We start from the raw sequence: 115343 nt of genomic DNA, 5'->3' as shown, positions 1-115343 counted from the left end.
GGCCGCCTTGCGGTCGACCGGTTCCCCCCATATGCCGGGACCGGTAATCCGCATGGCACCAAAGCCAAGCCGCGTGACCTCAAGATCCCCCCCAATCATGAATGAGCCGGACTGCCTTGCATCGGGCGTGAACATGCCATTCTCCTTGCGCGTTCGGGCACGCCACATCCCGTATCGGGTCATCATGGCGCGCGGTTTGCGTGTGGCAGACATAAAGGCCGCCAGCGGGCCGGGTTGCAGGGCAATGCCGACCCTCAGCCCAGCATGCGGCCAATTACGCGGGCGGTATAGTCCACCACGGGAATGATACGGGCATAATTGATGCGCGTGGGCCCGATCACCCCGATCGCGCCCACGATGCGATTGCTGTCGGTCCGCGCGGGCGCCACCACGACCGACATGCCGGCCATGCCGAACAGGCCGCTCTCGGCCCCGATGAAGATCCGTACCCCTTCGGATTCGCGTGCAAGGTCCAGCAGGCGCAGCATGGTTTCCTGCGTTTCCAGCCGCTCGAACAGCATCTGGATGGTAGTCAGGCGCTCGATCTCGGTCACGTCCGCCAGCAGGCGGCCCTGTCCGCGTATGAACAGGGTACCGCCGCGCTCATCGGCATCACTCCATGTGGCAAGGCCGCTGGCCACGACCTCTGCCGTCAGATGATCGAGTTCGTTGCGATTGGCCGTCATATCGGTGCTGACCGTCTCGCGCAGGCGGTCCAGCGTCTGGCCCGACAGGTGGGCGTTCAGGTAATTTCCCGCCTCCACCAGGGCCGAAGGCGGCAGGCCGGGCGGCGTTTCGATCACGCGGTTTTCCACCTGCCCGTCGGCACTGACCAAAATGACCAGCGCACGGCCCGGTCCCAGCGCCACAAATTCGATATGCTTGATGGTGGAGCCATCGCTCTTGGGCGCCATGACCAGCCCCGCCGCCGATGACAGGCCCGACAGCATGGAAGACGCCTGCGCCAGCGTATCCTCCAAAGAGCGGCCTTTCATGTCCAGCATGCCCGCGATGCTTTCGCGCTCTTCCTCACTCAGGTTGCCGAATTGCAGCAGACCGTCAACAAACAGCCGCACGCCCTTCTCGGTTGGCAGGCGCCCGGCCGAGGCATGGGGGGAAAACAGCAGTCCCGCATCGGTCAGGTCCGCCATGACATTGCGAATCGTGGCAGGCGAGAGTGAAAGCGGCAGGCGCTGCGAGAGCGTGCGCGAACCCATCGGCTCGCCCGTTTCGACATACTGCTCCACGATCTCGCGCAGGATCGCGGCAGATCTCGGCTCAAGCCCGGACAGCAGACCGGGCTGCGATACCGGTGGTCGGGTTTCCATCGCCATGCCTCCTGTTTGTCTGTTCATCCGCCATGGACCATTCCTTGGCCATCATCATAACAGATGATAGCCCCCCCTGCCCACGCGAGACTGGAAACAGGCGGTCATTGCGCGCTATGCCGCCCCCTTACCTTGCGGAGTTAAGCCCCATGCGCCCATCCGGCCGTGCCCACGACGCCCTGCGTCCCGTCTTTATACAGCCCGGCTTTGCCCGCCATGCGGAAGGCTCGGCCCTTATCCGCATGGGTGGGACCGAAGTCCTGTGCGCCGCCAGCGTGGAAATGCGTGTACCCTCCTTCCTGCGTGGCAAGGGACGGGGCTGGGTTACGGCAGAATACGGCATGCTGCCCCGCGCCACCCATAACCGTGGCGCGCGTGAGGCCGCCAAGGGCAAGCAAGGGGGCCGCACACAGGAAATCCAGCGCCTGATCGCCCGCTCGCTGCGCGCCGTGACCGACCTCAACGCATTGGGAGAAATCTCGATCACGGTGGATTGCGACGTGCTCAACGCTGATGGCGGCACGCGCTGCGCGGCCATTACCGGCGGGTGGGTTGCACTGCGCCTGGCGCTGGAGAAACTGGTGCGCGCGGGCACGCTGGCCGTCGTACCACTCAAGGGGCAGATTGCCGCCGTATCATGCGGGTTGACGCAGGACGGTGCCGTGCTCGACCTTGATTACGCCGAGGACAGCACGGCCTGCACCGATTCCAATTTTGTCCTGACCCCCGATGGTGGCATTGTGGAAATACAGGCCACGGCCGAGCAGGCCCCCTTTACCGACAGCCAGTTCAATACCCTCATGCGGCTTGCCCGCACCGGCACGGCCGAACTGTTCCGCATCCAGACTGCCATCATTGAAGAGGCCCTCAAGGCATGACAACCCGACCCACCCGCCTCAACCGGGGCGACACGCTGGTGCTGGCCACACATAACAAGGGCAAGATCGCCGAATTCGCGACCCTTCTGGGCGGCTATGGCATTCATGTCCGCTCGGCGGGCGAACTGTCGCTGCCTGAACCGGAAGAGACGGCGGACAGCTTTTCCGGCAACGCCGCCATCAAGGCTGTCGCCGCGGCAAAAGCTGCGAACCTGCCCGCACTGGCCGATGATTCCGGCTTCTGCGTTTCTGCCCTTGGGGGGGCACCGGGCATTTTCTCCGCCCGCTGGGCCGGGCCGGACAAAAACTATCCCGACGCCATGCGCCGCATCCATGACCAGATTGGGGACAACCCCGACCGGGGAGCATGGTTCATTTCCGTCCTGTGCCTGGCATGGCCCGACGGGCATACCGAAACATTCGAGGGCCGGATTGATGGCCATGTCATCTGGCCGCCTCATGGCACGCACGGCCATGGCTATGACCCGCTTTTCGCACCCGGTTCGGGCAACCGTACCTTTGCGGACATGACGGACGTGGAAAAGAACGCCATCAGCCATCGTGGCCTGGCCTTCGCCCTGTTCCGCGATACCTGCCTGCCGAAGGACGCGGCATAAAAAAGGCCGGCCCCATAGGGCCAGCCTTTAAAACAGATAGAAATTTGGGGTGCCGCCTTTTTCAAAAGGCGGCGTTGTCTTGAAGCTTTTCTGGAAAAAAGCTTCGCCAAAAACTTCTATTCTTTTTAGTCAATAATGGCACTTAGCGCCCACTCATGATCCGTTCAAGCAACTGCGCCACGGTGGGCACGAAGCCATTGGCATAGAACGGGTCAGTCGCGAACCGCCACGCATTGGTGCCGCCAAACATGAGGTTATTGTCAATCACCGTATCCTGGTCGGGACCATGAGCATGCGCTGCCGCCTGCAGGGTTTTCTGAATGCAGTAGGAACGCGGGTCAGCCTTGTGCCCGTTGGAATAGGCAGGCGGGCGCTGCGACCAGTTGGAAAAGCGGCATTCCGACAGGCAGCCCATGCAGGCCCCCTGATCGGCCAGAATCTCACGTGCCTTTTCCGGGCTTACGAACACCAGCGTATTGTCCGGTGTACGCATGGCCTCGGTATGGCCTTCTCCCATCCACAGCTGCGCACGCTGTCGGTCGGCGGGGGTGACAAAGACCTGCCGCCCACGGGCACCAATGGCAAGGGCTGCGGTATGTTCGCCCACTGCCTCGGATGAAAACGGTACCTGCCGCTCCGAACGCCCACGCAGTTCATGCAGGAATGTGTTGTTCACAGCGGAAGAGTAAAAACCGGTCGGCGAGAAGCGGTTGAGGAACACATCCCCCTTCTTCAGCGTCAACAGGCGGCGCTTCCATGCATCGGGAATCGGGCTTTCGCGCGTCAGCAGCGGGCGGGTGCCGAACTGAAATACGATCGGCCCCAGTTCGGGATTGTCGATCCAGTCCTGCCATTCCTCCAGCCACCACACGCCACCGGCCATGATGATGGGAGTCTGGTCCAGCCCAAAGGCGCGCATCTGCTGACGCAGCGCCAGCACACGGGGGAACGGGTCTTCCGGCACCAGCGGATTTTCGGTGTTGGACAGGCCATTATGGCCACCCGCACGCCACGGGTCCTCATACACCACGCCACCCAGCAATTCCGCCGTCTTGTTGTATGCACGCCGCCACAGGGCGTTGAACGCGCGGGCGGAAGACACGATGGGATAGTAATGAATACCGAAACGCGCTGCGATTTCTGACAGGCGGTACGGCATGCCCGCGCCACAGGTCAGCCCCTGGATCAGGCCCGGCGCGCCTTCCAGTACACCGGTGATGACCCGCTCGGCCCCACCCATTTCCCACAGAATGTTAGCGTGGACCCGCCCCTTGCCACCAGCAAGGTCATGCGCGATGCGGGCCTGGTCGATACCGCCACGAATGGCATAATCCACCAGTTCTTCATGCCGTTCACGCCGTGTCCTGCCATGATAGAGTTGGGGGACGATGTTGCCTTCTTCATCATAGGAATCGGCATTCACGATCGAGATCGTGCCAGCGCCACCTGCCGCCGCCCAGTGCCCGGCGGAAACGCCAGTCGAGATCGAGACGCCCTTCCCCCCTTCTACCAGGGGCAGAATATCCGTCCCGCCCATACGGATCGCATTGATCGGCTTCATCACCATTCCATCGTCATGTATCTGCCCGGACACGGGGGCACGCTGTGTGGCGCCCCCCGCGTTCGGGTTATCAATAGGCCGGGGCCCGCGTGTTATCGCGCGCCAGGGGCACGGCCGGGCTTGGCGCCCACTGTCTCGGTAATGTCGGCACCAGTCTTCTGGTCAACCACGCGCATGGACAGCTTGACCTTGCCACGATCATCAAAGCCCAGCACCTTCACCTTCACCTCGTCTCCCTGCTTGACGACATCGGTCGTCTTGGAAACGCGTCCATCCGCCAGTTCAGAGATGTGAACCAGCCCGTCACGCGGACCAAGGAAGTTGACGAACGCACCGAAATCGGCGGTCTTGACGACCTTGCCGTTATAGATGTGGCCCACTTCGGGTTCGGCCACGATGCCACGGATTCGCTCAATGGCCTTTTCAGCCTGCTCGTCAGATGACGCGGCGATCATGATCGTGCCATCATCGTTGATGTCGATCTTCGCACCCGAATATTCAACGATCTCACGGATAACTTTACCGCCCTGACCGATCACATCGCGGATCTTTTCCTTCGGAACCGAGATCGTGGTGATCTTCGGCGCAGAGGATGAGACATCCGTACGGCCTTCGGTCAACGCCTTGGCCATTTCACCCAGGATGTGCAAACGACCCTGACGGGCCTGACCCAGCGCGATCTTCATGATTTCCGGCGTGATGGACGTAATCTTGATGTCCATCTGCAGAGCGGTAACACCCTGCTCGGTGCCAGCTACCTTGAAGTCCATATCGCCAAGGTGATCTTCATCACCAAGGATGTCGGACAGGACCGCGAAGTCGTCCTCTTCCTTGATCAGGCCCATGGCGATACCAGCCACCGGGCGCTTGAGCGGCACGCCGGCATCCATCAGCGCAAGCGAGGTGCCGCATACGGTCGCCATGGAGGAGGAGCCGTTGCTTTCCGTGATCTCGGACACGACACGCATGGTGTACGGGAAGGTATCCTTGCCCGGCAGCAGCGGATGGATCGCACGCCATGCCAGCTTGCCATGACCAATTTCACGGCGACCGGGGGAGCCCATGCGCCCGCACTCACCCACCGAGAAGGGGGGGAAGTTATAGTGCAGCATGAAGTTGTTGCGGTATTCGCCTTCCAGCGCATCCACGATCTGCTCGTCCTGACCGGTGCCAAGGGTCGCGACCACAAGGGCCTGCGTCTCGCCACGGGTGAACAGGGCAGAGCCATGCGCGCGCGGCAGAATGCCGACTTCAGACACGATCGGACGGATCGTTTCAAGGTCACGGCCATCAATACGGAAACCGGTATCCAGCACCTCAGTGCGGACCACGTCGGCTTCCAGGTCCTTGATCATGGGCTTGGCGGCGTCGGCATCGGCCTCACCAATCTTGGCAAGGATGGCTTCACGCGCTGCGGCAACCTTCTTGTAACGCACCTGCTTGGCGCGTTCCTTGTAGGCTTCGGCGATCAGGGCGCGACCGGCCTTGTCCACCTTCTTGCGCAGCTTGATTTCCTCAGCCGTCGGCTCGGCCAGATCCCACGGTGCCTTGGCGGCACTTTCCGCCAGGTCGATGATCAGGTCGATCACCGGCTGGAAAGCCTCGTGACCGAATGTCACGGCACCCAGCATCACGTCTTCGGACAGTTCGACCGCCTCGGACTCGACCATCAGTACGCCTTCGGACGTGCCGGCCACCACCAGGTCCAGTTCGCTTTCCTTGAGCTGGGAAATGGTCGGGTTCAGTACATACTGGCCGTTGCTGTAACCCACGCGGGCCGCACCCACGGGGCCAAAGAACGGAATGCCCGACAGCGTCAGCGCAGCGGAGCAGCCGATCAGCGCCACAACGGCGGGGTCGTTTTCCATGTCGTGGCTGAGCACGGTGGCAACGACCTGCACTTCGTTGCGGAAGTTTTCGGGGAACAGCGGCCGGATCGGACGGTCGATCAGGCGGGAATTCAGGACTTCGGCCTCGCTCGGGCGGCCTTCACGCTTGAAGAAGCCACCGGGGATCTTGCCCGCGGCATAGGCCTTTTCCTGATAATTGACCGTCAGCGGGAAGAAATCCTGCCCCGGCTTGACGCTTTTGGCGCCAACGGCCGTGCACAGCACCACCGTGTCGCCATAGGTTACGACAACCGCGCCATCGGCCTGGCGGGCAACCTTGCCCGTTTCCAGCACCAGCGGGCGGCCGCCCCATTCGATTTCCTTGCGAAAATAATTAAACATCCAGACAACCCTGTCCGTTGACTGCCGCAATGCAGGCGGGCCGGACATTGGAACGTTGATGGCAGCGCCTCGGACGGCATGGAGTGATGACGGCACATACCGCCAGAACACCATGTGGCCTGAAACGCTGCGATCCGGTCCGGACATCTCCGCCGTGGCGTCGGCAGCGTGTTGATGGCACCCGTTTGGTCACGGACACCGGAAAATAACCGACCCGACCAGACACGGGCATGCGGGTGCATGCGCCGTGCCCGTGCGGGTCGTATGGTAGGAGCGCATTATGACCGCGTTCCTACCATGTCGCAAATCAGCGACGCAGGCCGAGGCGCTTGATAAGCGTTTCGTAACGGGCCTGGTCCTTGCGCTTGACATAATCCAGCAGGCGGCGGCGGCGACCGACCAGCATCAGCAGGCCACGACGCGAATGGAAATCCTTCGCGTGGGTCTTCAGGTGATCGGTCAGGTTCACGATCCGCTCGGTCAGCAGGGCAACCTGTACTTCCGGCGAGCCCGTGTCGGTCTCGGCATTGCGGTATTCGCCAATAAGCGCCGTGCGGCGTTCAGCAGTAATCGACATCGTCATCTCCATTGATCATTCGGTTCACAGCATGCGCACTGATCGCAGCAGGCCGCCTTCAGGGCGGCACAGTCCGACCACACGCGCCCCATCCATCGCACGCACGACACCCGAGCGGGGGTCGGTGTACTCCGGCATCCGGTCCGCCAGTAGGCCCAGGTCAATCGCCTGGCCAAATGACAGGGCATCCGCTTCCTCTCGTGTCAGGGCCAGCGCCGGGATGTCGGCCAGCGCGGTCGCGACCGGAAGAAGCAGATCCGGTGGGGCAGGCGCGTTGTCAACGCTTGGGACAATTTTGTCCAGTGGAATCGCATGGGATTCATCAAAAGGCCCCACGTTCAGCCGCCGCAGCGCCGCCACATGTCCCACCGTGCCGCAGGCCAGCGCAATATCGCGTGCAAGCGCGCGCATATACACCCCCTTGCCCGATTCTACCTCGAACACGGCCGTGTCGGCATCAGGGCGGGCAATCAGCTCGAAACGGTCGATACGCGCGGGCCGGGGCGCAAGTTCAGGCGCATTGCCCGCGCGCGCCATGTCATACGAACGCTTTCCCCCCACCTTCAGCGCGGAATAAACCGGGGGCACCTGCATGATCTCGCCACGAAAGGCCGCGAGTGCCGCCTCAAACGCCGCATTGTCGGGCCGCACGCTTGAAGTTGCGGTCACGGCGCCCTCGGCGTCATCACTATCGCGCGCTTCCCCGATGCGCAGGGTGAAATGGTAGCGCTTGGTGCCATCCATTATATAGGGTACGGTCTTGGTCGCCTTGCCAAAGGCTATGGGCAGCAGACCGGTCGCGAGCGGGTCCAACGTGCCGCCATGGCCCGCCTTTGCCGCATCGAACAGGTAGCGCACCCGGCCCACGACCTGGGTGGAAGTCATTCCCAATGGCTTGTCTATTATCAGCCAGCCATCAAGCGGGCGTCCACGTTTGCGTCGCATTGCAGGGCACCTTGTGCGGATAATGGGGGTGGGCTGCGTTTAGACGAGGCACGCATGCACGGCAATGCCCCATTCCACCACGGGGGCTGGCAGCCAGCCTCCCGCATGGTAAAAGACTGGGCGGGCACATGCCTGCCATCCCCGTACCCCGCTTTGCCACGGGTAAGGGTGGTGCCATCTTGCAGCAAACGGGCGCATGACTGATTGTGTTCGGGCGTTTTTTCATTCTGCGTCTAGGGAGACCTGAACACCATGGCTGAACGGCAGACCACGGTCGGTGCATTTGTGTTGGGCGGGGCTCTGCTTGGTGTGACCGCCATAGCGCTGTTCGGACAGTTTCATCCCTTCTCGCCCACCAACCGCGCCATGGTCATATTCGACAGTCCGGTCAATGGGCTGGGGGTTGGCGCACCTGTCACCTTCGATGGCGTGCAGGTCGGCCATGTGGACCATATTGCCGTTCAGTTTGATCCCCAGACCCACCAGGCCTATATTCCCGTAACGCTGGAGCTCGAAGCCAACGGCGCGCGCATGGCAGGTGGTCACGGCAAGGCGCTTGATACCAAGGAACTGCCACGCCTGATCGAAAACGGCCTGCGCGCGGAACTGCATATGCAAAGCTTCGTGACCGGGCAGGAAGAAATAGACCTGACCTTCGACCCCAGCGTGCCAGCCAAGCTGCATCCCGGCCTGACCAGCCTGATCGAGATCCCGGCCCGTGAATCGGACATGCAGAAGCTGACCGATGCCCTGACCGCGCTGCCACTCAAGAACATTGCTAACAATGCTGATGCCATGCTGGTCAGTATCCGCACGCTGGCCGACAAGCTGGACAAGGACATCCCACCCCTGGTGGACAGCGTGCGCGCCACATCCGACCATACGCGAGTGACGGTCGATACCGCGACCGATGCCATCCGTGACCTTGACCACCGGATGGACACCACGCTGGCCTCCATCAACCATCTGGCCGATAGCGGCACGGCACAGTTGGATGCGCGCGGCAGCGAACTGCATACCCTGCTTGTCAACTCCAACGATACGGTAACTGAAGCACGCAGCGCACTGGCCGGACTGCACGACATTACGGCCCCCAGTTCCGCCGACCGCTCCAATATCGATTCGTCCCTGCGTGACCTTGCCGCCGCTGCTTCCGCCCTGCGTGGCTTTGCCACCGATGTGGAACGCAACCCGCAACTGCTGCTGATGGGCCGACGCAATTAAGTCACGCCCTACAAGAAACAGATAAAAAAAGCCCGGTTCTGGCAGATACCAGACCGGGCTTTTTAAAATTGAACAACATAAAAGTTTCTGGTGAATTTTTCTCTCAAAAAAAGCTCCAGAAGAACGTCACCTTTAAGATAAAGGCGACACTCAAAACCTTTTGTCATTTTTTATAACAGGATAATCCGCGAACGCGGTTCAGTCTTCTTTCAGGTCCCGCTGGACTTCGGGCTGACGCAGCATGGTATCCACCTCCATGGCGTAATCCAGCGCCGTATCGGGCTGGAAATGCAGATCAGGCACTCCCCGCAGACGCACTGCGTGCGACAGGCGTGTGCGCAGGAACGGCGAGACACGCTTGAGTGCCGGTAGCAGTTCGGCCACATCGCTCCGGCCCAGACGCGCGACGAATACGGTGGCATGCTTCAGGTCGGGTGAAATACGCACTTCGGTCACGGTAATATGCACATCCGCCAGATCCGGGTCACGGAACTCGGTACGGGCAAATATCTCTGCCAGTACACGACGGACTTCTTCCGCCACGCGCAACTGGCGCTGCGAGGGGCCTGACGCGGAATGGCCGGCAAGTTTCCCTGCCGGCCCGCTCTCGCTCATCCCTTTTCTGGATGAATTACGGCTCATGCCGGGACGAGTTCCATTTCATAACATTCAACTACGTCACCCTCGCGCAGGTCATTATACCCGGCAAAGGACAGGCCGCACTCGTAACCGCGCGCCACTTCCTTGACGTCATCCTTGAAGCGTTTGAGCTGGCTCAGCTCCCCTTCATGAATTACGACGTTATCACGCAGCAGACGCACGCCACAGCCGCGCTTGACCACGCCTTCGGTAACGTAACAACCGGCGACCTTGCCCACCTTGGTAATTTCGAAAACCTTGCGGATTTCGGCGTAACCAAGGAACTTCTCGCGGTGCTTGGGCGCGATCTTACCGCGGACCAGCTGCTCCACATCATCAGCAACCTGATAAATGATGGAGTAGTAGCGGATATCCACACCCTCACGCTGCGCCAGTTCACGCGCCTGCGCCGTAGCGCGGACATTGAAGGCAATGACGACGGCACCAGACGCCTTGGCCAGTTGCACATCACTTTCGGTGATCTGGCCGACAGTGGCGTTAAGCACGCGGATCTTGACTTCCTCATGCTCCAGCTTCTGCACCGTGGCTTCAAGCGCTTCCGCCGAGCCTTGCACATCCGCCTTGATCAGGACGGCCACTTCCTTCTGCGCACCAGCCTGAATACGGGCCAGCATTTGGTCCAGCGTACCACGTGCGGCAGTCTGGCCAGCAGCCGTGCGGTCCTTGATCACGCGCTGGCGGAACTCGGAGATTTCGCGGGCGCGATTCTCGTTTTCCACCACCACGAACGGCTCACCCGCACCTGGCACCCCGGTAATACCCAGGATTTCAACCGGCATGGACGGGCCAGCATCAGCCAACTGGCGGTTCCGGTCGTCGATCATGGCGCGCACACGGCCCCATTCGGCACCAGCCACCACAATATCGGAGCGGCGCAGCGTACCCTTCTGGACCAGAACGGTCGCAACCGGACCACGACCACGGTCAAGACGGCTTTCGATCACCGAGCCTTCAGCAACACGATCCGGGTTTGCCTTCAGGTCAAGGATCTCGGCCTGCAACAGAATCGCTTCCTCAAGCTTGTCCAGACCCGTGCGCTTGAGCGCGGAGACTTCGACATCCTGTGTATCGCCACCCATGCTTTCCACCACGATTTCGTGGTTCAGCAGTTCCTGACGCACGCGGTCGGGGTTCGCACCCGGCTTGTCGCATTTGTTAATCGCCACAATGATCGGGGCATCGGCTGCCTTGGCATGCTTGATGGCTTCGACCGTTTGCGGCATCACGCCGTCATCCGCCGCAACAACCAGCACCACAACGTCCGTTACGGACGCGCCACGGGCACGCATGGCGGTAAAGGCTTCGTGGCCCGGCGTATCAATGAAGGTGATCTTCGAACCCGACGCCAAGGTTACCTGATACGCACCGATATGCTGCGTAATGCCACCGGCTTCGCCATTGGCAACATCGGTCGTACGCAGGGCATCAAGCAGCGAGGTCTTGCCGTGATCGACATGACCCATGACGGTCACGACAGGCGGCCGCGGCTTGAGGTCTTCCACCTTATCCTCGATGCCCTCAATGCCGATCTCGACATCGCTATCGGCAACACGACGCACTCGATGGCCGAATTCCTGCACAACCAGTTCCGCTGTATCCGCATCAAGCGACTGCGTGACCGTTGCCATAACACCCATTTTCATGAGCGCCTTGATGACCTCACCCTGACGGGCGGCCATACGGTTGGCCAGTTCCTGCACCGTGATTGTTTCAGGCAGAACGACGTCGCGCACAACGCGCACCTGATCGGAGCGCAGGCGTTCGAGTTCAGCCTGACGGCGCTCACGCTCACGCTGGCGACGGACCGAGGCGAGCGAACGGGTCTTGTCGTCATCCCCCTCGATCGCAGCCTGCACGTCAATGCGACCGGCCCGACGGTTGTCGCTGTTCTTCTTAGCACCACCCGAGGGGCGACGGCTTGGCGTGGCGTTACCAGGACGGCGGCTGGGGCGACGTTCTTCCTCGCCCCCTTCCGCACGGCCGCTGCGCAGGCGCAGGGTCTCGCCCGCACCTGCACCGGCAGTGGCACCACTGGCCGGCCGCGCGGCCGCACCAGACGCCGGACGCGACGGACGCACTGGCTGGGCGGGCATGATCGCCCGTTCGGCCAGCGGACGCAGGCGCTGCATCGGCGGCGCAAGCGTGACTTCGCCGGGAATGGGTACGGAAGAGACAACCGGCCCGGCAGGCTCAGGCTCGACTACGGGCGGAGCGGCCTTCTCGGCACTCCGGCTTTCCCGCTTGCGGGCCTCTTCCTCAGCGGCGGCATCAGCCTGCACGCGTGCCTCTTCTTCGGCACGGCGGGCATTTTCCTCTTCCTGACGGCGCGCTTCTTCCGCGGCGGAGAGGATGGTGATCTTCTCCTGCTCGCGCGCTTCCTTCTCGCGCTGGATGGCGGCGTTGCGCTGCTCTTCCAGCACACGCTGGCGCGTCGCCAGCTCCGCTGCCGTCAGGGCGCGACCGCCCCGCCCACCGGCGCGACCGCCAGCCGGCCCCGATCCGTTACCTGCAGCCCCGGCCCCGCGCTTCTTGCGCACCTCGACCTGAACCACCTTTGATCGACCATGGCTGAAGCTCTGCCGCACGGAGCCGGCATCTACCGTCCGTCCAACTTCCCTCCGGCCCGCCGGCCGCAGGGACAAGCGTCCCTTACCCTGATCCTGATCGTTGCCTTCGCTCATGTACCCGCCTGTTCACACCGTCCGGCGGAACACTCCGCCGAATTCGGGCCGATCCTGCCGGACAGACCCGCAAAACGTTCATTCTCGGTACGGAAACGACGTGCCAGCTCACCATGCAGCATTGCTGCATGAACAACATGGTCACGGCCAAATGCCGCACCCAGACCCAGTGCCGTAGGAACAACCACAACCGGCAGTTCCCGTGCACCAGACAAAACTCTCTTCCTCTCGTCGGGGCTGCCATCGACCGCCTGGATAACCAGACCGGCACGACCGCCCTCAACCCACTCACGCACCTTGGCAAAGCCGCAGACAATCTGCCCGGCCCGCCGTGCCAGCCCTACGACATCCATCATGCGCCGTAGCAGTCCATCCCTTACAAGATGGGTCAGGTCAGGGGGAATAACAACCCTTCCCCTTGCCGCACGGGCGAATACGCCGCGTGTGCGTGCTGTTTCTAACACATCCGCACGTGCGCTCAACCAAATTCCCCGTCCGGGCAGACGTGCGGAAAGATCAGGGATCACGACTCCATCAGGCGAAATGACGAACCTGATCATTTCCTCCTTTGGCAGGCGGGCGCGGGTCACGGCACAGCGACGCAGCGGACCGCGCTCTTCATGCTCCATGTCGCCCGCGTCCTGCACGTCGGGATGTTCCTCCTGATCAGACGTCGGACGTCTCCTCTTTCCCGGACTCGGCATCGCCCTTCGCGTCACCATCAAACCAGTGGGCACGTGCCGCCATGATGATTTCGTTGGCCGCATCCTCATCTATGGCATCGCTGCCCAGAATCTCGACCAGTTCATCACCCGCCAGATCAGCCAGGTCATCAAGCGTCTTCACGCCTTTTTCACCCAGCGTCACCAGCATCTGGTTGGTGAACACACCCAGTACCGCAATATCGTCGGTCACGCCAAGGTCGCGGCGCTTTTCGTCCAGCTGTTCTTCCTGCTGGGCAAGGTGCCGCTCGGCACGCAGGACAAGTTCACCGGCCACATCTTCGTCAAAACCCTCGATGTTCGCCAGTTCTTCGGGATCGGCGAAGGCCAGTTCCTCGACGGAATGGAACCCTTCGGTTACCAGCAAACCTGCAATCACATCATCCACATCAAGCGAAGTGACGAACTGACTGCTACGGCGACGGAACTCTTCCTGCCTGCGCTCCGATTCCTCGGCCTCGGTCAGAATATCAATATCCCAGCGTGTGAGCTGGCTGGCCAGACGCACGTTCTGCCCGCGGCGCCCGATGGCAAGGCTAAGCTGGTCATCGGGAACGACAACCTCGACTCGGCCCGCATCCTCATCCATCACCACCTTGCTGACTTCAGCCGGGGCAAGGGCGTTGACGACAAAGGTCGCAGCCTGTGGACTCCACGGAATAATATCGATCTTCTCGCCCTGAAGTTCCTTGACAACTTCCTGCACGCGCCGGCCACGCACACCCACGCAGGCGCCGACCGGGTCGATTGCGGCATCACGCGATATGACGGCCATCTTGGCACGCGAGCCGGGGTCACGCGCCACGGCCTTGATCTCGATGATACCATCATAGATCTCGGGCACTTCCTGCGCGAACAGCTTGGCGAGGAACGCCGGGTGTGTGCGCGAAAGGAAGATCTGCGGACCACGCGGTTCGTCACGCACATCATAGATGTAGGCACGCACACGGTCGGAATTACGGAAGCTTTCGCGCGGGATCAGTTCGTCACGGCGCAGCAGAGCCTCGGCATCGCCGATCTCGACCAGCAGGTTGCCGTATTCCGTACGCTTGACGGTACCGTTGATGATCTCGCCCACGCGGTCCTTGAAGTCATTGAACTGGCGGCGACGCTCGTATTCGCGCACGCGCTGGACAATGACCTGCTTGGCCGTCTGCGCCGCGATGCGCCCGAAATCGATGGGCGGCAGCGGGTCGATCAGATATTCACCCAACTGGATCTCGGGCTTGAACTTACGCGCGATATACAGCGGGATCTGGGTTTCCTCGTTCTCCACCGCCTCGACCGCCTCGGTCCAGCGCGACAGACGCACATCGCCCGTCCTGCGGTCGATGGTGGCGCGAATATCCTTTTCATGGCCGTATTTTGCGCGACCGGCCTTCTGGATGGCCTGTTCCATCGCTTCCAGCACTTCCTCGCGGTCAATCGACTTTTCCCGCGCTACGGCATCGGCCACCAGCAGCAGTTCGGGACGGGCAACGGACGTATCCATCAGTGTCTCCACAACATCGTTCAATTGGCCTTGCGGGCCGGCTTGCGGCCAGGCTTACGCTTTCCTGCCAGGGGAGCATCCCCTGCCGGTGCGCCAAGCCCGGCCTGCTCTTCATCAGGCCCGTTTTCGTCACTGGTGGCGTCCGGCTGCATCATCCGGGCGCTCGCCTCGATCAGTTCGTCCGTCAGGACAAGGCGCGCCTTGCGCATCTCGGCAAAAGGCAGCGCAACCTCGGTTCCATCATCAAGGCGCATCAGGCCATGCCCGTCGCGCGCGCCCAGCACGATACCGGCAAAGCGCTTGCGGCCATTGATGGGCATATTCATCTCGGCACGCGCAAGATGACCGGCAAAACGCTCCCAGTCCTTGGCGCGGGTCAGGGGCCGGTCAATCCCGGCAGACGAGACTTCCAGCGTCCACGCCCCCGGAAGCGGGTCTTCCACGTCCAGTATGGCGCCAACTGCATGGCTGATCTGCTCACAGTCCTCAATGGCAATGAGAGTGCCATCGGCACGGTCGGCCATGATCTGTACGGTAGGAGACTCGCGCCCCAGCACCGCCACGCGCACGAGGTCAAACCCCATGTCGGCCAGTGCCGGTGCGATCATCGCGGCAATGCGGGCATCAAGGCCCGTCAGGAAAGGCAGATCAGCGTCCAATGCAAAAAAGGCAGCCCTGCGGCTACCCCCCAAAGAAGAACCAGAGATGAAGGAATTGTCAGTAGCATAGGTCACGACCAGCCTGTCCGCAAGAACTATATATATATGGAGCAGGGTTACATTTCCTGTCTCTTAACGTCTTGCCATATGACCCGCCTGAGCCGCATTATGAATTGATGACGCCCTTGCAATCGCCGCCTGAACCCGCACGGGAACGCAGTGAACGCCTCGCCAGCCGTAAGCTGGTCGTGGTGGGGCTGATCGCGGCCGTGGTGGCGGCGGGCGGCCTGGGCAGTGGCGGACTGCTGACGGCACGCGAAGGCGGCAGCGGCAGCCAGACACCCCCAACCGCAGCGGAAGCGGGGAGTGGGGGTGCCGATGATGGCAGCCACCTCACGCTCAACGCCCCGGTACAGAATCGCCCGGACATGATGGGTCAGATGCCCATGATCTCGCCCGAGCATGCGGCGGACATGCTGCGCCAGACTTCCTATTCCATCCAGCAGCAGGCCGAGATCCTGGCCGCGCTGAAACGGCGGGACATCGTGCTGGCGGACATGCCGATGTATGACATGACGGGCGGCAACGCGGTTGTGAACGTGCAATCGCTGGGGCTGGTGCAGACCGTGCATCTGGGCGCGCAGCCCAAAAGCGTGATCCTGCCCATACGCATTGCCGGCAACGTCTCCATTACCGCCGCAGGCGATCCGGGGCCCACCGGCATCCACGCGGGCGCGGTGTTCGTACCGGGGCCGACGCCCCTGCCAACCCTGACGCGGGATACCGAAATCGTAATCGGGGTGGTCGTGCAATGAAACCGCTCTATTCAGGGCTGATGGAACGGCTTGTACCCTTCATCATGGTCATATTCCTGGTGTTGGGCAGCTTTCAGGCGGCGATGGCGTTGCATCTTTCGCTCGCCAGCGTACGGCATTTCATGGAATGGTGTGCCCCGGCCTATCCGGTCGTGGCAGCGGGCAGCGCCCTGCTGGCGCTGACCGGGCTGTGGTTCGAGAACCGGGCCGAAAAACTGGCCCGCAAGGGGATACGACGCAGACGGGGATGGATAATGGACGTACTCGCCAGGCTGACCAATCGCAGCGCGCTGGAGGAAATGCTGGCGCGTGAACAGAAAGAAACCGTGATCGACGCGGAAGAACTGGCCGCAAGCCTGCGCGCCCGCGTGATCGGGCAGGACCAGGTATGCGAGGACGTGGCGACCCAGTTGCGCCGCCGCCTGGCGCTGCAGGTCCGTGGCAAGCCGGTGGGGATTTTCCTGCTTGCCGGGCCGCCGGGCACGGGCAAGACCTATCTGGCCAAGCAACTCGCCCGCCAGCTTGACCGCCCGCTGCTCAACTTCGACATGACGCAGATGAGTTCGCCCCACGCCGCGACCCAGCTTTTCGGCTCGCCCAAGGGCTATGTCGGCTCCGACACCTACGGCAAGCTGACCGGCGGCCTGAAGGAAAAACCCGATGCGGTGGTGCTATTAGACGAAATCGAGAAGGCTCACCCCGATGTCTTCAAGAAATTCCTGACGGCATGGAATGATGGCCATGTGACCGAGGCCTCGACTGGACAGCAGATCTCGACCGTACGCTGCATTTTTATCCTGACCTCCAACATCGCCACCGATGCGCTGTCCGAGATTGCGGACCGGCTGGCGGACGAACCGGACAAGATGCGCGCCGAGTCGGTCGAGGCACTGCGCCAGGCGGGATTCGCGCCGGAAGTCCTGAACCGGCTGGACCGCATCTTCGTGTTCCGCCCGCTCGAGGGACTGGACATTGCCCGCGTTTCAGCACTCGAGATCGAGGCGATGATCGACAGCTATGGCCTGAAGGTGGAGACTGGCGGTATCGACCCCGCCCTGCTGTTCGAGGTCATGCGTCGTCAGGACCGCATGGGTCCTGCCGCCAGTGCGCGCGACCTGGCGCGCTCCATTGAGGACATGATCAGCGACTCCCTGATCACCGCACGCCAGCAGGGTGCGAAGCTGGTGCGCGTGGTGCAGAACGAGGATGGAATCGTGGCCGAGATCGCGGACCAGGACAAAGAAGCCCAGCGCGCGCGGATCAGTTCCTGATCCATGGCTGCCATGATCCGCTCCGTGTCACGTTGCACTGCCACCCCTACCAGTCTGCCCCCCCGTTTGCGGAAAGGCGTGGCCGTGCGCGGCTTGAGCGACTGAATGTCTGCTTTCTCACGCCTGTGGCAGCGCGCGCCCCTATGGCGGCTCTGCCTTTACCTCATCCTGCCTTTCGGGTTGCTGACGTTCATTTTCCCGCCAGCCTACCTGACGCGTCTCCTACCCAAATTGGCGGCGATTTCTGCCTCCATCCATAACCACCTGGGCATGCATAATGCTCCGGCGGAAGGGGTGGACAGCACCGGTGGCAATAATGATGGCGATGGCGTGATCACCATGATGCCGATTACCGACCGGCTGACCAAGGCAATTCCCTTTGCCGGGCGCATCCTGCCGCTCCCGGCGGGGGTATGGCATCCGGTCATGAACATCATCAACGGCCCGCATGGCGAAGTGCTGGAAAATGTGCTGGTGCGTGTACAAGGCCATGTCGTGACCGGACTGATTGGCGCGGAAGGCAGCACCCAGCCTGTTCCCGAGACCGCAATCGCTTCCATCGACTCCAGCTGCCACGATGACCGTAACTTCATGTCCCACGTGCTGTCAGCCCATCCACCCGCAATGGAATGCTGGTTTACGGCAGCGGTCTATCCCGCATCCATCAACCGCACGGCCATCATCGCCAACAGGCTGAAGGAAGAAGGGTTCATCCTGCCACCGGTCTTCCTGAAATCGGGCTGGAGCTACAGCACCCCTGCCGGTGACCACAACGTCAATGTCGAGACGGTGACCATCTTCATCAACCCCGTCAATACCGATAGCACCAAGATGCTGCGCACGCCCGAGTTCTGGAACAAGGACACGCTGGGCCAGCAGCCGGCGGCAGCCGATTTCGTCAAGCGCACGAATACATGGATGGCAGGCTGGGCGCAGGTCCTGCATGATGGGTTCAACAGCGACATGCTGGCCTCCAGCGAGGAACAGCGCGCGCGCCTCTCGCGTGACCCGGCCGCAACCCCAGCAGGACAGGGCAATCCGCTGGACTGACGTAACAGCTTAAAAAAGCCTGTGAACCAGAGAAGTCTTTGGTGAAGACTTTTTCAAACAGCTTCAGAAAAATGCCGCCTTTTTGAAAAAAAGCGGCACCCCGAAACGTCTCTTCTTTTAACCCTGCCGCAGCACGTCTGAAATCTCGATCAGGAAATCCAGCACCGTGCGCGTACGCAGCGGCAGGGTACGCGGACCAGTATGCACGGCATAAAAAGGCAGTTCAGGCACCGTCCATTCCGGTAGCAACTGCCTGAGCTTTCCAGACGCGATATCCTCTTCTACCTGGAAGATCGGCAGCATACCAATGCCAAGCCCGGCCCGGACCGCCTGCAGCACCGCTTCACTGCAATTGGCACGGAAGGGACCGCTGGCTGCTACCGCCGTCTCGCTTTCTCCCTTGCGGGTAAAGGGCCAGTCGTGGCGCATGCCGCCATAGCTGTAGGCGATACAGGGATGGTTGAGCAGATCACGCGGGTGTTCGGGCATGCCACGACGGGCCAGATAATCGGTTGAGGCAACCACGCAGCGATGCACGGAGCCCAGACGGCGGGCGATCAGCGAACCTTCGGCTATGGAACCGATCCGCACGGCAAGATCCAGCCCTTCTTCCACCAAATCACCAAACCCGTCACGCATGACCAGTTCAACCGACAGGTCGGGATGCTCTTCCAGCAGGCTACCCAGCCGACTGGTCAGGTACAGCCCGAATGCCGTGGTCACACCCAGCCGCACCAGCCCCGATACCGAAGCCCGGCGACGGCCCAGCGCCGTTTCCGCCGTTTCCAGGATTTCCAGCACTTCATAGGCATGCGGCAGCAGACTACGGCCATCTTCCGTCATCATCAGGCTGCGGGTGGTGCGCGCAAACAGGGTGGCGCCATAATGCGCCTCCAGCAGAGCGATATGACGTGAGATGGTTGGCTGGCTCGCACCCGTCTCACGCGAGACGGCAGAGAACGAACCCGTGGCAGCCACACGGACAAAGCTATGCAGGGCAGAAAGCAGATCCATGGGGCTCCATCACATCCAAATGTGTTATTACACAGTCGTGTTTTTAGACGGCATCTTATTTATACACAATATAGAGAAAAGACACCACGGATATGTGCGGAACGCAACGGTAACGACAAAAACATATGCAAAATATGCATATATAACCTGTTCATAAAAAAACGGCGGCCCGTAATAACAGGGCCGCCGTCTATTCAGTCCTGTTCCGACCGAGGCCGGAACAGTGTGCAGGTTCAGGCGTCCTGCGTCATGCCACGCAGCACGGTCTGGAGAATGCCGCCATTGCGGAAATACTCCACCTCATCCAGCGTATCGACACGGCACAGCAGAGGAACGTCCTGCTTGGAGCCATCGGCGCGGGTGATGGTCATGGTCATGGTCATCCGCGGCGTGATCTTGTCCAGTCCACGGATTTCGAAGGTCTCATCGCCCTTCAGGCCCAGCGTCTTGCGCGTCGTACCTTCCTCGAACAGGAGCGGCAGCACGCCCATGCCCACCAGATTGGAACGGTGGATACGCTCGAAGCTTTCGGCAACAACCGCACGCACGCCCAGCAGCAGGGTGCCTTTGGCCGCCCAGTCACGCGAGGAGCCCATGCCGTATTCCTTGCCGCCGATCACGACCAGGGGTACGCCCTCTTTCTTGTATTCCATCGCCACATCGTAGATGGAGCCTTCCTTGCCGTCCGGGAAGTGCTTGGACACGCCCCCTTCGGTGCCGGGCAGCATCTCGTTCTTGATGCGGATGTTGGCAAATGTGCCGCGCACCATCACACGGTCATTGCCACGGCGCGAGCCGTAGGAGTTGAAGTCCTTCTTCGCCACGCCATGTGCTTCAAGGTACTTGCCGGCAGGCGAGCTTTCCTTGATCGCGCCGGCAGGCGAGATGTGGTCGGTGGTGATGTTGTCACCCAGCAGTGCGAGCAGGCGCGCACCAATGATGTCGCCACGCAACTTGGGCTCGGGCGTGATGTCCTGGAAATACGGCGGGTCCTGCACATAGGTGGAGGACGAATCCCACTTGTAGGTCTCGGAACCGGTGGCGACTTTCAGCGCCTGCCATTCCTTGGTGCCCTGGCTTACGTGCTTGTAGCGGTTGATGAACTCTTCACGCGTGATGGCGGACCCCATCAGGGCCGCGATCTCGTGGTTGGTCGGCCAGATGTCCTTCAGGTACACCGGCTTGCCGTCCTTGGAGGTTCCCAGCGGCGTGGTCGTGATGTCCTCACGCATCGTGCCCAGCAGGGAGTAGGCGACCACCAGCGGCGGGCTGGCCAGGTAGTTGGCGCGCACGTTGGGCGAGATACGGCCTTCGAAGTTACGGTTGCCCGACAGCACCGAAACCGCAACCAGCTTGTTGTTCTCGATCGCATCGACGATGTGATCTTCCAGCGGGCCGGAGTTGCCGATACAGGTCGTGCAGCCGTAGCCCACGGTGTTGAAGCCCATCGCGTCCAGTTCGTCCTGCAGGCCGGCACGGTTGAGGTAGTCCGTCACCACCTGCGAACCCGGTGCGAGCGAGGTCTTGACCCACGGCTTGGGCTTCAGGCCCAGCGCGCGTGCCTTCTTCGCCACCAGACCTGCCGCGATCAGCACGGCGGGGTTGGAGGTATTGGTGCACGAGGTGATGGCTGCGATCACCACGTCACCGTGGCCGATCTCATAATTGGTGCCGGCCACCTTGGCCTTCTTGTCCTTGTCGGACGCGGGCACGCCCAGGCTACCGGTCAGTTCGCTCTCGAACGCCTTGTCGGCACCCTTGAGCACAACGCGGTCCTGCGGGCGCTTGGGGCCTGCGATGGAGGGCACGATGGTGGACAGGTCAAGTTCCAGCGTATCGGTGAACTTGGGATGCGCCGAGTCGGCATGACGGAACATGCCCTGGGCCTTCAGGTATTCAGCCGTGAGCTTGATGCGGTGCTCTTCACGACCGGTCTGGCGCAGGTAATCCAGCGTCAGGTCATCAACGGGGAAGAAGCCGCAAGTCGCACCATATTCCGGCGCCATGTTGGCAATGGTCGCGCGATCGGCCACCGGCAGGTGGTCAAGTGCCGGGCCGAAGAACTCGACAAACTTGCCGACAACGCCCTTCTTGCGCAGCATCTGGGTCACGGTCAGCACCAGGTCGGTTGCTGTCGCACCCTCGGGCAGCTTGCCCGTCATCTTGAAGCCGATCACATCGGGGATCAGCATGGCGATGGGCTGGCCCAGCATCGCGGCTTCCGCCTCGATCCCGCCAACACCCCAACCCAGCACGCCCATGCCGTTGACCATGGTGGTGTGGCTGTCGGTGCCGAACAGCGTGTCGGGGTAGGCATAGTCCTTGCCACCCACGTTTGCCGTCCAGACTGCCTGAGCGATGTATTCCAGGTTCACCTGGTGGCAGATCCCCGTGCCGGGCGGCACGACGGAGAAGTTCTCGAACGCTTCCTGGCCCCAGCGCAGGAAAGCGTAACGCTCGCCATTGCGCTCGAACTCGATGGTCACGTTGTCCTGCAGCGCATCCTGCGTGCCGGCCACGTCCACCATGACCGAATGGTCGATCACAAGGTTGACGGGAACCAGCGGGTTCACCTTCTGCGGGTCACCCTTGAGCTTGAGGATACCGTCGCGCATCGCGGCCAGATCGACCACGGCGGGAACGCCGGTAAAATCCTGCATCAGGATACGCGCGGGCTTGAAGGGAACTTCCTTCGTGCTGCGCCCTTCCTTCAGCCATTCGGCGATGGCCTTGGCATCCTCAACCGAGTAGGAATGCCCGTCCTCGAACCGCAGTACGTTCTCCAGCAGCACTTTCAGGCTGACCGGCAGGTGCGTGACGGAGCCGATTGTCTTTTCAGCTTCCGGGATCGAGAAATAATGGTAGGTCTTGCCGTCCACATTGAGTGTGCGGCCCGTTTTCAGTGAGTCGTGCCCAACCGTCTTCATTGGCTTTGTTTCCTCCGAGGCATCAGCAACGGATCGTCCCGTATGACCGCTTTCCCTCGACCCACTTCCATGGCGCGGGGTTTGCGGCCTTGTCGGGGACAACCTGCTTGATCTCCCAACGGGGGTAGAACATACCCGGACGCGGTTGCGACACAAGCTGGACCCGGTAACAAGAAACCGGGAGCAGGCGTTTTTTTCGCTTATGCCGCCCCTGACCCACCGATTGGAGGATTTCCGTCATTCCTGCCTTTACCCCCCCCGGCCGCCCATTGCTGGAAGTGGAAAATATATCGGTTTTCCGCGGTGAACGGCTGGTTCTGGATCGTGTCAGCTTTACGCTTGGGGCTGGTGACGCCCTGCTCCTGACCGGACCGAACGGTGCTGGCAAGTCCACTTTGCTGCGTGTACTGGCCGGATTGCGCAAACCGGAAGGCGGCCATGTGCTGTGGGCTGGCGTGGATGCGCTGGCCGACCGGAGCCAGCACGCTGGCCGCGTTGCCTATCTGGGCCACCAGGATGCGCTCAAGCTGGGGCTGACCCTGCGCGAAAACCTGACCCTTGCCATGCGCGCAAGCGGCGGAAATCCTGACCTGTGCATGGATTCACTCAATATCCTGGGCTTGGCCGAACTGCCCGCGCGCATGCTCTCAGCCGGGCAGAAACGCCGCGCGGCTCTGGCGCGCGTACTGCTGGCGCAGGCCCCGCTCTGGCTGCTTGATGAGCCAAGCCTGGGGCTGGATATCAACACCATGGACCTGCTGGGCACGCTGTTTGCGGCCCACCGGCAGGCTGGCGGAATTGTGATTGCAACCACCCACGTTCCGCTGCCCCTTCCCCATGCCCGCACGCTGGCGCTGCCGGGCCTGAACGAATCCGACATCTCGCAACCGATCGAGGATTTCCCCGAGGACGACCTGCTGTGACATTCCGGATTCCCTCCCTCATCATGGCCATCCTGGAACGTGACCTGCGCCTTGCCCTGCGCCATGGGGCGGACACGCTCGGGGCCGTGCTGTTCTTTATCCTGGCCGGTGCGCTGTTCCCGCTGGCGCTTGGCCCCTCACCCGAGCTGCTGCGGCGCATGGCGCCCGGCATTGTATGGGTGTGTGCGCTGCTGGCAGCCCTGCTGCCGTTGGACCGGCTGTTCGGCTCGGAGCTGGAAGATGGCTCTCTGGACCAGCTACTCATGACCGGGCTGCCACCATCGCTGATCGCACTGGCGAAAATGATCGCCCACTGGCTGACAACCGGCCTGCCGCTCCTGCTGGCGGCGGGGCCGCTGGCCATCATGCTGGGCATGCCAACCCCCAGCATGCCGGTCCTGCTGATCGGGCTGCTGCTGGGTACGCTCATCCTGTCGCTTATTGGCGGGATGGCGGCCTCGGTCGTGCTGGGCGCGCGGCGTGGGGGCGTGCTGCTGCCGCTGCTGGTGCTGCCGCTGACCACGCCCGCGCTGATCTTTGGCGCGGCCGCACTCGATGCGGCGCAGACCGGCCTCTCATGGGGGCCGGACCTTGAACTACTGGGGGCTTTCCTGGCTGCGGCCATTCCACTCTGCCCGCTGGCAGCGGGAGCCGGTCTGCGGGCTGCGGTGGAATAGTCCGCCCTATTTTTTTACTACGGAAGCCGCGACCGGGCTGGAAGATGCTGAAGCAGGGAGTGCTGTCGTGCCCGGGGCTGCGCCCACATCAAACGGCAGCGTACCCTGCGCCGGGTCGCCCGCCTGCCCGCGCATGCGCCAATGCAGCACGTAATGCCCCGGCGCCAGCGCCACGGTGGTGGCCAGACCATGCTGTTCGTCATCGGTGGGGGATGCCGGCAGGAGTTGCGGCACCCCGCTTGGGCCAAGCAGCAGCAGGCGGGCACGGAACGGGTCGATCACACTATTGAAAGACAGCTTCAGCGCGACATTACCCGCCGGTACAAGCTGGCCTGCCGCCGGTTCCGCATGGACCAGAACGGGTGCTGCATCCGCTCGCGCGGCAAGGCCGCCCAGCACCGTGACGAACACGCAGCAACTGCGCAATACTGTAGAAAAGGACACAGGTGGGACACCTCTGGCATGGGTTGGACTGCCGCCTGTATTCTCCCGATATGCGCAGGGCGGCAAGACTTTCATCCTGCCGCCCTGAAATCGCGCGCCGTTCTAGAGACTACGACCGATCCGCCCTTTTATAAAAATCGAGACGTTTCTGGGTGCCGCCTTTTTTCAAAAAGGCGAGGTGCCGTGAGGCTTTTTGAAAAAAAGACTTAACCAAAAACTTCCCTACGTTTCACAGAGCACTTCAGGCGCTGGACTCAGATATAGTGTTCCATGATCGGCTTGAGGCCGTTGAACCCGGTAGAGCAGTAAGTCGAGACATACGCACCGGTAGACAGCAGTTCGATCCGGTCCCCCGACTCCAGCCCGAGCGGCAGGGCGTAGGACGTTTTTTCGTACATGATGTCAGCCCCATCGCAGGTGGGACCAGCAATGGCGACCGGACCGGTTTCCATGCCATCATGCGCGGTGCGGATACCGTAGCGGATGGCTTCGCCCTCGGTCTCGGCCAGGCCGCCAAAACGACCAATGTCCAGATAGACCCAGCGCACGCCATCATTCATGCCACGGCGGCTGACCAGCACCACTTCCGACGAGACCACGCCCGCGTCACCCACCATGAAGCGCCCCGGCTCGATGATCATTTCCGGCAGGTCGTTGCCGAAATGCTCGGTCATGGCATGGCTGATCGCCACGGCAAAACGGTCGATGCCCGGCACGTCCTCGCGGTAGCGGATGGGGAAGCCACCGCCAAGGTTGATCATGCGCAACTCAAGACCTGCGGCCTTCAGGTCGGTAAACAGCATGCCTACACGGGCGATTGCCGCTTCATATGCCCCGGTTTCCGTCTGCTGGCTGCCAACGTGGAAGGACAGGCCATACGGCTCCAGCCCCAGCTCGCGGGCACGGAGCATGAGGTCACGCGCATTGTCCAGCGTGGTGCCGAACTTGCGCGACAGCGGCCAGTCCGCCCCCTCGTTCTCCACGATCAGGCGGCAGTAGACGCGTGAGCCCGGCGCGTGGCGGGCCAGCTTGTCCAGCTCTTCCGCGCAGTCAAAGGCGAACATATCCACCCCAGCCTGATAGGCGCGGGCAATGTTGCTGGCCTTCTTGACCGTATTGCCAAACGAGATGTCGGCCGCACGGGCGCCGGCTTCAAGGCACATGGAAATCTCTTCCCACGATGCGGCATCGAATGCGGACCCCAGACCGACAAGGCGGCGGAGGATGGCGTTGGCGGGATTCGCCTTGACGGCATAGTAGATCCGGGCCAGGGGCAGCGCTTCGCGCAGCGCGCGATAGCGTTCTTCCACCCGGTCAACGTCAACGACAAGGCAAGGCGTTGCAGGGGTCTGCTCAGCCAGATAACGAGCGATTTTGGGAGTCATCGCACCCAAATCCCTTCTGTTCTGCCGCCCGGATGAATACAATTCTGGAATTGCACAAACGGACAGATGTTGCGAAACGGTCTAACGGACCAGCGACCAATAAGGACCCCCACCTGTGTGGTGGCCCGATTGCCAGAACGCTTGACGTCGTTGCGTAACCTCAGAGGGCCAGTGGCACGTGCGTTGTTGCGTAGGAAGCGCATATGAGGACAATACGCGCGCCATGCAATAGAAAAATCATCCTTTTATGCAGTTTTTACCCTAGGCTGGCATCATCGTGGCACAATGCACACATGGTGGCGGCCAGAATCCGCCATCCTGACCACAGGCTCCATAACAGGACACGAATTTCCCATTGATTGGTTCCTCATCCACCGAAATCATTATGACGGAAACCCCCTCACCGACCCCCCACCTGCTCCATTTCTCATGGGCGCAGGTCAAGAAGGTGCTGCGGCAGGTCGCCCGCAATATCGTATCGGACCAGATCACGCTGGCTGCGGCGGGGTGCGCGTTCTACGCCACCCTTTCATTGTTTCCGGCCATGAGCACGCTCATCTCCCTTTATGGGCTGCTGTTTGATTTACAGACGGTGGAGCCGCAGCTTGTGGTGCTGCGTAACCTGCTGCCCCCTTCCGCCTATGATGTCATTGGCGACAGGATCCACCTGCTGGTGGCCGAATCGCATTCCTCCCTGACGTTCAACCTGATCATTTCCACCATGATCGCCACGTGGTCGGCCTCGGCGGCCACGCGTTCGCTGATCATGGCGATGAACGTGGCCTACAACACACCCGAGACACGCAGCTTCGTGCGCTTCCAGGGCATGAGCATAGCGCTCACGTTCTGTTCGATCTGCGGTGGTATCCTCACGCTTGCGCTCATGGTGGCGCTGCCGTTCCTGCTGGACTACCTGCCCGAGCACCTGTCACTGGCACCGCCGCCGGGTTCGGTTGAACTGCTGATCCACATGGGCGCCCCCTTCCTCATGCTGCTGTTCGTGCTGTCGCTCTGTTCGGTGCTGTACCGCTTCGGGCCGAACCGACCGCATACCTACTGGCGCTGCATCCTGCCCGGCTCGGTGGGGGCCACGCTGCTGTGGCTACTCTCGTCTTCAGGGTTTTCCTATTATGTCAGCCATATCGCGAGCTACAGCGCCACATACGGGCCGCTGGGTGCGTTCATCGCCATCATGATGTGGTTCTATGTCTCGGCCTATGTGGTACTGCTTGGCGCGGAACTGAACGCGGGTCTGGAAATCGAGATGAACCTGCGCTGCGCGACCGACAACACGATGGAAGGCTGGACCAAGCACCAGTCACTATAAGGTCTGGTGCCTGCCCTAGCGCGGGGCGCTGGCCACTTCCTCATCGGCGAGTTCTACATCGACAAGGGCCGTGCCTGCGCCCAGCATGCCAAGCTGGCGCGCCGCCTCACGCGAAAGGTCAAGGATCCGGTGGGCACCAAACGGCCCCCTGTCATTGACGCGCACGATAACGGACCGCCCTGTCTGCCTGGAGCGCACCAGCAGACGGGTGCCAAAAGGCAACTGTGTATGGGCCGCCGTAAGGGCACCGGGATCAAATCCCTCCCCCGATGCGGTGCCTCGGCCCTTGCCATACCAACTTGCCACGCCATGCTGGCTCCAGTGCAGGGGCACATATGACATGACAGGGGGCCGTGACAGGGCTGGCGCGCGCCGCACCAGGCCCCGCGCACCGTGCCGCATGACCGCACCATGGCGTGCCATCGCGCAGGCGACATTCGTGGCGCCGGAAACCGCCAGCATGAGACAGGCCATGACAACCGGCCATGCAAGACGTGTCGCAGGGCCATAACCTGTCCCCGCGCCACCGCAGTGGTGATCGGGATATCCAGTCATGGCCTGAGTATAGCACGATATGGTCCATTATCCTATCATTACACTCCTGTCGGTAGCCATGCGTGCGGGCCGCCACGGATGGCGGGAATAATGGGCTTCAGGATCACGCCATCCATCAACAGGCTTGGAACACGGCGGTGAGCGTGCTAGGCGCGTGCATCATGGAGCGCCCTCTCATTGCCGTGCTGAACGGCCCCAACCTCAATATGCTCGGACTCAGGCAGCCCGAGGTCTATGGTCACGCCACCCTTGATGACGTAGAGCAGGTCTGTGTACAGGCCGCCGAACGGCTGGATGTGGCCATTGACTTCCGCCAGACCAATGGGGAGGGGGAGCTCGTTTCATGGATACAGGAATGCCGGGGCCGCGCACGCGGCATCATCATCAACCCGGCAGCCTATTCCCACACTTCGGTCGCAATCCTTGACGCGCTTCTTGCCGTTGATCTGCCCGTGATCGAGGTGCACATCTCCAACATTCACCGCCGTGAAGCCTTCCGTCATCACTCCTACGTCTCCCGCGCCGCCATTGGCGTCATATGCGGGCTGGGCGTACGGGGGTATGCTCTGGCGCTTCAGGCCATGACAGACATGATTCTGGACGAGGACGATCAATGAGCCGACTGCTCGTGGATGCGGATGCCATTCGGGCATTGGCTGAGATTCTGACCGATACCGGCCTGACCGAGATCGAGATCGCGGAAAAGGACAATCGCATCCGCGTGGTCCGCGCGGCCACCCCCGTCGCCCACGCCGTGCCGGCCCCGGCACCTGTGGCAGCCCCGCAGGCTGCACCCGTGGCTCCGGCGGAAGCCCCTGCGGGCGACCTGTCCAAGCACCCCGGCGCCGTGACCAGCCCCATGGTGGGTGTGGCCTATCTGGCACCCGACCCGTCTTCCCCTCCCTTCGTAACCGAAGGCCAGCAGGTCACTGCGGGCCAGACCCTGCTGCTGATTGAGGCGATGAAGACCTTCAACCAGATCAAGGCGCCACGCGCGGGCACGCTGAGCAAGGTACTGATCGAATCGGGTGAGCCGGTCGAGTTCGGCGAAGCGCTGGTCATCATAGAGTAATGTTTTCCAAGATCCTCATTGCCAATCGTGGCGAGATCGCCCTGCGCATCCTGCGGGCCTGCCGCGAACTGGGCATTCCCACCGTTGCCGTGCATTCCACTGCGGATGCGGATGCCATGTATGTCCGCCTGGCGGATGAAGCGGTGTGCATCGGCCCGCCGGCCAGCCGCGACTCGTACCTGAATGTCGCGGCCATCCTGTCGGCCGCCACCATCACGGGTGCGGATGCGATCCATCCCGGTTACGGCTTCCTGTCGGAAAACGCCGATTTTGCCGAAACGGTGGAAGCCCACGGCATTACCTTCATCGGCCCCACGGCGGAACATATCCGCATGATGGGTGACAAGATCACCGCCAAGACCACCATGATGGCGCTAGGCGTGCCGCTAGTCCCCGGATCGGACGGCGCGCTGGAAAGCCTTGAGCAGGCGCGCGAGGTCGCGGCGAAAGTTGGCTACCCCGTACTGATCAAGGCGGCGGCAGGCGGCGGCGGGCGCGGCATGAAGGTTGCCCCCACCGAGGCCGACCTGGAGGAAGCGTGGAGCGTGGCCCGCACCGAGGCCCGTGCCGCATTTGGCAATGATGAGGTCTATCTCGAGAAATACCTCGACAAGCCGCGTCATATCGAACTGCAGATCATGGCGGACACGCATGGTAACGTGGTGCATTTTGGCGAGCGCGACTGCTCGCTGCAGCGCCGCCACCAGAAACTGCTCGAAGAAGCAGGCTCCCCCGCCCTGACCGCGCAGCAGCGTGACGAGATCGGCCAGATTGCAACCTCCGCCCTGACAAAGCTCGGCTACCGCAACGCCGGCACGCTTGAGTTCCTGTACCAGGACGGGCAGTTCTGCTTCATCGAGATGAACACCCGCCTTCAGGTGGAACATCCGGTGACGGAAATGGTGTGTGATGTGGACCTGGTACGCGAGCAGATCCGCATCGCGGCGGGCGAACCGATGGGCTACAGCCAGTCGGACATCAAGTTCTCCGGCCATGCGATCGAATGCCGCATCAATGCCGAAGACCCGCAGACCTTCATGCCCACGCCGGGCACGATTACTGTCTATCACCCGCCGGGAGGGCTGGGCGTGCGAATCGACAGCGCGCTTTATGCGGGTTACCGCGTGCCGCCGTATTACGACAGCATGATCGCCAAGCTGATCGTGCGCGCGCCCACGCGGCTTGAGGCCATCGAACGCATGCGCCGCGCGCTGGATGAGTTCGTGATCGAAGGCGTCAAGACGGTCATCCCGCTGCACCGCAAGATTCTGGAAGACCCCCAGTTCCGCAAGGGTGATTACACCATCCACTGGCTGGAAAACTTCGTGGCCCGGCAGCAAGAGAAAAGCTGAACCGGATCGCACACGAAAACAGAAACCACAAAAAAGGCGGTACCATGATGGTGCCGCCCTTTTTTTAAGACTGTCTGGAGCCTGTTGGGAATGAGCGTAAGCTGATGATCGCGGCGACCAGATTGATTATAATATACTGTTTTGAAAAGTTTTTTCTGGATACCGGGCAGAGTTGTCGCACAATCCGACTACGGCTGGCGCGGCATCCAACCCTGCAATTCTTGCCGCACAAGAGTTTCAAGCAGGTCAATGGCATCAGGGGAATTGTTCAGGCACGGGATCAGCGCCAGTTCCTTACCCCCCGCCTTGATAAAAGCATCGCCTGCCTCGTTGCCGATTTCGTCCAGCGTTTCGATACAGTCGGAGATGAATCCGGGTGTGATCACGGCAATACGCTCGATCCCCTGCGCGGGCAGGGATTCGATAAACGGGGCAGTATAGGGCTCCAGCCATTTTGCCGGACCAAAGCGGGACTGGAAGGTCAGCGGCATCATCTGGGCGTCGTATCCCATGGCGCGGCGCAGGGCGGTTATGGTGCGCGCGCATTCATCCGCATAGCTATCGCCCTTTTCCACATACACCCTGGGCAGACCATGGAAGGACGCCACGATCATCTGCGGCATGAAATCCAGCGTCTTGAGCCGGGCAGTAATGGAACGGGCCAACGCTGCAATATAGGCCGGATGGTCAGAAAAGGCTGGCAGGGTACGAATGGCGGGCTGGTTGCGCATGCGCATGAGCACACGGAACGCCTGATCGTTGGCCGTGGCCGTGGTGGTCGCGCTGTATTGCGGGTAAAGCGGGGCCAGCAGGATCCGATCACAGCCCTGCGCCACCAGTTCATGCAACGCCTGACGGATGGAAGGCGCGCCATAGCGCATGCCCCATGCCACTGGCACATTATCCGCCGCCAGCCTTGCGCCCAGCCCTTCGGCCTGATCACGCGTATAGGTGCGTAGCGGGCTTTCATCACGGTCGTGATGCCAGATCCGGTGATATGCCTCGCCCGACTTACGGGGGCGGAAAGTCAGCACCGGCCCATAGAGGATAGGCTTCCAGATCAGGGGGCTGGCTTCGATAATACGCCGGTCCGACAGGAATTCCGCCAGATACCGCCGCACGGCCGCATAGCCGGTACCATCCGGGGTGCCCAGATTGCTCAGTAGCACCCCGGTGCGTGGCGCGACATCTTTGTATGGTGCCGCGCGTTGTATGGTCATGAATGTCATGCCATGGCTGCTACAGGAAGCCGGGGCGTGATGCAAAGCAGCGCAGACAGGGTTCTGCTACCTCTCTTTACATGCCCCGATCATGGCGGCGGGCGCGAACCCGCACGGGCTGCAATGCCTGGGCCTGCAAGGTAAAATAACGCGCGACACCGGCAATACCCAGCACGGCGACAACAGGGGAAAGCATCTGGACAAAAGCGAACATCAACGGTCCCTTTCCTTATCGGACAGGAATCAGTGAACCGCGCGTTTCCTACCCACGTCAATCAAAAACATGCGCGGACTGCGCCAGACTGATACATTTGCGCATGAGCGAGGGCAGCGCCACTTCATCATCCCCCGTGCGGTGGACCATCCCCTCCGCTGCGACCAGGCTATTGGGAAAGCTCTGCACACACGCGGCATAGACATCCACCAGCAGGGTGAAATGGGTAAAGACATGCTTGACCTGCCCTACCTTATGCCATTGCGGGCGCAGGCGAGAAGCCGTGGGCGCATGGGCCATGGCTTCCGTGTCCGACCATGGGGCGTCACGCCATACCGGCCCCGGCAAGCCCATCATGCCGCCCAGCAGACCCTTTTCGGGGCGACGGACCAGCAGCAGACCGCCGGCACTGTCCACCATGCAGAAATGCACCCCGTAGCGCACCGGGCGTACGGGCTTTGCCGCACGCCGCGGCAAGGTGGCCGCGATTCCCTGCCGGTTCGCAGCACATGTTTCCCGCCATGGACACAGCACGCAGGCAGGCGTGCGCGGCGTGCAGATGCCGGCACCCAGGTCAAACAGTGCCTGAGCAAAATCAGACGGGCGGGCGCGGGCAAGCGCATCCCCGTTCAGCGTCATGGCCCGGCGGGCTATGGCCTTGCGCGCAGCAGGCAGCGGATCAGTCAGGGCAAAGAGGCGTGTGGTCACGCGCTCCACATTCCCGTCTACCGGCACGACGGGGCGACCAAAGGCGATGGCGGCAATGGCGGCAGCGGTATAGGCACCGATTCCCGGCAGTTCCAGCAACCCTTCCACCGTATCGGGAAACCGGCCGCCGCTGGCCGCCACAACCTGCGCGCAGGCATGCAGGTTGCGCGCGCGGGCGTAGTAGCCAAGACCCGCCCACAGCGCCATGACCCGGTCCTGCGGCGCGCGGGCCAGTGCGCCCACATCGGGGAAAGCGGCAAGGAAACGCTCGAAATACGGCATGACCGCCGTAACCGTGGTCTGCTGGAGCATGATTTCGCTCAGCCAGACCCGATAGGCATCTGCGCTCTGGCCCGGCAGGGCGCGCCATGGCAGGATGCGACGGTGCCGGTCATACCAGCGTAACAGATCGGCAGCAGAAGGTAACACGGACCCGTTTATGACGAACCCGCCGCCCGCCAGCAAGCGAAAGAATGCTCCCACTCCGGTCGAGCCGCCCCGGCGGGCCATGCGCGCGCGCAGTCTGGCGGCCCTGCTGCCCGCTGTCAGCCGCCCTGTGTTTCGCAAGCAATCGGCCACTGCGGTGCAGGTCATGACGGACTGGCCCGATATTGTCGGCCCGCACCTTGCGGCCCTGACCGTGCCACGCAGGCTGGGTGCGGGCACACTAACGGTTGCCTGCTCCGGCCCCGTGGCGATGGAACTACAGCACCTGGCCCCCACCGTGATCGCGCGCATCAACACCACATGCGGTCAGGGCGTGGTCAAACGACTAAAAATGGTGCAGGACCTGACCGTACTTCCCCGCCCGCAACCCCGCCCCCAGCGACAGCCTACCCCGGCCCCGGTCCGGATTGACGACATGCCCGATGGACCGCTGAAGGATGCACTGGCGCGACTGGGGGGATGGATGGGCACACGGCGCAATCCGGGGGGAGGGTAGACATTGCTGCCCATGGCATGCCCTGAAGCCATGAGCTTTCTGAAAGCTCCCGGTGAAGCTTTTTTCAGAAAACTTCAGGCTCCCTGCTTTGGGAAAAGCACTACCTGAAGAAATCTTTATTAATATTTATCAACTGTCTATTTAGAAAATTTCGTGTCACCAACCTGCAATGCCACATACATGCCGCATCCTCCTGCCATCACAACAGTCTTGTTACACAGGCATGCAGGATGAGGTGGATATTTACCTGTCCTGTGCCAATATCGGATAACAGCACGATGCCTGAAAAAGGAAGCGAGCATATGCGTAAGGTAGCCCTGTTGCTGGCCGTGTCCATGGGGCTGGTCGGTGTATTGCCCGCGCCCTCCGCCTATGCCTGGCACGGAGGTGGATGGGGCGGCGGATGGCATGGTGGTGGCTGGCGTGGCGGCGGCTGGGGATGGCGTCCCGGCTGGGGCTGGGGCGGCTTTGGCATGGGCATTGCCGCCGGCACGGCGCTGGGTGTGGCCATGTCACCCTACCGCTACCGGCCCTATTACGGCGGGTATGGCTATCCAGCCTACGGATATCCGGTCTACGGGTATCCGCCGCCGCCGGTTTATGCCTATCCGCCGCCACCACCACCACCGCCACCACCGGCCTATTATGGTGGCTATTATTACGGCGGTTATTAGCGATCAGGCGGAGTTTCGGGCAGCCTGCACGAAGCGATGGATCAGGGTGGCTGACTTGATACCGGGAGCGGATTCCACCCCCGATGAAACGTCGACCGCCCGCGCCCCGCTCTGGCGTATGGCAAGCTGGACATTATCCGGGTCCAGACCTCCTGCCAGCAGCCAGGGTACGGGGGCCTGCCACTTCTGTGTCAGGACCCAGTCAAAGCGGTGGGCATTGCCGCCAGGCCGGTCCGACCCGGTGGGGGGGCGTGATTCAATGACCAGCCTATCCACCGCGCACGCCTGCGGCAGGTCGGCCCTGCTGGCAATTCCCGCCGCCAGCCATACCGGCAGGCCGAAACGCGCCCGGATGGCCGTGGCACGTGCCGCATCATCATAGATCTGCAGGCCATCAAGGGGCACATGGTCCAGCACCTCCGCGATCTGCACATCGGTGGGGCGCACAAACAGGCCGATACGCTGCGGTCCTGCCTTGGGCATGGTACGCGCCAGCATGCCCGCTTCCTGCGCTGTGACATGGCGGGGCGAGCGGGCAAAGAACACGAACCCGACCCAGTCCGCCCCTGCCTCACAGGCCGCATCCAGCCCCGCACGGTCACGCAGGCCGCATATCTTGACACGCACCGTCATCATCCGTTCGCCTTGGAGGGTGTTTGAAAAGGATAAAAGTTTTCGGGTGCTACCTTTTTCCGAAAAGACAGCATTTTCTGAAGCTTTTTGGAAAAAGCTTTACCAAAAACTTCTTTATGCTTCTGTTTTCTGATGTTCAGGCCGCCAGTTCGGCTGCGATTGCGGCAGCGGCAGCAGCCGGGTCGGCGGCGCGGGTAATGGGACGGCCCACCACAATCCAGTCCGCGCCCGCTTCGCGCGCCTGTGCGGGGGTCATGATCCGCTTCTGGTCGCCTGCGTCACTCCCGGTGGGGCGGATGCCGGGCACCACCAGAACGGGCGCATCCCCCAGTGCCTGCCGCAGGGGCGCAATCTCGTGCGGGGAGCAGATCAGGCCGTCCGTCCCGGCTTCCATGGCCAAACGACCAAGGCGGATCACCTGTGCCGCCACACTGCCCGCAACGCCTGTTTCATGCAGGGCCGCTTCATCCATGCTGGTCAGCACCGTCACACCCAGCAGCAACGGCCGGGCCTGTGCCGGAAAGGTTGCATCCACTGCCGCTCGTGCCGCCGCGATCATGGCGCGACCACCCGATGCATGAATGGTCAGCATGGCGGGTCGGACCGCAGCAAGGCTACCAATGGCGGAAGCCACGGTGTTGGGAATATCATGCAGTTTCAGGTCAAGGAACAGCGGACTGTCCCCTGCCACCGCGCGCACCGCCTCCAGCCCGCTTGCATAAGTGAACTCCAGCCCCAGCTTGACCGCCCCGACATAAGGGGCAGTTACATGCCGCAGGACCTCGGCCTGCGCCGTGTCCTTGGTATCGAGGGCAACAATCAGGCGGGTGGACCGTCCACGCATTGGCGGTACTCCAGAAACAGACAGCAGGTTGTGGCAGGGCGACCGGAAGGGTTCAGGATTCCGAAGGGCGTTCCGGTGTAGGGGGGGCTTCGGTCATAGCCGTGCCTGCGGCAGCCGGGGGCGAGTGCACTGCTACGGGCTGGGCCGCCGCATAGGCCTGCACCATGGGGGAACTGGTCGGGGCGGAAGCCAGACCTACCGGGCGGGCAACGGCAGCATCATCCGCTGGCAGGCTGGCGCGCAGGGCGCGCAGTTCCTGTTCAGCCCGGCGGGCACGACGCATCTGACGCAGCACCACGATCCATACACTGGCTGACCCGGTGGCATAGAACAGGGCGGCCACCAGCAGGGCCAGCACGCCGGGCGATGACGTCCATTTCCACTGCAGCCATGACAGTTCCACCGGCGCCTGATTGCAGGCCGCGAAAATGATCAGTGCCACGATCACGGGCAGGGTAATGAAAAGACGTATCATGATCCTGTTCCCTACCCCCAACAACGGACACCTGCAAGAAAATCAATTCATCAGCGCGCTGCTTGCACTGCAGACCACGACCATGCTTGCCTGCATGAACGCTACCGTAAACTGGAACAGGGGCAAAGCAGATGGGCAAGGTTGTCGCATTCCGGACCACTGCGCGGCATGATGAATCATGGGCGGTCGTGACTTCCACCGGGCGCGAAACGCGCATCGCCAGCATCTATCCCACCCGTACCGCCGCCCAGGCGGATTGCGAATGGCGCAACCGCCAGGTCGCGGCCTACCGCAATTTTCTTGAACGCAATGAAACTGCGATCCCCCATTACACTATCCGCCCCTACCGCCGCGCGGACCTGCCGCGCGCATGGCGGCCACTGCCCGCGCTGGGGTTCCTGCACGGGCAGAGCTGAGCACGCGGGCGTTGCACACCATCCGTAGTTTTATGGAAAACTCACTGCGGCAGCAGGCAGGATCATTGCATCCTAAATCTGCTGATCAAATACCACAATATCCGCTTCAGGGCAGTGCAGGACATGGGTAGACGACCCCATATTCACTGTACAATGGCTTCAGGTCTTCCTGATCGTCATCAATAAAAGTAAGGAGCTGGCATGTTCCGTACATTCTTTTGCATGGCCGGTCATGATCTGACTGTACGGCGTGGACCTATCCCATCAAAACGCAGGCATATTCCTCAAACCAGTTTCGTGCCCCGCAGGGACACGTTGCTTTTGGCTTCATAACAGGCAAAATCCCTTTCATCCCATCCGGGCCGCCCGATGCCTGTCACATGACGGAGAATGCATGACCAGTATCCCCCCTTCCCTTTCTCCCGTTCTGGAACAGGCGGACCGCACACTTGATGCAGCGCTGGAACGGCTGTTTGCCTTCCTGCGCATTCCCAGCATTTCCACCCAGCCCGAACATGCAGATGACTGCAGGCGGGCAGCGGAATGGCTGCATGCGCAACTCGATGAACTCGGGTTTGACGTAACGCTGCATGCAACACCCGGCCACCCCATTCTGGTTGCCCATGACCGCACGCCCCCCGAAGGGCCACATGTGCTGTTCTATGGCCATTACGATGTCCAGCCTGTCGATCCGCTGAACCTGTGGGAGAGCGGCCCGTTCGAGCCGAAGCTGGTAACGGGTGCTGATGGCACCACGCGCATCGTGGCGCGCGGCGCATCGGACGACAAGGGTCAGGTGATGACCTTCATCGAGGCCATCCGCGCCATCCGCGCCACCACGGGCACGCTTCCGGTGCATATCTCGCTGCTGATCGAGGGCGAGGAAGAATGCGGCGGCCCAAGCCTTGTCCCCTTCATGGACAGCCACCGGGATGAACTGCGCGCCGATGTGGGACTGATCTGCGACACCGCCATGCTGCCCGGCGTACCCGCCGTAACCACCACGCTGCGCGGCATGCTGGGCGAGGAAATCCACCTGCGCTGTGCAACCCGCGACCTGCATTCAGGCGTATACGGCAATGCTGCGCGCAACCCGGCGGAACTGCTGTGCAGCATCCTGTCCTCCATCCGCGATGGGGACGGCCGTGTCGTACTGCCCGGCTTTTACGCGGGCGTGGAAGAGCCTGCTCCCGCCCTGCGCGCGCGCTGGCGCGAAATTGCACCTGATGACGCGACCTTCCTGGGTGAGGTCGGGCTGTCCGTCCCAGCGGGCGAGAAAGGCTACACCGCCATCGAACAGACATGGTGCCGCCCCAGCTTCGAGATCAACGGCATTTCCAGCGGCTATACCGGCGAAGGGTTCAAGACCGTACTGCCGGGCGAGGCGGTGGCCAAGGTCTCGTTCCGGCTGGTGGCGGGGCAGGACCCCGTTCATATCCGGCAGGCTTTCTGTGCCCATGTGCGCGCCATGCTGCCCGATGACTGCACGGTGACCTTTACCCCCTGTGGCGGCTCGACCGCCAGCGCGCTGCCCAATGATGCCTTCGGACTACAACCAACACTGCGCGCACTGAGCGCGGAATGGGATACCCCGGCCGTGACCATCGGCTGTGGCGGCTCGATCCCGGTGGCGGGCGACATGCAGCGCATACTGGGCATGCCCGCCCTGCTGGTGGGTTTTGCGCTGGATGACGACCGCGCCCATTCCCCCAACGAAAAATATGAGCTGACTTCCTTCCACAAGGGCATGCGCTCATGGGTCCGCATCCTGCACGCCATGGCGCGCAAGGATGGCTGAGGAAAGCCGTCCCCTTGCCCTGACCATGGGGGACCCGGCGGGGATCGGGCCGGAAATCACGGCAGGTGCGTGGCGCAGCCTACACGAAAGCAGTCTGCGCTTTGCCGTGCTGGGCGATGCGGCGCTGATCGCGCGCTCTGGCGTGCCGGTGCGTGAGATTGATACCATCGGACAGACGGCGGATGTGTTTGCCCATGCGGTGCCTGTGCTACCAATCCCCCTTGCCGCCCCGGCCATTGCCGGGGAACCGGACAGCCGCAATGCTGGCGCCATCACCACATCCATCGCACGAGCGGTGGAACTGGCGCGCAACGGGCAGGCAGGGGCTGTGGTGACCAACCCGATCAGCAAGATCGTGCTGAAGAAAGCGGGTTTCGCCTATCCCGGCCATACCGAATACCTTGCCGCATTGTGCAACGTGCCGGGGCGCGAGGTTATGATGCTGGCCTGCCCCGAACTGCGCGTGGTGCCCATCACCATCCATGTCGGCCTGCGGCGTGCGCTGGATGAACTCACGACCGAGGGCATCATGACCGCCACCCGTACCACCCATGCCGCCCTGATCCGGGATTTTGGCATTGCGGCCCCGCGCATCGCCATGGCCGGGCTGAACCCGCATGCGGGCGAGGATGGCAGTATGGGCACGGAGGAGCAGACGATCATCATCCCCGCCATGAAGACCCTGCGTGCCGAAGGCATGGATATCACCGGCCCCTGGCCACCGGACACCATGTTCACGCCCCCTGCCCGCGCGCGCTACGATGTAGCGATGTGCATGTACCATGACCAAGCGCTGATCCCGCTCAAGACCATCGACATGGCAAACGGGGTCAATACCACGCTGGGGCTGCCGATCATCCGCACATCACCCGATCACGGCACTGCCTTTGACATAGCCGGGCGCGGCGTGGCCGACCCGGCCAGCCTTGTGGCCGCCCTGGATATGGCACGGCAGATGGCCCAACACAGGAACCAGACATGAGCGCTTCCTCCTCCATCCCGATCCGGCTGGGCGTGAACATCGACCATGTTGCCACCGTGCGCAACGCACGGGGCGGCCCGCATCCCGATCCGGTACTGGCGGCATTGCTGGCCCAGAAATCCGGGGCGGATGGCATTACCGCCCATTTGCGTGAGGACCGCCGCCACATCCGCGATACCGACCTTGAGCGCCTGCGCGCGGAACTGGCCATTCCACTGAACATGGAAATGGCGGCTACCGAAGAAATGACCGCCATCGCCACCCGCCTGCGCCCGCATGCCTGCTGCCTGGTGCCCGAGCGGCGGCAGGAAGTCACGACCGAGGGCGGGCTTGACGTGCGCGGGCAGGTAGCCAGCCTTGCGCCGCGCATTGCCCGCATGCGGGATGCGGGAATCCGGGTCTCGCTGTTTATCGACCCTGATGCCGCGCAGATCGAATCCGCAGCGCAACTGGGGGCCGCCGTGGTGGAACTGCACACTGGTGCCTATGCCGATGCAGTGGATGACACCGCGCGCGCCGTGGAACTCGGCCGCCTGACCACGGGGGCGGACCACGCGGCACGCTGCGGGCTGGAGGTTCATGCGGGCCATGGCCTGACCTATGCGAATGTCAGCCCGGTCGCCGCCCTGCCACAGGTGATGGAACTGAATATCGGGCATTTCCTGATCGGTCAGGCCATCTTTGATGGGTTGCCCGCAGTCATCCACCACATGAAGGATGTGATTGCCGCCGCACGAAAGTAAGAGACGTTTTTGGTGAAGCTTTTTCCCAAAAAGCTTCAAAGAACGCCGCCTTTTAAAAAAAGGCGGCACCCGAAAACTTTTATTCCTTATTTTTCATGGCTCAACCGCCCGTACCACCCACAGTCAGGCCGGTCATCTTGAGCGTAGGCTGGCCAACACCCACCGGCACCCCCTGTCCCGACTTGCCACAGGTGCCTATGCCGGGGTCCAGTGCGGGTTCGCCCCCAATCATGGTGACCTTGGTCATGGCATCCGCGCCATTGCCGATCAGGGTGGCGCCACGCACGGGATATGTGACCTTTCCATCCTCGATCATGTAGGCTTCGGACGCGGCAAACACGAACTTGCCCGACGTGATATCGACCTGCCCGCCACCAAAATTGACCGCGTACAGCCCGCGCTTCGTGCTGCGGATCATGTCCTCGGTCGTGGCGTCCCCACCCAGCATAATGGTGTTGGTCATGCGCGGCATGGGCGCATGGGCATAGGACTGCCGCCGCCCGTTGCCCGTGGTCGGCACTCCCATCAGCCGGGCATTGAGCCGGTCCTGCAGGTAGCCGGTCAGGATGCCATCCTCAATCATCACGGTGCGGCTGGTCGGCGTGCCCTCATCATCAATGGTCAGGCTGCCCCGGCGTTCAGGCAGGGTGCCGTCATCCACCACGGTCACACCTGCTGCTGCCACGCGCTTGCCCATCAGCCCGGCAAAGGCCGAGGTGCCCTTGCGGTTGAAATCACCCTCCAGCCCGTGACCCACGGCCTCATGCAACAGGATGCCGGGCCACCCGGCCCCCAACACCACTTCCATCTCACCCGCAGGGGCTGGCCGGGCTTCCAGGTTGACCAGTGCCATACGCAGGGCCTCGTCCACCGCGCCCTGCCACACCTGTGGCGCCAATAGGCGGGTATAGGCATAACGCCCGCCCAGTCCATGGCCACCACTTTCGCGCCGCCCGTCGTGCTCCACCACCACCGATACGTTCATGCGTACCAGCGGGCGGATATCGGCCATGCGCTGGCCATCGGGGCGGATAATCTGCACGGCCTGCCATTCCGCCGAAAGCGATGCCATGACCTGCACCACGCGCGGGTCACGCGCACGGGCATAGGCATCAAGCTCGGACAGCATGGCCGCGCGGGAGGCAAACGTGCCCTCCCCCAGCGGGTTGATGTCAGGATACAGGCGGTGGTTGGTCGCGCGCGGGCCAGCAGCCAGCGTGCCGCTGCGCCCGGCGCGGATCTGGGTTACGGTCTCGGCCGCGCGGCGGATCGCATTTTCACTGATTTCATCGGAATGGGCGAAGCCGGTTTCCTCCTCCAGCACGGCACGCAGACCAAAGCCGGATGACGTATCGAAGGTTGCGGAGCGGATCACGCCTTCATCAAGGGAAATCGCCTCGCTTTCACGATATTCCAAGAAAAGCTCGCCATCATCCATGCCCGTAAGCGCCTGGTTGACCAGGCGCTCGGCATCCGGGCGACCAAGGCGGACACCGGCGCGTTCAAAGAACAGGGCATCGGTTGCAGCCAGCGGGGTAAGACCCTGAAGGGATGAGGGCATGAAGTGGCGACTCCGGTTAACGGAACAGGAAAAAACACGACCATTCGGCCCATGTAGGCCCAAAAGGGCACCCACCATAGCTGGTTTCAGCCCATGGTGGAAAGCTGGTGCCTGTTCATGACAGCCACCATGCCTGAAAATGAACTTCCCTCCATCCGCACGGTTTCCCTTTGTGATACCAGACCAAGGCAGGGCATTGTGCAAAGCTCAGGTTTTCATTGTTCGGAGAAATGGCGTCTCGTGAAAGTTTCCCTCCTGTGCGGTTCAACCCTGTCCCGGTCCGCGCCCCGTCAGGCCGGGCTTGTGCTGGCCAGCCTCCTGTACGCTGCCGCACCCGCCCTGGCCCAGACAGCGTCTGCCCCCGCACAGGCGGATCTGGCGAGTACGCCCGCGTCCGTCTCATCTGCACCGCACGATACGGATGGAACGGCAGCGGCAGCGGCACCCGCTCCAGCCACGCCGCCGCCCTCCACTCCGGTCCCTGCCGCCGATGCAGACGAACAGACCTATTCCGTCCCCACACCCGAACCACTCTCGGGGAGCGGCAGCATGCCATCCGCGCCACAGAATATGACCCCGGCCCCAGCGCCACAGGCCGCACCCGCGCAGCCTGCGGTGAGCACAACCGGAACACCGCAGGTTCAGCCTGCGCCACCTGCCGCCCCGGCAGCCGCAACGCCTGCGGTAACGGCGCCAGCCACTACGGCAACGCAGCCCGACACCCCGGCAGCCCCGGTCCCGCCACAGGATAAAGGTGCACCGGCAGCGCCTTCCCCAGCCCCCGTCCATGCTGGAACGGCCACGCCTTCCGATGTCGAACAGGCCGCTCCAGCCACGCCACCCGCACCGGGCACCCAATCCGCGCAGGTCATACACAAAGATGGACCAGTTTCCAGCGGTAGTACGCCGGTCCCCCCCGCTACGGCCCTGCTGTCCGACGCGGCGGCACCAGCGGCGCTGGCGCAGGATCTGCGGCCACCCTCCATCGTGCTGGCAGGTCTGTTCGAGGCCATTGGCGAGGCCCATATCTATACCGACGCCAAGACCGCGGCCGACGCCATACCCGACGAGGCTCCGGCCGACCTGATGGCGGAATACAATACCGCCCGGCTGCGGCCTGATTTCTCGCTGAAGGATTTCGTCGCCCGGCACTTCACCCTGCCCGAGCGCAAGACCGTATCGTACCAGCGCAGTCCCGATGAAAACGTACGCGACTACATCAACGGCATGTGGGACGTGCTGAGCCGCCCGCCCGATACGCAGGTGGCCTATTCCTCCCAGCTACCGCTGCCCTATACCTATGTGGTGCCGGGTGGCCGTTTCAGTGAACTGTATTACTGGGACAGCTACTTCACCATGATCGGGCTGTACGAGAACCAGAAGATCGACCTCATGCGCGACATGATCCGCGACATGGCTTCGATGATCGACCGCTACGGCCACATTCCCAACGGCAGCCGGACCTATTACCTCAGCCGTTCGCAGGTACCGTTCTTCTCGCTTATGGTGGACCTGCTGGCCATGCATGACGGGCAGGTGGCCTACACCACTTTCCTGCCCGAACTGCAGGCGGAATATGATTACTGGATGGATGGGCAGGATTCCGTCCCCCCCGGTGGGGCCTACCGCCATGTGGTACGCCTGCCCGATGGCACGATCATGAATCGCCACTGGGATGACATGGATACCCCGCGCGATGAAAGCTACCCGGAGGACATCGCCACTGCCGCCCAGTCCGGCCGCCCGAAGGAAGAGGTCTACCGCGATCTGCGCGCGGGATCGGAAACGGGGTGGGACTTCTCCTCACGCTGGCTGGCCGACGGGCATACCCTGTCCACCATTCACACCACCGACCTGCTGACGGTGGAACTCAACTTCCTGATCCCGCACCTGCAACAGACGCTGGCCCACGCCTATGAACTGAAAGGCAACAAGGAAGCCGCCGCCCACTACAGCCATCTGGCGCAGGAGCGCGTGGAAGCCGCCCGGCGCGTGCTGTGGGATGAACGGCGCGCGGCCTTTATCGACTATGACTGGAAGAAGGGGGAATCGACCTCCATCCTCTCAGGTGCAACCGCCGTACCCCTGTTCCTGCAGATGGCAACACCAGAACAGGCCAAGGCCGTATCCGAAACCATCCGCAAGAACCTGCTCAAGGTCGGTGGCCTGATCGCCACCGAGCGCACGGGTAGCGGGCAGCAGTGGGATTCACCCAATGGCTGGGCCCCCCTGCAGTGGATGGCGGTCAAGGGTCTGAACCAGTATGGCTACGACGCCCTGGCCAGCGACATCGCGGCGCGGTGGATGGGGCGCGTAATCGGCACGTATGAAAAATCCGGCGTGCTGCTGGAGAAATATGACGTGGTCAATCCCTTCATCAGCCCCAAGGGCGGCAAGGGTGGCGGTGAATACCCCATGCAGATCGGCTTTGGCTGGACCAATGGCACGCTGCTCGGCCTGATGAACCGCTACCCGCAGAACACCCGCGTGGTGCTGGACCGCAACCCGGCCGCCGACCAGCCATCCCCCCAGCCCCTGCCGCCCATGAACGCCTATGGCGTGCAGAGCGACAATGATGTCCTGAACCGCTACAGCCAGCCCACTGTTACACTCACGCCCCGCCCGGTTGCCCCGACCCCAGCCCTGCCGCAGATGTCCACCGTGGGGGCAAGTGCACCTACCTCCGCGACACAGATACCGGCCCAGACCCCAACGCTCACGCCACCACAACCTGCCACACCTGTCGCTCCCCCTATCCAGACAACACCGGCATCGACAGACACGCAGACAGGAACACCGGAACCGCATGATGGCGCAGCGCCAGCCGCAGCCGCTCTGCCTGCGACGCCCCCCTCTGCGCCGCCCGCACCGCAGCCTGCGGGGAATGCAATCACTCCACCCGCTCCGGCTGCACAACCCACCGAGACAGCCGTTCCCTCAGGCAACAATACGCACGTCACGGAACAGAAACCTGCCGAAAGTGGCAGTCCCCAAGCTCCGCAGTAAACATGCTGGGGTCATGGGGCTTCTCCCTGCCTATCAGACTATCCCTGAACAGGCAGGGGAAGCCCGAATAACAGAGACGCTCCGCCACAGGCTGGAGCGACACCGGTCAGACCCATACCCGTGCTGACAAGACGGGCGGCAAGGCTCCCGAATAAAGGCATGACCAGCCACAGCTACCGTCTCCAGCGATCTTGATGGCTGGCATAAACACCACGGATTTCGTTAGCCTCGTATTCTCCCAGCGTTATATCGTGTCGCATATAGAAATCGCGGTAATTATCACTCACATGCGGATACCAACGCAGGCTGAAAGCAAACAGATTGATGCCGCCCAATAGCGCAATCAGTACCAGACGTACAAGGTACCACCGTACCGTATACCCCAACCGGACAGTAGGAGAGCGAGTGTTCATTGTAGCCTAATAAAGCAGGTTGGTATCATGGAACCACAAGACCGTAATCACCAGCAGGGTAACAGAAAAAAAGGCAATGAACGCATTGCGCACGGCAGGCCGCATATCCATCAGACATGCATAGACAATCATGAAAAAGAATGGATTAGCCATGATGATGCGATGGATCGACAGCAGGCTTGAGGAAAACGCAACCATGAACGTAACCAGCAGGACGGTCGTTTCAAGATAGAGCTTCTTCTGGAAACCCTTGTAAATCACGATCATGTCCAGAATTGCCGCCACTACCAGGTTGACGTGGGTCTTGTGTTCCAGATTGAACCACACCCAATAGCCCGGAAAATGGAATACACGATGCCAGGCAATCTGTACGTGGGAAAAAGCCAGACTGTCGCCAGTCAGACGATACAGATAGATCATAAACAACGAGATACCGGTCCCACCAGCCAGAACCAGCAGGCTGCTGTCCATCACCGATGCGGCCAGGGCCTGGAGACGCTCCCTTCCCCGGTAGCCGACATTCCGCCGCCAGGACATGAATATATGAAACGCGGCGAAGACCAGCACACATAGGATGCCCGTTGGCCGGGTGAGACATAACAGCAGGGCGGACAGCGACGCCACATAGAACCGGCTGTTCAGAACGGCCCAGGCCATACCCATAAGGAACAGGCCGAACATGCATTCAGTATACTGGACCCTGAACCACAGGGTAGCTGGAAAGGTAAAGAAGAACAGGAAGTAAAGCCGATAATCGACCGGTCCCCATTTCCTGTTTTGGTACTGGTAGCATAACCAGGCCAACATCGGCAGCAGAACGGCGTTCAGTATGATACCCACATCGGGCGCGGGTAATCCGGTCAGATCCCTTATGGTGCGCAGGGTCAGGGGAAAAGCGGGAAAAAAAGCCCAATTTGCCTCTCCCAGCCATTGGGCGGCAAGGGACGATGTCCGATCATAACCCTGGTCCACGATGCGCATATAAGCATCCGAACAGTCCCAGTGGCACGAAGCCGCCGCTATTCCGCCATAGGAACGGGCAAGCCATACAATACAGCCCAGTACGGCAGCATGCACGAAAAGAAGAAATGCCCATATCTTGGTTTTCATCTGTGTCCTGGCTGGATCGCACATTATTCTATAAGAACAGAAAGTAGAAACGACTATGCATCAACGTGGGAGAACGCATACCTCAGTGCCCCTCGTCGAAGGGAAAGTATTATCTATTCTCTTTCCACTCAAATAGACCATGACATGGCATGACTCTCTGACGGTCATATATGAGCAGCGACAGTGAGTCGTCTACGGGCAGAACCAGATTGGGTGTTCCAAGGTTTTTCACAATGACAGCTCGCGTTAGGTGATCGTCACTCTGAAGGGCATGGGAATAGACCAGGAAAAAGACCCGGTCCGTACCCTGCAAATCTTCGGGCAGATACCACTGCCTTTTGCTCAGCCACGGACGGGCCTGCAGGGTGCACGCACCAAGCTTCGGGCCAAATGTATCCGGGCTATCCGTAATTGCCCGCAGTCTTATCTCATCCCCGCTGACCAATGTTGTAAGCGAGGCATGCCAATAATCTGTATACCCATGCGTAAGGTGCTGCTGGCGCAGCAGCTCCACCAGAGGCCGCACATCCAACTGATGACCGACCTGATATGGATCGATATCCACATCCACATCCTGTCGCGGATTCCATGTCAGTACACAGGCCAATGATGAACACACAATCACGCCCAAAAATAAGCCGGATGTCTTTTCAGCATTGCCAGAACGGGCATAAACGATGGGAGCAAACAGCAGGACCGGCAGAAAATAACGAATAATGTCCTCTCCCGGGATATAGAAATTCAGTACTGAGGCCGCAACGGCATCCATGACAAGGCCCAGCACCAGAATATCCGAGACAGCATCGCCACCAGAAAAAGACCGGTTCTGTCTAACCTCATCCAGCCGGTTACGGACATAACGCCACACATAGTGCACGATGAGCGCAAACGGTACCAAGCGTACCATATCTGTCAGGGCATTGTGGTTAGCGCGCCCAGCAATAGTCTTGCCCCAAAAGTTGACACCAAACAGATCAAGCACAGACATAAGCGAAAATATCAGATGCCGAGGCAGCTCGGACAGCGGCAGAAAATGTGCCGCAGCGTGCATGGACCGAAAGCCTCCTGCCTCACGGATGCCGGTCTTGATACCCGTAGCTACTACAAAGGCGAGAACCATAAGCACGAAGCAGCGTACGCCGCTGGCGGGTTTATCCCCCGTCCAGACCCGCCACAGACTGACAAGACAGGCCGGCATGACAAAACAGCATACGGCAAACGGGTCACTAATAAAGATAACGCTAACGATCCCAAACAGACTGGCCTGCGCCAGCTTTCCACCTGTTCCGTCCAACACCCGCCCTGTTGCCATGATACCAAGCAGCGCAACGAACATCGTCCCCACGTGATAAGGCGTATAAGTAACGAACGCGAGCGCCCCCTGCTCATACAGAGGAATGATGGCAATAAAGGCCACAACTGGCAGCAGGCATCGCCATGATCTGCCCCCCCTGCCGTTGCACGCCAGACATGATGCAACTCCGATGATTCCTCCCCACCACAGGGCCGGCAGAAGATGCAACACAGTCACGCCATCTGGTATGATTTTGAGCAAACCAGCCATGCTCAGCAGGTCTATCAACCAGAAATTATCGGGGGAGTTGACCCATCCCTTCAGAAACACATTTCCTTGCGCAATATCTTGCGCCTCGAACAGAGCATTGGCCTGATCTGAATCAGGTAAAAACCGCAAACCGTAATGATAACACGAAATTCCCCCAAGTAACATAAAAGAAAATATCAGAATAAGATAAATATATTTGCCGTTTACGCTCATATCATCGAGCCTGCCTTGAAATAATTGAAAAACAAGAACGCTTCAGGGCCATCTTCTGTATCTTCTTCTTTGTAGAAAGACCGACTTCCCAGCGGTAGCTTCGTCCCTTCCCTGCCTAATCGTGACCAGCATGGGTAGCTGCTTCATACTGCCTTACCACCTGTCCGAACTGTTCATAATCCGGCGGGGCACTACAGTGGGATTCCACGCGGAAAAGACAGAACTCCCGCAAGCAGGCGACACTCTTATCCTCGGGTGGTGCGGACCACGTTTTACCATATGTGATGAGGTAGTTGTACCGTCCAGCCAGTTGCGCCATAGAGGCTGTATCATAAGCAAAATAGAGCGGCACGTCATGATGGGGAAAATAGGAGTACCCCCCCACATGGGACCACTCCCCCCGAATGGGAAATGCCAGGCCGCAGATATCGGGCTGCCGCGCTGCAATCTGCTGCAGGCGGATCAGGGCATCACTGTTACGGATATGGATCAGGGACAGTTCTTGCACAAAGCCAAGCAATGGTATCATGACAAGCCCCAACATGACCCTGCGCCCTGACCACAGAAGTGGATCCTGGTTTACCCACTGGCTGAACGCCACTGTCGCCACGACCAGCAGTAACGGGATGGCACCGTAAATGAAGGACGGTTCCTTATGACCGATCAAGGAATGGGACAGAATGACCGCCACCGCCACCATGGCTGGCATGGAAAACTGACGGAACCCATATATGAAAAAGCCGATGACGAGCACAAAAGCCACCTGCCAGCGCCCCAGCAGGTCGATGATATAGAAATAGAAGGGCGCCGTTCCATAACTGGCAGCAATATTCTGCCCGATATTGGCATGCACGTTACGGAAAACAGAACCAAACAGTGTACCATATGTCCGCAGGTCAACGAGACCATATACCAGCACAGGCAGGGCAAAACCCGTAGCCAGCAATACGACCCGGACCAGTTGCCGCCTGCACCACCATACCATCCATACCAGCGTCAGAACGGCAGCGGGCATAAGCTGGAAACGCAACCCTGCGCCACAGCCGATAAAAAATGCCGAGCCCGTATAAAGACCGGTAATGCCATGACCTGCCACACGGGAAAGAGACAAGCCAGGCTGGCTGCCCTGCGCCATACGCGCAATCATTCCCATAATTGTGCCCAGCGCCAGCAGGTTACCCCCTACCATCTCGGTTGCGGTACGGGAGGCCCCCAGCACGAGATCTGGCCATAACGCACCCATGAGACCACAAGCAACCAGCCCGGTGCGCCCCGCCGCAATCCTGCCCAGTCCCATGAAGACTGCAACGAGACCAAGCGAAAAAAAACACAAGATACCCTGTATCCAAAGCGGCGAATGCCCCAGCCCCAGAGCATCGGTTACGCGCCATACATCCGCGATCAGATCAGGAAAGGCCCAGTTACGGATACCGGCCTGCCATTCCCAGGTTGTCACGCCGTGGCCGGTCAACTGGCGATGGGCAGGTTCGAGGACCTGGAATATTTCATCCGCACGCAGGGCCGAGGGATAAAAACAGGGGATGGCAAAGCGGTAAAGGAACGAAATAATGAATATGAAGACTATGAACGGCACTGACAACCTGCTGTTTTTTATCATCTTCATATCCATCGGACCGAACATGCCAAAGGAAATCCCGTTTCGTCATCGTAGCCCGTCTGCCTGACTCCCCCCATGAGACAGAACGTTACTCAACCTTGAACGGCCTGGCGTTCCCTTGGGGGCTATCCATCCAGTCGGCCCCGCACCATGTAAACAGACATGCTTCTGACGCTACCATCAAACCTTCGGGGATCTCCATGGCGTGCGCGGTCATGACACATCGAGAGCCGAAAACCAGATTTTGCTCCGGGAGCCGGAACATTCGCTGCTACGGGTAGGAATTATGCGCCTGGAGCAGAGAAAAACAGGCTACGGCGAAGCCTGTTTTCACGATGAGGAAACAGCGGAAAGAGAACGCTTTTTTTTCTTGAGCATATGCTGCAGAATCATCTGCCCGAACTGCACAAGCACCTTGCTGTCCATCTTGCTTTCCCCTTCATGGCGTGAACGGAAAACAAATGGCAGTTCAATGACCCGTGGGGTGGTTTTCTGCGCCATCAGCATATCAAGCAGGATCTTGAATCCCGTGCCGGAAAGATTGGCGACAGAGTTGACGAACAGGTCGCGCCGGACGGCAAAGAACCCGCTCATCGGATCACTGACCCGCACGGACAGGAAGCACTGGGCAATACGGATGCCGGTATTGGACAGGAATAACCGCCAGGCATTGGCAAGGCCACTGTTATCACCCCCTTCGACATGGCGGCTGCCAATCGCTACATCGTAACCTTGGTTGTGGATGGCATCGAACATCTGTTCCAGCAGCCGTTCATCATGCTGCATGTCACCATCCATCACGGCAACAATCGGCGCGGATGACGACAATACCCCCTCGATCACGGCAGAGGACAGGCCACGGCGGCCCACACGCAGGATGCCGCGCACCCGACTGTCTAGCTGCGCCAGACGCCAGATTTCCCCAATGGTGCCATCAGGGGAGTTGTCATCAACGAATATAAGTTCCCAATGCGGGTGTGTCACTGCCTGTTCCACGGCGCGGACCAGGGGTTCCACATTGCCCCGTTCATTGTAACAGGGAATGATGATGCTCAGGACCGGCCCCGGCTGGGCCTCCCCTCTGTCATGCGTATCAGAATGCGCGACGACTGAAGAAATTTGCATACTTGGTCATGGTCCCGGAGGCTTGTAGGGCGGATCAGATGGCGATGCAGGTCAAGGACACCCCGCATGCAGACCATCCCCCGCCGGAAACCGGAAATAGAGGATTTCCCCTAAGGCCGCAATACCAGGGGTGTTACGACATGAAACAGAAAAAAGCCGGACACCATAGGGCATCCGGCTTGAAAATCTGGTCGGAGTGAGAGGATTCGAACCTCCGGCCCCTGCGTCCCGAACACAGTGCTCTACCAGGCTGAGCTACACTCCGTTGCAGGCGGCTATACAAGGCCATCAGGATTTAGGCAAGGGGATAGATGAAAGTTTTACAGTGTCGGCACCGTATCGCGCGCATTGGACTGCACCGGCAGGCTTTCCAGTGCCGCCATAAGGGCGGGCACATCGGGCACGACGGCAAACAGGTTACGCACAGTGGGGGCGGCAAACCCGTCGGTGATGCAACTCTCGATCATGGCCAGCAGAGAATCGGCCCAGCCCGCGATATTGACGATGTAGATCGGCTTGTCGTGCTGGCGCAACTGCCGCCAGGTCATGATCTCGATCGTCTCGTCAAACGTACCAAGGCCACCCGGCATCACCACAAAAGCATCAGATAGCGCGAACATGCGCGCCTTGCGGTCATGCATGCCCTCCGTCACGGTCAGGTCGGTCACACCTTCATGCATGATCTCACGCGAATGCAGGAAGGCGGGAATGATGCCCGTCACCGCGCCACCGGCGGCAAGGGCCGCATCCGCCACCGTGCCCATAAGCCCCACATGGCCCCCGCCATAGACAAGCCTGATGCCGGCGTGCCCCAGTGCGGCCCCCAGCGCGCGGGCTTGTGCTGCATATTCCGACCGCGAGCCGAAGCGCGACCCACAAAAAACGGCAACGGATGAAATCTGCATAGACCCAACTCTGCTCCCTGCAAGAATATCAGTTCGCCATGCTCTTCAGCGTGGCAGGAATTTCAGCACAATGGTTACACCCACGCCCGCCAACGTAAACAGGGCGGACACCACAAACAGCGCGCCATATCCCATGGTCTGGATCACCAGCCCCAGCAGCGGGCCGGACAGGCCCACGGCAATATCAAGAAAAACCGAGAATGCACCCAGTGCCGCACCGCGATTTTCCGGCCCCACGCGCGCCACGGCCAGCACCCCCATTGCGGGAAAGACCAGCGAGAAGCCCGCCCCCGTCAGCGCCGCCCCCAGTGCGGCACCTGCCACGGTGGTACACCGCCACAGCACCAGCAGCCCCAGCGTTTCCACCAGCAACGAGACCAATGCCACGACCAGTCCGCCATAGCGGTCGATCTGCCGGGCAAAGATAAAACGCATGAGCATGAAGCTCACACCAAATCCGGCCAACGCCATCGCTGCGCCATTCCAGTTGTTATGGGCATAGAACAGCGCAAGGCAGGCCGAGATCGTGCCAAAACCCACGGACCCGCATGCCAGCACCGCGCCATGGGGCAGCACGCGCATGAACACGGCACCGAACGACATGGGTGGCCCCTTGGCCGCCACGGGCGGCACGGGTGCGTACTGTCGCGCCAGTACGAAGCCAAACAGCGTAAGCCCCGCCGAGAGCAGGCCCACCACGGTCAGCCCCCCATAGGGCAGCGGCAACCCTGCCAGCAACTGCCCCACCGGTGCACCAAGCGCGATGCCACCATAGGAGGTCACTCCGTTCCATGAGATGACCTGCGCGGTCCGCGCCGCGCCCACGCGACCGATGTTCCACATGATGGCGCCGGTTGCGGTCCAGCTTTCCCCGATCCCGAGCAGGATACGACTGATGATCAGCAATCCGATGGACAGGGCCGCAAAATGCAGCATGATCCCCGATAGCATGAGCGCCACCCCCGACAGGGTGCATATCGCAAGCCCCGCCACCACCGTGGGCTTGGCTCCATGCCGGTCCGCACGCCGCCCGGCGCTGGCGCGCGAGGCAAAGGTGGCCAGGTACTGCAGCGAGACCGCAAGCCCCGCCAGCACCGTATTATAGCCCAGCACCTGATGCACGAAGACGGGAATGACCGCCATCGGCAGCCCGATATCGATGTAACACAGGAGGTTGAAGAGTACGACGGGCAGTATCCGCCGTGTAGGTGACCCCGATGACGCCTGCTGCCCGGTCATAATACGCATAAACTCCAGAGTTTAAAAAAATACGTGCCCTGCCCGGTCATGAATGGGGATCATGCCAGATGGCAGGCAGAATGCTTTTGGAACGATCTTTGACACCGTTTATGGAAAAATAGAAAAAACCACGCCGTACATTCGTTCCCGCACCACAGTACCGTGTGTAACGCATGCAGACCTGGCAGACACGATCAGTAAGGATGGCATTCCATGACACATTCCCCCCCGCCAGATGCAGGCGGCTATGCAACAATTTCTACCAGAACCGCCTATGAAAACCCATGGACCCGCGTACGCGAGGACATCATCATCCGTCCCAACGGCAGACAGGGCCTGTACGGTGTGGTGGAACGGGGTGATTTTGTCGTGATCCTGCCCCTGTGGGAAGGACCGGACGGCCCTCGCGTAACACTGATCCGCCAGTACCGCTATCCCATACAAAAGCGGATGTGGGAACTCCCTATGGGCATGTGGGAAAATAGCCCCGACGCCACACCGGAAGACGTGGCACGCGGTGAACTGCGTGAAGAAACCGGGCTTGTGGCCGACTGCATGCGTGATGCCGGACTGATGTATCAGGGGGCGGGCTACACCACACAGAAGGGCCGCGCCTATCTTGCCACCGGCCTGCGCCAGGGTCCGCATCAGCGCGAGGATACGGAAGAAGACATTACCTGCCATACCGTGACCCTGCCCGAGATGCAGGAGATGATCATCGACGGCCGGATTACCTGCATGGTCACAATCGCGACATTCGGGCTGATCCGCGCCCGTGGCTGGATCTGATCCCGACTGGACCTGCCCTTTGCATGGCAGGCCCAGCACGCCGCTTACTGGCGGCGCAGGGGGGTAAGATAGCGCTCCAGATTGACCCGCAGCGGCATGAGGTAGGTATTTCCCCCCGCCTGTGTCACCACATCCATCATCTGCCGGGCAAAGGCGATGTTAGCCTCAAGGGTGGGATCGAAATCATGGGGGAAGATGACGTGGTTGGTCGTCTCCCAGTACGAACGTGACTTGGGGCCAATAACGGGCGAGATGCCCCAGAATACGTTCTCTCCCGCCAACCAGTTCATGCACAGGTCCAGCATGCGCATATCAAATATCGGCTGGGTGAAGAACCCGGCCGCACCTGCTTCCTTCTTGCGCGCAATAGCCTGCATTTCCTTGTAGGGCGCACGGCGGTAGGGATCGAACGCGGCATAGACTGCCAGATGCGGCGCTTCACGCCGGTAGCGGGCAATCACGCTCTCGCTGGTATTGGGGTACGTGCGGTGGCGTAGGTCGGTTGGCGGATCACCCTGCACAACCAGCACTTCACGCAAGGCCGGATCATCCGCCCCCGGCAGGGGGGCATCGGGGGCAATGTCGATGGCGCGGATATGCGGGATTACACGCGGGAAGATGGGACGAATCAGGCGCGCTGCCTCCCAGCTACGCAGGGGAAAGCGCAGCAGGTCGGGAATGTTGATCACCTGCGCATCGGGGAAGAGGCGACTGACTTCCCCCGCATCGCGCAGCAGGGTTTCCGCATCACGCGGGATCAGTTCAACAGCCGTCAGGCCCATGTTTTCATTCCCTTCCGGTCATTATGCTTCAGCACGCGCGGCCTTCCACTATGGTGCGCGCCGCATCAAGGGTATTGCGCAGCAGACAAGCGATGGTCATGGGCCCCACCCCGCCCGGCACCGGTGTGATCAGCCCGGCATGGGGGGCGACCTCGTCAAACTTCACATCGCCCACCAGCCGCGTCTTGCCTCCGGGCAGCGTAACGCGGGAAATACCGACATCAATCACGGTTGCGCCGGGCTTTATCCAATCACCGCGTACCAGTTCACGCACGCCGGTCGCCACCACCACGATATCGGCCTGCCGGGCAAGGGCTGCCGTATCACGCGTGTCGATATGCGCCACGGTGACGGTGCAGCCTTCCTGCAGGAGCAGTTGCGCCATGGGCCGACCTACAAGGCTGGATGCCCCGATGACCAGCGCGTCCTGCCCCCGCATGTCCCCCACATAATGGCGCAGCAGCAGCAGGCAGCCCAGCGGCGTGCACGGCACAATGCCCGGCAGACCCAACGTCAGCCTGCCAGCATTGACCACACCCAGCCCATCCACATCCTTTTCCGGCACGATGGCGTTGGTCACCGCCACCGGGTCCAGCCCGGCTGGCAGGGGCAACTGGACAAGGATGCCATGGATCTCGGGATCGACATTGAGCCGGGCAATCAGGCCCAGCAGTTCTTCCTGCGATGTGGTGGCAGGCAGCATATGCATGAACGAACGCATACCCGCGCGATGGGTCTGGAGCGCCTTGTTGCGCACATACACCTCACTGGCTGGGTCATTGCCCACCAGTACCACGGCCAGGCCGGGGGTGATGTGGTGGCGGTCATAGAACGCGCTGACATCGGTTGCGATATCCTGCGTCAGGCGTGCGGCAAACCCTTTGCCATCAATCAGGCGCGCGCCCGGGGATGCGTACGCATTGGATAGTGCTGGACCGGTCATCATCCCTCCAAGACAAACAAGGCAATGCGTGCAGATAAGGCAAGATGGCCGCCCGCCACAATCATCACCTCCCGGTTTTTTGCCCAAAGAGTAGAAAAAATACACCCGACCGCTGTTTTTTCATAAAAATGGCCACGACATGACTGTCGCGGCCACAGGGCGTTCATGGAGAAATGATGACGCGAAACAGCAGAAGCCAAACATCAGAAAATTTTTGGTAAATCTTTTCCCAAACGCTGAAAAGAATACCGCCTTTTTAAAAAAAGACGGTACCAAAAATATTTTTATATTTTATTATCAATAGGTTAATTGATCTCTTGCTGGTCGTCATCATCCTGGCTGGCACTATCAGCGTCATCACTGTTGGGGCTGACCGCCACGAACACGCTCTGCCCGTTACGCACCACACGCAGCAGCACGGAATGGTTGGTCTGTAACGCCTGCCGGATGGCGGAAACTGTGGCGCGCGGGTTTTCCACCGGCACCTCACCCACGGCCTGAATCACATCACCCGCATGAATGCCAGCCTGTTCAGCCGAGGACCCGGGCTGCACATCGCTCACCACGACACCGCGTACGCTTTCCTCAAGCCCCAGTTGCTGACGCAGGTCAGGCGTAAGCGGGGCCAGGGTCACACCCAGCTTCGGGCCCTTGTCGGCATCGTGGGCGGTATCGCCCACCGTGCCATCAGCCGTGCCGCCCTTGCCAAGGGTGGAAATTACGACCGTGGCCGTCTGTGGTTTGTTGTTGCGCAGGTAGGACAGGGTGGCCTTCGTGCCCGGCACGATGGTGGCGACCTTGACTGCCAGCGTATGTGGAGTGTCAACGGGCTGGCCATTCAGGTCGGTCACCACGTCACCTGCCTTCAGTCCCGCCTTTTCCGCCGGACTGCCAGCGCTGACACTGGCCACCAGCGCGCCGGTTGCCGGTGCGCCCGAGGCCGAAGGCTTCATACCAAGCGCGCTGGCCATGGAGGGCGTGATGGCCTGCGCCGTTACCCCAAGGTAGCCGCGCGTGACGTGGCCGGTCTTTTCAAGCTGGTCGACAATGTTCTTGACGGTATCGGAGGGGATGGCAAAGCCAATGCCGATCGACCCGCCGGAGGGCGAGAGGATGGCGGTGTTCACCCCCACCACCTTGCCATCCTGCGTGAACAGCGGACCGCCCGAATTACCACGGTTGATGGGAGCATCGACCTGGATGAAAGAGTCATAGGGGCCATCACCGATATCGCGTCCACGGGCGGATACGATACCGGCGGTTACCGTGCCACCAAGGCCGTAGGGGTTGCCCACGGCCACCACCCACTCACCCGGCTCAACCTTGTCGGAGTCCCCCAGTTCGATGAAACGCAGCTTACCCGAGGGCGAGACCTTGAGCAGGGCGATGTCGGTCTTGGAATCGCGACCCACGATCTTGGCAGGCAGCGCCGTGCCGTCATCCAGCGTGACAGTCACCTTGGTCGCACCCTTGACCACATGGTTATTGGTCACGACGTACCCATCGGGCGAGATAACAAAGCCCGAGCCACGGGCTTCCACCGTCCGGTGCGCCTGCTGCGGCATCATCTGGAAGGGAAAGGGGAAGGGAAAGCCACCGGGCATGCCGCCGGGGCCACCATCCTCACCCGTATCGGCATCCTTGATGCGCGCGGTAATGGAGACCACGGCAGGCTTGACCTGCTTGACCAGGTGCACGAAGTTCGGCAGCTGCTGGATCTGGGTATCAGGGCGGATCACCCCGGTATCATCTGCCCGCGCGACAGGGGCGGCCAGCAGGCAGCCACCCGCGACCGTGCTGGCCACCAGTGAAGCCAGCAGCCTGCTACGAAACCGGCGGGGATTGGGGGTGTGCGACCGCAATACGTCTGACATGGCATCCCTGAACATAATGGTCCTGCTGAAACTCTGAACATACGGGCGGGACTGACCGCCGTGGCTTTACAGTCCCATCCCCTGCATTGTGCCGCAAGAGAGCCGACCCGTGTTATACCGTTGCATGACAAATAGGTTAGGCGCGCAAGCGGTGGAAGAAATCGCGCAACAGCGCACCCGCCTCGCGCTCACGCACGCCGCCCACCGTCTCGGGCCGGTGCAGGCAGCGCGGATGGGCAAACAGGCGCGGCCCGTGCTCCACCCCACCACCTTTGGGATCATAGGCCCCGAACACAATCCGCCCCATACGGAAATGGATGGCCGCAGCCGCACACATCGGACATGGTTCAAGGGTTACGTACAGCGTGCAGTCCGCCAGTCGCGCGCCACCGCGCAGACGGGTCGCCTCACGCATCACCTGCATTTCCGCATGGGCAGAAGGGTCGTGCCATGCCTCCACCCGGTTGCCCGCGCGCGCCAGCAGCCGTCCATCCGGCCCCGCAAGGGCAGCGCCGACCGGTACTTCCCCCCGAATCGCTGCGGCACGGGCTTCCTCCATCGCAATATCCATGAAGTCAGCCGGGCAAGCCTTAAAACCTGTCATGCCCGATACGATAACAGCGCCCCCTGCCCCGGCAAGGTGTCACCTCAACCCGAATATAGGGCATGACGACTTTTTTTGTGGATCAATGCCACTTCAACCTGCCAACATCGTTACAGACTGACATCAGCGCGCAGAGGCATGCAGGCCCGTACGCTGGCAGATACGCATACGGGCCGTTCCTGCTGCCATGGCGCATGCAGTCGGCCTATCGGGGGAAGGACAGGGTCATGCATACGCTCACGCTTGTTCTTGCCACGGCCGCCATCGTGGCGGGCATGGCCACATCAAACGGCTTACGCCCTGCACGCAGCCAGTCTGGCGACAGTTGCGTGCTGACCTGCATGCTGCACGCCAGCGCACGCTGAAAGTCAGCGTGGCTCCTGCACCACCGTATTGGGCATAAGCACGTCACGCTGTCCTACGGTGTTGGGTCCGCTGACCCGCCCTTCTTTTTCCATCTGCGCGATCATCCGGGCAGCACAGGCATAGTCGACGGACAGGATGCCCTGGAGGAAAGAAGCCGATACCTCGCGCTCGGCAGCCACAAGGGCAACCGCTTGGGCGTAAAGGGCTTCGGTATAGGTTTCGTCCTCCTCCCGGTCCAGGTCGATACCGGACCCGGCCAGCATCCTGTCCACTGCGGCAAGGTTGACGGGCCGCTGGACCACTACCGGAGGCTGGGGCAGTTCGTTCACGGTCACGATCCGCCACCCTTCGGGCAGACGTTCGATCACGCTCAGCGACAGGTTCTGGATGGAGAAATGCAGCGCCGTATCGGCATGGATGCGCAGCGCATGGGCCAGCGCGCCACGGATGGCCCCACCATGGCTGACCACAACCATGTCCTGCCCCACATGGCGTGCGGCCAGACGGTCCAGGCACGCCCCCACACGGGCACAGACCTGCACCATGCTTTCACCCTGCGGCGGTTGTTCGGTGGCACTGACGGACCAGAACGGATGGGCGGGCAGGCTCAGCCTGTCTGGCAGGGTATGGTGTTCAATCCCGTGCCATTCCCCCAGTGACTGTTCGATCAGGTCCGGCTCGACATGCATCGCGTGCGGGCCGTAACCCGCTTCCTGTATGGCGTGTGCCGTCTGCTGCGTGCGCGACAGAGGGGATGTGAACCACAGGGCCTGCTGCGGCAGGCGGCGGGCCAGAGCTTCGTACATCCAGCGCTGAGCCTTTAAGCTGTCGGGGCACAACGCCACATCCATCGTGCCATACAGCCGCATGCGGGCATTCTGTTCCACCAGCGCGTGCCGGATCAGCCAGAATCGGGTGACACCTTTTTGTAGCTGAGGGGTATCGAGAAAATTGCCGTGGTTGGTGTGTTTGCTCACGCTTGAAATCCGTCAGGTGAAAGGTGCACGAAAACGTCAGGCAGGCAGGATGGCCTGCGCCTGCCAGCCACGCGGCAGATACGTCTGGACCGGAGCGGCGCTGCCCAGACGGGACCAGTGACGCAGGATCAGGCTGATCTTGGCAAGGACCTGGCCCACATTGCGGACTTCACGCCCAAGCCGCTCGGTAGGGTCCATGCCCGCATGCGACGGCTCGCCCGAGACAAGCCGCGCACCGGCTGAAATACGTAGTGCCCCCGCAATCGCACCGGGCAGGTTGGGATGGGCCAGCGGCACCGGCTGGCCAATATGGCACAGCACGGCGGCAAGGCCCGCATCGGGGTCATCGACCGGAACAAGGCCGGACAGATCGGTATTGAGCCACGCATAAAGCTGGCGCGCCTGTGGCAGGGCCAGCGGGCGAAAGGTGCCCTGCGTGCCGGGTGCCCGAACAAAAAAGCTCAGAATGGTGGGCAGGCAGTCCCATGCATTATCCAGCACGGGCCGCTCGGGGGCTACGGGGGGCAGCAGTTCCAGCGCAGGGTCCGCCGTGATACGGCCAGCAACAGCGGACAGGAATCCCTTAAGCCGGTCATGGACCAGCACGCGCGGAATGGCGCTGAGCGCGGCCATTTCCGCCAGTGCCGCCTGCCAGCGCAGGATCAGACCGATATTGTGTCCTTCCGGCAGGATGCCGCAGGCCCGGCCCGCAGGCCAGGCATGGCGATAGCTGTAAGCGCCCAGCCCGACAGGCAGCGACCGGGGGCCATCCAGCCTGCGGCGCACGGCCGCAGGCAGCAGCAATGCGCCACAGAACGGCGGGCCAGTAAAGAATTTGGAGCCGGTCACCATGACCATCCACCCCATATCCAGATAGGCCCGCACGCGCAGCGGGTCCAGACGGGCCTGACAGGCATCCACCACTACATCGGGGGGGCAGCTTTCGCCTTCTTCCGGCGCACAGGCGTGCTCAAGAGCGGCAAGGCCGGGCGCCAGCAGCCCGGTCTTGGACAGGTCGAGGCGATGCAGCAGCACATGCTGGCCCGCATGGCGCATCCGCCATGTCAGGCGGCAGGTCTCGTCGTCCACATCCGCAGGCGGGCGTACATGGCCCGCCCCGTCGCGCATGGGCACGTTGATGACAAGGGTATCGTGTGCAAATCCCTCTATCCGCGCCCCCTTGGTCACTGACTGACCAAGGGCGGTATCATTGGCAAAATGGCAGCCCATCGCAGCCAGGGGTACGCCGCTGCCGGTCTCCTCCGGTGCCAGCAGGATATTGCTGACCGGGCGGCCTCCCGGCGCAAGGGCGGCCAGCGCCAGCGCATACAGTTCGCAATCCGTGCCCGATGGGGCAAGGACCACCCCTTCTTCCGCCGTCAGGCCGAAATGGGCCGCGATCCGGGTCTGTATGTCGCCATCAAGCTGCCGTGCGGCAGCTTCCGCCCGGCCCTGCAGGGCACCCGCCAGCAACGACAGCCGTGCCTTCTCCGCCCCGGCAAAGCCACGTTCGGACAGTGATGACGCCGTGGAGGATGCAAAGGTGATGGCCCATGGCCGGGGCCGGTGCGAGCAGCCATAATGGTTAAGGCCGGTCGCCGCATCCACGGCCAGCCGGGCGTCCCCCCCCGTGGCCATCAGGTTTTCGGTCGGTCCCAGCATGGGCCACAGGGCACGTAGCGCGGCATGGAGTGCACCAAAAGAAGCGGGTGCAACATCAGGGTCCAGCGTGGGTTGCAGGACCGCAAGGTGGGGCCAGATCAGGCGCAGGGACTCGGGCGTGGGTACATCGGCCCGCGCCATGTCCGGTACCCAGACGGCAGGCGCGTCTGTCTCCGCGCGCCCGGTATCAAGGTACCAGAACAGGGCCGCCGTGCGGGCGGCGCAGAAGCCAGCGCACAGGGGATCATGCGGGGCCAGTCCCAGCAACGGGGCCAGTTCAAGGGCATGGCGTAGGAAAAAAGCCGTCTCCTCCTGCTGCCCCTGGGCGGGCAGCCCCAGTACGATGGCACCACCCGGCAGGATACGGAAAGGAAGGTCGAGCGCGGGGTCCAGCATAATCTGCCGCTCGCCTGCAATCACCCGTAGGTCGGGACGGTCCAGAACGCGCAGCAGTTCCTGCGTCAATGTGTGGGCAAACACCGTGTCGCTTCCTTTTCCACGTTACCGGACGCAAGGGTCCAGCCAGCCTGTGCCATGGTGCGGCGCATATGCGCAGGGGGCATGGCCATGGCATGTACGGGAACGTCCAGCGGCAGGTGGATGCTCCGGCTCATCAGGTGTAGCGCCCCCGCCTGCCGCGCGCCATAGCGGCCATCACCCAGTATGGGGCACCCCAGGGCCGCGCAATGAGCACGGGCCTGATGGGTGCGCCCGGTTTCCAGCACCAGTTCCAGCCAACTGATCGGGTGGCCCGCATCATCGCGCCCCGTGGCCAGAACGCGCCAGCGCGTGCGGGCAGGCTGTCCGTCACGGGCGACCTGCATACGCCACTGCCGCCCCTGCTCCACGCGCGCAAGCGGTGCGTCCACCACACCGGATGGACCGGCTGGCGCGCCCTGCACAATGGCCCAGTATGTCTTGTCTACCCGCCCTGCCGCGAAGCATTCCTGCGCCGCCACAAGGGCCTGCTTGCGCAATGCCACCACAAGACAACCCGCCGTATCCTGGTCCAGCCGGTGGGCCAGCCACGGGCCGTTGCGATGCCGCGACAGCAGGGGAAACCAGTCCTCGACACTGGGACCGCCCGCACGCCCTGAATGCACCGGCAGGCCGGGTGGCTTGTCCAGCACAACAAACCTGTTGTCACGGTAAAGCACCGTAAAAGGCAGGACGCCTGCTGGCAGTGCTAGACCAGGCGGAGGGATGGGACGGGTCATTCGTCTTCCGCGGTGCGGCGCATCAGGACTTCACGCCGACCAACATGGTTGGCCTCGCTGACGAGACCTTCCTTTTCCATCTGTTCGATGATCTTGGCAGCCCGGTTATAGCCAATCGAAAGGTGACGCTGGATGAAGGAGGTCGAGGCCTTGCCTTCGCGCGCCACGACTTCCACCGCCTGGGCAAACAGGCCGTCTTCCTCGGCCCCTCCGGCGGGGGCGGAGAAGGGTTTGGCGGCACTATCCTCATCCTGCGGGGAGATGACATCATCATCATAGATCGGTTCGCCCTGTGCACACAGGAAGGCGACCACGGCCTCGACTTCACTGTCATCCACGAACGGACCGTGCACACGCATGATCCGCCCACCCGCCTGCATGAACAGCATGTCACCACGCCCCAGCAACTGTTCGGCCCCCTGCTCGCCCAGAATGGTACGGCTGTCGAACTTGCTGATGACCTGAAAGGAGATACGGGTGGGAAAGTTCGCCTTGATGGTGCCAGTAATCACATCGACCGATGGCCGCTGGGTGGCCAGGATCAGGTGAATGCCCGCCGCGCGCGCCTTCTGCGCCAGGCGTTGCAGCAGGGCTTCGATCTCCTTGCCCGCCACGATCATGAGATCGGCCATCTCGTCCACCACAATGACGAGATAGGGCAGCGAATCCAGCGCAAGCTGCTGTTCCTCGAACGTGGGCTTACCGGTTTCGGGGTCGTAGCCGGTCTGCACGCGGCGGGTCACGATCTCGCCGCGCGCACGGGCTTCGGCCACACGTTCATTATAGCTGGCGATGTTACGCACCTGCAGATGGGCCATGGCGCGGTAACGGCGATCCATCTCGCGCACTGCCCATTTCAGGGCGGCTACCGCCTTGGCCGGTTCCGTCACGACCGGCGTCATGAGGTGGGGAATGCCCTCATAGATCGAAAGCTCAAGGATCTTGGGATCGATCAGGATCAGGCGGCACTGTTCGGGCGAGAGGCGATAGAGCAGCGAGAGGATCATGGAGTTCACGCCCACCGACTTGCCCGACCCGGTGGTACCCGCGATCAGCAGGTGCGGCATGGCGCCAAGATCGCTGTAGACCGATTCGCCCGCAATATCCTTGCCCAGCGCAAGGTTGAGCCGGTTGCGTGAATGCGCCCATTGCGGGTCACTCAACAGTTCGGAGAAATAGACCGTCTCACGCCGTTCGTTGGGTACCTCGATCCCGATCACGTTACGTCCCGGCACTGTGGCGATACGCACGCTGAGCACCGAGAGCGAACGCGCCACATCATCCGCAAGACCGATCACGCGCGCCGCGCGGATGCCGGGGGCAGGCTGAAGTTCATATAGCGTAACAACCGGGCCAGCATGGTAGGCCTTGATCTCGCCCTGCACCCCATATTCAGACAACACGGTCACCAGGTGGGCAGCATTGGCCCTGAGCAGTTCTTCAGTTGGTTTGGTCGCGGCATCGGACGGTGGTGGTTTGAGCAGCGATAGCGGCGGAAACTGCCATTCCGGCTGGGGTGGCGGGGTGTAGCTTTCCTCCTCGACGGGCAGCACGACCGGGGGAGCGACCTCTTCCGGTGCGGCATGAGGGTCTTCGGCCACGCGGCTCCCACCGCCAGAGAACAGGCGCGACAGGAAGGTCGGCTTCGCAGGCTCAGGGAGCAAATATGGGAGGTCGTCCTCATCCTCGGGCATGACGATAAAGGGTTTCTGCTCGGTTACGGGCGGTTCTTCATGCCACGGCGCGCGGTCCGAGGTGGGGGCGGGCCCGAGCAACGGGGGCGAAACCTCTTCATCCATGCCCGGCGGGTGCATCCAGCTGGTCTGAAGCGAAACCTGTGCGGGCCTTGGGGCGTCCACCTTACGGCCCGGCAGGGCCTGCGAAGGGGCCTCCGTCTTGGCAAGGGCAACGGGACGGGTTTCCGGCGCTGCAACAGTCTTTGCCGGCGGCGTGCTGTCTACGGGCATCATGGCCGTGCCGGGTGCGGTGACGACCGGCGCAGGAGGCGTTGCATTAAAAGGGGTGCGGAATGGGGAGGATGGCTCCCGACCCGTAGTGTCCGCCGCGCGCGCGGCCGCTGGCTCCGCCTTGCGTGTCAGATAAGCGGGATAAGTATCCGTAGTCGTGTCATCATGTGCCTGCGGGGCCGTGCGATGCTTTACGTGCTGCAGCCAGCGCACCAGCACCACGGGTTGGCGCACGGCAAAGCGGATGGCCCGGCCCAGCGCCTTCCATTCGGACAGAGACAGCGCCATGGCCAGCAGCAGCAGCAGGCCGCCCAGAACCAGTCCGAGCAGCCAGACCAGCAGTGGGCCCCAGTGCCCAATGAACACGGTTGCTGCCTGAATGGACATATGCGCCACCGACAGGCCGACCGCACCCCCTACCCCTGCATCGGTTGGCCACAATGGCGCGTGCAGTCCCGGCAGTAGTAGCGGCAGGGCCGCGATATCGGCCGCAATGACCGGCAGGCCGCAGACAAGGGCGATGAAACGTAGCATGGCCGATGCCAGGCCATGGTGGCGGATCAGACGCCACCCCCATGCCAACAGACAAAAGATGGCCAGCATGCCCACGATCCCGAAATCCTGGAGCATGAAGTCCGCCAGATAGGCACCCGGCCTGCCCAGCAGGTTGTCCGGCGGCTGACTGCTGGCGGTATTGGCCGAAGGGTCACGCGGGTCGTAGCTCCACAATGCCAGTGTCAGGCAGAGTGCCACGATCCATAGCCCAAGCCCCCCCGCTTCCGTCAACCGTTCGCGCAGGCGCGAAGGCACCGATCCAGAGGAAAGCGAGTCAGGGACAAAACGGCTGAAGATCGCCAAAAATCCATATCCTGATCTTAAGGTCCACCTGCCTGCGCGCACGAATGGACCAAAGGTGCAACAGGCAGGGACAGCGCATGTCTTACCCGCCCATTCCCATCAAACAGGCTGACTATAACCCCGTCCACGGGACGGAAAGAAGGCCACTTGCATAAAATAGGGTATCAATGACCCCCTATTTCCGCCCCATGCCGCCAGACATACAGGTGAGCGGCCCCATGCCGGCGTGTAAGCAGCAGCCTGTCTGCCGCCACCGGGGCATTTTCCGCAGCCCCCGTTTCCACCACCACAAGGGTGCTGCCCCCCAGCCAGCCACCGCGTTCCAGCACGGCCAGCGCCTGTGCTGGCAGGTCATGGCCATAAGGCGGGTCCAGCAAGACCAGATCGACCGACCCGGCAGCCCCCGCAGGCGGCAGGCGCAGTAGGTCGAGCGCCCGTACCGTGCTGCGCGCATTCATGCCACAGCCCGCAATATTTTCCCGCAGGGCGCGCAGGGCGGCACGATCGCGCTCGACAAAGCACACACTGGCCGCACCGCGTGACAGGGCTTCCAGCCCCAGCGCGCCGGTGCCAGCAAACCCGTCCAGCACACGCGCGCCGCGCAGGAAATCCAGCCCGGCCCATGATGCGTGGGAAAGCGTATCAAACAGGGCCTGGCGCACACGGTCGGCCGTAGGGCGTGTGGCGTGCCCTGCCGGCGCGCGCAGGCTCCGCCCCCGGCATTCTCCCGCAATGATCCGCATTACGGCCTGCGCTGGAACTTGCCGCCAGACAGGCCGCCGGGCACCTGTTCGCGGATGACCTTGCCAGTGACTTCTTCCAGTTCGCCCTTTGTAAGCGTACCAAGCTGGAACGGCCCGTAGGATGTACGGATCAGGCGGCTGACATGCAGGTTAAGCCCCTGCATGACCCTGCGCACCTCACGGTTCTTGCCCTCACGCAATGACACGCTCAGCCAAGCGTTGTCTCCCTTGACCGAATCCAGTTGCGCCTCGATCGGACCGTAGCGGACGCCGTCGAATTCACTACCCCTGGCAAGGGAAGCCAGCAGGCGTTCATCCACCACACCGAATACGCGCACGCGGTAGCGGCGGATCCAGCCATTGCTGGGCAATTCCAGCTTGCGGGCCAGTTCGCCATCATTGGTCAGCAGCAGCAGCCCCTCGCTATTCAGGTCCAGCCGCCCCACACTGACAACACGCGGCAGACCGGGCGGCAGGGACTCGAACACGGTGGGGCGACCTTCGGGGTCACGGTGGGTGGTGACCAGCCCGTCGGGCTTGTGGTAGCGCCACAGCCGCGTGCGGTCAGGCGCGCTGACCACGCTACCATCGACCTGCACGATATCTCCTGCCCCCACGAAGGTAGCCGGATGGTTCACGACCGCACCGTTAAGCTGCACCCTGCCCTCGACAATCATGCGTTCCGCATCCCGCCTGCTGGCCACACCCGAACGGGCCAGCCACTTGGCGATACGGTCGCCCCTTTCGGGGGATGCGGAAGAAGAATGGTCCTGTGTCATGTTCCTGCCTGCCTTGCGGCGTCGATCAAACCTTCAAACAGGAGACGGTCCCCTGCCGATATGCCAAATTCGGGATGCCACTGCACCCCGATACAAAAAGGATAGCCGGGCAACTCCAACGCTTCCACCACCCCATCGGGTGCCCGCGCGCATATGACCCCGCGCCCGGCATCGCGCACCGCCTGATGATGCGACGAATTAACCGGCAGGCGCCCCGCCCCAACCAGCCGCGCCAGTTGCGTGCCTGCCATGATGTACACGTCATGCCCCGCCTCGTCACGCGGGTTGGGCTGTTCATGCGCCAGTGCGGCACAATAAGTATCAGGAATATGCTGCACCAGTGTACCGCCAAGCAGCACGGCCAGCAACTGCATGCCGCCACATATGCCCAGGATGGGCATGCTTTTCGCCATCGCGGCTTCCACAAGGGCTGCTTCGGCCATTGTCCGGCGTGGCTTGGTCTGGACGCTGGCATGCACATCAGGCGCGCCATACAGGTCAGGTGGCACATCAAAGGCCCCGCCCGTGACAACCAGCCCATCCAGCCGCGCCACCATCGCCGCAGCCATGGCCGGATCGTGCCCGAGAGCGACCGGCAGGCCACCACAGGCGGCAATGATGTCCATGTAGTTCTGCCGGATGGCATACCAAGGGAAGCGCGAATACCCGCCCGTGCCCTGTGGGGCCGGGGGTTCACTATCCAGCGTGACGCCAATCAGGGGAAGCCGGGCGCTCATCCCAGCCCCAGGGCACGCAGGCTGTCCGAAGGAAATGGACAGGTCATGATGATCCCTTCCCTATGTGCGCAAGGGAAACCGTAGCGCGAAATGAAGCCGGGGCACGAGACACAAAAAATCCCCATCGGCGAAGCCTGGATGGGGACTTGTCTATTCCTGTTAAACCCGGTGGTGGGCGCACAAGGGCTCGAACCTTGGACCCGCTGATTAAGAGTCAGCTGCTCTACCAACTGAGCTATGCGCCCACAGGGTTTACCCTCTCGGGTGAGAGGGCTTCTAGCAGTCACCCTACTGGCTGACAAGGGGTTTTTGCAATTTTGTGGAAATTTCTACTGCTGCAGCAGTCGTAGCAGGCCATCGAACTGTTCAAGCGAGCGATAGTCGATCCGAATACTCCCCCCCTTACCGTCAAAGCTGATCTGGACCTTCAGGCCCAGCCGGGCTGCAAGATCACGTTCCAGTGAGGCGATTTCCGGGTTACGGGCGGCTTTTTCCGCCCTATCGCGCGCAGCATTACTCTTGCGTTCCTGCTGCTTCGCCAAGGCTTCGGTCTGGCGCACGTTAAGCCCCTGCGCCAGCACCACCTTCAGGGCAGCGACCGGGTCGGCATGGGCCAGCAAGGCACGGGCGTGACCGGCCGAGAGGCTCTGGTGACGCACGGCATCACGCACGGGTGCGGGCAGTTGCAGCAGGCGCACCATGTTGGCCACATGCGGGCGGGACTTGCCAATCGCGCTGGCCAGTTCATCCTGTGTCAATTCGTAGTCATCAAGCAGGCGCTGGAGGCCTTCCGCCTCCTCGATGGCATTCAGGTCGGCGCGCTGGAGATTTTCCACCAGGGCAGCGGCCATGGCATCACCATCATCAAGCGGGCGGATATGGACGGGCACATCATGCAGACCCGCAATCTGGGAGGCACGCCAGCGCCGCTCGCCTGCAATGATCTGGTAAATGCCTGCGCGCTGCGGGTGCGGACGCACCAGAATGGGCTGCAGGATGCCGCGCACACGGATGGAACTGGCCAGTTCTTCCAGTGCTTCAGGCTCCATCTGCTGACGCGGCTGAAAGGGACTGGGTTCCATCACATCGACTGGCAGGCTGGCAATTACGTCCGATGCCTTGCGCCCTTCCACGGCGGGGGCCGCGGGCAGCATGTTAACCTGCTCGCCCAGCAATGCAGCAAGCCCGCGCCCGAGACGGGGGCGACTGGCGTCCTTTTTGGTTTTCATGACTATGCCTTCCCCTTACGTGCCCCACGCAGGGCAAGACGGTCCGAGACTTCGGCCGCCAGCGTCTGATAGGCCTGACTGCCTGATGAACGCTGGTCATAATTCATGACCGGCTGCCCGTGACTCTGCGCTTCCGAAATACGGATATTACGCGGGATCAGGGTTTCGAGCACCTTGTCACCAAAGAAGCTACGAGCATCATCCGCCACCAGTTCCGACAGGTTGTTGCGCCGGTCGTACATGGTCAGGACAATACCATCGAGCTTCAGGGCCGGATTGAGCGACTGCCTCACACTGTTGACGGTCCGCACCAACTGGCTGATCCCTTCAAGGGCAAAGAACTCGCATTGCAGCGGCACGATGACCGACTGCGCGGCCACCAGCGCATTGAGCGTAAGCAGGCCAAGGCTGGGCGGACAGTCGATCAGCACCACGTCATACGCAGCCCCGATCTGCTCCAGTGCCTCACGCAGGCGGTATTCGCGCCGCTCAGCCATGACCAGTTCCAGTTCCGCCCCGGCCAGCTCCGTGTCCGCCGCGATCAGTGACAGGTTGGGCACAGCACTGTCCTGCACCACGCTGGCGGCGCGATCACCATCTTCCAGCATGGCGTAAGTGCCGCTGCGCCGGGCGTCGTAGCCCACACCCAACCCGGTGGAGGCATTGCCCTGCGGGTCCAGATCGACCAGTAAGACCTTCAGCCCCGAAGCCGCCAGGGCAGCCGCGAGGTTGATGGCCGTGGTGGTCTTGCCGACACCACCCTTCTGGTTGGCCAGCGCGATAATGCGGGGGGAAGATGTGGTCCCGCTTCCCGTATCATTCATTGTTAAGGTCTCTGACACGCCTGATATCGCTCAATTCTAGGATCACGCCATCCACATTCGTACGGCTCGGGATCCGGGTTGTCGTCATGTGCCAATCGGCATCGGCTGCCGTCAATTCTTCTTCCGCATTGCGTCCTTTCAGAAACAGGCAGAAACCATCGGGCCGCAGGAAACGCGTGCCCCATTCCAGCAACAGCGGCAGCGGGGCCAGTGCGCGGGCGGTCACCACCTGCGCGGGCGGCACATCCGCCACTTCCAGTCGCTGCGCGCAAACTGTTACCTGCACACCCGCTACGCGCGCGGCCTCCCGCAAAAAGGCTGCCTTACGCTGGTCGGACTCGATCAGGGTTACATGCGCATCCGTGGCGCAGGCAATAACCAGGCCAGGGAAACCCCCACCGGAGCCCATATCCACAAGACTGACACCACCTGCGGGGATCAGTGTCGCCAGTTGCAGGCTGTCGGCAATATGGCGCGACCACAGATGCGGCAGATCATGTGGGGAGACCAGATTGATCTTCTGGCTCCACCGCAACAGGATATCGGCATAGCGCTCAAGCCGCTCGCGTGTTTCACGTGAAACATCCAGCCCCTTCGGCATGGTCGGGGCCACCATCATGCTGCTACCTGCCGTTGGCGTACATGCGCCAGCACCGCAACAAGAGCAGAGGGCGTGATGCCGGGAATACGCTGCGCCGCCCCAAAAGTGACAGGACGGACCTGCGCCAGACGCTCCTGCATTTCCGTGCTCAGGCCGCCGATCTGGCGATAATCGAGGTCGGTCGGCAGCACGATCCGGCTTTCGCTGGCAAGCTGGCGGATTTCGCGCTCCTGCCGGGCTATATAGCCACTGTAGCGGGCTTCGGTCATCAGATGCTGCGCCACGCGGGGCGGTAGGTCCGCAAACCATGGTGCGATACGGGTGATGATCTCGGGCGTAGCATCTGTTGCCAGCACATCCATGAGCGAGCGCGCCCGGCCATCGGCGGAGACATTCACACCCTCGCGCCGCAACACATCCGGGGTGCAGGTTTCGCTGCTGGCACGAGCCATGGCGGCGTCAATCGCAGCATGATCGGACTGGAAGCGGGCCGCGCGCGCGGGTCCTATACATCCCCATTCCAGCCCAAGCGGAGTCAGACGCAGGTCAGCATTATCCGCCCGCAGGGTCAGTCTGTATTCCGCACGCGAGGTAAACATACGGTAGGGTTCCGATACGCCCTGCGTTGTCAGGTCATCAATCATCACGCCTATATAGGCCTGCCCACGGGCCAGGGTCACCCCTTCCTGACCCATGGCATGCCGGGCGGCGTTGATGCCCGCAATCAGGCCCTGCGCACCTGCTTCCTCATACCCTGTGGTGCCATTCACCTGCCCCGCAAGGAACAGGCCGGGGAGGTTCTTGAGTTCCAGCGTGGGTGCGAGTTCACGCGGGTCAACATAGTCATATTCCACCGCATAGCCCGGCCGCACCATGCGGCAGTTTTCCAGACCAGGAATACTGCGTAGCATTTCAAGCTGCACATGCGCCGGCAGGCTGGTGGAAATGCCATTGGGATAGACAAGCGCGCCATCGGGGTTACCGGGCAGGCCTTCGGGTTCAAGGAAGATCTGGTGCGATTCACGCTGGGCGAAACGCACGACCTTGTCCTCAATAGACGGGCAGTACCGCGGCCCACGCCCCGAAATAGCACCACCATAAAGTGCTGAAAGCTGAAGGTTTTCCCGAATGATCTCATGCGTGCGCGGCGTGGTTGCTGTGATACGACACGACACCATGGGGTTGGTGAGCACATCCGTCATGCGACTGAAGGGTTCGGGAACCGCGTCACCTTTATCTTCGGCCAGACTATCCCAATCAATGCTGTCGCGCGCAATACGGGCAGGCGTTCCGGTCTTGAGGCGACCCATTCGCAACCCCAATGCCGCTAGACGCTGGCCCAGCGCATTGGCAGGTCTGTCCCCTACCCTGCCTGCCGGTTCACTCTCATGACCGACATGGATCGTGCCGCGCAGGAACGTGCCAGTCGCCAGCACCACGGCACCACAGGCAAAGCTGCGACCGTCCTCGCACACAACGCCTTCAACACGGCCCTGCCTGTCCACCAACAGGTCGCCTGCCGCACCCTCGATAATGTCCAGCCCTTCGGTCCGGGTCAGCATATCCTGAATGGCCTGCCGGTAAAGCGTACGGTCCGCCTGTGCGCGCGGGCCATGCACCGCAGGCCCCTTGGAACGGTTAAGCAGTTTGAAGTGGATGCCCGCCCGATCGGCGGCAATGCCCATCAACCCATCAAGCGCATCGATCTCGCGCACCAGATGCCCCTTGCCAATCCCCCCAATGGCGGGATTGCAGGACATGACGCCAATCGTATCAAAGCGGTGGGTCAGCAGCAGCGTGCGGGCACCGGCGCGCGCGGCGGCAGCGGCAGCTTCGCACCCTGCATGCCCCCCACCCACGACAATCACATCATATGCGCGCTTCATCCCGCCTTACTCCTACTTGCCAATACAGAACTGGCCAAACACCGTATCCAGAAGGGCCTCCACATCCACCGCACCGGTCAGACGCCCCAGCGCACGCATGGCCAACCGCATTTCTTCCCCCCGCATCTCGGGCCACGGCATGCTCAGAGCCTGTCCAATATGCCGCACCGTCTCCTCTATCGCAGCGCGGTGCCGCGCACGGGTGAAGGGGGCAACCACCCGCCCTGCCGTAAGCGCGCGGGCTTTATCCGCCAGCGCTGTTCTTAGCACATCCATGCCCGTATTTGTGAGCACACTGATGCCGATTACCTCATCAGGTGCCGGATGCAGGTCCGTCTTGTTACATACCAACACATCCGCCCCATCCAGACGGGGTGGTGCAGGATTGCCCGCAAAAACCTGCACCACGCAATCGGCCTGTTTCACGTGAAACAATGAGCGCCGCACGCCCTCGACTTCGATCTCGTCCTCTGTTTCGCGCAATCCGGCGGTATCGACAAGCGTTACCGGCACATCCCCCATGACCATACGGACTTCAATCGCATCGCGCGTGGTGCCTGCGCGGGAGGAAACAATGGCAGCATCTCGTCCCGCCAGCGCGTTCAGCAGGCTGGACTTGCCCACATTCGGCTCGCCCACAATGGCAAAGACCAACCCACGCCGCAGCCGTTCCCCCCCTTCACCTTCCACCAGATAGGCCTGCATGGTGGCGTGCAGTTCCTGCAGGCCATTGCAGAGTTGCTGTTCCACTTCCGGTGGCAGTTCTTCATCGGGGAAGTCGATCAGCGCTTCCTGATGCGCCAGCAGGGTCCGCAACCGGTCGGCCCAGCGCTGGTAAAGCTGGCTCTGGGCACCATCAACCTGGGCCAGAGCCTGCTGGCGCTGGGCTTCCGTCTCGGCCTCGATCAGGTCGGCAATGCCTTCCGCCTGCATCAAGTCCATGCGCCCATGCATGAAAGCCCGGCGACTGAACTCGCCCGGTTCCGCAGGCCGCGCACCAAGGGCAACCAGCGCATCGGCCACAGCGTTGATCACTGCGGGGCCCGCATGCAGGTGCAGTTCCGCGCTATCCTCGCCGGTATAGCTATCCGGGCCGGGAAACCAGAGCACCAGCGCGCGGTCCAGCAGGACGGGTTCCGCACCATCGCGGCGCCATAGCCCCCGTAACGAGGCGCGGCGCGGCGCAGGCAGGCGGCCGCACAGACTTTCCACAATGCTGCCCGTGCCCTGCCCACTCAGCCGCATCACGGCAATGGCCGCGCGGGACAGGCCGCTGGCAAGTGCGAAGATGACGGGGGGATGGCCATCACTTCCCTGCATGAAAATCTCCATAACGCCCATCATCATTTTGCCAGTAGCGGGAACGGCGTTATCGTTCACCTCTTTGTCCTGATCAAGGTGACTCATGCCACAACTTTCAATGCATTCGCCACTGGCGCCGCTGACCATATCGGTTGAAGACGAGAAAATCGTCGCACTGGACTGGGGCTGGGGCCGGGATCAGGAAGAAACACCCGTGCTGCAGCAGGCACGTACGTGGCTGGACGCCTATTTTGATGGTGATACCGCACCGTGCACCCTGCCGCTGGAACCCTACGGCACACCGGAACAGGTCAAGGCATGGCGCTTCATGCTGACCATACCCGCAGGCCAGCAGATTTACTGGAAAGATGCGGCCCGCCTGGCCGATGTCACACCCGAAGACATTGTCAGCGCATGTGGGGAAAATCCTATCCCCATTCTCATCCCCTGCCACCGCATCGACCTGGAAGACTGCCCCGAATACGACCCCGAGAGTTATCCGGGAGAAGAAGGCGCACGCGACCGGCAGTTTCTCCGCAATCTGGAAACGCTTTCCGTCACATCCAAATCCTGATCCAGTTTTCCGGGACCAATGCCATGAACACAGTCATCCGCGTGCATGAATATGGGGGGCCAGAGGTTCTCCGACTTGAATCCCTGCCCGTGCCCACACCGGCACCCAACGAAATCGTATTGCGGCAGGAAGCGGTTGGGGTCAATTTCATCGACACCTATTTCCGCAGCGGCCTGTACAAATTCCCTGCCCTGCCCGCCATTCCGGGCATGGAAGGTGCAGGCACGGTCACGGCGGTCGGGGTCAATGTACAGGGTATGCAGCCCGGCATGCGCGTGGCCTATCCTGCCACACCGGGCGGCTACGCCACATTCCGCACTATCGCGGCCGATCGCGTTGTTCCACTGCCCGATACCATCGGGTTCGATACCGCTGCCGCCATCATGCTGCGTGGTCTGAGCGTGCACATGCTGCTGCGCGAGGTCTATCGTGTGCAGCCAGGCGAAGACATCCTGGTCTATGCCGCCGCCGGTGGCGTGGGCCTGCTCATGTGTCAGTGGGCGCGGCATCTCGGGGCCCGTGTCATTGGCGTGGTCTCGACCGAAGCCAAAGCCGAACTGGCACGGGCCAACGGGGCGGCGAATGTCATTATCGGCACTGAAAACGTAGCTGACCAGGTGCGTAACCTGACGGATGGTCGCATGTTGAAAGTGGTCTATGACAGCATTGGCAAAGCAACATTCGAGAGCAGCCTGTCCTGCCTTGCCCCACGGGGGTTGATGGTCAGCTACGGCAATGCATCTGGTGCCGTGACCGGGGTGGATGTCGGCACCCTGGCGGCCCATGGCAGCCTGTACCTGACCCGCCCCCTGCTCATGACCTACATTGCCCAGCGCCCTGCCCTGCTCCATGCCGCACGGGAGCTGTTTGGTCTGGTGGAAAAGGGCGTGATCAAACCCCTTATCGGCCAGTCCTTTGCGTTGAAGGACGCGGCACAGGCGCATATTGCCCTGGAATCACGCAAGACCACGGGCAGCACCATCCTGTTACCCTGAGCCTTTCATAAAGAAGTTTTTGGTGAAGCTTTTTTCAAAAAGCTTCAAAAGAATGCCGCCTTTTTGAAAAAAGACAGCACCCAAAAACTTCTATGAATCATCAGGACATAAAAAACCCCGGCGAAAAGGCCGGGGTTTTTGTCGTCACGATAATCCAGCGCAATCAGGTGTTCATCGCATCAAAGAAGTCGTGGTTGGTCTTGCTGTATTTGAGCTTGTCGAGCAGGAAGTCCATCGCATCCATCGTGCCCATGGGCGCAAGGATACGACGAAGGACCCACATCTTGGCCAGATCGGCACGATCAACCAGCAGTTCTTCCTTACGGGTGCCGCTCTTGGTGATGTCGATGGCGGGGAACGTCCGCTTGTCAGCCAGCTTGCGGTCAAGGATCAGTTCGGAGTTACCCGTGCCCTTGAACTCTTCAAAGATGACCTCATCCATACGGCTACCGGTGTCGATCAGGGCGGTGGCGATGATGGTCAATGAGCCGCCTTCCTCGATATTACGGGCTGCACCGAAGAAGCGCTTGGGGCGTTGCAGCGCATTGGCATCCACACCACCGGTCAGCACCTTACCCGATGAGGGCACAACGGTGTTGTAAGCACGTGCCAGACGCGTAATCGAATCAAGCAAAATCACAACGTCACGCTTGTGTTCGACCAGACGCTTGGCTTTTTCCAGAACCATTTCCGTTACCTGCACGTGGCGGGTCGCGGGCTCATCAAAGGTGGAGGACACCACTTCCCCCCGCACGGAGCGGGCCATATCCGTCACTTCTTCCGGGCGCTCATCAATCAACAGCACAATTAAAAAAACTTCGGGATGATTGGCGGAAATAGAGGAGGCGATGCTCTGCAGCATCACCGTCTTGCCGGTACGCGGCGGGGCAACGATCAGCGCACGCTGGCCCATGCCGATGGGCGAGACCAGATCGATCACACGCGACGTGAAATCCCGGTTAGGCGTCTTGCCCTTCCCCTTGCCATTAGTGAGGGCTTCGTCCGCACCACCAATAGCCGAGTTCTCGACTTCCATCTTCAACCGGCGTTCCGGATAAAGCGGGGTCAGGTTGTCAAAATTAATGCGCTGGCGCACCGCCTCGGGCGGCTCGAAATTGATCGCATTGACCTTGAGCAGAGCAAAATACCGCTCGCCATCACGCGGAGCGCGGATCTGGCCTTCCACCGTATCACCGGTGCGCAGACCAAAACGACGGACCTGACTGGGAGAAATGTAGATGTCATCCGGTCCGGGCAGGTAATTGGCTTCCGGCGAGCGGAGAAAACCGAAACCGTCGGACAGGATTTCGAGCGTGCCGTCCCCGTAGATCGCCTGATCATTATCAGCCAGGGTCTTGAGGATCGTGAACATCAGCTCCTGCTTGCGAAGAGATGATGCGTTTTCAATGTTCAGACTTTCAGCGTAGGCTAAAAGGTCTGCAGGAGATTTGGCCTTGAGTTCGGCGAGTTGCATGCAGGATATGCCTATAAGTGGGCAGTTCACGGAAGGGATAGGTTAAACCAGCAATCAATTGACACGAGACGCATCTGGCGCACGCCTGCATGGATCACACCATGATCCAAATGATTGATATAGCTTAACAGGTAAAGGCGGGGATTCCGAAAAATATTTTTCAGAATGCAGGAAGGTTATACCTTCAACTGATTGCCGTCAAGCCTCTCGACAGATTTGCAAGAAATTGCCATAAAAGCGTGCAATTCGCTGCCTGACGTGTTGGTTTGCCAATGACGGACATACTCCTGCCTAATTCCCCTTGCCCCGCCTCACGAATGTGGATGCGTTTGGCGTGGAGCAATACACTGATAAGTCAGCGATAACTCTGTTGGTACATATACGAAAGTACACACTCGATGCAGACATCCGAAGCCATGCAGAGCACTTATCAACGTTTAAAAGCTGATTTCGGCCGTCAGTTACGTGTTATCTATGCCCTGATAATGCGCGAAATCCACACCCGGTACGGGCGCGAAAACATCGGCTTTCTTTGGGTACTGGGAGAACCCATCCTGTTCTGTGCCGGCGTTGCGATTCTATGGACAGCCATACGCCCCTCGCATGAACACGGCTTGCCCATGACGGCCATCGTGATTACGGGATATGTTCCCCTTACAATGTGGCGGCATTGCCTTGGACAGGCCGTAAAAGCTTTTGAAGCCAACGGCAGCCTGCTATTCCATCGCCAGGTTACCCCGATGACTATTATTCTGGCACGCGCTAGCCTAGAGATCATCGGCACCTTGATGGCCGGACTGCTTGTAACTTGTGGGGCAAATTTCCTGGGTTTCATGAAGCCCCCCCAGTTTTACGGCATACTCTATCTGGGGCTAATTTTTCATGCCGTCTTTTGTACGGCGACAGCCATGATTTTCGCATCGCTTAGCGAAATGTCTGAATTTGTTGAAAAAATAATGGGAGTTTTCAGCTATCTGACGCTTCCCTTTACAGGCGCATTTACCATGGTCGACTGGCTTCCTCCGAAATATCGCTGGTACATGATGCTTTCCCCTAGCGTAGATAATATAGAAATGATACGCGAAGGCCAATTTGGCTTAAACGCACATGCCCATTACGATATATCTTATTGTTTGTTTGTAAATCTTCTTCTTGTTATTATAGGTCTATATCTAACTCTTCGCGTTCGTAAATATATACTTGTTCAGTAACCATGCTCTCCATTGATGTGATAGAAAAACTGCTAAGCCTGTTAAATCTTGATGTAGACTGCGTAGCCGCAATGAGCATGACGGAGAGGAAGGGCGCAGCTGTCTTTTCGTAGCGTATGGCAATTCGTGCACCTGTCCGGGCAACAGCATAAGCATAAAGGAATGCGCCCAGCCATAACCATCTACGGCTACTCAGTCTTGCTGTCCCAAGCATCCATGTGAGGCCAAGCACCTCATGATCCCTGGTGACGGGAGGTAAACCCCGTTTCTCGGACAGGGCGATAAGCTATAATCTGGCCTGAGAGAGGACGGGTTTTATGGGCAAGGTTACGCGCAAGAGGGCTCTGTTGCACAAATGGAGTTTTGGTTATGGACCTCCCATTCTGGGACTTATGATTTACTGAATAGCCGCGGTGAGTGGGATTCCGAGCGCGGTGAACTGATTGAGGATCGCGATACGCACGAAGAACTCCGTGACCTGACGATCAAAGTCTCTCGCCGTGAGGCGCTGACCGAGCAGTTTGATGCAGTGCATTTTCGTCTCGACGCGGCTTCGGCGGTGATACCCGCTCCAGCGTCGCCAGATCGCCCGCCCGAAGCATTCTGAAGCCCGTATGGCCTCATTTCTGGCTCGGGCGTCAGGCATTGTCGGGCGCCACGGTTTTGCATTTTGTCGGGGTGGAATGATTGCATCGGCACCTCGTTTTACGATGATGTTGTGGCAGCTTCGGGTGTTATAGGCGCCGTCAACCGTCACGCTGCCACTCTCTTCATCCTGGGGGATCTGCGCCAGCAACATCGGCAGAACCGGCGCGTCACCAACGTCGTTACCGGTGATTTCGGCAGCCTGGATTTCCAATGTTCGCTCATCAATACCGATGTGAAGCTTGCGCCAGATCCTGCGTTTCGAGTTACGATAGGGAATGTCGACCGTCAGGGATTTCTGCCGACGGCCCAGAGTGCTGAAATCCGGAACAGACCACGCAGACGAAGCAGACTTTCGACAAAGCCCGTCGCCTGCCTCAGAGTCATGCCAAACAAAACCTTCAGTGTCAGACAGGTCTGGATGGCGACATCGCTATAGTCGGGTTTGCGACCGCGGCGTCCCGTCGGTAGCCCGTTCCAGACCATGGCCGGGTCAAACCACACCGTCAGCGAGCCTCGCTGCTTCAGCGCGGCATTATACGAAGGCCAGTTCGTCGTGCGGTAGATCGGGGATGGCGGCTTGCTCATCATAATCAGCTACCACCCTGGTTTCATTCCGTGAATCCAGGAACAAGCTATTTCTGCCACAAAGCCACCAAAAACTGTCCGAACGAACGGGACCACTTCTACGTTCTCTGCATTTCCTTTATTTTGCTGCTCCGGCCGCCTTGTGATGGGCACGGATCGCCGTGCCATCAAGAAAGACCATACCCAATGCCGTGTTCTTGCCTTTGACTTTTTCAAAAAAGTGCTGCCACACACCAAGCTTCGACCAGCGAATGAACAACTATGTGGCAATCCTCCAGAAAGGAACGGCAGGTTAGCAAACCGAACGACAACATGCACGAGCACATTCTGGTGCGGTCTGCGACGTAGGCACCACAGTGCCATACAAGCGTCAGGAGACTATATGAACGCCCCACTACTCTGCGTATGGTCAGCCTAGAAAGTATCTGATAAAAGACTGTCCGCTATGATCATTGATTGTATGCTTGATATGTGTGGGCTACCTCCCCCGACTGTCTTATTATCCCATAACCCTTAGCTGCGGTGCCACATTGACAATCTCCTGTTCCCCTAAAGATTTGAATTTATTTCAACGTCGTGTTCAAAACAGGAGAGGAAGCATTGCGCTAATCGGAGGGCTCCTGTTGCTGACAGGATGCAGCGCACTGCCAGATAGTGGTCCAACAGAAACGCAGGTCAATCATGCCCAGCGTAATCCAAAAAAAAATACCATAGGCTACGGTATAATTCCGATTACGCCAGAATTAGTCGGTCTGCTGGAAAGCAAGGCACCGCCTCTTTTCAGCAGTCTGGATAACAGTGATACGCATCCGCTCAAAAACGCCAATGACACGGTCGCACCCGGCGATGTCCTTCAGGTTGCCATATACGAAGTGGGCACGTCACTTTTCAGTCCGACCAGCACCACCATGGCCGGTGGCTCAGGCGGTAGCGGGAACGCTATGGGCAGTAGTAATAATATGCCCAGTCCCTCAACCCCCTCCAGTCTACCCTTGTTGGGCGTAGATGGTAACGGGAATGTCCAGATTCCATTTGCTGGCCAGATTAATGTGTGGGGCATGACCACGAGTCAGGTTGCCCATGCGATCCTGGACCGACTGAAGCAGAAATCTGCGGCCCCGCAGGTGATGGTTAGGATTGCAACAGACATCGCCAATTCGGTGATGGTCTATGGCGGGGTCCGACGCCCAAGCCGCATTCCCCTAACGCCTAACCGGGAACATATCCTAGATGTCATTGCGCTTGCAGGCGGACAGGAGCATGTAAGCCAGACTCAAAATCAAGTTCAAAATCAGATGGATGAGGATTATATGGTACGGTTGACCCGTAATGGCCGGGTTACCGAACTTCCGCTCAAGACAGTTGAGGATGACCCTAACCAGAATATTATGGTGCAACCTGGTGATCGAATCCAATTAACATACGAGCCCCGTACCTTCACCGTTTTTGGTGCCAGCGAACATGTGAACCAAATCCAGTTTGCAACACCAACTCTGACAATGGCAGAGGCTATTTCCCTAGCGGGAGGGCCAATAGATTCACGTGCAGATCCAAACGCCGTATATCTCTTTCGGTTTGAGCACACAGATATCCTGCGGCGCTTAGGTATAGCAGTCGATGAAAATGCACCTACAGCACCGATTATCTATCAGATAGATATGATGAACCCCAGCAATTATTTCCTAGCGCAGAGATTCATGATGCGTGACAAGGATCTGATCTACGTGGCAAGCTCCCGGAGTAATAAATTCTATAAATTCTTTGGTCTGGTCAGCACAATCATTGCACCGGGAATTACGGCAGCATGGATTGTTAGATAAAATGCCCCTTCATAAATAACAACATTTTCTGTGTTAGTTCTTGTTACATCCAGATGTTTCTCTCCATCTTGTTCCGGAACCCCGTTTGATGAATACCGAACTTCATACTCCCGATAACGGGCCATATCGCCCGGAGGATACTTCTATGTTGACACGGGTATTCAATGAATTCCGAAACAAGATTCGCAATAACCTATATTTTACAATATTCGTTCTTGTTCCAACCTTACTTACTGCCTTCTACCTGATGTTTATCGCGACACCGCAATACATATCAGAAGCACATTTTGTAGTACGTGGACGGTCATCACAGTCAGGCATTTCTCTCAGTAATATTCTGCAAGCCAGTGGTGGTGCCGGGGGTGGTGCTTCTTCGGAAAATACATATGTAGTACAGGACTATCTGCAATCCCGCGATGCGGCCGAACTCTTGATCAAACAAGATAATCTATTCGATGTCTATTCTCGGCCCGAAGCGGATTTTCTTGCCAGGTTTCCATCATTCGGTTATTCAAAAAATTTCGAGCATTTTTATAAATTCTATAAGAAACATGTACTGGTCGAACAGGATTCGGAAACTAGTATTTCAATTCTTACAGTCCGTACCTTTCGTGCAACAGATTCCCAGAAGGTTGCTCGTGCTCTTCTGGACGCCGGTGAAAACCTTGTAAACGAAATCAATCGTCGGCAGCGTGATAATCTGATCCATGCTACGTCACTGGAAGTACAGGCCTCAGAGACAAAACTGCGTGGCATTAACCAGAAACTGGCTGAATACCGTGATGTCGTGGCATTAATCGATCCCTTGCGGCAATCAACCCCAATGATCAGTTTTGTGACTAGCCTGCAAAATATGCTTACTTCTACAAACATGCAGCTGAATCAGTTAAAGGAGTCCGCTCCCAACAGTCCGTTGATTGCAGCGTACCAGCGGCAAGCCAGTATTCTGGAAGAACAGATAAAACAGTCTGGCAAGCTTATTACGGGCTCTAATGAGTCTCTTGTACCAAAAATCACAGGTTATGAAGACTTAATGATACAACGTGAAATGCAGCAGCGCATCTTAGCCAGTAATGTTGCATCGCTTGAAGCTGCCAAACAGCAAGCAAATCAGCAGATGATCTATGTTGATGAAGTTGCACAACCAAACGCGCCCGACTGGCCCGAATATCCACGCAACCTGATTATCCTGACTATCGTGTTCATATCTACGCTTGGACTTTACATCATGGGTAAACTGTTAATTGCGAGTGCTCAAGAACGCAATCTCCATTAAGTGAGAAAACCTATAATGTTGCGCTGTATAGATATTGTAAAAGATTATCATGTAGACAAAGGCATGCGTCGAATTCTTGACCGTGTCAGCTTCCAGGTCGAACGCGGTGAGAAGCTGGGTATTCTAGGACGGAATGGTGCCGGCAAGTCAACATTGATTAAGATTGTTGGCGGTGTAGAACTGGCAACATCCGGACGTATTGAAAGAAATATGTCCGTTTCATGGCCCTTAGCATTTGGTGGTGCTTTCCAAGGAAGCTTGAGCGGCTTGGATAATCTTCTTTTTATCTGTCGTATTTATAATCTGGATTATAAAAAAACGCGTAAATATGTAGATGATTTTGCTGAATTGGGAAAACAGCTTCTCGACCCCGTTAAAACTTACTCCTCTGGTATGCGGGCACGACTTGCCTTTGCTCTATCTGTTGTAATCGAGTTTGATTGTTACCTTATCGATGAAGTCATTATGGTGGGCGATGCCCGATTTTATGAACGCTGTCGAGAAGAATTATTTATAAAGCGCGCAGACCGCGCATTGATTATTGTCTCTCATGATATGAATTTTATTAAGGAAATTTGTGACAGAAGCGCGGTAATACATAATAGAAAGATGATAGAGTGCAGTAGTGTTCAAGAAGGAATAGATTTATATCACTCCCTATGAGCAAGATTCCAAACAAAAATCATCAATACTACACATTTCTTTTATAGCGCAGGCAATATGATATAATGTACTGCCTGGTACCATCTCTTTTATGAATTTGCCATCTTCTTTCATTTTATCATACCATAAGCCTGATTCCATAGGTCGGAGATAACGATAGAGGCCTTGCCAGGCAACTATGATCTCCTTAAGTTCTTCAAGACTATCGGTGCGCCGGTAACGCGCGACTGCAATCTTGAGACGCTCTGTCTGAGGCCATAGGCGTGCATTGCCATTTATGATCTGGCCATTTGTCAGCACTTCATTGATTGCGACACCCCGCTTTTCGTCAATTCCATGCCGACGTCCGAAATTGGTCAAGGTATCGGACAGGAATATAGCATCCTCCCTGCAAGTGGCCATTCCTTCAAACAGCCATGCCCATTCAAAGCAGTGTCCGGGTTCTGATATTTGTCCAATCTGTCCCGATACCGGTGTCCAGTCTTCATTAAAATATTCCAATAGAGCACCTGAGGTCATATCCAAGAAGCATGAACGACAGAGCGCTGCGATACCATTTGCCGCATCTGCAAAACGCTTACGCCCACTTCCCTCATATAGAATACAAAATGCCTCAAGAAGGTGCATATGCGGATTTTGTCGGCGAAAAACAGGGTCTGCAATCTCTCCTTCCCAAAATCCCCCCAGTGGATGGTCCCAATGGTTTTTCAAAGTATCAAGCAGGCATTCAGCTTCATCAAATAAATTCTCATCTTCAAGTACTATACCAGCATGTCCTAGAGTAAATAGAACAAATGCCTGATCATAAAGATCTGCCCGGCTATCGAGCACGACTGCATTGGAATCCAGTCGGTGTACATAAAAACCATCCTGACGTTTGAAATCAGTAATAAGCCTATGGATTCCCTCGGTAACCAGCGAACGCCACGGTCCAATCCACCCAAGTTGTCCTGCTACAATGAACGAATAAATATGGCGCGCCTGCACAAAAGTTCTATAATATTCGTTATTGGGATTCCCATCAATTCCTATACGTTCTGCAAACATACCTGAAGAAGTTCTATCTTTATTACTCCACATCGGAATGGCATAAGTCAAGAACCAGTGATTAGCTTCTTTTTTTATTATGTTAAATCTGGTTTCCATAACAAAATAAACCTGTTTGTTTTTTTATAAATTTTGTAAATATATAATATTAACCTTTTATGAGAGAATTCTTTTTTGAACCATTTCCATTGACGTGCTCTCTTTTCTGTCTCCACCCAAAAGGAGAGTTCCCGTTTTTTATGGCTTGGGGTTGATGGAATGACAAGAGTTTCGGGGGACATGCCCCCGAAACTCTTGTTTGACGACCTGATCCGGTGTCCTGCCATCCAGTTGGGAATGTGGGCACACCATATTGTAGCCTTCCCGCCAATAAGCTAGGATCTGGCGGGCCTGCGCCAGGGACGTGAACAACGTTCCGTTGAGACATTTATACCCTGATGCGGCCATTGAAGCTTTCGACAAACCCATTCTGCTGCAGCTTCACCAAGGCGATATAGTGCCATTCGATCTGCATACCGCTGGTCTATTTCAGGATGGTATGGGATGTGAATTCCGTCCCGTAGCACATTAGGAAGCGCCGGCATCGGCTGCCATGACCAGGCGACATGTCTCCATAGTGATGATGTCCAGCCACACAGAGGAGACAACCGGCCTTGACCAGATCCGATACTACACCAATGACTGCTGTCCTTGTCGCCATCGATATTGTCAAATCCCGCAATAAGGTCCTGATTGAAATGCCCGGCAGTCGGCGGCGCTGTGGATGACCGCGAGAAACGACATTGCTGTTTTTTCATATCTGCTTGCGACAGCGCGCCACTCCTTGAGGCGAGTCCAGAGGTTCTCAACGAGATGCCGACACCGATAGGTCCATTTTGGGCAGGCGACCAACCCATCCCGTCATTTTGTGGGAATGGCCGACCGCGCTCCCACGTCCCATATCCGTTCACGCATGGAGTTCGACGCGTAGTCCTTGTCCGCCACTACCCACAGGGGAATAGCGGGAAGGCTGTCAAGCATGGCTGGTGCCAGAGGCAGTTCATGAGCCTGTCCAGGGATCAGCGCAAAACCGAAGGCTTTTCCATGCCATCAGCGATCACGCAGACTTTTGTGCCACAGCCGCCGCGAGAGCGGCCAGGTGCTTCACGATGGTCTCGCCCTTCGAAAGAAGTCCTTTTTTGAACTCCCGCCACTTTGTGGTGAGTCCTGATGTTTGTGCAATCCAGAAAAGTCATACCGAGTGCCACTCCCTGTTGGTCCTGAACCAGTTCGAGCAGGCGTTCCCACATACCCGGTTTCGCCCAGCCGATGAAAAAGCTGTGCCGCCTGACACCACGGACCCAATTCAGCGGGGATACTCCCCCATTTCGCACCATTCTCATGACGCCAGAAAATCGCTGCTATCGTGCGCCGCAGATCATGGGGCGACGTCTTGCTTCGTGGACGGACCGCCTCAATCAGAGGTTCCCAGATCGCCCATGTCTCATCCGTAAAAAGTGTCTGTGCCATCTCCTTCTTCCATCCCTACGATATGGGAAGAATTTTAAGATCTAACAGGTCCTAACAGTCTGTCGGGTTGGGACACCCTGTGAAGGGGTGAGGTTGTAAGGGTGGTGAGATGAGCAGCTTCATCCCGTTTGACCGGTCTCAGCCGTATCTTCTTCCGCCTGATCTGAAGTCGTGGCTTCCGGCTGATGATATGGCGCATTTCGTTGCTGCATCGGTTGAGCTGGTTCCGATGAATGCGTTCTGCGTGCCAGTGCGCACGGGAGGCAAGGCGCAGTATCATCCGCGCCTGATACTGGCCCTTCTGATCTTCAGCCATGCGAACGGATTGTTTTCCTTACGCCGGATCGAGCGGGCGACATATCGCGACATCGGGGTGCGCTTCGTGGCGGCGAACCTGCATCCGGATCACGACACGATTGCCACTTTTCGGCGGATGAACCGGACAGCCATTGAAGCTGGAGGGATCGAAGAACCGTTGATTGGCGCGCGTGGTTCCTGATTTCAGGCTTTTGTCGTGCTGATTGACGGTTCTTGGGGTGACTTTTGATCTGCGTCTTGAGCAGATCGGACGCTGTCGCCAATGGGATAGCTACGCGGCCGCGTTCAACCTCTCGAGGAAGAGGAAGCGGCGCATGTTGTAGACGATATTGGCCAAGCCAATCCTCATGGTGGCCCGGGTAATGCCCACGGTCCGGACGAACAATCCCGTCTGCGATTTCTGATCGGCAAAGACATGCTCGACGCGGGATCGGATGACGGACTTCCCTGCGTTAGAGCGCTGGATATGGCGGGGCATGGGCTTGAGATGCGGCTTTTTCCTGTGAACCTTCGAGACGAAACCCTCTTTGTCCATGAAGTCCTCATTGGCTTTCGAGCGATACGCGGTGTCGGCCCAAACGCTTGAGGCCGTATTGGTTTTATCGAGCAAGCCCTCGCGCAGCCTGGCACCATCACTGGCGGCGGCATCCGTCGCTTTCCATTTCCGGATCAGTCGAAACTTTCGATCGATGAAAATATGCGATTTGTAGCCAAAGAACGGGGGCGAGGTCCGTGGACGGGAGCGTCCTGTCCTCCTGCCGCTTTGCCTTCGTGAACTTCAGCGTCCAGCGGGCGTGCCTGTCCTTGTGGGACAGCTTTGCCGGCTTGTCTTCCCAGCCTTCAGGGATCCGGCCTTCCCGAAGATCGGCTTTCTCCCCGTTGGTATTGCGCTGCTTTGGCGCTGCCACCAGCGTGGCATCCAGGATCTGGCCGGACATCGGCAGATACCCGGCGTTTCGCAAGATGGCGTCAAAGCGCTCGAACAGCTTCTGGATGGCGCCAGCCTGGGTCAGACGCTCACGAAACAGCCAGACCGTTTTGGCATCGGGCACCCGGTCCGATAACGCCAGGCCGAGGAAGCGCATGAAGGACAGCCGGTCGTTGATCAGATACTCCGTTCGCTCGTCGGAGAGATTGTTCAGCGTCTGGATCACCAGGATCTTGAACATCAACACCGGATCGAACGGGGGGCGGCCGCCTTTGCTCCCGTCTGAATAGGCCAGAGCCCTGTCCAAATCAGGACGGAACACCTCAAAATCCACAGTCCGAGAAAACGCTTCGAGCTGATCGCCAAGACCACTCAAACGGGCTAGTCGCTCGTCCACATCAAAGAAGCCCGGCTGCTTCATGAGCCATTCCCTCAATCATCACAGAAGAGAGGGAATCACACACAGAGGGCCAGAACCAGGGGTTTTTCGAACCCTCCAGCTTGGTGTTCATGCCCCCTTTAGTGCGTCCGATCAGGCGGCCTGGATCCCCTTTTTTAACCGCAGGCTTGAAGCCGTGCGGTGTGCCTTGAGATAGGTCGCATCAATCATAATAGTCTGAGGCTCAGCCTTCGCGGCAGACAGGCCATCCATCATCCGCATGAAAATGCCCATGTCGCTCCAACGCTTCCAACGGTTGTAGAGCGTCTTGTGCGGACCGTATTCTCGGGGCGCATCACGTCAGCGCATACCATTACGGTTCACAAAAATGATGCCGCTCAGCACGCGGCGGTCATCAACGCGCGGTTTACCATGGCTCTTGGGAAAAAACGGCCGCAGACGCTCCATCTGTTCATCCGTCAGCCAAAACAGGTCGCTCATCTTCAGTCTCCTTGCAGAACCTGAAGCAAAATTCCCTACATAAATCAATGGGTCCTGAGCCTAAAACCACATTCATTCATATATGATCAGGATATTAATAATACTTTCTTACATATTGATTCCACTCAAAAAAAATCATAAAGTGATCCAACTGTTATTTTTTGGTGAATTGTCTTTAAAATGAAGTGTTTAGTCACCGGTGGCGCAGGATACGTGGGTAGCCATGTTGTGATCAGTTTGTTGGATGCTGGGCATGAGGTCGCAGTAATTGACAATCTCAGCACAGGGCATCTTGCGGCGTTACCAGATAATATACGCTTCTTTCATATCGACTTACTGGACATTCAAGCCATAAATGAAATTGTCTCTGGCGAAAAATGGGACGTCGTGCTGCATTTTGCTGCACTATCCCTTGTCGGAGAATCTATGAGTAATCCCTTTTATTACCTACGTCAAAATTATGTTACTGCGCTCAATTTGATCGAGACTTGTGCTAATAATGGCATCAAGCGTTTTGTTTTTTCGTCTACAGCCGCTCTTTTTGGAGGGAAAGAACGCGTTTCTTTAATTCCCGACAATGCGCAGATTGAACCCAATTCTCCTTATGGAGAAAGTAAATTCTTGATTGAACGGGCTCTAGTCTGGGCTGACCAAATATGCGGCATGCGCAGTGCATCTCTGCGTTATTTTAATGCGGCTGGTGCAGATCCACAGGGGCGACTGGGAGAAGATCATACGCCAGAAACCCATCTTATCCCATTAACCATCGATACCGCGTTGGGCTTACGGCCTAAATTGAAACTTTTTGGGAATGATTATCCAACTCGAGATGGCACCTGCATTCGTGATTATATTCATGTTACTGATTTAGCTGATGCACATATACGGGTAATAAAACAACTAGACCATCGTTCCGTTACCTATAATTTAGGAAACGGTCTTGGTTTTACCAACTTGGAAGTTCTACAGAGTGTAGAGCGTATTAGTGGTTTGAAACTACCTTGGGAATGGGCCCCTCGTCGCCAAGGCGACCCAGCTGTACTTGTAGCAGATTCTAGTCATATGAGACGAGAAACCGGTTGGGCTCCACGCTATCAAACCATTGACGTAATTGTAGAAACGGCCCTTAAATGGCGGCAGGACAATCCTGACGGGTATAAGATAGTGCCCAATCATTACGATCATCGTACAATGGGAAAATTTGTAAATATTTGATACTATTTTTTTATTCTATGTATAAAGGTTGTGATAGGCTTATATTGCCTTTACTCTGACCGGTTGACGTTGGCAATAGGGTGCCTATGCCCTTTGTGATATCATCCGGGGCCATGTGGTCGAACATCTGGGTGATAAGGATGACGTGCTGGTCATCAATGAAACTGGTTTTTGAAGAAAAGCCAAGCCTCCTATGGTGTAGGGCTGCAGTATACGGGTTCCGTCCGCAAGATCACGAACTGCTAGATGGAAGGTTTGAAAAACCCCTTGGTTTTGAGTAGTCCTTTGTGGTTCCTTCCCTTGTGTCATGGTGAGGGGGTAGTGGCATGAAGCAGCCTGGTTTCTTTGATGTTGAGAAGCGATTTGCTCGCCTGAGTGGTCTTGGTGAGTAGCTTGAAGCGTTTTCCTGCACTGTAGACTTGAAAGTATTCCGTCCTGATCTGGAGAAGGCTCTTGTCTGTTCAGACGGAAGCAAAGGCGGCCGTGACCGCCTGTCTTTTATGCGTTTTCTTGCTCTGGACCTGTTGGATTGGGTGCTCAATTCTAAAACGATCTGGCTGTTTCGTGAACGTCTGACACAGGCCGGCGCGATTGAAAGACTGTCCGGGCGTTTTCAATGCCACACTACGGAACGCTGGTTATCTGCCAATGTAAGGCCAGATCCTGGATGCAACGCTGGTGAGAGGCGTCAAAGCAGCGCAATACCAAGGCGGAGAAGGCGGATCTCGGGGCAAGACGTATCCCCGACGGCTGGAGAGACAGGTCGGCAAAACTTTCGCACTAAGGTCTGTGGGGATTCACAAAGAGCTTGAGATATGATTCAAGCTCTGGATGGAACGTTTTGTACTGACGGATGCCCAATGGGCGCAGATTGAACCTCACTGTCTTGGCAAACCGACTGATCCAGGACGGAGTGGTCGAAACAACCGCCTTTTTATGGAAGCAGTGCTGTGGATTGTAAGAACAGGCAGTCCCTGGCGTGACCTTCCTGCTGTATTTGGCAATTGGAGCACGGCCTTCCGTCGCTTCAGCGACTGGCGGAACGCTGATGTCTTCAAAAGGATTTTCGATGCCCTGTCTGGTGATCCGGACATGGAGTATGTCATGGTCGATGCAACGATCGTGAAAGTTCACCGTCATGGTCAGGGCGCAAAAGGGGGACTCAGAGCCAGGCCATAGGGCGCTCGAAAGGCGGCATGACGACGAAGATTCTCGCGCTGACGGATGCTCTGGGCAATCTGGTGCGCTTTCGCCTGATGCCCGGCCAGCGCTTTGACAGCGTGGACGTGCCACCGTTGATTGACGGTCTCGAATTCGACGCTTTCATCGCAGACAAGGCATTCGACAGCAACAGCATCATTGTCGATCTTGATGAAAGGGGCGCCACGGTTGTCATTTCCCAGCATCCAAGACGCTCAAAGCCACTGCCGCTGGATCGCGAAATATACAAATGGCGTCATCTGATCGAGAATTTCTTCTGTAAACTCAAGGAATTTAAACGTATCGCGATGCGGGCCGACAAAACAGACAAAAGCTTCAGCGCCATGATCTATCTCGTCGCAGCTTTCATTCATTCACGATGAATCCCCACAAACCTTAGAGTGGATCAGCACCCAATTTAGAAAACAAGGCTATAACGCTCCCCGCTCTCCCCCCAGACGCAGAGCGAAAATTATCATCCAGAACCATCAATACCTGTTCGTTGATCCCAAAATCGGGATACTGGTGCCTCAATCAACGGTTCTTCAACCCCTCTATTTTCGTGCAAATTAATATTTATTTATCACCAATAATATTGTTTTATTTAATTAATATATTAATTTTCATAAAATATAAATTATTTTATTTTTATAAGGTTATACTTTAAGAAATGACCAGAAAAGTTTTTATATACATAAAGTCTAAATTCTATATTTTCATAATTACGCTTTGTAGAAAATGTAAAGCGTAATTTTTTTATATTTTTTTTCAAAATATTAAAATAACGTAATTTTTTTATTGTTTTATGATCATTTCCACAAGCAATATCGATGCATAATTTTGAGAATTTTGTCTCTTCTGAAAAGTACACCTCTAGAATATACTTTCCTTTATTCATCTTAAAATAAGGACCAAATATCACTCTTCCTTTAGTATTTAGTGGAATAAATATTCCATATGATGTGCGTGATACTCCGATGGTTTGCAATTCATGACATTTAAAATCCCAAATTTGCGTAGGCTCAGAATATATTTGACGTGCTCGCCATATATCATTATAATTATTTGACCCAGATACTCCAATATGCTTAAGATCTCCTCCGGCTTGTTTATTACGAAGAGCAACTACTGTACCTTCTTTAGACACATAAGTCATATTTAATTTAGGAGACTCTGGGGTAATACAACGGCAGTTTCCAATGTGCTGATTATCGGCAACTACGCTTTGTCCTTTTGCAACCATTGTAGCAATAAATGCACGTCCCAGCACAACAGGACCTGTTGGATAAAGCGGATTTTTCCCATAATATTTATTACGACAATTCTCAATTATGAAATCGATAGCTTTTTTAAATTCCTCTTGCCTAGGAATAGAAAATAGAAGTCCAATTTGTAAAGCAGTCCAGCTATTTGTTATAAAGGGCACATCGCGAAAAGCGGCAACCTCTTTTGTGATCGGGATTTGCCAAGGATTTATCAGCCTGACTCCTAAATCTATATAAATGCCACCATAAATATATAGTAAGCAATATCGTGCTAAGTCACACCGAAAGGCATAAGGTGTAAGCGTATTATAGGCCCACAAAACATCAGGATGAAAATTTTCAGAAATAAATTTTTTTAATTCACGACCATTCCATATTTTTATTTCCGCATGTGGGTAAATTTCTCTAGAATATTCAATATTTATTTTTATAAATTCTGGAATATTCTCTGGAAAATCATCTCCATCAATAATAAAAACATAATGTATTTTATCTATTTTATGATTTTTTCTCATTTTTTTGACAGTTCTGTATAATTTAGGGTAAGGTACCTTCAATTATAGGCAATAATTTTCTATTGTCCATTATGCTGCTTTAGGCTCAGGACTCATAGCCAGAAGATGACGGTTGCAGCGAGACAGATGGCTGAGAAGAAGACGTTCGGGCATCTGTCATAGCGTGTTGCGACCCGCCGCCAGTCCTTGAGGCGGCCGAACATGATTTCGATGCGGTTGCGTCTTTTGTATTTTCGCTTGTCGTATTTGACTGGTTTTCCGCGGGATATTCTTCCCGGAATGCAGGACCTGGAGGGTTCGAAAAACCCCTGGTTCTGGCCCTCTGTGTGTGATTCCCTCTCTTCTGTGATGATTGAGGGAATGGCTCATGAAGCAGCCGGGCTTCTTTGATGTGGACGAGCGACTAGCCCGTTTGAGTGGCCTTGGCGATCAGCTCGAAGCGTTTTCTCGGACTGTGGATTTTGAGGTGTTCCGTCCTGATCTGGACAGGGCTCTGGCCTATGCGGACGGAAGTAAAGGTGGCCGTCCCCCGTTTGATCCGGTGCTGATGTTCAAGATCCTGGTGATCCAGACGCTGAACAATCTCTCCGACGAGCGAACGGAGTATCTGATCAACGACCGGCTGTCCTTCATGCGCTTCCTCGGCCTGGCGTTATCGGACCGGGTGCCTGACGCCAAAACGGTCTGGCTGTTCCGTGAACGGCTGACCGAGGCTGGCGCCATCCAGAAGCTGTTCGAGCGCTTTGACGCCACCCTGCGAAACGCCGGGTATCTGCCGATGTCCGGCCAGATCCTGGATGCCACGCTGGTGGCGGCGCCAAAGCAGCGCAATACCAACGCGGAGAAAGTTGATCTTCGGGAAGGCCGCATTCCGCAGGACTGGCAGGACAAGCCTGCCAAGTTGTCCCACAAGGATCGCCATGCGCGATGGACACTGAAGTTCACGAAGGCAAAGCGGCAGGAGGACGGGACGCTCCCGTCCACGGACCTCGCCATCCCGTTCTTTGGCTACAAATCGCATATTTCCATCGATCGAAAGTTTCGACTGATCCGGAAATGGAAAGCGACGGATGCCGCCGCCAGTGATGGTGCCAGGCTGCGCGAGGGCTTGCTCGATAAAACCAATACGGCCTCAAGCGTTTGGGCCGACACCGCGTATCGCTCGAAAGCCAATGAGGACTTCATGGACAAAGAGGGTTTCGTCTCGAAGGTTCACAGGAAAAAGCCGCATCTCAAGCCCATGCCTCGCCATATCCAGCGCTCTAACGCAGGGAAGTCCGTCATCCGATCCCGCGTCGAGCATGTCTTTGCCGATCAGAAATCGCAGACGGGATTGTTCGTCCGGACCGTGGGCATTACCCGGGCCACCATGAGGATTGGCTTGGCCAATATCGTCTACAACATGCGCCGCTTCCTCTTCCTCGAGAGGTTGAACGCGGCCGCGTAGCTATCCCATTGGCGACAGCGTCCGATCTGCTCAAGACGCAGATCAAAAGTCACCCCAAGAACCGTCAATCAGCACGACAAAAGCCTGAAATCAGGAACCACGCGCGCCAATCAACGGTTCTTCGATCCCTCCACCTGATCCCTTTTTCCTCCAGGGCATCCCGGAACCAGTCAGCATCATAACCCCGATCCACCAGCAACCACTGTGCCATGGGAAGGTTGTCCAGCAGAGCAGAGGCTCCGGTGTAATCACTGATCTGTCCGGCTGTCATAAAGAAGCTCAGCGGTCGTCCGTTCTGATCGGTGACCGCATACAGCTTGGTGTTCATGCCCCCTTTAGTGCGTCCGATCAGGCGGCCTGGATCCCCTTTTTTAACCGCAGGCTTGAAGCCGTGCGGTGTGCCTTGAGATAGGTCGCATCAATCATAATAGTCTGAGGCTCAGCCTTCACGGCAGACAGGCCATCCATCATCCGCATGAAAATGCCCATGTCGCCCCAACGCTTCCAACGGTTGTAGAGCGTCTTGTGCGGACCGTATTCCTGGGGTGCATCACGCCAGCGCATACCATTGCGGTTCACAAAAATGATGCCGCTCAGCACGCGGCGGTCATCAACGCGAGGTTTACCATGGCTCTTGGGAAAAAACGGCCGCAGACGCTCCATCTGTTCATCCGTCAGCCAAAACAGGTCGCTCATCTTCAGTCTCCTTGCAGAGCCTGAAGCAAAATTCCCTACACAAATCAATGGGTCCTGAGCCTAGCACTACAGTTGCATTTTGTGTTGAGTTCTGAATCTATGGGTAACCATGATTCAGGATATGATGAGTGGCGGTACGTCTGTTGAAGAGACGCTGGAATTATGGGCGCGCTCGCTTCGGTCCGCCAAGGATCGGATGGCGCCGCTGTTCACGCAAAAACGTGTCGTAGATTCGGCCTGTGCTTTTCTTGATGTTTTGATTGGCAATGAACCACGCAAGACGGGATGGATGCGAGCGGAAGCCGCAGGAGATCCTGGTCCATGGCGGCAGCAGGCGCTTCTGGGACGCGGGCACTGGGATGCCGATGCCCTTCGTGACGTCGTCAGGGATTATGTGATTGAGCATCTGGGCACTGAAGAGGGCGTGCTGGTCATTGATGAGACCGGTTTTCTGAAGAAGGGTCAGGCGTCCTGCGGTGTGGGGCGGCAGTATACGGGATCTGCCGGCAAGATCACGAACTGCCAGATTGGTGTGTTTGGCGCTTATGTTTCGGAACGGGGGCATGCCTTTATTGACCGCGCCCTGTATCTCCCGAAAGACTGGACATCAAAGCCTGAGCGTCTGAAGCGGGCCCACGTTCCCGATGACGTGGTGTTTGCAACCAAACCGGCGTTAGCCTCGATGATGATTGAGCGAAGTATTGAGGCCGGTGTGCCGTTCCGCTGGGTTGCAGCAGACAGCGTGTATGGCGTGGGCGACGTAGAACGCACGCTTCGCCGGGCAGGAATTGGATATGTGCTTGGGGTCAAGGGCAATCACTGGTTCGGATCATGGGCAACGGAACCGCTGATTGCCGGAGAGGCGAAAGATATTGCAGCAGGACTGCCAGACCAGGCCTGGCGTCGTCTGTCAGCGGGGCACGGCACAAAAGGTGAGCGACTTTATGACTGGGCGTATCTTCCGCTTGCTGATCTGGATGCTGAAGAATTTGACTGCCCTATAGCCGGACCATGGACACGTGGCCTGTTGATCCGCCGAAACATCGCTGACGGGGACCTTGCCTATTTTACGACCTGGAGCCCGAAAGGGACAACCACGCAGGAACTGGTGAACGTTGAAGGGACGCGCTGGAGGATCGAAGAAGGGTTCGAGACGGCCAAAAACGAATTTGGTCTTGATCATAACGAGACCCGCTCCTGGCATGGTTGGCATCGGCACGTCTCTCTGGTCATGCTGGCCTATGCCGTCATGGCCAGTGTCCGTTACCAGGCAAACTCACTGAAACCGAAAAAAACACAACTCAGAACACGACAGTCCTTGTCCGCTGGTCCATTCAGGAGATCAGGCGCCTCGTCGTAAAACTTGCACAACGCAGACTACCCGTCTCTCACATCCTCAGATGGTCCGTCTTTCGACGAACGCATCAGGCCAGTGCTATCCGCGCTCACTCACGACACAAAATGCAACTGTAGTGCTAGCGGCGATTCGCGCCTGATAAACATCACTCGGGCCTGTTACTGCGTGTCGTCAGTTAACCGCTGGTCCTGACGGCTGAGGGTTGTACTTTCTGTCTCTCTGTGCTGATTGTTTCTCCTTCTTTTTGGGAGGCAGATAGATGCGGCGCTACGGTTACGCGATGATCAGTGGGAGCGGATAAAGGATCTTCTTCCCGGTCGTGAAGGTCATGTCGGCGGCACGGCTGCGGACAACCGTCTGTTTGTGGAAGCCGTGTTGTATCGTTACCGTGCAGGCATCCCCTGGCGTGACCTGGAGGGATCGAAGAACCGTTGATTGGCGCGCGTGGTTCCTGATTTCAGGCTTTTGTCGTGCTGATTGACGGTTCTTGGGGTGACTTTTGATCTGCGTCTTGAGCAGATCGGACGCTGTCGCCAATGGGATAGCTACGCGGCCGCGTTCAACCTCTCGAGGAAGAGGAAGCGGCGCATGTTGTAGACGATATTGGCCAAGCCAATCCTCATGGTGGCCCGGGTAATGCCCACGGTCCGGACGAACAATCCCGTCTGCGATTTCTGATCGGCAAAGACATGCTCGACGCGGGATCGGATGACGGACTTCCCTGCGTTAGAGCGCTGGATATGGCGGGGCATGGGCTTGAGATGCGGCTTTTTCCTGTGAACCTTCGAGACGAAACCCTCTTTGTCCATGAAGTCCTCATTGGCTTTCGAGCGATACGCGGTGTCGGCCCAAACGCTTGAGGCCGTATTGGTTTTATCGAGCAAGCCCTCGCGCAGCCTGGCACCATCACTGGCGGCGGCATCCGTCGCTTTCCATTTCCGGATCAGTCGAAACTTTCGATCGATGAAAATATGCGATTTGTAGCCAAAGAACGGGATGGCGAGGTCCGTGGACGGGAGCGTCCCGTCCTCCTGCCGCTTTGCCTTCGTGAACTTCAGTGTCCATCGCGCATGGCGATCCTTGTGGGACAACTTGGCAGGCTTGTCCTGCCAGTCCTGCGGAATGCGGCCTTCCCGAAGATCAACTTTCTCCGCGTTGGTATTGCGCTGCTTTGGCGCCGCCACCAGCGTGGCATCCAGGATCTGGCCGGACATCGGCAGATACCCGGCGTTTCGCAGGGTGGCGTCAAAGCGCTCGAACAGCTTCTGGATGGCGCCAGCCTCGGTCAGCCGTTCACGGAACAGCCAGACCGTTTTGGCGTCAGGCACCCGGTCCGATAACGCCAGGCCGAGGAAGCGCATGAAGGACAGCCGGTCGTTGATCAGATACTCCGTTCGCTCGTCGGAGAGATTGTTCAGCGTCTGGATCACCAGGATCTTGAACATCAGCACCGGATCAAACGGGGGACGGCCACCTTTACTTCCGTCCGCATAGGCCAGAGCCCTGTCCAGATCAGGACGGAACACCTCAAAATCCACAGTCCGAGAAAACGCTTCGAGCTGATCGCCAAGGCCACTCAAACGGGCTAGCACTACAGTTGCATTTTGTGTCGTGAGTGAGCGCGGATAGCACTGGCCTGATGCGTTCGTCGAAAGACGGACCATCTGAGGATGTGAGAGACGGGTAGTCTGCGTTGTGCAAGTTTTACGACGAGGCGCCTGATCTCCTGAATGGACCAGCGGACAAGGACTGTCGTGTTCTGAGTTGTGTTTTTTTCGGTTTCAGTGAGTTTGCCTGGTAACGGACACTGGCCATGACGGCATAGGCCAGCATGACCAGAGAGACGTGCCGATGCCAACCATGCCAGGAGCGGGTCTCGTTATGATCAAGACCAAATTCGTTTTTGGCCGTCTCGAACCCTTCTTCGATCCTCCAGCGCGTCCCTTCAACGTTCACCAGTTCCTGCGTGGTTGTCCCTTTCGGGCTCCAGGTCGTAAAATAGGCAAGGTCCCCGTCAGCGATGTTTCGGCGGATCAACAGGCCACGTGTCCATGGTCCGGCTATAGGGCAGTCAAATTCTTCAGCATCCAGATCAGCAAGCGGAAGATACGCCCAGTCATAAAGTCGCTCACCTTTTGTGCCGTGCCCCGCTGACAGACGACGCCAGGCCTGGTCTGGCAGTCCTGCTGCAATATCTTTCGCCTCTCCGGCAATCAGCGGTTCCGTTGCCCATGATCCGAACCAGTGATTGCCCTTGACCCCAAGCACATATCCAATTCCTGCCCGGCGAAGCGTGCGTTCTACGTCGCCCACGCCATACACGCTGTCTGCTGCAACCCAGCGGAACGGCACACCGGCCTCAATACTTCGCTCAATCATCATCGAGGCTAACGCCGGTTTGGTTGCAAACACCACGTCATCGGGAACGTGGGCCCGCTTCAGACGCTCAGGCTTTGATGTCCAGTCTTTCGGGAGATACAGGGCGCGGTCAATAAAGGCATGCCCCCGTTCCGAAACATAAGCGCCAAACACACCAATCTGGCAGTTCGTGATCTTGCCGGCAGATCCCGTATACTGCCGCCCCACACCGCAGGACGCCTGACCCTTCTTCAGAAAACCGGTCTCATCAATGACCAGCACGCCCTCTTCAGTGCCCAGATGCTCAATCACATAATCCCTGACGACGTCACGAAGGGCATCGGCATCCCAGTGCCCGCGTCCCAGAAGCGCCTGCTGCCGCCATGGACCAGGATCTCCTGCGGCTTCCGCTCGCATCCATCCCGTCTTGCGTGGTTCATTGCCAATCAAAACATCAAGAAAAGCACAGGCCGAATCTACGACACGTTTTTGCGTGAACAGCGGCGCCATCCGATCCTTGGCGGACCGAAGCGAGCGCGCCCATAATTCCAGCGTCTCTTCAACAGACGTACCGCCACTCATCATATCCTGAATCATGGTTACCCATAGATTCAGAACTCAACACAAAATGCAACTGTAGTGCTAGGCTCAGGACCCATTGATTTGTGTAGGGAATTTTGCTTCAGGCTCTGCAAGGAGACTGAAGATGAGCGACCTGTTTTGGCTGACGGATGAACAGATGGAGCGTCTGCGGCCGTTTTTTCCCAAGAGCCATGGTAAACCTCGCGTTGATGACCGCCGCGTGCTGAGCGGCATCATTTTTGTGAACCGCAATGGTATGCGCTGGCGTGATGCAGCCCGGGAATACGGTCCGCACAAGACGCTCTACAACCGTTAGAAGCGTTGGGGCGACATGGGCATTTTCATGCGGATGATGATGGCCTGTCTGCCGTGAAGGCTGAGCCTCAGACTATTATGATTGATGCGATCTATCTCAAGGCACACCGCACGGCTTCAAGCCTGCGGTTAAAAAAGGGGATCCAGGCCGCCTGATCGGACGCACTAAAGGGGGCATGAACACCAAGCTGTATGCGGTCACCGATCAGAACGGACGACCGCTGAGCTTCTTTATGACAGCCGGACAGATCAGTGATTACACCGGAGCCTCTGCTCTGCTGGACAACCTTCCCATGGCACAGTGGTTGCTGGCGGATCGGGGTTATGATGCTGACTGGTTCCGGGATGCCCTGGAGGAAAAAGGGATCAGGCCCTGCATTCCGGGAAGAATATCCCGCGGAAAACCAGTCAAATACGACAAGCGAAAATACAAAAGACGCAACCGCATCGAAATCATGTTCGGCCGCCTCAAGGACTGGCGGCGGGTCGCAACACGCTATGACAGATGCCCGACTGTCTTCTTCTCAGCCATCTGCCTCGCTGCAACCGTCATCTTCTGGCTATGAGTCCTGAGCCTAGTCGCTCGTCCACATCAAAGAAGCCCGGCTGCTTCATGAGCCATTCCCTCAATCATCACAGAAGAGAGGGAATCACACACAGAGGGCCAGAACCAGGGGTTTTTCGAACCCTCCAACTACCACCCTGGTTTCATTTCGTGAATCCAGGCACAAGCTATTTCTGCAACAAAGCCGTAAAGCGGCTGTGTTTTATCCGTCCGTGCCCTTCCCTATCGGACTCTACTTTAAAATATTTATATTTTAGAAGGGTGCGTCAAATATAAATAAAATTTTTGTAGATAAATACTTCTATTTTGATAACTTCTCAAATGCCTGCAAAAAGTTCTCGATATCATCACTCATCAATAACTTCATGCGTTCGCGTATCATTTCATCAGGCCAGTCCCACCAAGCGACCGCTAATAATCGCTCAATGATTTTTTCGGAAAAGCGATATTTGATGATTCGCGCCGGATTGCCACCTACAATGGCATAAGGGGGAACGTCCTTAGTTACTACAGCAGCAGTAGCGATAACGGCGCCTGTTCCAATAGTCACACCGGACATAATATTGGCCCGCGCGCCGATCCATACATCATTGCCAATAACGATATCCCCTTTTGTTGAGTGGTCGTCTGTTGAATCCACCGATTCGGGCCAGAAACCGCACAGGGCCTTAAAAGGATAGGTTGTAACCGTATCTACACGATGGTTGCCCAAAATCATGAGTACTTCACGTGCGATTGAACAATATTTTCCTATTTTAAGGTTTGCAAATTCGGTCTCTATGACAATGGGAGAGCCTGGAGCACCGTATGTATGTTCTCCGATTTCCCAGCCCCATTTCTCGATCTCATAAGCTCGAGTGTAACATAAAAGTAGATCAAAGATATTCTTACCGTAATACATGAAGACTATGTTCTCCCGTCCTGGGTGGATCATTCCATTGTTGATATACGATCTCGGGTGCCAGTCATAAGGATCGAATTGAGTGATATGATGACCTGTGCTTCGCCAAGATACAATATCAGAATCTGCTCATATACTCTGACGTGCCTCCCCCCGAAATGTAACCATTTAAAAGTGGAGTCTGATCGGGAAGGACACGGACGGATGAAACGCAACCGCTTTCGGTCCGATATCTCCAGGACACTCTGGCGCTGAGTAAACGCCGGGTATGTGCCCTTGCCAGTCTTGCCAGACGTGTTGCGCGGTATGTTCCTACCCGGACTGACGATGCCGTTTTGCGGCAGTGTTTACGGGATATGGCGGGTCAGAGGCGCCGGTTTGGGTATCGCCGCCTGAGCGACCTGGAGGGTTCGAAAAACCCCTGGTTCTGGCCCTCTGTGTGTGATTCCCTCTCTTCTGTGATGATTGAGGGAATGGCTCATGAAGCAGCCGGGCTTCTTTGATGTGGACGAGCGACTAGCCCGTTTGAGTGGCCTTGGCGATCAGCTCGAAGCGTTTTCTCGGACTGTGGATTTTGAGGTGTTCCGTCCTGATCTGGACAGGGCTCTGGCCTATGCGGACGAGACTGTGTAGAATTTTGTGCGGTGCCATTTTTTCAGGCCATTGGGAAACGATCATCGAACATGATAGCGAGCTGGCATCTGACAGCGTACCATTCGCGCACTGAGCGCTTCCACTGTGCTGAGGTAGCATTGAGCGCCAGGTAAATCAATTTTGCTGCGGCCTCTTCACTGGGGAAATGGCCGCGGGTGCGCACGGCACGACGGATCTTTGAGTTCAGGGCCTCAATGGCATTTGTTGTGTAAATCAACCTGCGCACTTCTGGAGGATAATCGAGGAACGGAATGACCTCATTCCATGCCCTGCGCCAACTGGGCGCGATGGCCGGGTATTGTCTGCCCAGATCGCTTTCTTCGAACCCGCCGAGGGCTGCCTCGGCCTCTGTGGCGTCCACTGCTGTATAGATTGCCTTGAGAGCTGTGGCGATGGCCTTGCGGTCCTTGTAGCTGGCAAAGCTCATGGAATGACGCAGCAGATGAACGATACACGTCTGAATGCGGGTTCTGGGGAAGACCGCCTCAATGGCCTGCGGAAAGCCCTTCAGCCCGTCGACTACGGCGATCAGGATGTCCTGCACACCCCGATTGCGCAGGTCGCTGAGGACCTTGGCCCAGAATTTGGCCCCTTCATTCGCCTGGAACCACAGCCCCAGAACGTCCCGTGTGCCGTCAGGCAGGATCGCGAGCGCCACGAAGACAGCCTTGTTCGAGACAGTCCCATCACTGCGGATATTGACCCGGATCGCGTCCATGAAGACGATCGGGTAGCAGGGTTCCAGCGGACGGTTCTGCCAGGCGGCGACCTCCTCCATCACGGCGTCGGTAATCGCGGAAATGAGGCTCGGGGAGGCCTCAACGCCATAGATTTCTTCAATATGCCCCTGGATTTCGCGGGTTGTCAGACCTCGGGCATACATGCTGATGATCTTGCGGTCGAACTCGGGAAAGCGACGCTGATACTTTGCAATCAACATCGGATCAAACGTACCGTTCCGATCCCGGGGAATATCCAGAACAACCTTGCCGCTCTGTGTCGTCACGGTCTTCTGGCTATTGCCGTTTCTGCGGTTGGGCGGCTGATTATCCTCAGCAGAGGCGCCATCGGCGCGCTCCTCATCAAGATGAAGTGTCATCTCCGTGTTGAGCGCCCGCTCCGCCAGAGCCTTCGTCAATTCCGAGAGTATGCCGCTTTTGCCAAACAGGTCGCCCGGTGAACGACCTTCCATCAGACGGTCCAGAAGATCTTTATCAATGCTCATGCGGGGGCTCCTCTTCGAGCAGATTATCACCGCACCGCACAAAATTCAGGATAGTCCCATGCGGACGGAAGTAAAGGTGGCCGTCCCCCGTTTGATCCGGTGCTGATGTTCAAGATCCTGGTGATCCAGACGCTGAACAATCTCTCCGACGAGCGAACGGAGTATCTGATCAACGACCGGCTGTCCTTCATGCGCTTCCTCGGCCTGGCGTTATCGGACCGGGTGCCTGACGCCAAAACGGTCTGGCTGTTCCGTGAACGGCTGACCGAGGCTGGCGCCATCCAGAAGCTGTTCGAGCGCTTTGACGCCACCCTGCGAAACGCCGGGTATCTGCCGATGTCCGGCCAGATCCTGGATGCCACGCTGGTGGCGGCGCCAAAGCAGCGCAATACCAACGCGGAGAAAGTTGATCTTCGGGAAGGCCGCATTCCGCAGGACTGGCAGGACAAGCCTGCCAAGTTGTCCCACAAGGATCGCCATGCGCGATGGACACTGAAGTTCACGAAGGCAAAGCGGCAGGAGGACGGGACGCTCCCGTCCACGGACCTCGCCATTCCGTTCTTTGGCTACAAATCGCATATTTTCATCGATCGAAAGTTTCGACTGATCCGGAAATGGAAAGCGACGGATGCCGCCGCCAGTGATGGTGCCAGGCTGCGCGAGGGCTTGCTCGATAAAACCAATACGGCCTCAAGCGTTTGGGCCGACACCGCGTATCGCTCGAAAGCCAATGAGGACTTCATGGACAAAGAGGGTTTCGTCTCGAAGGTTCACAGGAAAAAGCCGCATCTCAAGCCCATGCCCCGCCATATCCAGCGCTCTAACGCAGGGAAGTCCGTCATCCGATCCCGCGTCGAGCATGTCTTTGCCGATCAGAAATCGCAGACGGGATTGTTCATCCGGACCGTGGGCATTACCCGGGCCACCATGAGGATTGGCTTGGCCAATATCGTCTACAACATGCGCCGCTTCCTCTTCCTCGAGAGGTTGAACGCGGCCGCGTAGCTATCCCATTGGCGACAGCGTCCGATCTGCTCAAGACGTAGATCAAAAGTCACCCCAAGAACCGTCAATCAGCACGACAAAAGCCTGAAATCAGGAACCACGCGCGCCAATCAACAGTTCTTCGATCCCTCCAGCTGATTATGATGAGCAAGCCGCCATCCCCGATCTACCGCACGACGAACTGGCCTTCGTATAATGCCGCGCTGAAGCAGCGAGGCTCGCTGACGGCGCCTATGACACCCGAAGCTGCCACAACATCATCGTAAAACGAGGTGCCGATGCAATCATTCTACCCCGACGAAATGCAAAACCGTGGCGCCCGGGCCAGAAATGAGGCCATACGGGCTTCAGAACGCTTCGGGCGGGCGATCTGGCGACGCTGGAGCGGGTATCACCGCCGAAGCCGCGTCGAGACGAAAATGCACTGCATCAAACTGCTCGGCCAGCGCCTCACGGCGAGAGACTTTGATCGTCAGGTCACGGAGTTCTTCGTGCGTATCGCGATCCTCAATCAGTTTACCGCGCTCGGAATCCCACTCACCGAGGCTATTCAGTAAATCATAAGTCCCAGAATGGGAGGTCCATAACCAAAACTCCATTTGTGCAACAGAGCCTTTCAGTATCCGTAGACAGATCTCCAATCAAAGATGGCAGTGGAACGACGCGCTATGTCCCGGCTTTTTAAGAACATACTCCTTTGCGCTGTTGCCCTGATCGTCGGTCTTGGCACGTCGCATGCAGCCCCCACACTGACCGGCTCTCTGTTCTACAGCGTCAATTCCGACAAGGCGTTCTACAGGCAGGGGGACGTAGAGAACCTGTGGGTCACGCTGAAGAATACGACCGGATCAACCTTCACGGGTAGCGTTAATGCAACCATCACAGGGCGCGGTGTGCAGGTTGGGGGCATCATTTCCGCATCTGTCACTGGTCTGAAGAACAATGCAACAGCCTCGGTGCGTCTGTCGATCCCGACTGTCTGGAACGGGAATTACCGGGGATATTATGTGCAACTGGCTGCTGTCAGTGGCGCAACAACGGTTGATACTGCTGCCGCGGCCCTTGATCAGTCATCTGATTGGACAACATACCCGCGTCAGTGCTGGGGCACCAATACATGGACCAGCTGGGGTGGGGCAGCACCAGTCAATGCGGAGACGCCAGAAGAGAGCGTGTCCGGCTTCAATGCCTGGCACTGCAATAACCTGCAGATGTATGGACAGCTCTATCGCTGGCACCAGCCATATTATCCGGGTGCGTTTTACACCAATGGCAATGGTGAAGTGCAGAGTCAGAACCTGATCGAGCGGTATCTTGAAACGGCGCGTCGGTACCGGATGGGCACGCTAGCCTACGTTCCCATGTATGCGGTCAACAGTGATGCCGTGCAGCCCAACTTCCTGAATGATGGGTCAGGTACCCAGCTGGCATGGGGCGCGTTTACCAGTGCATGCGGGTCTGCGTGCAAGCTGTCTGACGTTTATGGCTTCCCGGGCGGCGCGCCAGCCGACACCACGACTATTGGTGTGATGGACCCGACAAATGCACAATGGAAAACATACTGGGCCCAGCAGGTCGGTCTATGGCTTCAGCGATACCGGTTTGATGGCGTCTTCATTGACACATACGGGACGTTCAACGGAACCGTCTATAACAACGCGGGAACATACATCCCGTGGGATAATGCCTATAGCGGCTTCATGAACACGGTGCAGGCCACGGTGAACGTGCCAATGGTCCTCAATCCGGCATCGCCGTGGAACGAGCAGGATCTGGCGCAGAACACTCACGAGGCTTACCACTTCGTGGAGCGCTGGGACCATAGCGACGACATCAGCAACTATGGCGTGTTCTGGACCCGCGCGCAGCAGGTCTGGGGATGGGCCAACCGCAAGCCCAATTCGATCGGCCTCGACTGGGACATGGGGATCAACAAGAACCTCAACAGCAACACCAGTTGCACGACGAATGGCGGCCAAAATGTCTGCTACTTCAACCTTTCCGGCATGCTCTACATGGAAGCCGCCATGTTCTCGTCTGGCGCGCATCATGCATGGCTTGCGGATGGAAACCGGTTCATCTCCAATGATGATTTCCCGGTGGCGCGCATGCTGTCCGCAACGCCAGAGACGATTGCGGCAGAATACGATTACCAGACGTTTGATGTCGCCTACGAGAAGCTTCTCCGCAACAACATAAGCGCCTCCACGTCTGCCGCTCCATCCATCACATCCGGGGCTACGGGCAGTGCGACCGCAGGGGCGGGGAGTGTCTATCTCCTCAATACCATGCGATCCGGCCTGAACATCCTGCATCTTCTGAACTACCAGCAGCTGAACGCCACCCAGTTCTCCGATGTATCCGACCCGGATGCGAATTATCCCGCGCCGACCGTGACAGGCGCACTGGGGATAAAGATGTATGTGACAAGCGGCACGCTGGGTAATCTCTACATGGCTAGCCCGGACATCAATCATGGCGCGCCGCAGCAGCTGACATACACGACCGGTTCGGACAGCAGCGGCTCCTACATCATGTTCACGGTGCCATCCCTGAAATACTGGGACATGGTGTGGCTTGAGGTCGGGATTGTGAGTAGTGATTATGCCGCGCCTTAGCAGCCTGTCGGGTTGGGCATTTTACGACTGATAACGCCGAGGCTGACCCGGCTTATGCTGCGTGAAGCCGCGCCATTCTTTTGCAGTTGTATGCGAGAGCGACGAGGGTCCATTTGGTCGTGACTTTTGCAAGGCTGCGCAGACTGAATCTTCTGAACCCCATGATGCTTTTGATAATTCCAAAGACCGGTTCAACGGTCTGTTTTCGTAGTCTGTAAACATCTCCGGCTTCTGTGGTTTCCAGCCTGTCCTTCATGGCAGGCCGCCAGGGTTCGGTTATCCGGCGTGGCTCCCTGTTTTCAGGAGGGGGCCGGAAATCATATGGCCTGCGGGCACGAGGCCGTCCGATGACGATCAGCGGATCGATGCCTTTTTTCCGCAGTTTCCGGACCGCCTGCTCGCTGGCGTAACCGGTGTCGGCGAGTACTGTCTTTGGGAGACGGATCGTGTTTTCCATCGACAGCACCCTGATACGGTTGTAGCGCAGGGAACGGTATTTCGAAGCGTCGGCGTCGATTTTCGTGCCGTCGATCAATACGACACCCGGACGCAGCAGACCCGTCACGCGCGCGAGAAGCAGGACCTGCGCAAATGCCGCTTCAATGGCTGTCCGGTTCGTCCGCCGAAAAGTGGCAATCGTGTCGTGATCCAGATGCAGGTTCGCCGCCACGAAACGCGCACCCCGATGTCGCGATATGTCGCCCGCTCGATCCGGCGTAAGGAAAACAATCCGTTCGCATGGCTGAAGATCAGAAGGGCCAGTATCAGGCGCGGATGATACTGCGCCTTGCCTCCCGTGCGCACTGGCACGCAGAACGCATCCATCGGAACCCGCTCAACGGCTGCGACAATGAAATGCGCCATATCATCAGCCGGAAGCCACGACTTCAGATCAGGCGGCAGAAGATACGGCTGAGACCGGTCAAATGGAATGAAGCTGCTCATCTCACCACCCTTACAACCTCACCCCTTCACAGGGTATCCCAACTCGACAGGCTGTTAGGGCTTGATCCAGTCTGCTGCGGCAGCGCTGTGGATGACCGCGGCTTTGTTGCAGAACCATCAATGCCTGCTCGTTGATCTTAAAATCGGGATACTGGCATCTCAATCAACGGTTCTTCGATCCCTCCACATGCAAAGGAATCTCGGATGATAAGGAGAACGGTTGCCTGCGGTTGTGGAAATGTTATGCCATGCTATGAATATTCAACAATGTAAACGAATATACGGGTAAGGGTAAGATATGATGAACATACAGAAGTCAGATCTTCTGAAAATTGGAATTGATGGACTAAATCTTGCTTTAATCAAGGGGACAGGAATCGCCACTTATGCGCGTACTCTTAGCTATGCTCTTAAGTCTCTTGGTTATTCTGTAGACATTCTATATGGAATGGATATTGCACCCACGACATCATATACTTTACGTGAAATCATGTTTTTTGATAATATGACGAAAGATGATGAAAATATACGAAGAGTTCCAAAATTAATAAAGTGGATTAACAATAATATAAAATTAAATTTCGACAAAAATGCACATGAAATAAAAATTACAGGTCGCGTTGATGAACGCAGCTTCGTTGAACGTCTTCCGAACTATGATCGTATTTTAAACATTCAAAACCTTTTCTCTCTAGCGCACAAACATTTCAGTCGGACCGGAAAATTTCTTGAAATCAATATTCCTAATGCACCTGACATCATGCACTGGACCTACCCATTACCAATCCAATTAAATAAATCTATAAACATTTATACAATACATGATGTTGTCCCTTTGCGATTACCGTACACAACCCTTGATAATAAAGGGTATTATATAAACCTTGTCGAAAAAATATGTCAGTTAAATCATCCGGTCTGTACGGTTTCCGAAGCATCGAAAAAGGATATAATTTCTTTTTTTCCACAATTAGAAAATCGTATTTATAACGCATTTCAGTCATTTATTCCCGATAAAAATATTTCTATGAAAAGCTTTGACCAAACAGAGCAGGAAATAAATGGAATTTTTGGTATAAATTCAGAAGAATATTTTCTATTTTATGGTTCACTTGAACCAAAGAAAAATATAGGCCGTATTATAGAAAGTTTTCTTATGAGTGCTACACATAGAAAATTGGTTATTGTCGGCGCCATGTCTTGGAGAAACGATGCTGAACTGCGGTTTTTAAAGTACGGTATCTCACAGGGCAGGATTATTATGGTCGATTATCTGCCACAATCCATTCTATATGCACTAATCCGGCATGCACGTGCGCTCTTGTTTCCGTCATTGGCAGAGGGGTTTGGTTTGCCAGCACTGGAAGCAATGTTCATAGGCACTCCCGTTTTAACGTCTCAAGAAGGAGGGCTTCCGGAAGTCGTTGGAGAAAGTGCTATTATAGTGGATCCTTACAGTACTCAATCCATTACTTTTGGAATAAATAAAATAGACCAAGATGATAATCTATACAAAAAATTAAGCATAGAGTCAAAAAAGCAAGCACAAAAATTTTCTATGTCCCATTATGAAAATCGCCTTTTTGAAATGTACAAAAAAATAATGCACGATACGAAAGTAAATAAAAATTATTAATAATAAATATATTTTACATTGACACAAAAATTTTAACTCTAATATAGAGTTTTTCTTGTGAAATGTAGAAACGAGATAAGTAGGTGGAGGGTTCGAAAAACCCCTGGTTCTGGCCCTCTGTGTGTGATTCCCTCTCTTCTGTGATGATTGAGGGAATGGCTCATGAAGCAGCCGGGCTTCTTTGATGTGGACGAGCGACTAGCCCGTTTGAGTGGCCTTGGCGATCAGCTCGAAGCGTTTTCTCGGACTGTGGATTTTGAGGTGTTCCGTCCTGATCTGGACAGGGCTCTGGCCTATGGGACTATCCTGAATTTTGTGCGGTGCGGTGATAATCTGCTCGAAGAGGAGCCCCCGCATGAGCATTGATAAAGATCTTCTGGACCGTCTGATGGAAGGTCGTTCACCGGGCGACCTGTTTGGCAAAAGCGGCATACTCTCGGAATTGACGAAGGCTCTGGCGGAGCGGGCGCTCAACACGGAGATGACACTTCATCTTGATGAGGAGCGCGCCGATGGCGCCTCTGCTGAGGATAATCAGCCGCCCAACCGCAGAAACGGCAATAGCCAGAAGACCGTGACGACACAGAGCGGCAAGGTTGTTCTGGATATTCCCCGGGATCGGAACGGTACGTTTGATCCGATGTTGATTGCAAAGTATCAGCGTCGCTTTCCCGAGTTCGACCGCAAGATCATCAGCATGTATGCCCGAGGTCTGACAACCCGCGAAATCCAGGGGCATATTGAAGAAATCTATGGCGTTGAGGCCTCCCCGAGCCTCATTTCCGCGATTACCGACGCCGTGATGGAGGAGGTCGCCGCCTGGCAGAACCGTCCGCTGGAACCCTGCTACCCGATCGTCTTCATGGACGCGATCCGGGTCAATATCCGCAGTGATGGGACTGTCTCGAACAAGGCTGTCTTCGTGGCGCTCGCGATCCTGCCTGACGGCACACGGGACGTTCTGGGGCTGTGGTTCCAGGCGAATGAAGGGGCCAAATTCTGGGCCAAGGTCCTCAGCGACCTGCGCAATCGGGGTGTGCAGGACATCCTGATCGCCGTAGTCGACGGGCTGAAGGGCTTTCCGCAGGCCATTGAGGCGGTCTTCCCCAGAACCCGCATTCAGACGTGTATCGTTCATCTGCTGCGTCATTCCATGAGCTTTGCCAGCTACAAGGACCGCAAGGCCATCGCCACAGCTCTCAAGGCAATCTATACAGCAGTGGACGCCACAGAGGCCGAGGCAGCCCTCGGCGGGTTCGAAGAAAGCGATCTGGGCAGACAATACCCGGCCATCGCGCCCAGTTGGCGCAGGGCATGGAATGAGGTCATTCCGTTCCTCGATTATCCTCCAGAAGTGCGCAGGTTGATTTACACAACAAATGCCATTGAGGCCCTGAACTCAAAGATCCGTCGTGCCGTGCGCACCCGCGGCCATTTCCCCAGTGAAGAGGCCGCAGCAAAATTGATTTACCTGGCGCTCAATGCTACCTCAGCACAGTGGAAGCGCTCAGTGCGCGAATGGTACGCTGTCAGATGCCAGCTCGCTATCATGTTCGATGATCGTTTCCCAATGGCCTGAAAAAATGGCACCGCACAAAATTCTACACAGTCTCTGGCCTATGCGGACGGAAGTAAAGGTGGCCGTCCCCCGTTTGATCCGGTGCTGATGTTCAAGATCCTGGTGATCCAGACGCTGAACAATCTCTCCGACGAGCGAACGGAGTATCTGATCAACGACCGGCTGTCCTTCATGCGCTTCCTCGGCCTGGCGTTATCGGACCGGGTGCCTGACGCCAAAACGGTCTGGCTGTTCCGTGAACGGCTGACCGAGGCTGGCGCCATCCAGAAGCTGTTCGAGCGCTTTGACGCCACCCTGCGAAACGCCGTAACCGGCCGTTTGAGGCCGCCTTATGATTGAGGATTGTGACTGGTAACTTACCGTCGTTAACGACGTCGTTAACGACGTCGTTATTGACGTCATTTGAGAGGTAAGAATGACCCAGGAAATCCTGATTGGCGTTGAACGCCGCCGCCGCTGGTCGGATGAACGGAAGCTGGCGATACTGGCTGAAGTTGGTGTGGATGGAGCAAGTGTATCGGATGTGGCACGTCGACATGACCTGACCCGCCAACATCTTTACCAATGGCGGACGTCATTCCGTCAAAGACTATCTTCCCCAGATCAGTCTGTGGCGTTTGTTCCTGTTGCTTCAGTGACGACACCTGCTGTGGCATCTGGCGGTGATCCTGACGAACTGGCCATAGTGCTGCGCAATGGCCGTAGTATCAGGGTGACGGGACATCCTGCCGAAGATCTTCTGGCCCGGGTCATCCGGATTGCGGAGACGGCATGATTGGCGTGGGCAACGGCGTGCGTGTCTATCTGGCCTGCGGGGTGACCGATATGCGCAAGGGCATATCGGGTCTGGCAGCACTGGCACAGGACGTGCTGCGTCAGAACCCGACATCAGGGGCGCTCTTTGCCTTTCGTGGTCGCCGTGGGGACAGGATCAAGCTTCTGATGTGGGACGGTCAGGGGTTCTGTCTTTATTACAAGGTGCTTGAGAAGGGACGTTTTCCATGGCCGTCTCCGGCAGAGGGCGTTGCACGCCTGACGACAGCACAGATGGCCATGCTGTGGGAAGGCATGGAGTGGAGACGCCCTTCCTGGTCTGCACCACCGTCTCGCGTGGCCTGATTTTTATGGCGTGAGAGTGCAGAACATTTTGAATTTTCTTAGGTTTTCTGCTATTTTTTCATAATGACGTCTGCACCTGCGGTCCTGCCTGATGATCCGGATACCCTGAGGGAAATGATTGTTTCCCTGCAGACCGAAGTGGCTCGGCTTTCTGCGTCAGCCCGTGCGTATGAAGCTCTTGTCCAGTCTCTCAAAATCCGGATCGCACGTCTTCAGAAACAGAAATTCGGGGCCAGTTCAGAAAAGATAGACCGTGAGATTGAACAACTCGAACTGCTCCTTGAAGATGTAAAAATCGCCATCGCGGCAGCCGATCCTTCTCCTGATATCAGGGAGCATGATGTCAGCGATGATGCACTCTCTCCCCCACGGCAGCGTGGCAAACCAAAGGTTTCTGACACGACACCACGGGAGCGTATTGTTCTCGACCCAGGTGAGGCCTGTCCTGCCTGTGGCGGTCCCCTGCGTCTTGTAGGCGAAGATGTCACCGAAATACTGGACTTTATTGCGGCAAAACTGAAAGTTGTCGAAACGGCACGGCTGAAGAAATCCTGCCGTCACTGCGAAACACTGGTGCAGCCTGAAGCACCGTCGCGCCCTGTCCCACGGGGGATGGCTGGCACCGGGCTTTTAGCCCATATCCTGGTCTCGAAATTCGATGACCACATTCCGCTTTATCGTCAGAATGAGATCTTTGCCCGTCAGGGTGTGGACATTCCCCGTTCAACCCTGATCGACTGGTGTGGTCAGGCCGTTGCCGTTCTGCGTCCTCTGACAGATCTGATCCGTCAGGATGTCGTAAAGGCAGACCTGCTACATGCTGATGATACACCCATCCAGGTTCTTGACCCCCGTCTGCGTCAGGCTGGCAAACCCCGGGGCGTGAAGGAAGGGCGGATCTGGAGCTATCTGCGCGATCCCCGCCCATGGGGAGGGAGTGATCCGCCCGCCGTGGCCTACTGGTTCTCTCCCGATCGCAAGGGGATCAATCCCCAGACCCATCTGGCACAGTTCCGGGGCATTCTGCAGGCTGACGCCTACGCCGGGTTCAGGGATCTGTATAAACCAGACGCAACAGGAACCGTGCACGTGCGCGAAGCGGCCTGCTGGGCTCATCTCCGCCGGGCCTTCCATGATGTCTGGAAGGGCAGTGATTCGACAATCGCAAGGGAAGCACTTGAACAGATCGGAGAGCTCTACGATATCGAGCGCCAGATCACCGGACACCCGGCCCCGTATCGTCTGGCTGTCCGACAGGAACAAAGCCGCCCCCGTGTCACAGCATTCCACGCATGGTGCGAAACACAGCTTGCCCGTATCCCTGGAAAGGGGGAACTGGCAAAAGCGATCCGTTATGCGCTCAACCGGTGGAAGGCCTTTACCCTGTTCCTCGAAGATGGTCGTGTCGCCATCGACAACAATCCTGCCGAACGCGCCATACGGCCCGTATGCGTGGGGCGAAAAAATTATCTCTTTGCCGGATCCGACACCGGGGGCGACAACATCGCTGATGCCATGACGCTTATCGAAAGCGCAAAACTCTCCCGGCTTAATCCGCACGATTACCTCGCCGACGTCCTGGCCCGTATCAACGAGCACAAGATCAACCGGCTCCACGAACTGTTGCCATGGAACTGGAAACCCGTGAATACACTGCACAGACAGGCCGCATAATCAAGGCGGCCCAGAGCGGCCGGTTACGAAACGCCGGGTATCTGCCGATGTCCGGCCAGATCCTGGATGCCACGCTGGTGGCGGCGCCAAAGCAGCGCAATACCAACGCGGAGAAAGTTGATCTTCGGGAAGGCCGCATTCCGCAGGACTGGCAGGACAAGCCTGCCAAGTTGTCCCACAAGGATCGCCATGCGCGATGGACACTGAAGTTCACGAAGGCAAAGCGGCAGGAGGACGGGACGCTCCCGTCCACGGACCTCGCCATTCCGTTCTTTGGCTACAAATCGCATATTTTCATCGATCGAAAGTTTCGACTGATCCGGAAATGGAAAGCGACGGATGCCGCCGCCAGTGATGGTGCCAGGCTGCGCGAGGGCTTGCTCGATAAAACCAATACGGCCTCAAGCGTTTGGGCCGACACCGCGTATCGCTCGAAAGCCAATGAGGACTTCATGGACAAAGAGGGTTTCGTCTCGAAGGTTCACAGGAAAAAGCCGCATCTCAAGCCCATGCCCCGCCATATCCAGCGCTCTAACGCAGGGAAGTCCGTCATCCGATCCCGCGTCGAGCATGTCTTTGCCGATCAGAAATCGCAGACGGGATTGTTCATCCGGACCGTGGGCATTACCCGGGCCACCATGAGGATTGGCTTGGCCAATATCGTCTACAACATGCGCCGCTTCCTCTTCCTCGAGAGGTTGAACGCGGCCGCGTAGCTATCCCATTGGCGACAGCGTCCGATCTGCTCAAGACGTAGATCAAAAGTCACCCCAAGAACCGTCAATCAGCACGACAAAAGCCTGAAATCAGGAACCACGCGCGCCAATCAACGGTTCTTCGATCCCTCCACGTCACCTTACCATGACACAAGGGAAGAAATCACAAAGGACTACTCAAAACCAAGGTTTTTTTCAAATCCTCAATCTATGAAAATAAATAACTTTCTTATATTAACACAAGAAGGCTATTTATTTTATTATTTTATTTATTTCTTTTTTTATAAAACCAATTGCTTTTCTTTTTGAAATATTTGGAATGCTTGGAATGTTTTTCTTTATTTTGTTTATATATATAACCTTGTTTTTAATCCCCAATTTATGCAAGACAAACTGATGGAAGATGCCGTTAAACATTGGACCAACTGACACTCTAAACTCAATATCATTATATGAAGACGCGAGTTTAAAATCAAAATTTATCTTATTGTTTTTGGATTCAAATTTTGAAAGTATTTTATTTCCGCCTTTGGCACATATTTCTATTTTCACATAATCGATAAATGATACTGAATCAAAATCAAGCTGAAGATTATATGAGCCAGCTTCCAATTCAATATAAGGACCGTACATAATACGGCCACCCGAACCTGCAGGAATGACAATTCCCTCGTTCTCGCGCTTAACCTTGAGAAGCTTTATTTGCGAACAAGAAGAGTCAAAAACCATCTTATCGGTTTTATTTAATGTGATATCCCGTAATTCTCCTGAAAAATCTCCAAATATGTTCATTCTAAATTCAACATACTCATGAGGTTTATCTATACTGAATGAGAACCTTACGCGATCCTTATTTACAACAGAATCATGTTGTTCATCATATTTCTTTAGAATCTGAGAACCATAATTTGCCGACACATCTATGAAGATATGTGAAAATTTAGTATCATGACTGAAATTAAATATAACTTCGTAATTTCCAGAATCTAAATCTGTAAATGGTCCGTACATGAACCTGCCATGAGCACCTTCTTGTGCAGCTAGACCCGTGGGGGTCAATACGGCACAATCTTCCCTATGAATCTTGATTTCATTCGGATACCATTTCCAATGTTCGGTTTCGCCATATACGCGTTTACTTGCCCATAACCGTACATAACTATTAACACCGGAAAGACCCAGTTCAGAAATATCTCCGGCAACAGCCTTATTACGGATACAAACCAGAGTCCTGTCAGGTGCGATAAACGTTACATTCTGCGGTTGACGTTCAGGCGTCACATATCGCACTTCACCCATAAACTGGTCGTCTGCTTCCAAACTTTGCCCTTTGTCTGCCATAGCGGCAGCGAACGAACGCCCAAGTAATGCGCCGGCAGTTGGATAATGATCATGCGTACCATAAAACCGTTCTTTACAGTTCCGTACAATTCCATCGATAGCATATTTCCATTCTGGACGACGAGGTAAAGACCATAACAGATTTGTCTGGACACATGTCCAGCTTTCCATACCTGGATACATTTCCGTAAATGCAGCAACTCCACAATGCTTAGGAATTTGCCAATAATTCAAAAGCTTGTTGGAAAGATCAAAATAAATACCACCATATATGTACATTAAACAGAAACGAGCAAGATCGCATTTATAAGCATACGGAACCAGAAGATCAAAAGCTGCCAAGACTTCTCCATCAAAATTAGATCGTATGAAATCCCTTAATGCTTCACCACTCCATAAAATATGCTCAGCTTCCGGATAGATTTTCTTAGCAGCATCTATGTTTTTTTGTACAGCGGTCGGTATATTTTGAGGCATACCAAGACCATCTACAATTAGAACCTGATGTAGATATTTAATGGAATGAAAATCAGACATAGGTTTTTCCCTTCTATTTACATGGACAAACTGGGTTACATTTTTATGTATGTTGTGAAATTAAATCGTATTTTACGAATTCTCCCGAGAAGTCTCCATACACATGAAGTCGGAATTCCACGCCGGTTTGATTTTGTTTAACAGAAAAGGGAAACTCTATTTCCGAATGGCTAGATGCCTTGATCTTTTTATAATTAAAAACATGTATGGTCTCATGATTTTCTCCTGCAGATATATTTACCATCAATTTTGAAAACTTAGTAGCATTTGAAAAATTCAGCCTAAGTATATAATTCCCGGCTTTAAGGTCACAATACGGACCAAATATAACTCGGCCCTTTGTACCTTTGGGAATCACAATACCCGATGAACCACGAGAGACACCAATCAACTGAAGCTTGCCCGAACGAAAATCCCAGCTTTTCTGTTCACTTCCGGTCAACACGAGACGACGGATTTCACCAGAAAAGTCACCAAAAACAGAAGTTCGGAACTCAACATTCTCGCTGAATTCAGGGAGACTAAATTCCAGTTCTAACATTCTATGATTTCTTATTGATTTTTCATGAAAGTCAAAACAATGAATTATATTATTTCCGTTACCCGCGCATATATCCACAAAGAATCTGGAGAATTTTGTTTCGGGACTAAACTCTATCTTCAACCGATAGGGACCACCTTCAAGAGTGGCAAATGGACCGTAAGTCACACGCCCATGTACACCAGATGAAACAGCGATCCCTGTTTTTGTGCGTTTTGCCCGATCTTCAATAATTACATTGTAATCATCAAAATCCCACACGTGATCAGGCTCTGAATACATCTGGCGGGCACGCCAAATATCATTATAATTATTGGAACCCGTCATTCCAATGTGCTTTAAATCACCACCGTCTTTCTTTGCCCGAAGCGCAACCACTACGCCTTCTTTAGATACATAGGAGACATTAAGCATTTTTGAGTCAGGCGTAATGCAACGACATTCACCAATCTGCTGATCGTCAGCTGAACAACTCTGT

General features: G+C 57.9%; 95 protein-coding genes, 2 tRNA genes and 18 pseudogenes (2 of these 115 cut by a window edge). 48 read left to right on the top strand and 67 right to left on the bottom strand.

Translation table 11 applies throughout. The annotated features are described in order from the left end of the window. Positions 1-135 carry the beginning of an aldo/keto reductase gene (locus GLX_RS10170; RefSeq protein ID WP_041247798.1) on the bottom strand. 753 nt of this gene lie to the left of the window's left edge, so 135 of the gene's 888 nt are visible here — the first part of the coding sequence; its start codon is at positions 133-135; its stop codon lies beyond the left edge, outside the window. A 119-nt stretch (positions 136-254) separates the two neighbouring features. After that, the gene (gene hrcA, locus GLX_RS10165; protein WP_041247348.1) at positions 255-1334 is read right to left on the bottom strand and encodes a heat-inducible transcriptional repressor HrcA; all 1080 of its coding nucleotides are present in this window, start codon (positions 1332-1334) and stop codon (positions 255-257) included. Between the two features lie 143 nt (positions 1335-1477). Between hrcA and rph the strand changes: the two genes are divergently transcribed. Both rph and rdgB read left to right on the top strand, forming a co-directional pair. Continuing rightward, on the top strand, positions 1478-2206 hold the full coding sequence (gene rph / locus GLX_RS10160) for a ribonuclease PH (RefSeq protein ID WP_014105879.1): 729 nt from the start codon (positions 1478-1480) through the stop codon (positions 2204-2206). Then, positions 2203-2823 carry an RdgB/HAM1 family non-canonical purine NTP pyrophosphatase gene (gene rdgB, locus GLX_RS10155; protein ID WP_014105878.1) on the top strand — a complete coding sequence of 207 codons (621 nt, stop codon included), beginning with the start codon at positions 2203-2205 and terminating at the stop codon, positions 2821-2823. The genes rph and rdgB overlap by 4 nt, the downstream gene beginning before the upstream one ends. Positions 2824-2965: 142 nt before the next feature. Here the strand turns inward: rdgB and GLX_RS10150 are convergent, their stop codons facing one another. From GLX_RS10150 to truB, 4 genes are all read right to left on the bottom strand, one after another. Next, complete coding sequence (locus GLX_RS10150) at positions 2966-4384, bottom strand: NAD(P)H-dependent flavin oxidoreductase (RefSeq protein WP_041247797.1); 1419 nt, start codon at positions 4382-4384, stop codon at positions 2966-2968. 92 nt (positions 4385-4476) lie between these two features. Further along, on the bottom strand, positions 4477-6615 hold the full coding sequence (pnp, locus tag GLX_RS10145) for a polyribonucleotide nucleotidyltransferase (protein ID WP_014105876.1): 2139 nt from the start codon (positions 6613-6615) through the stop codon (positions 4477-4479). 307 nt (positions 6616-6922) lie between these two features. Further along, a complete protein-coding gene (rpsO, locus tag GLX_RS10140; RefSeq protein ID WP_014105875.1) occupies positions 6923-7192 on the bottom strand; it encodes a 30S ribosomal protein S15 in 270 nt (89 codons plus the stop codon). 24 nt (positions 7193-7216) lie between these two features. After that, a complete protein-coding gene (truB, locus tag GLX_RS10135; protein WP_014105874.1) occupies positions 7217-8137 on the bottom strand; it encodes a tRNA pseudouridine(55) synthase TruB in 921 nt (306 codons plus the stop codon). A 252-nt stretch (positions 8138-8389) separates the two neighbouring features. On the opposite strand from truB, the gene GLX_RS10130 reads away from it, so the two are divergent. Further along, complete coding sequence (locus GLX_RS10130; RefSeq protein WP_014105873.1) at positions 8390-9361, top strand: MlaD family protein; 972 nt, start codon at positions 8390-8392, stop codon at positions 9359-9361. 198 nt (positions 9362-9559) lie between these two features. Here the strand turns inward: GLX_RS10130 and rbfA are convergent, their stop codons facing one another. From rbfA to rimP, 5 genes are read right to left on the bottom strand one after another with little or no spacing between them, the layout of a single operon-like run. Beyond that, the gene (gene rbfA, locus GLX_RS10125) at positions 9560-9976 is read right to left on the bottom strand and encodes a 30S ribosome-binding factor RbfA (RefSeq protein WP_081477892.1); all 417 of its coding nucleotides are present in this window, start codon (positions 9974-9976) and stop codon (positions 9560-9562) included. 23 nt (positions 9977-9999) lie between these two features. Next, positions 10000-12702: a translation initiation factor IF-2 gene (infB, locus tag GLX_RS10120; RefSeq protein WP_014105871.1), complete on the bottom strand. Its 2703-nt coding sequence runs from the start codon at positions 12700-12702 to the stop codon at positions 10000-10002. After that, entirely contained in the window at positions 12699-13349 is a 651-nt protein-coding gene (locus tag GLX_RS10115) for an RNA-binding protein (protein WP_014105870.1), read from the bottom strand. The genes infB and GLX_RS10115 overlap by 4 nt, the downstream gene beginning before the upstream one ends. Positions 13350-13368: 19 nt before the next feature. Then, positions 13369-14916 (bottom strand): transcription termination factor NusA, encoded by a 1548-nt coding sequence (gene nusA / locus GLX_RS10110; protein WP_014105869.1) that lies wholly within the window; start codon positions 14914-14916, stop codon positions 13369-13371. A gap of 20 nt (positions 14917-14936) precedes the next feature. Continuing rightward, entirely contained in the window at positions 14937-15575 is a 639-nt protein-coding gene (gene rimP / locus GLX_RS10105) for a ribosome maturation factor RimP (RefSeq protein ID WP_041247346.1), read from the bottom strand. Between the two features lie 176 nt (positions 15576-15751). Between rimP and GLX_RS10100 the strand changes: the two genes are divergently transcribed. From GLX_RS10100 to GLX_RS10090, 3 genes are all read left to right on the top strand, one after another. Continuing rightward, a complete protein-coding gene (locus GLX_RS10100; RefSeq protein WP_228391371.1) occupies positions 15752-16390 on the top strand; it encodes a hypothetical protein in 639 nt (212 codons plus the stop codon). Then, on the top strand, positions 16387-17661 hold the full coding sequence (locus GLX_RS10095; protein ID WP_014105866.1) for an AAA family ATPase: 1275 nt from the start codon (positions 16387-16389) through the stop codon (positions 17659-17661). Before GLX_RS10100 ends, GLX_RS10095 begins: the two co-directional genes overlap by 4 nt. Before the next feature lie 105 nt (positions 17662-17766). Then, positions 17767-18711, top strand: a complete 945-nt coding sequence (locus GLX_RS10090; protein ID WP_014105865.1) for a hypothetical protein — start codon at positions 17767-17769, stop codon at positions 18709-18711. Positions 18712-18828: 117 nt separating this feature from the next. On the opposite strand, the gene GLX_RS10085 is transcribed toward GLX_RS10090, so the two are convergent. Together GLX_RS10085 and acnA are read right to left on the bottom strand one after the other, a co-directional pair. Continuing rightward, positions 18829-19725, bottom strand: a complete 897-nt coding sequence (locus GLX_RS10085; protein ID WP_014105864.1) for a LysR family transcriptional regulator — start codon at positions 19723-19725, stop codon at positions 18829-18831. 233 nt (positions 19726-19958) lie between these two features. After that, complete coding sequence (acnA, locus tag GLX_RS10080) at positions 19959-22652, bottom strand: aconitate hydratase AcnA (RefSeq protein ID WP_014105863.1); 2694 nt, start codon at positions 22650-22652, stop codon at positions 19959-19961. A 278-nt stretch (positions 22653-22930) separates the two neighbouring features. Between acnA and ccmA the strand changes: the two genes are divergently transcribed. After that, positions 22931-23575, top strand: a complete 645-nt coding sequence (gene ccmA, locus GLX_RS10070; RefSeq protein ID WP_193360643.1) for a heme ABC exporter ATP-binding protein CcmA — start codon at positions 22931-22933, stop codon at positions 23573-23575. A gap of 23 nt (positions 23576-23598) precedes the next feature. Beyond that, on the top strand, positions 23599-24252 hold the full coding sequence (gene ccmB / locus GLX_RS10065) for a heme exporter protein CcmB (RefSeq protein WP_041247344.1): 654 nt from the start codon (positions 23599-23601) through the stop codon (positions 24250-24252). A 6-nt stretch (positions 24253-24258) separates the two neighbouring features. Here ccmB and GLX_RS10060 read toward each other — a convergent pair whose 3' ends face one another. Together GLX_RS10060 and GLX_RS10055 are read right to left on the bottom strand one after the other, a co-directional pair. Next, positions 24259-24696: a copper resistance CopC family protein gene (locus GLX_RS10060; protein ID WP_050856116.1), complete on the bottom strand. Its 438-nt coding sequence runs from the start codon at positions 24694-24696 to the stop codon at positions 24259-24261. A 254-nt stretch (positions 24697-24950) separates the two neighbouring features. Continuing rightward, positions 24951-26081: a type III PLP-dependent enzyme gene (locus tag GLX_RS10055; protein ID WP_014105859.1), complete on the bottom strand. Its 1131-nt coding sequence runs from the start codon at positions 26079-26081 to the stop codon at positions 24951-24953. Between the two features lie 385 nt (positions 26082-26466). On the opposite strand from GLX_RS10055, the gene GLX_RS10050 reads away from it, so the two are divergent. Then, complete coding sequence (locus tag GLX_RS10050; protein WP_014105858.1) at positions 26467-27408, top strand: YihY/virulence factor BrkB family protein; 942 nt, start codon at positions 26467-26469, stop codon at positions 27406-27408. 15 nt (positions 27409-27423) lie between these two features. On the opposite strand, the gene GLX_RS10045 is transcribed toward GLX_RS10050, so the two are convergent. Further along, complete coding sequence (locus GLX_RS10045) at positions 27424-27963, bottom strand: septal ring lytic transglycosylase RlpA family protein (protein WP_014105857.1); 540 nt, start codon at positions 27961-27963, stop codon at positions 27424-27426. A gap of 161 nt (positions 27964-28124) precedes the next feature. Between GLX_RS10045 and aroQ the strand changes: the two genes are divergently transcribed. From aroQ to accC, 3 genes are read left to right on the top strand one after another with little or no spacing between them, the layout of a single operon-like run. Beyond that, the gene (gene aroQ, locus GLX_RS10040; protein ID WP_010514708.1) at positions 28125-28580 is read left to right on the top strand and encodes a type II 3-dehydroquinate dehydratase; all 456 of its coding nucleotides are present in this window, start codon (positions 28125-28127) and stop codon (positions 28578-28580) included. Beyond that, the gene (locus GLX_RS10035; RefSeq protein WP_014105856.1) at positions 28577-29035 is read left to right on the top strand and encodes an acetyl-CoA carboxylase biotin carboxyl carrier protein; all 459 of its coding nucleotides are present in this window, start codon (positions 28577-28579) and stop codon (positions 29033-29035) included. Before aroQ ends, GLX_RS10035 begins: the two co-directional genes overlap by 4 nt. Further along, positions 29035-30387, top strand: coding sequence for an acetyl-CoA carboxylase biotin carboxylase subunit (accC, locus tag GLX_RS10030; protein ID WP_014105855.1), 1353 nt, complete (start codon positions 29035-29037; stop codon positions 30385-30387). The genes GLX_RS10035 and accC overlap by 1 nt, the downstream gene beginning before the upstream one ends. A 188-nt stretch (positions 30388-30575) precedes the next feature. Here accC and hemH read toward each other — a convergent pair whose 3' ends face one another. The 3 genes from hemH to GLX_RS10020 form a co-directional block, all read right to left on the bottom strand. After that, positions 30576-31616 carry a ferrochelatase gene (hemH, locus tag GLX_RS10025; protein ID WP_014105854.1) on the bottom strand — a complete coding sequence of 347 codons (1041 nt, stop codon included), beginning with the start codon at positions 31614-31616 and terminating at the stop codon, positions 30576-30578. Between the two features lie 67 nt (positions 31617-31683). Then, positions 31684-31821, bottom strand: coding sequence for a hypothetical protein (locus GLX_RS18630; protein WP_167537201.1), 138 nt, complete (start codon positions 31819-31821; stop codon positions 31684-31686). A 57-nt stretch (positions 31822-31878) separates the two neighbouring features. Next, positions 31879-32958: an A/G-specific adenine glycosylase gene (locus GLX_RS10020; RefSeq protein WP_041247793.1), complete on the bottom strand. Its 1080-nt coding sequence runs from the start codon at positions 32956-32958 to the stop codon at positions 31879-31881. 79 nt (positions 32959-33037) lie between these two features. Here GLX_RS10020 and GLX_RS10015 point away from each other — a divergent pair, with 79 nt between their 5' ends. Both GLX_RS10015 and GLX_RS10010 read left to right on the top strand, forming a co-directional pair. After that, complete coding sequence (locus GLX_RS10015; RefSeq protein WP_014105852.1) at positions 33038-33472, top strand: DUF721 domain-containing protein; 435 nt, start codon at positions 33038-33040, stop codon at positions 33470-33472. A gap of 302 nt (positions 33473-33774) precedes the next feature. Continuing rightward, positions 33775-34146: a hypothetical protein gene (locus GLX_RS10010; protein WP_041247343.1), complete on the top strand. Its 372-nt coding sequence runs from the start codon at positions 33775-33777 to the stop codon at positions 34144-34146. 3 nt (positions 34147-34149) lie between these two features. On the opposite strand, the gene GLX_RS10005 is transcribed toward GLX_RS10010, so the two are convergent. The 3 genes from GLX_RS10005 to GLX_RS09995 form a co-directional block, all read right to left on the bottom strand. Then, positions 34150-34779, bottom strand: coding sequence for a phosphoribosylanthranilate isomerase (locus tag GLX_RS10005; protein WP_041247342.1), 630 nt, complete (start codon positions 34777-34779; stop codon positions 34150-34152). A gap of 136 nt (positions 34780-34915) precedes the next feature. Next, the gene (pyrF, locus tag GLX_RS10000) at positions 34916-35623 is read right to left on the bottom strand and encodes an orotidine-5'-phosphate decarboxylase (RefSeq protein WP_014105849.1); all 708 of its coding nucleotides are present in this window, start codon (positions 35621-35623) and stop codon (positions 34916-34918) included. A gap of 52 nt (positions 35624-35675) precedes the next feature. Next, positions 35676-36098: a LapA family protein gene (locus GLX_RS09995; protein WP_014105848.1), complete on the bottom strand. Its 423-nt coding sequence runs from the start codon at positions 36096-36098 to the stop codon at positions 35676-35678. A 131-nt stretch (positions 36099-36229) separates the two neighbouring features. Here GLX_RS09995 and GLX_RS09990 point away from each other — a divergent pair, with 131 nt between their 5' ends. The 4 genes from GLX_RS09990 (at position 36230) to GLX_RS09975 (ending at position 40037) form a co-directional block, all read left to right on the top strand. Beyond that, positions 36230-36514, top strand: a complete 285-nt coding sequence (locus GLX_RS09990) for a hypothetical protein (RefSeq protein ID WP_014105847.1) — start codon at positions 36230-36232, stop codon at positions 36512-36514. 394 nt (positions 36515-36908) lie between these two features. Further along, positions 36909-38312 carry a dipeptidase gene (locus GLX_RS09985; protein ID WP_014105846.1) on the top strand — a complete coding sequence of 468 codons (1404 nt, stop codon included), beginning with the start codon at positions 36909-36911 and terminating at the stop codon, positions 38310-38312. Then, a complete protein-coding gene (gene pdxA / locus GLX_RS09980; RefSeq protein WP_014105845.1) occupies positions 38305-39294 on the top strand; it encodes a 4-hydroxythreonine-4-phosphate dehydrogenase PdxA in 990 nt (329 codons plus the stop codon). Before GLX_RS09985 ends, pdxA begins: the two co-directional genes overlap by 8 nt. Beyond that, positions 39291-40037 (top strand): pyridoxine 5'-phosphate synthase, encoded by a 747-nt coding sequence (locus GLX_RS09975; RefSeq protein ID WP_014105844.1) that lies wholly within the window; start codon positions 39291-39293, stop codon positions 40035-40037. Before pdxA ends, GLX_RS09975 begins: the two co-directional genes overlap by 4 nt. Positions 40038-40137: 100 nt before the next feature. Here GLX_RS09975 and tldD read toward each other — a convergent pair whose 3' ends face one another. Next, positions 40138-41598: a metalloprotease TldD gene (gene tldD / locus GLX_RS09970; protein ID WP_041247341.1), complete on the bottom strand. Its 1461-nt coding sequence runs from the start codon at positions 41596-41598 to the stop codon at positions 40138-40140. A gap of 93 nt (positions 41599-41691) precedes the next feature. On the opposite strand from tldD, the gene treF reads away from it, so the two are divergent. Next, positions 41692-44604, top strand: coding sequence for an alpha,alpha-trehalase TreF (gene treF, locus GLX_RS16590; RefSeq protein WP_014105842.1), 2913 nt, complete (start codon positions 41692-41694; stop codon positions 44602-44604). Between the two features lie 419 nt (positions 44605-45023). Here treF and GLX_RS09960 read toward each other — a convergent pair whose 3' ends face one another. The 7 genes from GLX_RS09960 to GLX_RS09930 form a co-directional block, all read right to left on the bottom strand. Next, positions 45024-46127 (bottom strand): hypothetical protein, encoded by a 1104-nt coding sequence (locus tag GLX_RS09960; protein ID WP_041247340.1) that lies wholly within the window; start codon positions 46125-46127, stop codon positions 45024-45026. 109 nt (positions 46128-46236) lie between these two features. After that, positions 46237-47904 (bottom strand): hypothetical protein, encoded by a 1668-nt coding sequence (locus tag GLX_RS09955; protein ID WP_014105840.1) that lies wholly within the window; start codon positions 47902-47904, stop codon positions 46237-46239. Between the two features lie 115 nt (positions 47905-48019). Then, complete coding sequence (locus tag GLX_RS09950) at positions 48020-49498, bottom strand: glycosyltransferase family protein (RefSeq protein ID WP_231850324.1); 1479 nt, start codon at positions 49496-49498, stop codon at positions 48020-48022. Positions 49499-49852: 354 nt separating this feature from the next. Next, positions 49853-50647 (bottom strand): polyprenol monophosphomannose synthase, encoded by a 795-nt coding sequence (locus tag GLX_RS09945; RefSeq protein WP_014105838.1) that lies wholly within the window; start codon positions 50645-50647, stop codon positions 49853-49855. A gap of 188 nt (positions 50648-50835) precedes the next feature. Next, positions 50836-50912: transfer RNA gene (locus tag GLX_RS09940), tRNA-Pro, on the bottom strand. Positions 50913-50967: 55 nt separating this feature from the next. Continuing rightward, positions 50968-51552 (bottom strand): LOG family protein, encoded by a 585-nt coding sequence (locus GLX_RS09935; RefSeq protein WP_014105837.1) that lies wholly within the window; start codon positions 51550-51552, stop codon positions 50968-50970. Between the two features lie 45 nt (positions 51553-51597). After that, positions 51598-52800: an MFS transporter gene (locus tag GLX_RS09930; protein WP_014105836.1), complete on the bottom strand. Its 1203-nt coding sequence runs from the start codon at positions 52798-52800 to the stop codon at positions 51598-51600. A gap of 204 nt (positions 52801-53004) precedes the next feature. Between GLX_RS09930 and GLX_RS09925 the strand changes: the two genes are divergently transcribed. After that, positions 53005-53580, top strand: coding sequence for an NUDIX domain-containing protein (locus GLX_RS09925; RefSeq protein WP_014105835.1), 576 nt, complete (start codon positions 53005-53007; stop codon positions 53578-53580). 44 nt (positions 53581-53624) lie between these two features. On the opposite strand, the gene GLX_RS09920 is transcribed toward GLX_RS09925, so the two are convergent. The 4 genes from GLX_RS09920 to GLX_RS09905 form a co-directional block, all read right to left on the bottom strand. Beyond that, positions 53625-54362, bottom strand: a complete 738-nt coding sequence (locus tag GLX_RS09920; RefSeq protein ID WP_014105834.1) for a methylenetetrahydrofolate reductase — start codon at positions 54360-54362, stop codon at positions 53625-53627. 28 nt (positions 54363-54390) lie between these two features. Beyond that, positions 54391-55305: a bifunctional methylenetetrahydrofolate dehydrogenase/methenyltetrahydrofolate cyclohydrolase FolD gene (gene folD / locus GLX_RS09915; protein WP_014105833.1), complete on the bottom strand. Its 915-nt coding sequence runs from the start codon at positions 55303-55305 to the stop codon at positions 54391-54393. Positions 55306-55610: 305 nt separating this feature from the next. After that, entirely contained in the window at positions 55611-57194 is a 1584-nt protein-coding gene (locus GLX_RS09910) for a Do family serine endopeptidase (protein WP_014105832.1), read from the bottom strand. Between the two features lie 121 nt (positions 57195-57315). Next, on the bottom strand, positions 57316-57750 hold the full coding sequence (locus tag GLX_RS09905; protein WP_041247339.1) for a nucleoside deaminase: 435 nt from the start codon (positions 57748-57750) through the stop codon (positions 57316-57318). A gap of 260 nt (positions 57751-58010) precedes the next feature. Between GLX_RS09905 and GLX_RS18740 the strand changes: the two genes are divergently transcribed. Continuing rightward, positions 58011-58148, top strand: a complete 138-nt coding sequence (locus tag GLX_RS18740; RefSeq protein ID WP_193360641.1) for a hypothetical protein — start codon at positions 58011-58013, stop codon at positions 58146-58148. Positions 58149-58151: 3 nt separating this feature from the next. On the opposite strand, the gene GLX_RS18995 is transcribed toward GLX_RS18740, so the two are convergent. The 14 genes and pseudogenes from GLX_RS18995 to mnmE all read right to left on the bottom strand — a co-directional run bounded on the left by GLX_RS18995 (position 58152) and on the right by mnmE (position 72976). After that, entirely contained in the window at positions 58152-58412 is a 261-nt protein-coding gene (locus GLX_RS18995) for a DNA translocase FtsK (protein WP_231850440.1), read from the bottom strand. Positions 58413-58463: 51 nt separating this feature from the next. Beyond that, positions 58464-59126, bottom strand: a pseudogene (locus GLX_RS09895) (histidine phosphatase family protein); the annotation flags it as partial. Between the two features lie 36 nt (positions 59127-59162). After that, entirely contained in the window at positions 59163-61268 is a 2106-nt protein-coding gene (locus GLX_RS09890; RefSeq protein ID WP_014105828.1) for a hypothetical protein, read from the bottom strand. Next, positions 61250-62005, bottom strand: a complete 756-nt coding sequence (locus tag GLX_RS09885) for an RluA family pseudouridine synthase (protein WP_014105827.1) — start codon at positions 62003-62005, stop codon at positions 61250-61252. Before GLX_RS09885 ends, GLX_RS09890 begins: the two co-directional genes overlap by 19 nt. Further along, on the bottom strand, positions 62002-64830 hold the full coding sequence (locus GLX_RS09880; protein WP_041247338.1) for a DNA translocase FtsK: 2829 nt from the start codon (positions 64828-64830) through the stop codon (positions 62002-62004). Before GLX_RS09880 ends, GLX_RS09885 begins: the two co-directional genes overlap by 4 nt. A 164-nt stretch (positions 64831-64994) precedes the next feature. Then, positions 64995-65573: a 16S rRNA (guanine(966)-N(2))-methyltransferase RsmD gene (gene rsmD, locus GLX_RS09875; RefSeq protein WP_014105825.1), complete on the bottom strand. Its 579-nt coding sequence runs from the start codon at positions 65571-65573 to the stop codon at positions 64995-64997. Then, the gene (locus GLX_RS09870) at positions 65573-66352 is read right to left on the bottom strand and encodes a pseudouridine synthase (RefSeq protein WP_014105824.1); all 780 of its coding nucleotides are present in this window, start codon (positions 66350-66352) and stop codon (positions 65573-65575) included. Before GLX_RS09870 ends, rsmD begins: the two co-directional genes overlap by 1 nt. Continuing rightward, positions 66349-67089, bottom strand: coding sequence for a gamma-glutamyl-gamma-aminobutyrate hydrolase family protein (locus GLX_RS09865; protein ID WP_014105823.1), 741 nt, complete (start codon positions 67087-67089; stop codon positions 66349-66351). Before GLX_RS09865 ends, GLX_RS09870 begins: the two co-directional genes overlap by 4 nt. A gap of 169 nt (positions 67090-67258) precedes the next feature. Then, positions 67259-67334: transfer RNA gene (locus tag GLX_RS09860), tRNA-Lys, on the bottom strand. A gap of 84 nt (positions 67335-67418) precedes the next feature. Continuing rightward, a complete protein-coding gene (locus GLX_RS09855) occupies positions 67419-68318 on the bottom strand; it encodes a ParB/RepB/Spo0J family partition protein (protein WP_014105822.1) in 900 nt (299 codons plus the stop codon). Between the two features lie 2 nt (positions 68319-68320). Further along, on the bottom strand, positions 68321-69142 hold the full coding sequence (locus tag GLX_RS09850; RefSeq protein ID WP_014105821.1) for a ParA family protein: 822 nt from the start codon (positions 69140-69142) through the stop codon (positions 68321-68323). Further along, positions 69135-69761: a 16S rRNA (guanine(527)-N(7))-methyltransferase RsmG gene (rsmG, locus tag GLX_RS09845; protein WP_014105820.1), complete on the bottom strand. Its 627-nt coding sequence runs from the start codon at positions 69759-69761 to the stop codon at positions 69135-69137. The genes GLX_RS09850 and rsmG overlap by 8 nt, the downstream gene beginning before the upstream one ends. Then, positions 69758-71629: a tRNA uridine-5-carboxymethylaminomethyl(34) synthesis enzyme MnmG gene (gene mnmG, locus GLX_RS09840; protein ID WP_014105819.1), complete on the bottom strand. Its 1872-nt coding sequence runs from the start codon at positions 71627-71629 to the stop codon at positions 69758-69760. Before mnmG ends, rsmG begins: the two co-directional genes overlap by 4 nt. Positions 71630-71641: 12 nt before the next feature. Continuing rightward, positions 71642-72976: a tRNA uridine-5-carboxymethylaminomethyl(34) synthesis GTPase MnmE gene (mnmE, locus tag GLX_RS09835; RefSeq protein WP_050856165.1), complete on the bottom strand. Its 1335-nt coding sequence runs from the start codon at positions 72974-72976 to the stop codon at positions 71642-71644. Positions 72977-73049: 73 nt separating this feature from the next. Here mnmE and GLX_RS09830 point away from each other — a divergent pair, with 73 nt between their 5' ends. Next, entirely contained in the window at positions 73050-73505 is a 456-nt protein-coding gene (locus GLX_RS09830; protein WP_041247336.1) for a methylated-DNA--[protein]-cysteine S-methyltransferase, read from the top strand. Positions 73506-73528: 23 nt separating this feature from the next. Further along, positions 73529-74500: a quinone oxidoreductase family protein gene (locus tag GLX_RS09825; protein ID WP_014105816.1), complete on the top strand. Its 972-nt coding sequence runs from the start codon at positions 73529-73531 to the stop codon at positions 74498-74500. A gap of 163 nt (positions 74501-74663) precedes the next feature. Here the strand turns inward: GLX_RS09825 and rho are convergent, their stop codons facing one another. Next, positions 74664-75974: a transcription termination factor Rho gene (gene rho, locus GLX_RS09820; protein ID WP_014105815.1), complete on the bottom strand. Its 1311-nt coding sequence runs from the start codon at positions 75972-75974 to the stop codon at positions 74664-74666. A 398-nt stretch (positions 75975-76372) separates the two neighbouring features. Between rho and GLX_RS09815 the strand changes: the two genes are divergently transcribed. Continuing rightward, positions 76373-77185, top strand: a complete 813-nt coding sequence (locus GLX_RS09815; RefSeq protein ID WP_014105814.1) for an ABC transporter permease — start codon at positions 76373-76375, stop codon at positions 77183-77185. Positions 77186-77582: 397 nt separating this feature from the next. On the opposite strand, the pseudogene GLX_RS09810 reads toward GLX_RS09815, so the two are convergent. Together GLX_RS09810 and GLX_RS18470 are read right to left on the bottom strand one after the other, a co-directional pair. Continuing rightward, positions 77583-78418 (bottom strand): annotated as a pseudogene (locus tag GLX_RS09810) (IS5 family transposase). Positions 78419-78536: 118 nt separating this feature from the next. Next, positions 78537-78677, bottom strand: a complete 141-nt coding sequence (locus GLX_RS18470) for a hypothetical protein (RefSeq protein WP_014105811.1) — start codon at positions 78675-78677, stop codon at positions 78537-78539. Between the two features lie 364 nt (positions 78678-79041). Between GLX_RS18470 and GLX_RS09800 the strand changes: the two genes are divergently transcribed. The 3 genes from GLX_RS09800 (at position 79042) to GLX_RS17375 (ending at position 82177) form a co-directional block, all read left to right on the top strand. Next, positions 79042-80238 (top strand): polysaccharide biosynthesis/export family protein, encoded by a 1197-nt coding sequence (locus GLX_RS09800; protein ID WP_231850323.1) that lies wholly within the window; start codon positions 79042-79044, stop codon positions 80236-80238. 88 nt (positions 80239-80326) lie between these two features. Next, a complete protein-coding gene (locus GLX_RS09795) occupies positions 80327-81514 on the top strand; it encodes a capsule polysaccharide transporter (protein ID WP_014105809.1) in 1188 nt (395 codons plus the stop codon). 15 nt (positions 81515-81529) lie between these two features. Beyond that, on the top strand, positions 81530-82177 hold the full coding sequence (locus GLX_RS17375) for an ABC transporter ATP-binding protein (RefSeq protein WP_014105808.1): 648 nt from the start codon (positions 81530-81532) through the stop codon (positions 82175-82177). On the opposite strand, the gene GLX_RS17370 is transcribed toward GLX_RS17375, so the two are convergent. The 4 genes from GLX_RS17370 to GLX_RS19355 form a co-directional block, all read right to left on the bottom strand. After that, positions 82172-83323, bottom strand: a complete 1152-nt coding sequence (locus tag GLX_RS17370) for an AGE family epimerase/isomerase (protein WP_014105807.1) — start codon at positions 83321-83323, stop codon at positions 82172-82174. The two genes, GLX_RS17375 and GLX_RS17370, sit on opposite strands and share 6 nt — an antisense overlap. 138 nt (positions 83324-83461) lie before the next feature. Further along, on the bottom strand, positions 83462-83671 hold the full coding sequence (locus GLX_RS19365) for an integrase core domain-containing protein (protein WP_407927270.1): 210 nt from the start codon (positions 83669-83671) through the stop codon (positions 83462-83464). After that, positions 83652-83738 carry an integrase core domain-containing protein gene (locus tag GLX_RS19360; protein ID WP_148268666.1) on the bottom strand — a complete coding sequence of 29 codons (87 nt, stop codon included), beginning with the start codon at positions 83736-83738 and terminating at the stop codon, positions 83652-83654. Before GLX_RS19360 ends, GLX_RS19365 begins: the two co-directional genes overlap by 20 nt. 629 nt (positions 83739-84367) lie before the next feature. Continuing rightward, complete coding sequence (locus tag GLX_RS19355) at positions 84368-84733, bottom strand: transposase (protein WP_407927245.1); 366 nt, start codon at positions 84731-84733, stop codon at positions 84368-84370. 109 nt (positions 84734-84842) lie between these two features. On the opposite strand from GLX_RS19355, the pseudogene GLX_RS09785 reads away from it, so the two are divergent. Continuing rightward, positions 84843-85190: pseudogene (locus tag GLX_RS09785) on the top strand (transposase); the annotation flags it as partial. Between the two features lie 132 nt (positions 85191-85322). On the opposite strand, the pseudogene GLX_RS09780 reads toward GLX_RS09785, so the two are convergent. Further along, positions 85323-86400, bottom strand: a pseudogene (locus GLX_RS09780) (IS5 family transposase). A 76-nt stretch (positions 86401-86476) separates the two neighbouring features. Beyond that, a pseudogene (locus GLX_RS09775) lies at positions 86477-86859 on the bottom strand (IS5 family transposase); the annotation flags it as partial. A 180-nt stretch (positions 86860-87039) separates the two neighbouring features. Between GLX_RS09775 and galE the strand changes: the two are divergent. The 4 genes and pseudogenes from galE to GLX_RS17350 all read left to right on the top strand — a co-directional run bounded on the left by galE (position 87040) and on the right by GLX_RS17350 (position 89657). Beyond that, on the top strand, positions 87040-88074 hold the full coding sequence (gene galE, locus GLX_RS17360) for a UDP-glucose 4-epimerase GalE (RefSeq protein ID WP_014105800.1): 1035 nt from the start codon (positions 87040-87042) through the stop codon (positions 88072-88074). An 82-nt stretch (positions 88075-88156) separates the two neighbouring features. Further along, positions 88157-88317 (top strand): annotated as a pseudogene (locus GLX_RS18145) (transposase); the annotation flags it as partial. An 83-nt stretch (positions 88318-88400) separates the two neighbouring features. Continuing rightward, a pseudogene (locus GLX_RS17355) lies at positions 88401-88855 on the top strand (IS5/IS1182 family transposase); the annotation flags it as partial. 50 nt (positions 88856-88905) lie between these two features. Further along, positions 88906-89657, top strand: a protein-coding gene (locus tag GLX_RS17350) for an IS5 family transposase (protein ID WP_148268580.1) whose coding sequence is annotated in 2 segments (ribosomal slippage) — positions 88906-89236 and positions 89236-89657 — 753 coding nt in all. Because the reading frame shifts where the segments join, the coding sequence is not laid out codon by codon here. A gap of 254 nt (positions 89658-89911) precedes the next feature. Here the strand turns inward: GLX_RS17350 and GLX_RS17345 are convergent. Together GLX_RS17345 and GLX_RS17340 are read right to left on the bottom strand one after the other, a co-directional pair. Beyond that, positions 89912-91054: a glycosyltransferase family 32 protein gene (locus GLX_RS17345; protein WP_014105797.1), complete on the bottom strand. Its 1143-nt coding sequence runs from the start codon at positions 91052-91054 to the stop codon at positions 89912-89914. 92 nt (positions 91055-91146) lie between these two features. Then, positions 91147-91344 (bottom strand): annotated as a pseudogene (locus GLX_RS17340) (transposase); the annotation flags it as partial. A 77-nt stretch (positions 91345-91421) separates the two neighbouring features. On the opposite strand from GLX_RS17340, the gene GLX_RS09760 reads away from it, so the two are divergent. Further along, positions 91422-92501 carry an IS5 family transposase gene (locus GLX_RS09760; RefSeq protein ID WP_014104060.1) on the top strand — a complete coding sequence of 360 codons (1080 nt, stop codon included), beginning with the start codon at positions 91422-91424 and terminating at the stop codon, positions 92499-92501. Positions 92502-92634: 133 nt separating this feature from the next. On the opposite strand, the pseudogene GLX_RS17335 reads toward GLX_RS09760, so the two are convergent. Continuing rightward, positions 92635-93197, bottom strand: a pseudogene (locus GLX_RS17335) (IS5 family transposase); the annotation flags it as partial. 109 nt (positions 93198-93306) lie between these two features. On the opposite strand from GLX_RS17335, the gene GLX_RS09745 reads away from it, so the two are divergent. Then, positions 93307-94557: an IS701-like element IS1452 family transposase gene (locus GLX_RS09745; RefSeq protein ID WP_012812328.1), complete on the top strand. Its 1251-nt coding sequence runs from the start codon at positions 93307-93309 to the stop codon at positions 94555-94557. A 256-nt stretch (positions 94558-94813) separates the two neighbouring features. Continuing rightward, a pseudogene (locus GLX_RS17330) lies at positions 94814-94968 on the top strand (transposase); the annotation flags it as partial. Between the two features lie 131 nt (positions 94969-95099). On the opposite strand, the gene GLX_RS09740 reads toward GLX_RS17330, so the two are convergent. Further along, positions 95100-96146: an IS5 family transposase gene (locus GLX_RS09740; protein ID WP_014105792.1), complete on the bottom strand. Its 1047-nt coding sequence runs from the start codon at positions 96144-96146 to the stop codon at positions 95100-95102. A 112-nt stretch (positions 96147-96258) separates the two neighbouring features. After that, positions 96259-97509, bottom strand: a complete 1251-nt coding sequence (locus GLX_RS09735) for an IS701-like element IS1452 family transposase (RefSeq protein WP_012812328.1) — start codon at positions 97507-97509, stop codon at positions 96259-96261. Positions 97510-97618: 109 nt separating this feature from the next. On the opposite strand from GLX_RS09735, the pseudogene GLX_RS17325 reads away from it, so the two are divergent. Then, positions 97619-98375, top strand: a pseudogene (locus GLX_RS17325) (IS5 family transposase). A 300-nt stretch (positions 98376-98675) separates the two neighbouring features. On the opposite strand, the gene GLX_RS09720 reads toward GLX_RS17325, so the two are convergent. Beyond that, on the bottom strand, positions 98676-99275 hold the full coding sequence (locus GLX_RS09720) for a CatB-related O-acetyltransferase (protein WP_014105788.1): 600 nt from the start codon (positions 99273-99275) through the stop codon (positions 98676-98678). A gap of 480 nt (positions 99276-99755) precedes the next feature. Between GLX_RS09720 and GLX_RS18140 the strand changes: the two are divergent. Beyond that, positions 99756-99896 (top strand): annotated as a pseudogene (locus GLX_RS18140) (IS5/IS1182 family transposase); the annotation flags it as partial. A 34-nt stretch (positions 99897-99930) separates the two neighbouring features. On the opposite strand, the gene GLX_RS09710 reads toward GLX_RS18140, so the two are convergent. Beyond that, on the bottom strand, positions 99931-101154 hold the full coding sequence (locus tag GLX_RS09710) for an IS256 family transposase (protein ID WP_014104109.1): 1224 nt from the start codon (positions 101152-101154) through the stop codon (positions 99931-99933). A gap of 60 nt (positions 101155-101214) precedes the next feature. Here GLX_RS09710 and GLX_RS09705 point away from each other — a divergent pair. The 3 genes and pseudogenes from GLX_RS09705 to GLX_RS09695 form a co-directional block, all read left to right on the top strand. Further along, a pseudogene (locus tag GLX_RS09705) lies at positions 101215-102159 on the top strand (IS5 family transposase); the annotation flags it as partial. A 220-nt stretch (positions 102160-102379) separates the two neighbouring features. Then, a pseudogene (locus tag GLX_RS09700) lies at positions 102380-102716 on the top strand (transposase); the annotation flags it as partial. A gap of 111 nt (positions 102717-102827) precedes the next feature. Beyond that, positions 102828-104777: a glycoside hydrolase family 66 protein gene (locus GLX_RS09695; protein WP_148268579.1), complete on the top strand. Its 1950-nt coding sequence runs from the start codon at positions 102828-102830 to the stop codon at positions 104775-104777. A 52-nt stretch (positions 104778-104829) separates the two neighbouring features. On the opposite strand, the pseudogene GLX_RS17320 reads toward GLX_RS09695, so the two are convergent. Beyond that, a pseudogene (locus GLX_RS17320) lies at positions 104830-105722 on the bottom strand (transposase). A gap of 298 nt (positions 105723-106020) precedes the next feature. Here GLX_RS17320 and GLX_RS17315 point away from each other — a divergent pair. The 8 genes and pseudogenes from GLX_RS17315 to GLX_RS09655 all read left to right on the top strand — a co-directional run. Then, entirely contained in the window at positions 106021-107358 is a 1338-nt protein-coding gene (locus GLX_RS17315; protein WP_014105782.1) for a glycosyltransferase family 4 protein, read from the top strand. Positions 107359-107520: 162 nt separating this feature from the next. After that, positions 107521-107649: pseudogene (locus GLX_RS09685) on the top strand (IS5/IS1182 family transposase); the annotation flags it as partial. A gap of 64 nt (positions 107650-107713) precedes the next feature. Further along, positions 107714-108937: an IS256 family transposase gene (locus GLX_RS09680; RefSeq protein ID WP_014104109.1), complete on the top strand. Its 1224-nt coding sequence runs from the start codon at positions 107714-107716 to the stop codon at positions 108935-108937. 51 nt (positions 108938-108988) lie between these two features. Further along, positions 108989-109240: pseudogene (locus GLX_RS09675) on the top strand (transposase); the annotation flags it as partial. A 112-nt stretch (positions 109241-109352) separates the two neighbouring features. Beyond that, positions 109353-109712, top strand: a complete 360-nt coding sequence (gene tnpA / locus GLX_RS09670) for an IS66-like element accessory protein TnpA (RefSeq protein ID WP_007400224.1) — start codon at positions 109353-109355, stop codon at positions 109710-109712. Beyond that, a complete protein-coding gene (gene tnpB, locus GLX_RS09665) occupies positions 109709-110056 on the top strand; it encodes an IS66 family insertion sequence element accessory protein TnpB (protein WP_010510701.1) in 348 nt (115 codons plus the stop codon). Before tnpA ends, tnpB begins: the two co-directional genes overlap by 4 nt. Before the next feature lie 63 nt (positions 110057-110119). Beyond that, the gene (gene tnpC / locus GLX_RS09660; RefSeq protein ID WP_007397838.1) at positions 110120-111730 is read left to right on the top strand and encodes an IS66 family transposase; all 1611 of its coding nucleotides are present in this window, start codon (positions 110120-110122) and stop codon (positions 111728-111730) included. Positions 111731-111753: 23 nt separating this feature from the next. Continuing rightward, positions 111754-112446: pseudogene (locus GLX_RS09655) on the top strand (transposase); the annotation flags it as partial. 252 nt (positions 112447-112698) lie between these two features. Here the strand turns inward: GLX_RS09655 and GLX_RS09650 are convergent. Together GLX_RS09650 and GLX_RS17305 are read right to left on the bottom strand one after the other, a co-directional pair. Continuing rightward, positions 112699-114324 carry a glycosyltransferase family 32 protein gene (locus tag GLX_RS09650; protein ID WP_014105779.1) on the bottom strand — a complete coding sequence of 542 codons (1626 nt, stop codon included), beginning with the start codon at positions 114322-114324 and terminating at the stop codon, positions 112699-112701. 43 nt (positions 114325-114367) lie between these two features. Beyond that, positions 114368-115343, bottom strand: partial view of a glycosyltransferase family 32 protein gene (locus GLX_RS17305; RefSeq protein ID WP_014105778.1) — the 3' portion only. 551 nt of this gene lie beyond the right edge of the window; 976 of the gene's 1527 nt are visible here — the last part of the coding sequence; the start codon falls outside the window, past its right edge; its stop codon occupies positions 114368-114370.

Source organism: Komagataeibacter medellinensis NBRC 3288, from assembly GCF_000182745.2.
Taxonomy (GTDB): Bacteria; Pseudomonadota; Alphaproteobacteria; order Acetobacterales; family Acetobacteraceae; genus Komagataeibacter; species Komagataeibacter medellinensis.
Note: the sequence above shows the minus strand (reverse complement) of the source record. Positions and strands in the feature narration are given on the sequence as shown.

Bases quoted from the DNA above. Each gene is read 5' to 3' on its own strand.
- truB (WP_014105874.1), bottom strand. From the start codon at position 8,137: ATGCGACGCAAACGTGGACGCCCGCTTGATGGCTGGCTGATAATAGAC.
- acnA (WP_014105863.1), bottom strand. From the start codon at position 22,652: ATGAAGACGGTTGGGCACGACTCACTGAAAACGGGCCGCACACTCAAT.
- GLX_RS09745 (WP_012812328.1), top strand. From the start codon at position 93,307: ATGATTCAGGATATGATGAGTGGCGGTACGTCTGTTGAAGAGACGCTG.
- galE (WP_014105800.1), top strand. From the start codon at position 87,040: ATGAAGTGTTTAGTCACCGGTGGCGCAGGATACGTGGGTAGCCATGTT.
- GLX_RS09650 (WP_014105779.1), bottom strand. From the start codon at position 114,324: ATGTCTGATTTTCATTCCATTAAATATCTACATCAGGTTCTAATTGTA.
- tldD (WP_041247341.1), bottom strand. From the start codon at position 41,598: ATGCCCTCATCCCTTCAGGGTCTTACCCCGCTGGCTGCAACCGATGCC.
- GLX_RS09850 (WP_014105821.1), bottom strand. From the start codon at position 69,142: ATGAATGATACGGGAAGCGGGACCACATCTTCCCCCCGCATTATCGCG.
- GLX_RS09985 (WP_014105846.1), top strand. From the start codon at position 36,909: ATGACCAGTATCCCCCCTTCCCTTTCTCCCGTTCTGGAACAGGCGGAC.
- infB (WP_014105871.1), bottom strand. From the start codon at position 12,702: ATGAGCGAAGGCAACGATCAGGATCAGGGTAAGGGACGCTTGTCCCTG.
- GLX_RS09995 (WP_014105848.1), bottom strand. From the start codon at position 36,098: ATGATACGTCTTTTCATTACCCTGCCCGTGATCGTGGCACTGATCATT.
- rsmD (WP_014105825.1), bottom strand. From the start codon at position 65,573: ATGCGGATCATTGCGGGAGAATGCCGGGGGCGGAGCCTGCGCGCGCCG.
- GLX_RS10045 (WP_014105857.1), bottom strand. From the start codon at position 27,963: ATGACTGGATATCCCGATCACCACTGCGGTGGCGCGGGGACAGGTTAT.
- GLX_RS09935 (WP_014105837.1), bottom strand. From the start codon at position 51,552: ATGCAGATTTCATCCGTTGCCGTTTTTTGTGGGTCGCGCTTCGGCTCG.
- GLX_RS09910 (WP_014105832.1), bottom strand. From the start codon at position 57,194: ATGTTCAGGGATGCCATGTCAGACGTATTGCGGTCGCACACCCCCAAT.
- GLX_RS10010 (WP_041247343.1), top strand. From the start codon at position 33,775: ATGCGTAAGGTAGCCCTGTTGCTGGCCGTGTCCATGGGGCTGGTCGGT.
- GLX_RS09865 (WP_014105823.1), bottom strand. From the start codon at position 67,089: ATGAGCGCCCGGCTTCCCCTGATTGGCGTCACGCTGGATAGTGAACCC.
- GLX_RS09760 (WP_014104060.1), top strand. From the start codon at position 91,422: ATGAAGCAGCCGGGCTTCTTTGATGTGGACGAGCGACTAGCCCGTTTG.
- nusA (WP_014105869.1), bottom strand. From the start codon at position 14,916: ATGGATACGTCCGTTGCCCGTCCCGAACTGCTGCTGGTGGCCGATGCC.
- GLX_RS09925 (WP_014105835.1), top strand. From the start codon at position 53,005: ATGACACATTCCCCCCCGCCAGATGCAGGCGGCTATGCAACAATTTCT.
- GLX_RS19355 (WP_407927245.1), bottom strand. From the start codon at position 84,733: ATGGCACAGACACTTTTTACGGATGAGACATGGGCGATCTGGGAACCT.
- GLX_RS10055 (WP_014105859.1), bottom strand. From the start codon at position 26,081: ATGACTCCCAAAATCGCTCGTTATCTGGCTGAGCAGACCCCTGCAACG.
- rpsO (WP_014105875.1), bottom strand. From the start codon at position 7,192: ATGTCGATTACTGCTGAACGCCGCACGGCGCTTATTGGCGAATACCGC.
- GLX_RS09870 (WP_014105824.1), bottom strand. From the start codon at position 66,352: ATGACACAGGACCATTCTTCTTCCGCATCCCCCGAAAGGGGCGACCGT.
- pdxA (WP_014105845.1), top strand. From the start codon at position 38,305: ATGGCTGAGGAAAGCCGTCCCCTTGCCCTGACCATGGGGGACCCGGCG.
- GLX_RS09825 (WP_014105816.1), top strand. From the start codon at position 73,529: ATGAACACAGTCATCCGCGTGCATGAATATGGGGGGCCAGAGGTTCTC.
- GLX_RS09960 (WP_041247340.1), bottom strand. From the start codon at position 46,127: ATGAAAACCAAGATATGGGCATTTCTTCTTTTCGTGCATGCTGCCGTA.
- pnp (WP_014105876.1), bottom strand. From the start codon at position 6,615: ATGTTTAATTATTTTCGCAAGGAAATCGAATGGGGCGGCCGCCCGCTG.
- GLX_RS09955 (WP_014105840.1), bottom strand. From the start codon at position 47,904: ATGAGCGTAAACGGCAAATATATTTATCTTATTCTGATATTTTCTTTT.
- tnpA (WP_007400224.1), top strand. From the start codon at position 109,353: ATGACCCAGGAAATCCTGATTGGCGTTGAACGCCGCCGCCGCTGGTCG.
- ccmB (WP_041247344.1), top strand. From the start codon at position 23,599: ATGGCCATCCTGGAACGTGACCTGCGCCTTGCCCTGCGCCATGGGGCG.
- GLX_RS17315 (WP_014105782.1), top strand. From the start codon at position 106,021: ATGATGAACATACAGAAGTCAGATCTTCTGAAAATTGGAATTGATGGA.
- GLX_RS10035 (WP_014105856.1), top strand. From the start codon at position 28,577: ATGAGCCGACTGCTCGTGGATGCGGATGCCATTCGGGCATTGGCTGAG.
- GLX_RS09735 (WP_012812328.1), bottom strand. From the start codon at position 97,509: ATGATTCAGGATATGATGAGTGGCGGTACGTCTGTTGAAGAGACGCTG.
- GLX_RS10005 (WP_041247342.1), bottom strand. From the start codon at position 34,779: ATGACGGTGCGTGTCAAGATATGCGGCCTGCGTGACCGTGCGGGGCTG.
- hrcA (WP_041247348.1), bottom strand. From the start codon at position 1,334: ATGGCGATGGAAACCCGACCACCGGTATCGCAGCCCGGTCTGCTGTCC.
- GLX_RS10085 (WP_014105864.1), bottom strand. From the start codon at position 19,725: ATGGATCTGCTTTCTGCCCTGCATAGCTTTGTCCGTGTGGCTGCCACG.
- treF (WP_014105842.1), top strand. From the start codon at position 41,692: ATGGTGGAAAGCTGGTGCCTGTTCATGACAGCCACCATGCCTGAAAAT.
- GLX_RS09945 (WP_014105838.1), bottom strand. From the start codon at position 50,647: ATGCAAATTTCTTCAGTCGTCGCGCATTCTGATACGCATGACAGAGGG.
- GLX_RS09710 (WP_014104109.1), bottom strand. From the start codon at position 101,154: ATGAGCATTGATAAAGATCTTCTGGACCGTCTGATGGAAGGTCGTTCA.
- GLX_RS09975 (WP_014105844.1), top strand. From the start codon at position 39,291: ATGAGCGCTTCCTCCTCCATCCCGATCCGGCTGGGCGTGAACATCGAC.
- GLX_RS09885 (WP_014105827.1), bottom strand. From the start codon at position 62,005: ATGACCCGTCCCATCCCTCCGCCTGGTCTAGCACTGCCAGCAGGCGTC.
- accC (WP_014105855.1), top strand. From the start codon at position 29,035: ATGTTTTCCAAGATCCTCATTGCCAATCGTGGCGAGATCGCCCTGCGC.
- rph (WP_014105879.1), top strand. From the start codon at position 1,478: ATGCGCCCATCCGGCCGTGCCCACGACGCCCTGCGTCCCGTCTTTATA.
- tnpC (WP_007397838.1), top strand. From the start codon at position 110,120: ATGACGTCTGCACCTGCGGTCCTGCCTGATGATCCGGATACCCTGAGG.
- hemH (WP_014105854.1), bottom strand. From the start codon at position 31,616: ATGACATTCATGACCATACAACGCGCGGCACCATACAAAGATGTCGCG.
- GLX_RS09905 (WP_041247339.1), bottom strand. From the start codon at position 57,750: ATGGATATTGCGATGGAGGAAGCCCGTGCCGCAGCGATTCGGGGGGAA.
- GLX_RS18740 (WP_193360641.1), top strand. From the start codon at position 58,011: ATGCATACGCTCACGCTTGTTCTTGCCACGGCCGCCATCGTGGCGGGC.
- GLX_RS09990 (WP_014105847.1), top strand. From the start codon at position 36,230: ATGGGCAAGGTTGTCGCATTCCGGACCACTGCGCGGCATGATGAATCA.
- GLX_RS10090 (WP_014105865.1), top strand. From the start codon at position 17,767: ATGTCTGCTTTCTCACGCCTGTGGCAGCGCGCGCCCCTATGGCGGCTC.
- GLX_RS17370 (WP_014105807.1), bottom strand. From the start codon at position 83,323: ATGGAAACCAGATTTAACATAATAAAAAAAGAAGCTAATCACTGGTTC.
- GLX_RS09930 (WP_014105836.1), bottom strand. From the start codon at position 52,800: ATGCGTATTATGACCGGGCAGCAGGCGTCATCGGGGTCACCTACACGG.
- GLX_RS18995 (WP_231850440.1), bottom strand. From the start codon at position 58,412: ATGCTGGCCGGGTCCGGTATCGACCTGGACCGGGAGGAGGACGAAACC.
- GLX_RS10150 (WP_041247797.1), bottom strand. From the start codon at position 4,384: ATGAAGCCGATCAATGCGATCCGTATGGGCGGGACGGATATTCTGCCC.
- GLX_RS09830 (WP_041247336.1), top strand. From the start codon at position 73,050: ATGCATTCGCCACTGGCGCCGCTGACCATATCGGTTGAAGACGAGAAA.
- rdgB (WP_014105878.1), top strand. From the start codon at position 2,203: ATGACAACCCGACCCACCCGCCTCAACCGGGGCGACACGCTGGTGCTG.
- aroQ (WP_010514708.1), top strand. From the start codon at position 28,125: ATGGAGCGCCCTCTCATTGCCGTGCTGAACGGCCCCAACCTCAATATG.
- folD (WP_014105833.1), bottom strand. From the start codon at position 55,305: ATGACCGGTCCAGCACTATCCAATGCGTACGCATCCCCGGGCGCGCGC.
- rho (WP_014105815.1), bottom strand. From the start codon at position 75,974: ATGCAACTCGCCGAACTCAAGGCCAAATCTCCTGCAGACCTTTTAGCC.
- GLX_RS10100 (WP_228391371.1), top strand. From the start codon at position 15,752: ATGACGCCCTTGCAATCGCCGCCTGAACCCGCACGGGAACGCAGTGAA.
- GLX_RS10095 (WP_014105866.1), top strand. From the start codon at position 16,387: ATGAAACCGCTCTATTCAGGGCTGATGGAACGGCTTGTACCCTTCATC.
- GLX_RS09680 (WP_014104109.1), top strand. From the start codon at position 107,714: ATGAGCATTGATAAAGATCTTCTGGACCGTCTGATGGAAGGTCGTTCA.
- GLX_RS09855 (WP_014105822.1), bottom strand. From the start codon at position 68,318: ATGAAAACCAAAAAGGACGCCAGTCGCCCCCGTCTCGGGCGCGGGCTT.
- GLX_RS19360 (WP_148268666.1), bottom strand. From the start codon at position 83,738: ATGCAGATCGAATGGCACTATATCGCCTTGGTGAAGCTGCAGCAGAAT.
- GLX_RS19365 (WP_407927270.1), bottom strand. From the start codon at position 83,671: ATGGCCGCATCAGGGTATAAATGTCTCAACGGAACGTTGTTCACGTCC.
- GLX_RS09720 (WP_014105788.1), bottom strand. From the start codon at position 99,275: ATGTATTACGGTAAGAATATCTTTGATCTACTTTTATGTTACACTCGA.
- GLX_RS10015 (WP_014105852.1), top strand. From the start codon at position 33,038: ATGCGCGCGCGCAGTCTGGCGGCCCTGCTGCCCGCTGTCAGCCGCCCT.
- mnmG (WP_014105819.1), bottom strand. From the start codon at position 71,629: ATGAAGCGCGCATATGATGTGATTGTCGTGGGTGGGGGGCATGCAGGG.
- mnmE (WP_050856165.1), bottom strand. From the start codon at position 72,976: ATGATGATGGGCGTTATGGAGATTTTCATGCAGGGAAGTGATGGCCAT.
- rsmG (WP_014105820.1), bottom strand. From the start codon at position 69,761: ATGATGGTGGCCCCGACCATGCCGAAGGGGCTGGATGTTTCACGTGAA.
- GLX_RS09795 (WP_014105809.1), top strand. From the start codon at position 80,327: ATGAATACCGAACTTCATACTCCCGATAACGGGCCATATCGCCCGGAG.
- tnpB (WP_010510701.1), top strand. From the start codon at position 109,709: ATGATTGGCGTGGGCAACGGCGTGCGTGTCTATCTGGCCTGCGGGGTG.
- GLX_RS18630 (WP_167537201.1), bottom strand. From the start codon at position 31,821: ATGTTCGCTTTTGTCCAGATGCTTTCCCCTGTTGTCGCCGTGCTGGGT.
- rbfA (WP_081477892.1), bottom strand. From the start codon at position 9,976: ATGAGCGAGAGCGGGCCGGCAGGGAAACTTGCCGGCCATTCCGCGTCA.
- GLX_RS09920 (WP_014105834.1), bottom strand. From the start codon at position 54,362: ATGGGCCTGACGGCTGTTGAACTGATCCCGCGTGATGCGGAAACCCTG.
- GLX_RS09695 (WP_148268579.1), top strand. From the start codon at position 102,828: ATGTCCCGGCTTTTTAAGAACATACTCCTTTGCGCTGTTGCCCTGATC.
- GLX_RS09815 (WP_014105814.1), top strand. From the start codon at position 76,373: ATGCAGACATCCGAAGCCATGCAGAGCACTTATCAACGTTTAAAAGCT.
- pyrF (WP_014105849.1), bottom strand. From the start codon at position 35,623: ATGCGTGGACGGTCCACCCGCCTGATTGTTGCCCTCGATACCAAGGAC.
- GLX_RS17375 (WP_014105808.1), top strand. From the start codon at position 81,530: ATGTTGCGCTGTATAGATATTGTAAAAGATTATCATGTAGACAAAGGC.
- GLX_RS17345 (WP_014105797.1), bottom strand. From the start codon at position 91,054: ATGAGAAAAAATCATAAAATAGATAAAATACATTATGTTTTTATTATT.
- GLX_RS10050 (WP_014105858.1), top strand. From the start codon at position 26,467: ATGACGGAAACCCCCTCACCGACCCCCCACCTGCTCCATTTCTCATGG.
- GLX_RS10130 (WP_014105873.1), top strand. From the start codon at position 8,390: ATGGCTGAACGGCAGACCACGGTCGGTGCATTTGTGTTGGGCGGGGCT.